Origin of the sequence: Novosphingobium aeonii (assembly GCF_052279045.1) — a bacterium.
Taxonomy (GTDB): domain Bacteria; phylum Pseudomonadota; class Alphaproteobacteria; order Sphingomonadales; family Sphingomonadaceae; genus Novosphingobium.
The window spans coordinates 122843-238185 of record NZ_CP176833.1; the positions used below are offsets into that span (position 1 = coordinate 122843).

Genomic DNA, 115343 nt, shown 5'->3' on the forward strand with positions numbered 1-115343 from the left:
GCACGCTGCCGGTGCGCAAGTCGCGGGATTCCGTGAGAACCATCGATTGCTCGTTCATCGCCATTGCCGTCCTTCGCCTTTGCCGAACCAGACTGGAACGTGCGAGGCGGGCGTTCGGGGGCAGCGCGATCTTCATCTCTTTCGGCGCTCGCCCGAATGGCCACGGGAACCACGACAGGCCCTCGCGGCTTCCTTCTTCCTGCGAGGAAGGAACAGGCCATGGCCGCACGCGCATACTGGCAGGGACAGATCAGGCTGGCGCTCGTCTCGATCCCGATCGAGGTCTATCCGGCCACGAAGTCCGGCGCCGCGATCTCCTTTCACCAGATCCACGAACCCACCGGAAAGCGCATCCGCTACGAAAAGGTGGCCGCCGGCGTGGGCCCGGTGGACCGTGATGAGATCATCAAGGGCTACGAGGTGTCCAAGGGCAACTACGTCCTCCTCGATGAGGAGGAGATCGAGGCGGTGAAGATCGAAAGCCGCAAGACCCTGGAGCTTGTCCAGTTCGTGGATGCCGACGAGATCGACGTGCTCTATTACGAGAAGCCCTACTTCGTGGTGCCGGCCGACGATCTCGCCGAGGAAGCCTATATCGTGCTCCGCGAGGCGCTGCGGAAAAGCCGCAAGGTCGGGCTAGGCCAGTTGGCGGTGCGGGGGCGCGAGCAACTCGTGTCGATCAAGCCCTGCGGACGGGGCCTCGTCATGGAAGTTCTGCGCTATGCAGACGAGGTGAACAAGGCGCAGGGCTATTTCCGCGAGATCGGCGACGACAGCCCCGATGCCGACCTGCTCGACCTGGCGACCACGCTGATCGACAAGAAGACCGCGCCTTTCCGCCCGGCCGAGTTTCATGACCGCTACATCGACGCGCTTCACCGCCTGATCGACAAGAAGGTCAAGTCCAAGAGCAACAAGCGGGTGCTGGAGGACGTCGAGGAACCCGCCGGGAACCGCAAGGGCAACGTGATCGACCTGATGGCGGCGCTCAGGAAATCGGTAGGCGAAGGGGGAGCAGCGAAGAAAGCCGCGCCCGCGAAAAAGGCGCCTGCCAAACGCGCGGCGCCTTCCGGCAAGACCGCGGCGACACGCGGCAGCAAGCGGGCCTGAGCCATGGCGCGAGGCGTGAGGAAACCCGATCCCCTTGCCGAATACAACCGCAAGCGCGACTTCGCGAGGACGGCGGAACCGTCAGGCAAACAGGGGGTGAGCGCCGGCGGCGATCTCTTCATCGTCCAGAAACATGCCGCGCGGCGGTTGCACTGGGATTTCCGGCTCGAAGTGGACGGCGTGCTCAAGTCCTGGGCGGTGACCAGGGGGCCGAGCGCCGATCCCGAGGACAAGCGCCTTGCGGTGCGCACCGAGGACCATCCGCTCTCCTACGCCGAATTCGAGGGAAGCATTCCGCACGGCGAATACGGCGGCGGCACGGTGATGCTGTGGGACGAGGGGACATGGGCGCCGGTCGCGGGCAAGAGCGCGAAGGATATCGAGCAGGGCCATCTGCATTTCGCCCTCCACGGGGAACGGATGAAGGGCGAATGGCTGCTGGTGCGCATGAAGGGCCGCCCCGGCGAGAAGCGCGAGAACTGGCTGCTGCGCAAGGTCGCAGACGGTGAGGCGCTTTCGGGCGACAGGTTAGTGGACGAGGGGCTTACCAGCGTTCTCACCGGCCGGACCATGGCCGAGATCGAGGCCGATCGGCAGGGCACTCAGTCGCTAAGGGGCAAGAAAGGCAAGGCTTTCGCGCAGGCCATGGGCGCTGCGGCCGAGCATAATGCAAAGGCTGCGAAACCGAGGGCGCGCAAGGCGCGAACCGGCACGCCGCCGAAATTCCGCGCCTTGCAGCTCGCGACTTTGGTGGACGCGGTGCCGGACGGCAACCTGTGGATGCACGAGATCAAGTTCGACGGTTATCGTGCGCTGGTTGCGGCGGCGGGAAGCACGGTCCGCGTCTTTACCCGCAACGGCCACGACTGGACCGACAAGTTCGCGCCGCTGGCCGGGATCATCGCCGGGCTGGACCTGCCGCCCTGCCTGGTCGACGGAGAGATCATCGCGCGGGGCGCGGATGGGAATCCGAGCTTCTCCAGCCTGCAGGCCGTGCTCAAGCGCGGCCATGGCAGCCAGAAGGACAGCGATGCTCTGGAGTTCCACGCATTCGACCTGCTGGAACTTGACGGTCGCGATCTGGCCCCGCTTCCCAATATCGAGCGGAAAGAGCGGCTGGAGGCGCTCCTTTCGGAAGCGCTGCCGCCCGTTTTCGTGGCCGACCATGTGATCGGCGCGGGCGAAAAGCTATACGATGCCATGTGCCGGGCCGGGCAGGAAGGCGTGATCGCCAAGCGCATCGATGCGGCTTACGCGGGGCGGCGCACGCGAAGCTGGGTCAAGATCAAGTGCACCCGGCGGCAGGAGTTCGTGGTGATCGGCTGGAGCCGCTCCACTGCGCGCGGACGGCCGTTTTCCTCGCTTCTGCTGGGCCAGTACGAAGACGGCAGGCTGGTCTATCGCGGCAAGGTCGGCACCGGTTTCGACGCCGATGGGCTGAACGACATCGCCGCCAGACTGGCCCCTCTGGCACGCAAGACCGCGCCCGCCGAAGTGGCAGGCGCGGAGGCGCGGGGGGCGAGCTGGGTCACGCCGAAACTGGTCGCCGAAGTGGCCTTCGCGGAATTCACGGCCGAAGGCCGGGTTCGCCATGCCAGCTTCCTGGGGCTGCGCGGGGACAAGGAAGCAAGGGAAGTTGCGCCGGAAATGCCAAAACCCGCCCCACGCGCCGTGATCGACGTGAAAGTGACCAGCCGCGACCGCGTGATATTTCCCGAAAGCGGCCAGACCAAGGGCGAGCTTGCCGATTACTACGCCGAGATCGCGCCGCTCATGCTGCCCTTTGCCGCCAACCGGCCTATCAGCCTCGTGCGGTGTCCTCAGGGCCGCGCGAAGAAATGTTTCTTCCAGAAGCATGACAGTGGCTCGTTCGGCGAACATGTGCATCATGTCCCGATCCGCGAGAAGGATGGCGGCAGCGAGGACTATCTGTACCTTGGCGACGCGGACGGTCTGGTTGCCTGCGTGCAGATGGGCACGATCGAATTCCACGGCTGGGGCGCCCGCGCCGATGCGGTGGAGAAGCCTGATCGCATGGTCTTCGACCTCGACCCCGACGAAGGGCTGCCATTCGCGGAATGCCGCCGCGCCGCGCAGGACTTGCGCCGCCACCTTGCGGATATCGGCCTCGTCAGCTTTGCCATGCTTTCGGGAGGCAAGGGGGTGCATGTCATCGTGCCGCTTACGCCCGGTCACGACTGGGAAGCGCACAAGGATTTCTCGCGCCGGTTCGCCGAAGCGCTGAGCCAGGCGGAACCCGATCGCTACGTCGCCACGATGAGCAAGGCCAGACGCAAGGGCAGGATATTCATCGACTGGCTGCGCAACCAGCGCGGTAGCACAGCGGTCCTGCCTTATTCCGCCCGTGCCCGTGTGGGAGCGCCGGTAGCGGTGCCGATCGCCTGGGACGAGTTGGATGAGATGAGCGATGCGCATCCCTTCGCGATCGGCGATGGCCACCGCCTGATCGAACGGGCCGCCCAACTGCGGGGGTGGGGTTTCGCCGAACAGAGCTTACCCGACTTGTGATCTGCAGCATGTTCATAATGTTCATTTGTGAACACTGCAAAAAAATCTGTATCGTTGCTGAACATCGGCATTCCCAATCTTGAGAATTACTTAAGGAGCGAGTAACCTTCGGGACCTAGGGGCGGGCGGGTTTTTATGACATCAGAAGACCGTCGACTTGATGGGTGGAAAGCGATAGCGGCTCACTTCGGCCGCGACCGCACAACCGTTGCCCGCTGGGCGCGCGAAAGGGGGCTGCCGATCCATCAGCTCCCCGGCGGCAAGCAGAAGACGGTATTCGCCTTCGAGCGGGAACTGGTCGAATGGGCGCAGCGGAATTCCACTGCCGAACTGTTCGACATACCACTGCCGCAATCGCCGCAGGGTTCATTCGATGCGGAGCCGGACGGAGCGGTTACGGGGAAATATCGTAGCCCCGCCCTCTATGCAGGCCTTGCCGCGCTGGCGCTTGCAGGACTGTTCGCATGGGGCTTGTGGCATGACCGTTCGCAGAGCGAGGCCCTGCCCGAAGACCCCGTCGTGGCACGCGATTTCGTGGCCGCGCGCGATGCATGGGGGCACCGGACACCCAAGGATCTCGCCGCTTCGATCCGGCTCTACACGTCCGTGATCGAGCGTGACCCGAACTACGCGCCGGCCCGCGCGGGACTGGCGGAAAGCTGGCTGATCTACCGGGAATATGGCGAGGTGAACGACGCGGAGGCCTTCGGCAAGGCGCGGAGCGCGGCTCAGAAAGCGCTCGATCTCGATCCCGATCTGGCCAGCGCTCACCGTGCGCAGGGCTTCATCGAATACTGGTGGGACAACGATCCCGAAGCCGCGCTCAAATCCTTCCGCGAGGCGCTGCGGCTCGATGGAGAAGACGGGCAGACATATTTCTGGCTGGCCAACATCCTTTCGGATCTTGGCGAAGACGCGATGGCCGAACGGTATTATACCAAGGCCATGCTGCTGATGCCCGGTTCCCAGCCGATCGCGGTGGAACATGCCTGGTCGCGGTGGCAGGCCGGGAATGACCGGGAAGCGCTGGCGCTCCTGCTCGACCTCAAGCGAACCTATCCGCAGGACGCGACCATCAGCAGTTGTCTCTCCTGGGTCTATCTCGGCATGGGCGATATTCGCGGCTTCACTCGTGAACTCGGCGATTTCGCCCGGTTGCGCTCGGATCCGGGCGCGGCCGCGCTGGCGGAAAAGATGACGGGGGCGCTGAACAACGATCCTGCCCGCGCGCCCGACATCCTGATTGCGGATGCTCGCGGCGAACTTGCCGAGGGTGGGCGGCGCATCCGCCAGACACCGGCATTCTACGCCTCGGCCACCGGGCGGCGGAACGAACTGGTCTCGCTCATGAAAGAGGCGGTGGTGTTGGGGGAGCGCTGGAACTCCCGGCCCGTCACCCGGCGAATCGAATCGGCGTGGAAGAACGACCCGGAAGTGACCGGCCTGCTCGGGCAGTTGGTGTTCCCGCCGCCGAGGGTAGCGCTACCCTGATCGGGTATGAGCGAATAGCCCCTCTCCCATCGCCGCGGCGCTGATAAGAAAATGATTTTTGGCGGATTTCTGCAATTTGCAGCAATTTGCATCACCGTAGAATCACCTGCGTGGGCGTAGAATAATTCTTGTGGGCGTCGGGGGCATTGATCTGCTGGAGCAGGTCGCAGGATCGGGGGATCTGGACCAGGCCGGCGCTATATTCGGAGCGACCCAACCTAGGCCCCGCGCGGGAATGGTTTCCGCGGGGCCTATTTTTTGCGCATTCGCCAAAGAGCAGTTCGCCTTGCGCCGGAGCCGAGGGTTACGACCTAATGCGCTTCACCAATTCTCAGAGCGGCGAGCGCGGCGATCAGCAGGGTGGCGGCGGCAAAGGCCATGGTCCATATCGGCTGACCGGGGAAGAAGGCTTTCATGATCGAGCCCATGACGGTGGCCACCAGCAATTGCGGCAGCACCACGAAGACGTTGAACAGGCCCATGAACACGCCCAGCTTCGCCTGCGGCAGGCTGCTGGCGAGAATGGCGTAGGGCATCGCCAGGATCGAGGCCCAGGCGATTCCGATTGCGATTTCGCACAGCACCAGCGCATCCGGGTCGCGAATGGCCATGAAGCCCGCGAAACCGAGGGCTCCGAACATGAGGCACAGCGCGTGCGTGCGGGCCTTGCCCAGCCGCCCTGACAGCCACGGAAGCAAGGCCAGCGCCGCCACGGCCGCCACGCCGTTGTAGACGGAGAACAGCACGCCGACCCAGTTTCCGGCCTCCTGATAGGCGGGGCTGGAGGGATCTGCCGATCCGAAATGATACTGCGCGACGACCGGCGTGGTATTGATCCACATGATGAAAAGCGCCGACCAGCTGAAGAACTGCACGAAGGCGAGCCGCTTCATGATGGGCGGCATCCCGGAGAAATCGCCGACGATCCCAGCCAGCATCGAGGCGCTGCGCCCCGATCGGGCCAAGGCGATCGCGGCGATCACCGCCATCCCGTATGCCGCGAGCAGGCCGGCGAGCAGATAGACTTCCTTTTCCAGACCCCAGAACCGCACGGCCAGCGCGATGAGCACGCCTGCCGCGATCCACGGCGCCCCGCCCAGCAGGTTGCGGTCTGCCAGGCTGTCGGCCGCCGGTGCGGAAGGCGATTGCTCCGGCTCCTCTAAGGCGGCCTGCTCCTGCGGTGAATATTCGCGCGTGGTCAGGACCGTCCACAGCACAGCCGCCAGCAGGGCGAGGCCGCCCGCCAGGAAGCTGTAGCGCACGGTATCGGGTATCCCGCCCGGCACCGCGCTGTTGCTGATGCCGAAGTGGTCGAGAACGTAGGGAAACAGCGACCCCACCACCGCGCCGGCGCCGATGAAGGCGGTCTGCACCGCGTAGCCTGCGGTGTGCTGGTCCTTGCGCAGCATGTCGCCGACGAAGGCGCGGAACGGCTCCATCGAGATGTTAAGGCTGGCGTCGAGCATCCACAGCAGCATGGCTGCCATCAGCAGGCCGCCGCTTTCCGGCATCGCCAGCAGTGCGACCGCGGCCAGCACGGCGCCGCCGAGGAAATAGGGGCGCCTGCGGCCGAAGCGGCCAAGCCAGGTGCGGTCCGACATATGCCCGACGATCGGCTGTACCAGCAGCCCGGTGAGGGGCGCGGCGATCCACAGGGCGGGCAGGTCGTCGATCGAGGAACCGAGCGACTGGAAGACCCGGCTCATATTGGCGTTCTGAAGCGCGAAGCCGATCTGGATGCCGAAGAAGCCGAAGCTGATGTTCCATAGCCCGGCCCATCCCTGCCGCGGTTTTTCGAGCATTTCCGCGCCTTTCCCGGCCCCCGTCATCGGCATTCCTTCCCTTTGCCGCGCGCATCCATGGTCGCATCGGTCATGGCCCGGAGACCTTGCATGGCGGCTCGGCGACGGCAACATGCATACGAATACCTTCGAATTCCGGGCGCGACAGAACGACACCTAAGGGGCACAGAACCCCGCCTAGAGCGGGCCCAGCGTGCTGCGCCGCGCGATCAGTCTGGCGCCCAGCGTCGCTTCCGGCACGGGCCGGTCCTCGATCAGGGCGACCAGCGTTTCGACCAGGCTTTCGCCCGCGCCTTTCAGGTCCTGCATGACCGTGGTGAGCGGCGGATTGGTCATGCTGGCGGCGGGCAGGTCGTCGAAGCCCATGACCGCCACATCGCCGGGGATCGTCCGCCCGGCGGCGGCGAGCGCGCGCATCGCGCCGATGGCGATGAGGTCGCTGGCGGCGAACACGGCGTCGAATTCCACGCCGTCCTCGATCAGTGCCCGCATCGCGCTTTCGCCGAGGTCCTCGTGGCTGATCGCATCGTGCTGGAGCGCGGGGTCGCAGGCGATCCCGGCCTCCGCCATCGCGGTGCAGAGGCCGCGGTAGCGTTCGGCGAATTCGGGGTAGTGCTCGTCCGCCTGGCCGAGGAAGGCGATCCGCTTGCGGCCGAGGGCGATCAGGTGCTCTCCCGCCAGCCTGCCCGCGCCGAAATTGTCCGAGCCTACCGTTGCGCCGATATTGTCCTCGCTCACCGAGCCCCAGCGCACGAACTGGGTGCCCTGCCCGACAAGCTGCTCAAGCCGGCTTTCGTAGAGGGTGTAGTCACCGTAGCCGAGCAGGATCAGCCCGTCGGCGCGGTGGCTGTCCTGATAGCGGACGTGCCAGTCGTCCTCCATCTTCTGGAACGAGATGAGCAGGTCCATCCCGCGATTGGCGCATTGCCGGGTGATCGCGCCCAGCATGGCGAGGAAGAAGGGGTTGATCTTGGAATCGTCGGGCGTCTGCTCCTCGAAGAACAACAGCGCGATCGTGTTCGACCGCTGGGAGCGCAGCGAGGAAGCGTTCTTGTCGACCGAGTAGTTCAGCTCCCGCGCGATGGCCTCGATCCGGGCCCGCGTGGCCGCGCTCACCGCCTTGCTGCCGCGCAGCGCGCGACTGACGGTGGGTTGGGACACCCCGGCCCGATAGGCGATGTCGAAACTGGTCGGCCTGTTGCTCGGTTTGCGTCCCATCGTCCCGCTTCCCTGTCTCGCCCGCTAAAGTCCTGTTTTTCCGCCGTCTCGCCCATGTCCGCCGCGTTGCATTCGCGCAACGCGACGTGGCCTCGCGGCACTTGCGTATACGTATGCCATATTATGCATTCGCCTGTCCCGCCCTAAGCGAGAGGGAACGGAAAGAGTCGCGGTGCAAAAAATCGCCGGGCCTTCCACGGCCGACCCCGAGACATCGAAGGGGCGGACGGTCACTTGAGGAGGAGGACAGGATGTCGCTTCATAAGCAGTTTTCGCGCCGGAATTCGTCTTCGCTGGCGCTTGCGGCCGCCCTGGCCGCCGTGCCGTCTTTCGCCTTCGCGCAGGACGCCGCCCCGGTGGACGATCCCAAGCAGGATCAGGCGATCATCGTCACCGGATTTCGCGCCAGCCTTGAATCGGCGGTCAACAAGAAGAAGCGCGCCGAGCAGATCGTGGAATCGGTTTCCGCCGAGGATATCGGCAAGCTGCCCGACGCTTCCATCGCCGAGTCCATCGCCCGCCTGCCGGGCCTGACCTCGCAGCGCGTCAACGGCCGCTCCAACGCGATCTCGATCCGCGGTTTCGCGCCCGATTTCTCGACCACGCTGCTGAACGGCCGCGAGCAGACCTCCACTGGCGACAACCGCGCCGTCGAGTACGACCAGTACCCTTCCGAAGTCATCAACGCGGTCAATGTCTACAAGACGCCGATGGCCAGCCTTGTCGGGCAGGGGCTGTCGGGCACGGTGGACATGCGCACGATCCGGCCGCTCGATACCGGCAAGCGCATCGTCACCGTGGGCGCGCGCGGTGTCTATGCGGATCTCGGCAAACTGAACAAGGGCTCGGACGACAAGGGCTTCCGCGTCAACGGCATGTACGTGGACCAGTTCGCGAACGACACGCTCGGCATTGCGCTCGGCGCCAGCTACAACGACGAACCCTATCAGGTGCAGGAGTTCAACTCCTGGGGCTATGCCGATGCGGCAGACGGCAACAAGGTTATCGGCGGTTCGAAGTCGTACAACACGTCCAGCAAGCTGAAGCGGCTCGGGCTCAACGGCACGCTGCAATGGCGGCCGAGCGCGAACTTCACCTCGACGATCGACGCCTTCTATTCGAACTTCAAGGACGACCAGATCAAGCGCGGCATCGAACTGCCGCTCTACTGGTCCTCGGCCACGCTGGACCCGGGCTACACCGTGGAAGACGGCCTGATCAATTCGGGCAGCTTCTCGAACGTGAAGGGCGTGCTGCGCAACGACGTGTTCCAGCGCCATGCCAAGCTCTATTCCTTCGGCTGGAACAACGAATGGAAGGGTGATGACGGCTGGACGGCGATGTTCGACGCCAGCTATTCGAAGACCGACCGCAACGAACTGACCATCGAGAGCTATTCGGGCACCGGCCGCGCCGGAGAGGGCGCCACCGATACGATCGGCTTCACCAGCGCCGCCAGGGGCACCACTTTCACCCACGATCTCGACTATGGAGACTGGAGCCAGATCCTGCTGACCAGCCCGCAGGGCTGGGGCGGCACCCAGATCGGCACTGACGGCACCGCGATCTACGGCGGGCAGGACGGCTACTACAACAACCGCAAGATCAAGGACGAGCTCTGGCAGTTCCGCACCGAGGTGAAGAAGGAGCTGGATTCCTCCTTCCTCAGTTCGATCCAGGCGGGCATGAACTATACCAGCCACTCCAAGACGCTGGTTCCCGAGGAATATTTCCTGGGCCTTGCCGCCAATACCGACGGCACCGTCAGTGTGGAAGTGCCCGAGCAGTACCGCCTCGGCACCACCAATCTGAAGTACCTCGGGCTGGGCAACGTCATCAGCTACAACCCGCTCGACCTGATCCGGGACGGCATCTACAATCTGGTGCCCAACCCCACCGGAGACGTGGTTTCCAAGGGCTATGCGATCCGCGAAAAGCTGATGACCGGCTATCTCCAGGCCAACATCAAGTCGCAGATCGGTGCCGCCGAACTGACCGGCAACGTGGGCGTCCAGGCGATCTGGACCGACCAGAACTCCAGCGGCGGCAGCGCCGCGCCCAACCTCGATCCGGTGACGGGCGAACAGATCCTCAACCCCAACGGCTCGCCGAGCTATTTCTACGCCACCCGCCGGTCCAGCACCGACTATCTCGACGTGCTGCCCAGCCTCAATCTCTCGCTGCGTTTCCCCAGCGACTTCGTGGTCCGCTTCGCCGCAGCGCGCGAGATCATCCGCCCGCGCCTCGACGACATGCGCGCCTCGCTGGAATACGGCTATACCTTCACTGACGGCGTGGCGGTGGTGACGGGTTCGTCGGGCAACCCGGACCTGCGCCCGTGGCGCGCCAATGCGCTTGACCTCACGTTCGAGAAATACTTCGCGGCCAAGGGCTATATCGCCGCGCAGTTCTTCTGGAAGGAGCTGAAGAGCTACATCTACAACCAGGACGTGGTGATCGACAGTTCGACGCTGGCCCTGCCCGATCCGGGCAATGGCTACACGATCTCGCCGATCGCGGTCATCAACGTGCCGGTCAACGGGCAGGGCGGCAAGCTCTACGGCGTGGAAGTGGCGGGAACGCTTCCCTTCGATGCCTTCACCTCGGCGCTGTCGGGCTTCGGCGTCACCGGCTCGGTCGCCTATACGCAGTCGAAGATCCATCCGATGCCGGGAGAAGCGGCTTCCGCGCTGCCGGGCTATTCGAAGTGGGTGGCCAACGGCACCGCCTTCTTCGAGAAGTGGGGCTTCAACCTGCGCGGCTCGGTTCGCTATCGTTCGACCTTCATCGGCGAAGTCTCGGGCTTCGCGGCCAACCGCCAGCGGCGCCGCGCGCAGCCGGAAACGATCGTCGATGCGCAGATCGGCTATGACTTCCAGCCGGGGAGCGCGCTGGAAGGGCTCTCGCTCTATATCCAGGGCCAGAACCTCACCAATGCGCCCTTCGTGACGACCAATCCGGGCGATAGCCGCCAGATCATCGACTATCAGCGCTACGGCGCGCGCTATCTGGCGGGCTTCACGTATAAGTTCTGAGGCCGGTTATCGGTGCCGTGCGGGGAACCTCCTCCTCTCCGGCGGCATCGCAATGGGCGGAACCGGGAAGTTCCTCTCCCTCCCTTCCCGGTTCCGCTTCCCCCGAACGGGTTTCGGGGCGACGTTGAAGCAAAACATCGGAGAGTTCCCGAGATGCACCGCCTGCTATCTTCCCTCATTGCGCTGGCCGGATCGCTTGCCGCGCCAGTCGCGCTGGCGGGTCCGCTGGAAGACCTGCGCGCGCGAACGCCCGAGCAGGAGGTGATCTACTTCGTCCTGCCCGACCGGTTCGAGAACGGCGATCGTTCGAACGATGCGGGCGGGCTCAAGGGCGGCAAGCTGGCCACCGGCTTCGATCCCACCGACAAGGCCTTCTATCACGGCGGCGACCTCAAGGGGCTGGCCGCGCGGCTGGGCTATATCCAGAACCTCGGCGCGACGGCAATCTGGGTGGGGCCGATCTTCAGGAACAAGCCGGTGCAGGGGCCGAAGGGGGGCGAGAGCGCAGGCTATCACGGCTACTGGATCACCGACTTCACCCATGTCGATCCGCATTTCGGAACGGACGCGGATTTCAAGGCACTGGTCGATGCCGCCCATGTGCGGGGGATGAAGGTCTACATGGACATCATCGTCAACCACACGGCAGACGTGATCCAGTACCGGGAGGGGGCTGCCGAGGGCTATCCGTACCGTTCGAAGGCGGACTATCCGGCCTCAGCCTATACCCCCTTCGTTCCCAGGGGCGAGGAGCGCGTGAAAGCGCCCGCATGGCTCAACGATCCGGCTTACTACCACAATCGCGGCAATACCGACTGGAAGGGCGAAAGCGCGCAGCTTGGCGATTTCGTCGGGCTGGATGACCTTGCGACCGAGAACCCGCGCGTGCTGGAAGGCATGATCGCGATCTACGGCGACTGGATCGACAAGTACGGCATCGACGGTTTCCGCATCGATACGGCCAAGCATGTGAACCCGGAATTCTGGCGCGCGTTCGTTCCCGCCATGAAGGCGCGCGCGGCGGCGAAGGGCATCCCGAACTTCCACATCTTCGGCGAAGTGATGACGGGCGACTACGACCCGGCGCTGCTGGCCAGCTGGACGCGCAATGCCGGGCTGCCCGGCGTGCTGGACTTCGCCTTCATGCATGCGGTGCTGAAGGCGGCGGGCGGTGGCAGCAGCGAGGAACTGGCGCGCCTGCCCGATGATGACGGTCTTTACGAGGGCGGCGCCAAGGCGGCGCTGCAATTGCCAACGTTCCTCGGCAACCACGACGCCGGGCGCGCGGCGATGTTCCTCAAGGCCGCGAACCCGGCGATGAGCGCGGATGAACTGCTGAAGCGGGGTGAACTGGCCCATGCCATGCTGCTCACCCTGCGCGGCGTGCCGACGATCTATTACGGCGACGAACAGGGCTTTACAGGGGCCGGCGGCGACCAGCTTTCGCGGCAGGACATGTTCGCCAGCAAAGTGGCGATCTACAACGGCGAGGCGCTGGTCGGTTCGGCGAAGACCACGGCTACCGAAAGCTTCGATCCCGCCCATCCGCTCTACCGCCTGATCGCGCAGCTTTCCGTCTTGCGCGTGAAGACGCCGGCGCTGACCGATGGCCGTTCGGTCACCCGCGCGGCATCGGAGAAGCCCGGCCTCGTCGCCGTCTCCCGCTTCGATCCCAAGACCGGGCGCGAGGTGCTGCTGGCTTTCAATACCTCGACCGCGCCGGTCTCTGCAGCTGTTGTCGTCGATCCGGCATCGCTCTCGTTTGCAACGCTGGCGGGCACGGCCTGCGCCGCCAAAGCCAGCGCGCCCGGTTCGGTGCGCGTAGACCTGCCGCCGCTCGGCTTTGCGGTCTGCGCGGCGAAACCCTGATCCTCCCCTGCGGAAAAGACCATGACCTTACCTGCCGAATGGTGGCGCGGTGCCGCCATCTACCAGATCTATCCCCGCAGCTTCGCGGACGCCAATGGCGACGGCATCGGCGACTTGCCCGGCATCGCCGCGCGGCTCGATCATGTCGCCAGCCTCGGCGTGGAGGCGGTGTGGATTTCGCCCTTCTACGCCTCGCCCATGGCCGATTTCGGCTATGACATTGCGGATTACTGCGCCGTCGATCCGATCTTCGGCACTCTGGAAGACTTCGACGCGGTGATCGCGCGGGCCCGCGATCTGGGGCTCAAGATCATCGTCGATCAGGTCTACGCCCATACTTCGGACCGGCACGCGTGGTTCGTGGAAAGCCGCCAGAGCCGCGATAACCGCCACGCGGACTGGTACGTCTGGGCCGATCCCAAGGAGGACGGCACCCCGCCCAACAACTGGCAGTCGATCTTCGGCGGCCCCGCATGGCGCTGGGACGCGCGGCGCGGGCAGTATTACATGCACAACTTCCTGGCCGAGCAGCCGCAGCTCAATTGCCACAACCCGCAAGTGCAGGACGCGCTGCTGGGCGTGGCGAAGTTCTGGCTGGACCGGGGCGTCTCGGGCTTCCGCATCGATGCGCTCAACCATTCGATGCATGACCCGCTGCTGCGCGACAATCCGCCCGCGCCGAATGATGGCAAAGTCCGCACGCGGCCCTACGACTTCCAGATCCAGCGATACAACCAGTCGCACCCGGATATTCTGGCCTTCATCGAGCGGTTGCAGGCCCTGATCGCCTCCTATCCCGATACCTACTCGCTGGCCGAGGTCGGCGGGCTCAATGCCGGGGTGGAGATGAAGGCCTTCACGCAAGGGTCCGCGCGGCTGAACAGCGCCTATGGCTTCGACTTCCTCTATGCCGAGAGCCTGATCCCCACGCGCGTCGCGGCGGCGCAGGAATTCTGGCCGGACGAGCCCGGAATGGGTTGGCCGAGCTGGGCTTTCGAGAACCACGACGCGCCGCGCGCCGTCTCGCGCTGGTGCGCTCCTGAGCACCGGGACGCCTTCGCGCGGATGAAGGCGATGCTGCTCCTTTCGCTGCGGGGCAATCCGATCGTGTTTCAGGGCGAGGAACTCGGGCTGGAGCAGGACGAGGTGCCGTTCGAACTGCTTCAGGACCCCGAGGCCATCGCCAACTGGCCGCTCACCCTCTCGCGCGATGGCGTGCGCACGCCGCTGCCGTGGAAGGCGCAGGACGAGCACGGCGGTTTCACCAGCGGCCGCCCGTGGCTGCCGCTTTCCGAAGCGAACCTTGCCCGCGCCGTGGACCGGCAGGAGGCCGATCCCGCCTCGCTGCTGCACCTGACGCGCTGCCTCATCCACGTGCGCCGCGACGATGCGGCGCTGCGCCGGGGCACTTGCGAGGTGCTGCTGGCGGACGAGACGCGGCTCGTGCTGCGCCGCGAGGCGGAGGGGCGCTCCGTGCTGGCAGTGTTCAACATTGGTGAGCGCGATGCGGCCTGGCCGCAGGAGGTGCCGACAACGGGCAAAGTCCTCGCTGCCGTCAATGACGCTACGCCCGGCTCGCTCCCGGCATGGAGCGCGATCTGGATTGAGCAATGACCAAAAAATTTCGTCCCCCTCGCCTTCGCGGGGATGACGAGGAACGTGGAGGGCCGGGTCGGGGACGATGCATCCCATCAATGGCCGCCGCACCAGTGCAAGTTTCAAAAGGAGATCGGGCATGAAGCCTTTCCGCCTGCTGGCAAAAGCCAGCATCCTCGCCGCTACTCTGGCACCGCTTGCCGTGCATGCGCAGGACGCGCACCCCAGCGTCACCGCCGCCTCGCCCGATGGCTCGATCGTGCTCACCGTCGGCACCGACAACGACAGCCGCCCCACATGGTCACTGTCGCGCAAGGGCAAGCTGCTGATCGCGCCGAGCAAGCTGGGCTTCGTGCTGACCGACGGCGTCAACATGGTGCGCGGCTTCGCGATTTCCGGCAGCGAAAAGGGCACGCATGACGATACGTGGCAGCAGCCCTGGGGTGAGCGCACCAATGTGCGCGATCATTATAACGAGGTGACCGTCCACTTCCGCCAGTCCGCCGCGCAGGGCAGCCGGTTGATGGACGTGCATTTTCGCCTGTTCGATAACGGCGTGGGCTTCCGCTACGAACTGCCCGAGCAGCCGGCGATGAAGACGATGAAGATCGCCGACGAAACCACCGAGTTCGACATCGTGCCCAAGGGTGAGGCATGGTGGATCCCCGGCGGCGAATGGAACCGCTACGAGCAGGTCTACCAGAAGACCGCGATCGACGCGGTTTCCACCGCGCATACGCCGATCACCATGAAGCTGGAGGACGGCACCCACCTGTCTTTCCACGAAGCGGCGCTGGTCGACTATGCGGGCTACTGGTTCAAGCGGGCGGATGGGCAGACTTTCCGCACCACGCTTTCGCCTTCGTCACGCGGAGCGCGGGTGGTGCGCGATCTGCCGTTCAACACGCCCTGGCGCACGATCCGCATCGCGGACAATGCGGCGGGCCTTGTGGAGAACGATCTGGAACTGAACCTCAACGAACCCAACAAGCTGGGCGATGTAAGCTGGGTGAAGCCGATGCGCTATATCGGCATCTGGTGGGGCATGATCCGCGGCGACTGGACATGGGCGACCGGGCCGAAGCACGGCGCCACCACCGCGCGCGCCAAGCAGTACATCGACTATGCCGCCCGCCACAATTTCGGCGGCGTGCTGATCGAAGGCTGGAACAAGGGCTGGGATGGCGACTGGTTCGGACACGGCGACTTCAGCTTCACCGAGGCGACACCGGACTTCGATATCAAGGCAGTGACTGACTATGCCCGCAAGAAGGGCGTGGTGCTGATCGGCCACCACGAGACCGGCGGAAATATCGCCATCTACGAAAAGCAGATGGACGCAGGCTTCGCGCTCTATGAGAAGCTGGGCGTCACTTCGGTGAAGACCGGCTACGTCGCCGATGGCGGCGGCATCATTGCCGACACCTGGCATTACGGCGAAAAGCCGGGCGAAACGCATATGGAATGGCATGACGGCCAGCGTCAGGTGAACCATCATCTGGATGTGGTGAAGCTGGCCGCGCAGCATCACATTTCCATCGATGCGCACGAACCGGTCAAGGACACCGGCCTGCGCCGCACTTATCCGAACTGGGTCAGCCGCGAAGGCGCGCGGGGCATGGAATACAACGCCTGGGGTGCCTTCGCCAACGGGCCGGACCATGAGCCGACGCTGGTCTATACCCGCATGCTCTCCGGCCCGATGGACTTCACGCCGGGCGTGCTGAGCCTTGAAGGCGCACACCACGATCCGCTGGCCTCCACGCTGGCCAAGCAGCTTGGGCTCTACCTTGCGATCTATTCGCCGATCCAGATGGCGGCGGACTTCGTGGAAAACCTCGACAAGCACCCGCGCGAGATGGAATTCATCAGCCACGTCCCCACCGACTGGGCCGAAAGCCACCTGATCGCCGGCGAAGTGGGCGATTACGCCGTGTTCGCGCGCAAGGACCGGAAGAGCCCGGAATGGTTCGTCGGCGGCGTGAACGACGCGACGGCGCGAAACGTCACGCTCTCGTTCGACTTCCTCGAACCCGGCAAGACCTACAAGGCGACGATCTGGAAGGACGGGGAGGGCGCCACCTACCTCACCGATGCCCGCCACAGGATCGCCTATGACACGCGCACCGTGAAGAAGGGCGACACTTACGATCTTTGGCTCGCACCGGGCGGCGGCGCGGCGATGCGGCTCGTTCCCGTGAAGTAGACCCGCAAGCCCTGTTGCAACAGGCCAGCGGCGCGGCCCCGGCGAGAAATCGCTCCGGGGCCGCACTGCGTTTGCGGGCATCTGCAGGGAGATGACGAAGGGCTGCTCGCCCGATCTTGACAATTGTGTGAAATTGTCGTTGGTAGCGCTACCAATTTGATAACCGTGGTTGGGGGAGTCATTTCTATATGCCGCTGATGCCGTCTGACTGGGCGCAGGGAACGTTCGTGGGCCGCGCGGACTTTGGGGAGGGGCCTAGCCCGATCCTGGTGCTGCGCGGCGAACTGATCGACATGTCGGGCGTGGTGCCCACGGTTTCGGCGCTGGTCGAGGCGGGCGATTTCTCGGGCGCGGGCGGGGTGCGGCTGGGCGCGTTCGATGCGGCGGCGGTGAACCTGCTCAGCCCGGTCGATCTCCAGTGCGTCAAGGCCTGCGGCGTGACTTTCGCCACTTCCGCGATCGAGCGGGTGATCGAGGAACGCGCGCGGGGTGACTGGAGCGCGGCGGCCGCCATTCGCGAGCGGCTGGAAGCGCGTATCGGCGGGCAGATCCGCGCGGTGGTGCCCGGTTCCGACAGCGCCGCCCAGCTCAAGGCCGCGCTGATCGAGGACGGGCTGTGGTCGCAGTATCTCGAAGTCGCCATCGGGCCGGACGCGGAAGTGTTCACCAAGTCGCCGGTGCTTTCCACCATGGGCGTGGGCGCCGAGATCGGCGTGCGCTCGGATTCGAGCTGGAACAACCCCGAGCCCGAGATCGCCCTGCTGGTCGGCAGCGACGGCAAGGCCGTGGGCGCGACGCTCGGCAACGACGTGAACCTGCGCGATTTCGAGGGGCGCTCGGCGCTGCTGCTGGGCAAGGCCAAGGACAACAACGCCTCCTGCGCGCTCGGCCCGCTGGTGCGCCTGTTCGACGAGAGCTTCACCATCGACCATGTGCGCGATGCCGAAGTGCGGCTCTCGATCACCGGCGAGGACGGCTTCGTGCTGAGCGGCAAGAGCAACATGGCCGAGATCAGCCGCGATCCGCTCGACCTCGTGCGCCAGACGCTGAGCGAGCACCAGTATCCCGACGGCTTCGTGCTGTTCCTGGGCACGCTGTTCGCGCCGGTGCAGGACCGCGACGAGGAAGGCCGCGGCTTCACGCACAAGGTGGGCGACGTGGTGACGATCGAGAGCGACCGGCTGGGCCAGCTCACCAACCGCGTCGTCACCTCGCGCGATGCGGCGCCGTGGAGCACCGGAATCGGGGCGTTTTACGCCAACCTGCTGTCGCGCGGACTGCTCAAGGCATGAAGATCACATCCATGACGAACCATTCGGCCATCTATCCCAGCCTCAAGGGCAAGCGGGTGCTCATCACCGGCGGCGGCACCGGCATCGGCGCGGGCCTTGTCGAGGCGTTTGCCGGGCAGGGCGCCCATGTCGGCTTCCTCGACATCAATGCCCCTGCCGGAGAGGCGCTGTCCGCGGCGCTGCCGGGCACGCATTTCCGCGCCTGCGATCTGCGCGATCTCGATGCGACGGCCGCGGTCCTGGCCGAGCTGGCCGAGGCGATCGGCGGTGTCGACGTGCTGCTCAACAATGCCGCGAGCGATGACCGGCACGGCATCGACGAAGTGACGCCGGCCTACTGGGACGAGCGCATGGCGACGAACCTGCGCCACCAGTTCTTCGCGGCGCAGGCGGTGGTGCCGGGCATGAAGGCGCAGGGCGGGGGCGTGATCCTGAACTTCGGTTCGATCAGCTGGCACCTCGGCCTGCCCGATCTCGTGCTCTACCAGACCGCCAAGGCGGCGGTGGAAGGCATGACCCGGGCCATGGCGCGGGACCTTGGCGCCGACAACATCCGCGTCAACACCATCGTGCCGGGCAATGTCGACACCCCGCGCCAGAAACAGTGGTACACCCCCGAGGGCGAGGCCGAGATCATGGCCGCACAGTGCCTCAAGGCCCGCATCCAGCCCGCCGACGTCGCCGCCCTCTGCCTCTTCCTCGCCTCAGACGACGGCGCCATGTGCACCGGGCACGACTACTTCGTCGATGCAGGTTGGAGGTAGCGGTATTCAGGAAGGATGCCGGGCTGTTCCGGCATCCTTCAGCACGTTCAGGCGCGCGGCGCTGCGTCGGAATCGCGGCGGATCAGCTTGAATTCCGCCACCACGTGCGGATGGTCGCCCGCAGCGGCGCCGCCATTGCGCGAACGGATCTCGCCGATCAGCAGACGCACCGCGCGGCGCGCCATTTCGGCGGTGGGCTGGCGGATCGTGGTCAGTTCGGGCCAGACCGAGACGGCCAGCGCGGTATCGTCGAAGCCGCAGACGGTCAGCGCGCCCGGCACGTCCAGCCCGCGCCGGTGCGCCACGGTGATCGCGGCGGCGGCCATGTCGTCGTTCGAGGCGAAGATCGCGGTCGGCGGCGCCTGCAGGTCGAGCAATTGCGCGGCAGCCTCCAGCCCCGAGCGATAGGTGAAGTAGCCCTGCGCCACCAGCGAGGGATCGAACGGCAGGCTGAGCGCGGAAAGCGCCTCGCGGTAGCCGTCGAGCCGCTCGGCGCTTGCGGTCTGGTTGGGATGGCCGGTGATGAAGCCGATCCGCCTATGCCCCAGCGCGGCGAGGTGGTGCGTCATCGTGAAGGCGGCTTCGCGGTCGTCGATGCTCACCGAGAGCGCCCATTCCGGCGCGCGGCCCGTGGCGACCGCCACTACCGGCACGTCGGCATGCCGGAGCGCCTCGAGAACCGCCGGGGAATCGCTGAGCGGCGGCGGCAGGATCACCCCGTCGATACGGGTGCGCAGCAGCTGCGCCACGGCCTTCGCCTCGGCGCCTTCCTCGTTGCAGGGCTTGACCAGAAGCTGGGCATTGGCCGTGCTGGTTTCCTCCAGCGCGCCGACGAGGAATTCGCTGAGATAGGCAAAGCTCGGGTTGGAATGGAGCAGGCCGATCCTGAGATCCTCTCCGCCCGCCAGCACGCGCGCGGCGGTGCTGGGGGCGTAGTTCAGTTCGGCGATGGCGGCCTCGACCTTGCGGCGGGTTTCCTCGCGGACGTTGGCGCCCTTGTTGATGACGCGGCTGACCGTCATCGGCGAAACCCCCGCGAGGCGGGCGACATCGTCGATCTTGGCGCTGGAGCGCTGCTTGCGCGGACCTCTGGTATTGGTGCTCATCTGGTTCCCTGGCGGAGCCCCGGCGCTCATGGAGAGCACCGGGGAATGTTCGCTAACACCACAAATCCGGGTGATAGCGCAACCATCGAACGGCGATCAGTGCGGATGGTCAGTGCGGGTGTCCGGGTGCGAGAGGGAAATCCTGCGCCTTGTACCAGGCCAGATCGTGCTCCGGCGCGGCCACGCCGGCGGGCAGGGGCAGGCCGTTGACCGACATCCAGTAAGCCAGGCTGGCATCGCGCCACCACTTGGCCTCGTTGTGCTGGATCTGCAGATAACTGGCGGTTTTCTGCCAGCGTTCGGGGTCCACCTTGTCCTTCACGCCCTGCCAGTCCGCCTGCATCTGCGCGACCGTGGCCACGCCGCGATCGTAATGGCCGACCATCGCCTGCCAGAGCGTGTGGCCGGATTTCATCTTCCAGTCCCACGGCAGGTGGTGGAACCACAGCAGTTCGCTTTCCGGCGTGGTGCGCGGATCGGCGAGAAGTTTCGCCACGGCGGGTTCGTACTGGGCCACGGCATTGCTGCCGGTTTTCGTGCGGTCGAAGCCGATGCCGTTGCGGTCGGCCTTGTGATAATAGACCGGGTTCCACTCGGGCCGGGCAAGATCGCTGATCCATGGCCCCGGACCATAGTGATGGCCCGTGCCCATGAGGTGGGCGAGGCCGAACGGCCCGGTATAGTCCACCACCGCCTCGCGCGAGGCCATCATCATCTTCACCGCCGTATCGACCACGCGCGGGTCGTTGCCGAAGGTCTGCTGCGCCCATTCGCGGGCGATGGCGTCGGCGGAAAGCGTCGGGTCCCAGGCGAGGCGGCCGAAGGCGTACCAGTTGGCCTGGTTGAACGTGGAGCCCGACCAGTCCCGGTCGCGCCCGACATTGGCAACCCCGGCAATGCCGCTGAGCTTGTGGCCGTAGAGCGAACCGTCCACCACCCTCGCCACGGTCGATCCCTTGCCCCTGGCGCGGGTGTCTGCCTCCAGCACTTCCTCGAACATCGTTCCAAGGTAGGCGAGGTGCGTGGCGAAGCCGAGGTATTCCTTGGTGATCTGGAGTTCGAGCATCATCGGCGTCTTCGGCATGGCGCCGAACAGCGGATGGAACGGTTCGCGCGGCTGGAAGTCGATGGCGCCGTTCTTGACCTGCACCAGCACGTTGTCGGCGAACTTGCCGTCCAGCGGCTTGAACTCGGTATAGGCCTGCTTGGCGCGGTCGTCCGGGTCGGTCTCGGCATAGACGAAGGCCCGCCACATCACGATGCCGCCGTGCGGCGCGACGGCGGCGGCGAGCATGTTGGCGCCTTCCGCATGGCTGCGGTGATAGTCGCGCGGGCCGGGCTGGCCTTCGCTGTTGGCCTTGACGAGGAAGCCGCCGAAATCGGGGATCGCGGCGTAGATCTCGTCGGACTTCGCCTTCCACCAGGCCGCTACCTCGGGATCGAGGGGATCGGCGCTCTTGAGATGGCCGATCTCGATCGGTGCGGAGAACCGCGCCGAAAGGTAGACCTTGATGCCCCAGGGGCGGAACACTTCGGCCAGCGCCCGGGCCTTGGCGATATAAGGCGCGGTCAGGCTCTCGGGCTTGGCGTTGACGTTGTTGAGCACGATGCCGTTGATGCCCAGCGCGGCATTGGCGCGGGCATAGTCGGTGTAGCGGGGGTCCTTGAAGTCCGGCAGGGTCCACCAGTCCCACAGCGATTGCCCGGCGTAGCCGCGCTCCACCGAACCATCGAGGTTGTCCCAGTGGTTGAGCACGCGCAGGCCGATCTTCGGGGCGGAGCGGAGATCGATTCCGGCAAGGTCGGCGCCGGTCTTCTGCGCGCGGATCAGCGCGAAGGCACCGTAGAGCACGGCGCGGTCGGTCTTGCCGGTGACGAGCAGCACCTTGCGGCCATCGAGCGTGGCGGCGCGCACCAGATAGCCTTCCTCGCCCAGCGATGCCGCGGGCAGGCGCAGCGCGGCAAGGGCTGGATCGTCGGCCTTGCCGAGCACCACGGGAAGCGGCGACGCGGCAAGGTCGCGGCGCAGTTCGCCGGCGGCGCGGTCCAGCGTTTCGGACTGGCCGATCACGCGGATTTCGGTGGTGGCGGGGGCGCTTGCAGGCGCGAGCCAGAGGTCGTAGCCATCGTTTGCAAGGGCAGGCGCGCTCGCGAAGCCAAGGGCCGTCACGCATACGCCGATCGTCAGAAGCCGCTTCTTCATCATCCTCCCCTGTGTCCCAGATCGTGGCCCGGTGGCCGAAATTTAATTAGCGCGGCGATGCCATTGACAAGCTTGTTCGTTGTCGCGCATGATAGCGCTACCACATAAAGTTCCGGGCAGGCAACACACTTTGCCGCCCGATTGGGAAATGGGCCGAAAGGGTCCGGGGATGCAGGGGAGGAAGATGATTTTTCCGGTTTGTCTGACGCTTGCGGGATCGCGCCTTTCGTCCGTAGCGGTGCGCGCATGATCGCCGCCCCCGTGAAACGCCGCGAACTGCTGCGCTGGGGCGCGGGCGCCTCGATGCTGGCCTTCCTTCCGGTTTCCGCGCGCGCCGCCGCGCCGCTCTACAAGGACCCCAAGGTTCCCGTAGACCTGCGCGTGAAGGACCTGATGGCCCGCATGACGCTGGACGAGAAGGTGGCCCAGCTCGTCACGCTTTCCACCCGCAAGCGCGAGATCATGGACGAATCGCGCGCTTTCGATCCGGTTCGCGCCAGCAAGGCCCATCCCGACGGCATCGGCCAGATCGCCCGCCCGTCCGACCGGGGCGGCGCGGCCACGGCCAACAACACCGGCACCGAAGTGACCGGGCGCTGGCGCAAGCCTGCCGATACCATCGCCTTCGTCAACGCCGCCCAGAAATGGGCGCGCGAGCAGACCCGGCTCGGCATTCCGGTGCTGTTCCATGAGGAATCGCTCCACGGCTACATGGCGCCCGAAGCGACCAGCTTCCCGCAGGCCATCGCCATGGCGGGCAGCTTCGACACCGATCTGGTGGAGCGCGTGCAGTCGGTGATCGGCCGCGAAGTGCGCGCCCACGGTTCCACCCTGGCGCTTTCGCCGGTGGTGGACATCGCCCGCGACCCGCGCTGGGGCCGGATCGAGGAAACCTTCGGCGAAGACCCCTATCTTTGCGGAGAAATGGGCGTTGCCGCCGTGCGCGGCCTGCAGGGGCCGGGCAAGGAACTGGGCGAGGGCAAGGTCTTCGCCACGCTCAAGCACATGACCGGGCACGGCCAGCCCGAGGCGGGCAACAATGTAGCCCCGGCCCCGCTCGGCAAGCGCGAGCTTTACGATTCGTTCTTCCCGCCGTTCCGCGAAGTGGTGCGCCGCACCGGCATCGCCGCCGTCATGCCGTCGTACAACGAGATCGACGGCATCCCCAGCCACGCCAATCGCTGGCTGCTGGAAGACGTGCTGCGCGGCGAATGGGGCTTCGACGGCGCCGTGGTCAGCGACTATGCGGCGATCGGCGAACTCGCCTCGTTCCACCACCTCGCCAGCGATATCGAGGGCGCGGCGCGCCTTGCCCTCCATGCGGGCGTCGATTGCGACCTGCCGGACGGCGAGGCCTATCGCACGCTGGCCGATCAGGTGCGCAAGGGTCTGGTGCCGCTTGCCGCCGTCGATGCCGCCTGCCGCCACATGCTGACGCTGAAGTTCCGCGGCGGCATGTTCGAGGCGGGGCCGGTCGATCCCAAGGCTTCCGCGAAACTCACCGCCAATCCCGAAGCCCGCGCGCTGGCGCTGGAAGCGGCGCGCAAGTCGATCTGCCTGCTCAGGAATACCGGTGTCCTGCCGCTGACGGCGGGCGCGCAGAAGCGCATCGCGGTGATCGGGCCGAACGCCAATGTCACCCGCCTTGGCGGCTATTCGTCAGAACCGCGTTCGAGCGTGAACCTTGTCGAAGGCATCAAGGCACGCGTCGCGGGCAAGGCCGAAGTCGTCTTCGCGCAGGGCGTGTTCATTACGCAGAGCGAGGATCGTTCGGCCAACGAAGTGCTGCTGGCGGACCCGGCAAAGAACCGCGCGCTGATCGCCGAGGCCGCGGAAGTGGCCAAGGGCTGCGACGTGGTGGTGCTGGCCATTGGCGATACCGAACAGACCAGCCGCGAAGGCTATGCCAGGAACCACCTCGGCGACCGCACCGAGCTTGACCTCGTGGGCGAGCAGAACGACCTGTTCCGCGCGCTCAAGGCCACCGGCAAGCCGGTGATCGTCGTCGCGCTCAACGGTCGCCCGCCTTCCTGGCCCACCGTGGCCGAGCAGGCCGATGCGATCCTCGAATGCTGGTATCTCGGGCAGGAAGGCGGCACCGCCATGGCTGAGGCATTGTTCGGAGACGTCAATCCCGGCGCCAAGCTGCCGGTCACCGTTGTCAGGGACGTGGGGCAGGTGCCCTTCTTCTACAACCACAAGCCGTCCGCCAAGCGCGGCTATCTCTTCACCGAGACCGCGCCGCTCTATCCCTTCGGTTTCGGGCTCAGCTACACCACGTTCAGCGTGGGCGCGCCCAGCCTTTCGGCACCGCGCATCGGCACGGCGGGCAATGTCACCGTCTCTGTCGACGTGACCAACACCGGCCAGCGCGCGGGCGACGAAGTGGTGCAGCTCTATGTCCACGACCAGGCCGCCAGCGTCACCCGCCCGGTCATGGAACTGCGCGGTTTCCGCCGTGTCACGCTGAAGCCCGGCGAAACGCGCCGGATCGAGTTTACCCTCGGCCCCGACGATTTCAGCCTCTGGAACGAGGCCATGCGCGAAGTCGTCGAACCGGGCCTGTTCGATATCATGGTCGGCGCCAGCAGCGCCGATCTCAAGACCACAACCCTCGAAATCGCCTGAGGATTCCCGCAATGCCCAAGATCGTCGATGCCAAAGTCATCATCACCTGTCCGGGACGCAACTTCGTCACGCTCAAGATCACCTGTGACGACGGCACCACCGGCGTCGGTGACGCCACGCTCAACGGCCGGGAGCTGTCGGTCGCCAGCTACCTGACCGACCATGTGATCCCCTGCCTGATCGGCCGCGACGCGCACCGCATCGAGGACGTCTGGCAGTACCTTTACAAGGGGGCCTACTGGCGGCGCGGCCCGGTGACGATGACCGCCATCGCCGCCGTCGACATGGCGCTGTGGGATATCAAGGGCAAGATCGCGGGCCTTCCGGTCTACCAGCTGCTCGGCGGCGCGAGCCGCGAAGGCGTGATGGTCTACGGCCACGCCAACGGTACGACGATCGAGGACACCATCGAGGTCGCGCTCGATTACAAGAAGCAGGGCTACAAGGCGATCCGCCTCCAGTGCGGCGTGCCGGGCATGGCCTCCACTTACGGCGTCTCCAAGGACAAGTACTTCTACGAGCCCGCCGACGCCGACCTGCCGACCGAAAACGTCTGGAACACCGCGAAGTACCTGCGCGTCGTGCCGGAACTGTTCAAGGCCGCGCGCGAGGCGCTGGGCTGGGACGTGCACCTGCTGCACGATATCCACCACCGCCTCACCCCGATCGAGGCGGGCCGTCTGGGCAAGGACCTGGAGCCCTATCGCCCGTTCTGGCTGGAAGACGCGACCCCTGCCGAAAACCAGGAAGCGTTCAAGCTGATCCGCCAGCACACCACTGCGCCGCTGGCCGTGGGCGAGATCTTCAACTCGATCTGGGACTGCAAGGACCTGATCCAGAACCAGCTGATCGACTATATCCGCGCCACCGTGGTTCACGCAGGCGGCATCACCCATCTGCGCCGCATCGCCGCGCTGGCCGATCTCTACCAGATCCGCACCGGCTGCCACGGCGCCACCGACCTGTCGCCGGTCTGCATGGCCGCTGCCCTGCACTTCGACCTTTCGGTGCCGAACTTCGGCGTGCAGGAATACATGCGCCACACGCCGGAAACCGACGCGGTCTTCCCCCATGCCTATACCTTCGAGAACGGCATGATGCACCCGGGCGAAGCGCCGGGGCTGGGCGTGGACATCGATGAGGAACTGGCCGCCGGCTACGAATACAGCCGCGCCTTCCTGCCGGTGAACCGCCTCGAAGACGGCACGATGTACAACTGGTGAGCGTGGTGAACGGCGTGACGCCATCCATGGAAACCGCGAACGGCCCGGGGAAACCCTCGGGCCGGATCCGCTGGATCGTCTGCGCGCTGCTCTTTGCGGCGGTGGTCCTGAGCTATGTGGACCGGCTGGTCCTGCCCACGCTCAAGCCGGAACTGCAGGCGCGCTACGGCTGGAGCGAGAGCGGCTATGCCGATCTCGCGATCTGGTTCCAGGCGGGCTACGGCATTGCCTATGTCGTGTTCGGCCGCCTGATCGACCGGCTCGGCGCCCGCGCGGGCTATGCGCTGGCGGTGACGCTCTGGACCGTGGGCCACATGGCGCATGCGCTGTTCACTTCCACCAGCGGCATGCTGATCGCCCGCATTCCGCTGGCCATCGGCGAGGCGGGGACATTCCCCGCCGCCATCGCCGCCACCAACGAATGGTTCCCCAAGCGCGAGCGCGCCTTCGCCATCGGCATCTTCAACGCCGGCTCCAACGTCGGCGCGATCCTGACGCCGCTGGTGGTGCCGGTGATCGCGCTGACGCTGGGCTGGCGCTGGGCCTTCATCCTCACCGGCCTGCTCACGGTGCTGTGGCTGGCGGCATGGCTGGGCTTCTACCGCCGCCCGCGCGACAAGAAGAACCTCAGCGCCGAGGAACTGGCCTGGATCGAGGCCGATCCGGTGGAAAAGCCCCGCCCGGTCAAGTGGCGCGCGCTGTTCGGCTATCGCCAGACCTGGGCCTATATGCTGGGCCGCTTCCTGATCGACCCGGTATGGTGGACCTTCCTGTTCTGGCTGCCGGACTTCTTCAACAAGCAGTTCGGCGTGAAGATGCTGGATTTCGGCCCGCCGCTGATCGCGGTCTATATCCTGGCCGACGTCGGCTCGGTGCTGGGCGGCTGGGCTTCCTCGCGCTTCATCGGCCGGGGCTGGAGCGTCAACCGCTCGCGCAAGACCGCCATGTTCTTCGCCGCGCTTTGCGCCGTGCCGATCGCCATGGCCCCGAACGCGCCGGGCCTGTGGACGGCGGTGGCGCTGGTGGGCCTTGCTTGCGCCGGCCATCAGGGCTTCTCGGCCAATCTCTACGCTCTGCCGGGTGACACGATGCCGCGCTGGATGACCGGATCGGTCGTCGGCCTCGGCGGCCTTTCGGGCGCCGTGGGCGGCATGCTCATGGCCAAGTTCGCCGGAGCCATCCTCGAAAGCGTGGGCAGCTACGAGCCGATCTTCGTGGTCGCCTCCTGCGCCTATCTCGTGGCGCTTGCCGTCATTCACCTGATCCTTCCCCGCTACCAGGTCGCCGATCCCGACGGCGAGAAAGCTACAGCATGACGCGTCCTCTCGTTCTCCATCCCGATCGCCTGTTCCCGGCCGACCCCGGCACCCGCGCCATCGCGCGCGCGCTTTACGAGGGCGTGAAGGCCCTGCCGATCGTCAGCCCGCACGGCCATACCGATCCGGCATGGTTCGCTTATGACGAGCCGTTCACGGACCCGGCCTCGCTGCTGATCGTGCCGGACCACTATGTGTTCCGCATGCTCTATTCGCAGGGCGTCGCGCTGGAATCGCTGGGCGTGCCCAGCGTAGACGGCAGCCCGGTGGAGCAGGACCCGCGCAAGATCTGGAGCATCTTCGCGAAGCACTACCACCTGTTCCGGGGCACGCCTTCGCGCATGTGGCTGGACTGGGTCTTTGCCGAAGTCTTCGGGCTGGACGTGCTGCTGGATGAGACGACGGCGGACCACTATTACGAAGTGATCGACGCCGCGCTGAAGACCGAGGCGTTCCGCCCCCGCGCGCTGTTCGAAAAGTTCAACATCGAACTGATCGCCACCACCGAAGGCCCGCTGGACCCGCTGGCCCATCACCGCGCGATCCGGGAAAGCGGCTGGAACGGCCGCGTCGTCACCGCCTATCGCCCCGATCCGGTGGTCGATCCCGAAACGCCGGGCTTCGCCGAAAAGGTCGCGAAGTTCGGCGAGATGGCGGGTGAGGACGTCTCGACTTACGCGGGCTATCTTGCCGCGCACCGCTTCCACCGCGCCCGCTTCCGCGAGGCGGGGGCCACCTCGACCGATCACGGCCACCCCAGCGCCCTGACCGCCGACCTTTCGCCCGAAGACTGCGAGGCGCTCTACCAGCGCGTGCTGGCAGGGGCGAGCAAGCAGGATGCCGAACTGTTCCGCGCCCAGATCCTCACCGAAATGGCGGGGATGAGCGTGGAGGACGGCATGGTCATGCAGCTTCACCCCGCCGTCCATCGCAGCCACAACAAGGCCGTGCTCGACCGTTTCGGGCGGGACAAGGGCGGCGACATTCCGATGCCGGGCGAATTCGTGGAGGCGCTCAAGCCCCTGCTCGACCGTTACGGCAACGATCCGCGCCTGACCCTGATCCTCTTCACGCTCGATGAGGACGTCTACTCGCGCGAACTGGCGCCGCTGGCCGGGCACTATCCCTCGCTGCGGCTCGGCCCGCCGTGGTGGTTCCACGATTCCCCCGAAGGCATGCGCCGTTTCCGCGAACGTGCGACCGAAACCGGCGGCTTCTACAACACCGTCGGCTTCAATGACGATACCCGCGCCTTCCTCTCGATCCCGGCCCGGCACGACGTGGCCCGGCGGATGGACTGTGCCTGGCTGGCGCAGCTGGTCGCCGAACATCGCCTGCCCGAGGACGAGGCCCACGAAGTGGCGCGCGCGCTCGCCTACGATCTCGTCAAGGCGGCGTACAAGCTGTGAGGCTGTGCGCTGAAACGCTCGGCCAGGTTCCGGCCTCCGTCGCGCGCCCTGCCTATGACCGCGCGGCGGTTTCGGCGGGGGTCGTCCACCTCGGCATCGGTGCCTTCCACCGCGCGCATCAGGCCGCCGTGTTCGAGGCGGCGCTCGCCTCGGGCGACCTGCGCTGGGGCGTGATCGGCGTTTCGCTGCGCTCGGCCTCAGTGCGGGAGCAGATGGCGCCGCAGGACGGGCTCTACACCCTGCTCGTGCGCGAGGGAGAGGTGCAGACCCCGCAGATCATGGGCGCGGTGCAGCGCGTGCTGGTCGCGCCGGAAGACCCGGAGGCGGTGGTGGCCGCGCTGGCTTCGCCCGATACGCATCTCGTCACCCTGACGGTGACCGAGAAGGGCTATTGCCTCAACCGCAAGACCGGCAAGCTCATGGCCGAAGACGCGGATATTGCCGCCGATCTCGCCGGGCTGGAGCGTCCGCGCACGGCGGCGGGCTTCCTTGTCGCGGCGCTGGCGCGGCGGCGCGCGCAGGGGCTGGCCCCGCTCTCGATCCTCTCTTGCGACAACCTGCCCCACAACGGCGCGTTGCTGAAAGGCGCCGTGCTTGCCATGGCAGAGGCGCACGATCCGGCGCTCGCCGCGTGGATTTCGGAAAGCTGCAGCTTCCCCGCCACCATGGTGGACCGCATCGTGCCCGCCACCACGGACGAGGACATTGCCGGTCTCGCCGTGCTGATCGGGGTGGAAGACCGCGCCATGGTCAAGGCCGAACCCTTCCTGCAATGGGTGATCGAGGACAGCTTCGCGGGCGAGCGGCCGGACTTTGCCGCGCTCGGCGTGCAGCTTGCCGATGCCGTCGCCCCGTGGGAGGAAGCCAAGCTGCGCCTGCTCAACGGCGCGCATTCGGCCATCGCCTATCTCGGCGGGCTTGCCGGTGACCGGTTCGTGCATGAATTCGTCGGCAGCGCGGCGGGCCTGCTCTTCGTGGAGCGGCTCTGGGACGAAGTCACGCCCACGCTCTATCCGCCGGCCGGGCTCGATGTGATCGCCTACCGCAAGGAACTGATGGCGCGCTTTGCCAACAGCGCGCTCCAGCACCGCACCCGGCAGATCGCCATGGACGGTTCGCAGAAGCTGCCGCAACGCCTGCTCGCGCCGCTGGGCGCGGTGCGGGAGCAGGGCGGTTCCTTCGCCGCCATCGCGCTGGCCATTGCGGCCTGGGTGCGCTGGCAGGCAGGCACGACCGACGCGGGCGAAAGCTTCGCCATCGACGATCCCGCCGCGCAGGCCCTTGCCGATGCCCTGCGCGATGCAGCCACCCCGCGCGCGCGCGCGGCGGCCGCGCTTGCCGTGCTCGGCCCCATCCCCGATGAGGCCGCGCTTGACGCCGTGGCCGCGCATCTGGGCCATCTCGAAACATCCGGCGCCCGCGCCGTGCTTACCGCATTCCTCGGAGAGAACGCATGACCTTGCGCACTGCCTTCATGGCGGTCTCGGCCCTCACCGCGAGCCTTTGCCTCACCGCGCCCGCTTTCGCCGATGCCCCGCGCCTGGAGGCGAAGGGCGATACGCAGCAGCTGATCGTCAATGGCAAGCCGCTGCTGATGATCGCGGGCGAACTCAGCAATTCCGCCTCTTCCAGCGCCGCCTACATGGAACCGCACTGGAAGCGGCTGAAGGACATGAACCTCAACACCGTGCTGACGCCGGTGTCGTGGGAACTGATCGAACCTGTGGAAGGCACGTTCGACTGGTCCTCGGTCGATTTCCAGATCAAGGCGGCGCGGGCGAACAACCTCAAGCTGGTGATCCTGTGGTTCGGCGCGTGGAAGAACTCCATGTCCACCTATGTCCCGGCCTGGGTCAAGCGCGACCAGCGGCGCTTCCCGCGCGCAGAGCTTCCCAACGGACAGGGGGTGGAGATCCTCTCGACCTTCGGCGCCGAGACGCTCAAGGCGGACGAACGCGCCTATGCCGCGCTCATGGCGCATCTCAAGGCGGTGGATGCGAAGGACAACACCGTCGTCATGGTGCAGGTGGAGAACGAGATCGGCATGCTGCCGGTCGCGCGGGACTACAGCGCCGCCGCCAATGCCGCCTACCGCGAGCCCGTTCCGGCCGAGCTGGTGAACTATCTCGTCGCGCACAAGGACACGCTCGTCCCGGGCATGCGCCAGATGTGGCTCGATCGCGGCGCGCGCACCAGCGGTTCGTGGGACGACCTGTTCGGCGGCGGCGACGGTGCGGCGGAAGTCTTCGCGGCCTGGCACTACGCCCGCTTCGCCGACCGCCTCGCGGAGGCGGGCAAGGCGGCCTATCCGATAACGATGTACGTCAATGTCGCGCTCAACCGTCCGGGCCGCATCCCCGGCGAATATCCCAGCGGCGGCCCGCTGCCGCACCTGCTCGACGTCTGGAAGGCCGGCGGCCCGCACCTCGATTTCCTGGCGCCCGACATCTATTTCCCGAACTTCGTGGACATCGTGAACCGCTACAAGCGGCCGGACAACGTGCTGTTCATTCCCGAGGCGCACAATTCAAGCAATCCGGTGGCCCCGGCGAACGCGTTCTATGCCATCGGCCAGCTCGACGCGATCGGCTTCGGCCCGTTTTCGATAGATTCGGTGGACGAGAATCCGGGGCCGCTCAAGGACGCCTACGGCGTGCTCCAGCAGCTTCAGCCCTATATCCTCGAAGCGCAGGGCACCGACCGCATGGCCGGTTTCAAGCCGCGCCAGCTCTATGACGAGACGCTGGTCTACGAGCCGGAAACCCGCGATATCGGCTCCTATCGCTTCACCATCGCCTATGCCGATATCCAGAAGCCGGTGGCGAACCCCGGCGCCGATGCCACGCAGCCCGGCACGACCGCGGCGATCGCCGCCGCCGGCGGGATGATCGTCCAGATCGGCCCGGAGGAGTACCTGATCGCCGGTCAGGGCATTACCGTGACGTTCAAGCCCAGGGCCGATGCCGCCGCGCTTGCCGGAATCGATTCGGCGTTCGAGGGCAGATTCGACGCCTCGGGCAAGTGGGTGCCGCTTCGTCTGCTGAACGGAGACCAGACGCATCAGGGCCGCCATATCCGCCTGGAAGCCGGAAAATGGCAGATTCAGCGCGTAAAGCTCTACACCTACAGATAAAAGATACCGCTAACATAACTGTTGACGCGCTCCGGCGCCGGGCATATGTAAGTATTAATGATAGCGCTACCAGCAGTGGCGCAACCCGCGATCCGCCACGAGGCGGACGCTTGTTACATGGGAGGGGATATCCAATGCGATCCAACCTGATTTCCGTTCGTGCCGTTCTTCTGAGTGCCGCCGCGCTCCAGGGCTTCGTCGTTCCGTCCGCCTATGCGCAGGACACGGCCGCCGCCCCGGCGACGACCACCGCAACCGATCCGGCCGCCCCCGCGCCCGCACCGCAGGACGAGCCGACGACCGAGGACATCATCGTCACCGGCATCCGCGCCTCGCTGGCCAGCGCCACCAATGCCAAGCGGGAAGCCGTGACCTTCGGCGATTCCATCTTCGCCGAGGACATCGGCAAGCTGCCCGCCACCAACCTTGCCGAAACGCTGAACCGCATGCCCGGCGTGCGCCTCAACCGCGATATAAACGGCGAAGGCACGCAGGTTGCCATTCGCGGTCTCGGCCCGAGCTTCACCCGCGTCCTGCTGAACGGTTCGCAGCTCCAGGTGGCGTCGGACGGCGGCACCAACGGCGGCAGCGCCAACCGTGAAGTCGACCTCGACTTCTTCCCCTCGGAACTCTTCACCCGCCTCGACCTTGCCAAGAGCCCGACGCCCTCGACCCTCGAAGGCGGCATCGCCGGCACCGTCAACCTGCGCAACGCCCGTCCCTTCGACAAGGAAGGCACCCACATCACCGCCGTGGCGCAGGGCCAGTACACCGACAGCAACGGCAAGATCAGCCCGCGCGGCGCGCTCGTCGCCAGCCACACCACGGATACCTTCGGCATCCTCGTCGGCGTGGCCGGCGTGAAGACCAAGACCCGGGTCGACGGTTTCGAGACCGTGGGCTGGGGCGACGGCAACCTGCCCTGCGGCACGGGCTGCACCGATGCCGGCAACAACAACTGGAACTGGGCCTCGGTCGTCCCGGCCAATGCCGGTCACGGCCTCGTCGCCGGCCAGCCGGTCGATGTCGTCGAGACTTCGGGCCTCACCGCCAGCCAGCTCAGCACCGCGCTGCTGCCGCGCCTTGGCCGCAACAGCCTGACCACCGGCAACCGCTCGCGCATCTCGGCGCTGGCCTCGCTCGAATGGCGCCCCAGCGACGAGCTGCACTTCGCGCTCGACGGCATCTGGGCCAGGTCCAAGCGTGACTACACCAAGGTCAACATGAACTGGCAGGTCCGCAACTCGGGCCCGGGCACCGGCGCGCAGGCGACCGGCGGCATGATCCCGATCGACCTTACGGTGGACGAAAACAACGTCGTCACCAGCGGCACTTTCGCGAACTCGTCGTTCTTCCTCGAAGCCAGCCTGTTCAAGCAGACCACCAAGTTCTGGAACATCAACCCGAGCGTGACCTGGCAGCCTTCCGACACCGTGAAGGTGGAGGCGAGCGCCAACTGGTCGAAGAGCTCGTTCTTCCGCGAACAGCCGACCTTCGCCTTCCAGACCGCGCCGAATTCGGGCGTGGACGTCTACTATGACAACACCGGCGCCTCGAACCGCCCGCTCATCACCACCAATGTCGATCTCAACGACCCGAACCTCGGCTGGCAGTGGTATCGCCAGAACATCCAGCTCGTGCGTCGCAGCACCGACACCAAGGGCGCGCACCTCGACACCACGATCGGCGACGATCAGTTCAGCGTGAAGTTCGGCGGCGCCTATGACCGCGCCGAGCGTTCGATCCGCGCTTACGACAACAGCAGCGCCTACCAGCTTTCGGTCTGCGGCACGGGCTGCACCGGCGCCACCGGCTCGGTTCCCACCTCGTCGATCGCGCAGTACCTGAAGCAGTTCCCGGTCAGCAACTTCGGCCACCTCGCCAGCGGCAGCGTAGGCTACAACGCCTTCGTCGTGCCGGACTTCGACGCCCTGAAGGCCGCCACCAACTATGCCAGCTACCGCGACAGCGCGCCCGAGGCACGCGGCGCGGTGACCGGCGGCGCGACCGGCGACATGGACGAGGAAGTGTTCGGCGCCTACTTCGAGCTGAACGGCGTGACCCAGCTGTTCGGCCGCGACCTGCACGCCAATGCGGGCATGCGCTATGCCCACACCCGCCAGGTCGTCGTCGGGCCGAGCCAGGTCGGCACCACCATCGTCGATATCACGGCGAAGTCGAACTACGACAACTTCCTGCCCTCGATCAACCTGACCTACGACCTGATGGACAACGTCAAGCTGCGCGCGTCCGCCTCGCGCACCATGACCCGTCCGGACGCGGGCCAGATCCTGCCGGGCATCACCTTCTCCGACCCTTCGGCGCTGGTGGCGACCGCGGGCAACCCGGACCTGACGCCCTACACCTCGGACAACTACGATCTCGGCGGTGAAATCTATACCGGCGGCATCGGTTATGTCGGTCTTTCGGCCTTCATGAAGAACATCAAGGGCTTCACCGAGACGCAGGTGACGAGCGCCACCTTCGGTTCGCTCAACATTCCGTTCGACAGCCTGCTGTCCACCCAGCAGGATGCGCTGCGCAACCGCGCCGCCGCCTCGGGCGTGGCGATCAACAACCTGCCGATCACCGTGAACCGTCCGGTCAACCTGTCGGACCTGCGGATCAAGGGCATCGAGGCGACCTGGGTGCAGCCGCTGGACTTCCTGTTCCAGGGCCTGGGCTTCTCGGCCAACGGCACCTACCTCGACCAGTCCTCCTCCTCGGGCCTCGTCGCCACCGGCGTTTCGAAGTATTCGTACAACCTCCAGGGCTTCTACGAGAACCACGGCCTGTCGGTCAGCCTGAACTACGTCTGGAACGACAAGTCGATCGCCGTGAACGGCCCGCAGAACAACATCCAGGGCGCGGCGCTGCGTTCGGATGCGCGCGGCCAGCTCGACCTTTCGGCCGGCTATCAGCTGCCCTTCCTGAACGATGCCATGCGCCTGACGCTCGACGTGCTGAACATCACCAACGAGCCGATCCGCACGACCTTCGAATACACGAACGCGGCCTATTCGGTCTACTATCCGGGCCGTCAGGTCCTGGTGGGTATCCGCGCCAACTTCTGATTGTTCTTGCAGGGAACTCCTCCTCCCTGAAAACTGCGAGCCGGCGTCCCCAATGGGCGCCGGCTCATTTCTTTTGAGGGTCACGCGATGTTGACGACGTACCGCCGCCTTGTCCTGACTGCCGCGCTGCTCGGAGCAGGGATCGCCTCGCCCGCCGTGGCGGCGCCGTGCCCATGGGTCGCCGCGTGGGGTTCCTCGCAGATGGAGCCGGGCGCCGACAATGCGCTGCCGGCAGAAGCCCTGCGCAACGTGACGCTGCGCCAGACCGTGCGCCCCTCTATCGGCGGCAGCGCGGTACGGGTGCGGTTCTCCAACGCCTTCGGCGACCGGCCGATGACGATCGAGGCGGCAACGCTGGCCCGCGCGGTGCAATCCGGCAAGGCAGCCGTCGATGCGCGCACGGTCACCGCGCTGCGCTTTTCCGGCAAGCCCCGCGTGGTGATCCCGCCGGGGGCGGACTGGCTATCCGATCCGGTGGACATGCCGGTCAGCGCGTTCGAGGATCTTGCCGTCTCGATCCACCTGGCAGAGGTGCCAGGACGGCAGACCTCGCATCCGGGTTCGCGCACGACATCCTATTGGCTGGCGGGCGATCACGTTGCCGAAACGGACCTGCCCTCGGCCCATCCCGTCGATCACTGGTTCATGCTGTCCGGCATCGAGGCGCGCGCCTGCAAGGCCGGGGCGGTGGTGGCGCTGGGCGATTCCATCACGGACGGGCGCGGTACCACGACCAACGGCAACGACCGCTGGACCGACGTGCTGGCGCGCCGTCTTGGCGGCGGGAAGGCGGTGATAAACCAGGGTATCGGCGGCAACCGCGTGCTGCTGGACGGGCTGGGGCCCAATGCCATGGCCCGGCTCGACCGCGACGTGCTGGCGCTGCCCGGGGTCACGCACCTGATCCTGCTGGAAGGCATCAACGACCTTGGCAACCTCACCCGGCTCAAGCCGGTGAGCGCCGAAGAACATGCCGCCATGGTCGAGCAGGTTACCGGCGCCTATGCCCAGATCGTCGCCCGCGCCCGCGCGCACGGCATCAAGGTCTACGGGGCGACGCTGCTTCCCGACATGGGGACCGAGTTCTACCATCCCGATGCCGCCAACGAAGCGGACCGGCAGGCGCTCAATGCGTGGATACGCGCGCCCGGAAACTTCGATGGCGTGATCGATTTCGACAAGGTCATGCGTGACCCTGCGCGGCCGGACCGGCTCAATCCCGCTTACGATGTGGGCGATGCGCTTCATCCGAACCCTGCGGGCTACAAGGCCATGGGCGATGCTATTGCGCTGGAACTGCTGCGTTAAGGGAGGCGGGGCAGACCTCGTCGCCCGGACGTTCGAGCGGCGCAGCCCTCAGCAAGGCGGGCGTCGGGCCGGGTATGGCCGGATCGGTGGCGGCATAGAAACCGTCGCGCTGCGCGTGCTCGAGCGTGACGAACCGGAAGCCCATGTCCCGGTAGAGCGACAACAGCCGCGGCAGCATCCGCGCATCGAAGGCGCCGACGTGAAGCAGCAGGACATAAGGCACGTCGCGCCCGAACCGGCTTTTTGAGGCAGCCCGCGCCGCTTGCGCATCGCGGCGGGCGGCGGCGAGATAGCGGGTTTCGATATCGGCGACCGCTGCTGCGTTCCCCTGCGCGATGCAGCGGGCGTAAGGCGCGTTCCACGCCCAGTCATCAAAGGAGAGGCTGACGCCGGCGATGCGATAGTGCCGCTGCGCCAGTGCCTGACGCACGGCGTCTCGCTCGGCGGGGGCCTGGCCTTCGGCGAGATATGGATAGCGCAGCCAGCGTTTCATGCCGAGCGGCGCCAGAACGGCTTCGTTGCGGTCGATCTCGGCCACGAACTGTGCCGCGCCGACCTTGTCGAGATTGCTGTGAGCGTAGCCGTGATTGCCGAAAGGCAGGCCCGCCGCGCGCCAGCGGGCCAGTACGGCATCAAGCTCGCCCGGCGCGCCCTTGCCCGCATTCACGAAGCCGAATGCAGGCGCGCGGGCCTGCTTCAGCGCCGCCACGATCGCATCGACGACCGAGACCGGCGTTTCGCCCGAAGGGTAGGGCGTATGCAGCGGCAGGTCGTCGAACGTCAGCGCGATCTGCGGCGCCGGGGGTGCCGCCTGTGCGACAAGGGGGACGGCGGCCAGCAACGCCGCCACCAGCAGGCGCGCAGGCTTCACGGCCGTCCCCACCGAACCCGGCCTTAGCGAACGAACGGATCGATCGTCCTGATCGTGCCGTCTTCGTTGTAGTGCAGTTCGGTCACCTTCACGTTGCGCAGGCGCGTCTGGCCGGAAAGCTGGCTGTCGGCGTAGAACAGCCACCACTTGCCGTCCTTCTCGACGATCGAGTGGTGCGTGGTCCAGCCTTCCACCGGCTCCAGGATGCGGCCCTTGTAAGTGAAGGGACCGTAAGGGGAATCGCCGATGCCATAGGCAAGGTAATGGGTGTCGCCGGTCGAGTAGCTGAAGTAGTACTTGCCCTTGTACTTGTGCATCCACGCGGCTTCGAAGAAGCGCCGGTCATGGTCGCCGCCGAGCAGGAGCTTGCCCTTCTCGTCCACGATCTTCACTTCGCGCGGGGCTTCGGCGAACTCCAGCATATCGCCGCTCATGCGCGCCACGCGCGGGAGCAGGGCGGGCTTGTCGTCCGCCTGGAGATCGGTCTTCGAGCCATCGGGATCGTACTTGCCGCCCTGGTTGCGCTGAAGCTGCCCGCCCCAGATGCCGCCGAAGTACATGTAGCTCTGGCCGTCCGTGTCCGTGAAGACCGCGGGGTCGATCGAATAGCTGCCCTTGATCGGCAGGGGCTGCGGCTTGAACGGGCCCATCGGGTCCGTGGAAGTGGCCACGCCGATGCGGAAGGCGCCCTGCTTGTCCTTGGCCGGGAAGTAGAGGTAGTAAGTGCCATTCTTGAAGGCGGCATCGGGCGCCCACATCTGCTTGTCGGCCCAGGGTACCTGCTTCACGTCCAGCGCGACGGGGCCGATGGTGACCTTGCCGCCCACGTTGTCCATCGACAGCACGTGATAGTCGCGCATTTCGAAATGGCTGCCAAGGTCGTCCTCGGGCGTGGGGCCGTCGATGTCATGGCTGGGATAGATGTAGAACTTGTCGTTCCACACGTGGGCGGAAGGGTCGGCGGTGTAGATTTCGCTGACGAGCGGCTGCGAAAGGTACTTCTTGCCCGAAGCGGCGTCCGCTTCGGTGGCGTCGGCGGAAGCCGTGGCTTCGGGGGCGCCGCCGGTGCCGTTGCAGGCTGCCATCAGGCCGCAGAAAGCGGTTGCCGCAAGGGCTGCGTAAATTCGCCTCGACACATCAATCTCCCGGTCGGTATGAACGTTATCCGGGAAAGATAGCGCTAACAATCGGTGGGCACAACCGCCATTCTGCGGGTCGGTGCAGACCGCAGGATCAGCGCCTTTCGTCGCTCCAGCCGAGGCCGAGCGCCTTCTGCACCGCGATATAGTCGATGGTCAGTTGCGCGCGTGCCTGCGCGGTGGAGGTTGCCGCGCTCAGTTCCTGCCGTTCGATGTCGAGCTGGTCGATCAGGCTGCTGGTTCCGGCGCGGAAGCGCTGGCGATTGAGATCGGCGGCGGTTGCCGCGCTGCGCTGGGCCATCGTGAGCTGGGCAAGCTGGCGCCGTGTCGCCCCGAAACGAGCAAGGCTGTCCTCGGCATCCTGCAAGGCTTCTAGCACGGCCTGGCGATACTGCGCCTGCGCGCCGTCGCGCTGGGCTTCCGCTTCCCGCACGGCGCTGCCGCTCTTGCCGAAGTCCAGCACGGGCCAGCTCAGCTGCGGCATCAGCAGGGCGGCGAAATTGCCGGGGTCGAACACGTCGCCCGGTTCGGTGCCGCCAAGGCCGAGGATGCCGGAGAACTTGAGGCCCGGCAGCGTCTGCGCCTTCTTGACGCCGATCTGGGCGGTGCCGGCCGCCAGCGCCCGTTCGGCGGAACGCACGTCGGGGCGGTGGGCGATCAGGGCGGCGGGATCGCCGATCGGAACCGAGGCGGGCGGCAACGGCACCGGGGCCCCGGCCGCCAGTGCGCCGTCCAGTTCGCCCGGCGCCCGGCCGGTCAGCACGGCAAGCGCGTCCTTGTAGATCGCGATCTGCGCGGTGAGCGGCACGTTCTGCGCATCGGTGGCGGAAAGCTGGTTCTGCAGCCGCTCGACCTGAAGCCTGGATGCGGTGCCGGCCGCGTAGCGCTGACGGGTGAGTTCCACGGCGCGGCGCTGGAGTTCGCTCGACCGGGCGTTGAGCCGGGCGCGTTCCTGCACATCGCGCAAGTTGACGTAGGACTGGGCGACTTGCGCGCTCAGCGAGACTTGCGCATCGGCAAGGTCGGCGTAGCGCTGGTCGAGCGTCGCGCGGGCTGCCTCGACGCCGCGGCGCTTGCCGCCGAACAGGTCGGGCTCCCACGAGACATTGGCGCCGACATTGTAGAAGTTGAGTGCGGATGAGCCCGAACTCTCGCCGTCCGCTCCGTCGGAAGACGAACTGCCGCCGATCCCGGAACCGGGCAGGGTGGCGTGGACGTACATCGCATTGGCGGCGACCGAGGGATAGAGCCCGGCGCGGCCCTGCTCCAGCTTGGCGCGGGCTTCCCGGATGCGGGCCTGTGCGGCCTCGATGCTGGGGCTGTTGCTCAGGGCATCGTCGACGAGGCCGGTCAGCGCCGGGTCGCCAAGGCTTTCCCACCAGCGGGCGAGGCCGGGGCCCGCGGCCAGCGAAGGATCGTCGGCGCGCACGAAACCGCCGCGCGCGGCGGCGGCGCTGGCGACTGCCGGGGGGCCGTCATAATCGGGGCCCATGGTGCAGGCACCGGCCAGGACCGAGAGCGAGACCGCGAGGAGCAGGGGTGCTGCGCGCATCAGTGCATGGCCCCCAGCGCGGCGTTGCGCGGCAGCGGGCGCAGGAACAGCACCAGCGGCAATACCGCGAGCGTCACGATGCTCATGGCGAAGAAGATGTCGTTGTAGGTCATGACGAGGGCTTGTCCCTGAATCTGCTGTCCCAGCATGCGGATGCCGGCTTGCGGGCTGCTGATCATCTGGCCGAGGCCGTTCACATAGTCCTGCACGGCGGGGGAATTGGCGTTGAGCGTTTCCTCGATCCGGCGGGAGTGCAGCCAGAGGCGGTTCTGCTGGAGGATCGAGATCCCGGCGAGCGCGAAGCTGCCGCCGAGGTTGCGCATGGAGTTGAACAGGCCGGAGGCATCGCCCGCGTCCTCAGGCGGGACCGACTGCACCACGGCCTGGCTGAGGAAGAGCATGCCCATGATCTGGCCGACCCCCCGCATGAGCTGGGATTCGGTAAAGTCTCCGCCGGTGGAGCCGAGCGTCAGGCTGGTCTCCATGAATGCGGAAAGGCCCATGATGCCCATGCCGAAAGCCACCGCGATGCGGATGTCCACGCGCTTCAGCAGGAAGGGCACGAAGGGCATCAGCAGGATGGAGGGAATGCCGGAGAGCAGCACGACCTTGCCGGATTGCAGCGCGTTATAGTCCGCGATGGAGGCGAGGAACTGCGGGATGGCGTAGGAAGTGCCGTAAAGCACCACGCCCAGCGCCATGCCCATGATCGCCACCGATCCGAACTGCCGGTCAAGCAGGAGTGCCAGCTTGATGACCGGGCGGCGCGCGGTGAACTGGCCGTAGAGCAGGAGGATGAAGCCGATCGCGCTGATGAAGGCCATCTTCTGGATTAGCGGCGAGGCGAACCATTCTTCCCGGGATCCTTCCTCCAGGAACACCGTCAGCCCGCCCATGCCCAGCGCCAGCCCGGCGATGCCGATCCAGTCCGCCTCTCGCAGCAGGTTCAGCCGGGAAGGCTGGTGCTTCAGGCCCACCAGCAGCAGGGTGATGAGGATGAAGGAAATCGGCACGTTGAGGAAGAAGGCGTAGTGCCAGCTCAGGTTCTCCGCGAGCCAGCCGCCGACCAGCGGGCCGATCAGCGGCCCCAGGATCGCGACGACGCCGAAGGCGGCCGTGCCGATGGACTGCTGGTGGCGCGGCAGGCGCTGGGCGATGATGGTCTGGGCGGTGGGGATCATCGCGCCGCCGGTGAAGCCCTGTCCCACCCGGCCGACGATCATCATCACCAGCGAGTTGGCGAACCCGCAGACGATGGAGAATCCGGTGAACAGCGTAACCGCGATCAGCAGGAACGTGCGCAGGCCGAGCACGCGTTCGAGCCAGGCCGAAAGCGGGATGATGATGATCTCTGCCACCAGATAGGCCGTCGCCACCCAGGCGCCTTCGGTGCCGGTGGCGCCGATCTCGCCCTGGATCGTGGGGAGGGCGGAATTGACGATCGAGATGTCGAGCGTCGCCATGAGCGCGCCCAGCGTGCCTGCCGCCACTGCCAGCCAGGCGCCCAGGTCGGCGTTGGCCGGTCTGGCGGGAGCGGTGCCGTTACCGGAGGGCAGGGCGGTGCTCGCCACTTCAGCGGCCCTTCGCTTCGAGCCGCTCCTGGTCCTTCTCGATGCGGCCGAGTTCGTCCTTTGCGCTGCGGGTATCGACCGTCACCGAAACGGACAGGCCGGGCAGCAGCACCTTGCGTGCCGAGGCGGGGGCTTCGATCTCCAGCCGCACGGGAACGCGCTGGACGATCTTGGTGAAGTTGCCGGTAGCGTTTTCCGGGGGGAGGATCGAGAACTGCGCGCCGGTGCCCGGCGATACGCTGGAGACGCGGCCGACGACCTCGACCCCGCTGAGGGCATCGACCGAAATCCGGGCGGGCTGGCCCGGACGCATCAGCGCAAGCTGCGTCTCCTTGAAGTTGGCGACGACGTAGAGCTTGTCGAGCGGGACCACCGACATCAGCCGGGTGCCTGCCTGCACGTACTGGCCCACCCGCACGGTGCGGTCGCCCACGCGGCCCGCGATCGGCGAGGAGAGGTGCGTGGAGGAGAGGTCCACCCCGGCCGCTTCGAACTGGGCGCGGGCGCCCTGGCCCTGCGCCTCGGCCTGACGGATCTGTGCCTCCATTCCGGCGACGCGGCGCTTCTGCATCTCCAGCCCGGCGGCCTGTTCGCGCACCTGCTGCGCGGACTGGGCGGCGGTGAGGCGGAGCTGGGCAAGCTGTTCGCGGGTTTCCGCGCCGCTGGCGGCAAGCGGTGCATAGCGGGCGACTTCGGCGGCATCGTGCGCAGCCTTGGTCTTCGCGGCGACAAGCTGGGCCTCGGCCTGCGCGATCGCGGCCTGCTGCTCGGCGATGGAGGCGCGGGCGTTCTCCGCTCCGGCTGCGGCCTCGGCGATCTGCGCGCGGGCCTGCGCCACCTTGGCGTCGTAGTCCCGCGGATCGATACGGACGAGCTGCTGGCCCTGCGTCACGTCCTGGTTATCGCCCACGAGCACCGCGGCGACATAGCCGCCGACCTTGGGCGCGATCGCCACAGCGTCGGCGCGGATCTGCGCGTCGTCGGTTTCCTCGAAGTACTGGCCGTACGTCTTGTGGCGCCAGTACCAGAGCCCCGCCGCCAGCAGTGCGGCGATCGCCACCCCGATCAGGATGGCCCGGGTGCGCGGATTGATCCCGCGTCGGGGGGCATCGCCCCCGGCATCGGCCGCGTTGCGGTTTTCGGTGTCCTGCGGGCCCTGTGGGGAGGTGTCTTCAGCCATCGCGGCGGGAAATAGCGCCGAGTTCGCGGTCGGTCGAGACTATTGATGCAGCCTCCTTTTTTCCCTGCCGCCGGTTTCAGCGGCGGAACATGGCCGGAAATGCGCGAAGATGACCGGCGCGATATCGTCATGGCGACTTGCCGGGGCACAGGGATCGGCGTAATCTGGAGAAAACATAAAAGACGGAGAAGGTTGTATGGAAAGGTACGACCCTGCGATACAGAGTTGTCCGTTCGGATTGCTCTGCGGCATGAGCCTTACGGCTCTTGCCCTGTTCGTGATGGCCCTGCTTCTGTTCGGTTGAAAGCTGCAATCGATTGAGGTTTTATGCAGGCGGGATCTTTATCCTGTTTCTGCATATGCTTGCTGTTGGCCTTTCCGGCATCGGTTTTTCCCGGCCACTTCCCGTCTCGCGGGCTTCTTCCATGGCAGCCCGGCCGCTGATCGTGCGTTTCCAGCGTGAAAGGAAGTATCACGATGGGCAGGTTGCAGGACGAAGTGCTGGATTTCTGGTTTCGCCAACTGACACCGCAGGACTGGTTCGTCGGCGGCGAGAGACTCGATTCGGTGGTGCGCGCGCGGTTTGGAGCCTTGCACCGGGATGCGTCCGGCGGCGCGCTTGACAGATGGGCCGACGATGCGCGCGGCTGCCTTGCGCTCATTCTCGTGCTCGACCAGTTCTCCCGCCATATCCATCGCGGTACCGCGCAGGCTTTTGCAAGCGACGACAAGGCCCTGTCCCTTGCATTGGACGGAATCGCGGCGGGCATGGACGAGCGTCTCTCGCCCGGGCAGCGCCAGTTCTTCTACATGCCGCTGATGCATTCCGAGGATCCGGCGATACAGGCCCGGAGCATCGAGCGCTTCACGGCGCTGCGCGACTTTGCCGACCGCAATCTTGCCTTTGCGCGCAGCCATGCCGCCGAGATCGCGCGGTTTGGCCGGTTTCCGGGGCGCAACGCGGCACTGGGGCGGGAGCCGGACGCCGATGAGGACGCTTTCCTGAGCGAGGCGGCCCTGTCGCCGCAGGAGGGTGCCGGCTGAACGGGCGGGTCAGGCTGCCGGGAAAGTCATGGTGACGCGCAGGCCCGGCGCGGCGTCGGCCAGTTCCAGGCCCGCGCCCAGTCTTTCCGCCGCCGCCTTGACGATCGCCAGCCCCAGCCCGCTGCCCGTCGGTCCCTGCTCGCCGTGGAGGCGGGCGAAGCGCGACATGGCCTGTTCGCGCAGTTCGGCGGGAATGCCGGGGCCGGTATCGCTGACGATCAGCCGGACTTTGCCGAGCCCCTGTTCGAGCCCGAGCGTGACCGTGCCGCCCCGCCGGTTGTAGCGGATGGCGTTGTCCACGAGGTTGGAGAGCATCTCGTAGACCAGGGCGCGGTGGCCCAGCGCCGTGAAAGGCGTGTCCTCGCCGCCGTCCAGACGAAGTTCCACTTCGGCCTCGATGGCCTGCCGGATGCGGCGGGAGATCACCCGCTGGCTCACTTCCACCAGATCCACCCGTTCCAGCGGCGGCAGGGTGCCCGCCTCGTCCGCGCGGGCAAGGGCGAGGAGCTGGGTGAGCAGGCGCTCCAGCCGGTCGCTCGCCTCGTCGATTTCCTGAAGCGCTTCGCGTGAGCCGCGCCGGGCCAGCGCAACCTGGACCTTGAGCACGGAAAGCGGCGTGCGCATCTGGTGCGATGCATCGGCGGTGAAGCGGCGCATGGCGCTGGTGGCATCGTCAAGCCGGGCGAGCAGGCGGTCGAAAGAACGCGCAAGCGGCCGAAGTTCGGCGGGCAGCGGCCCGGTCTGAAGGGGGGAAAGGTCCGGCGCGGCGCGGGTGTCGCGCGCCTCGATCACGGTGCGCAATTCGGCCAGCGGGCGCAGGCTCCAGCCGAGCGCCGGGCGAATCAGGGCCAGCGCGATCCCGACCAGCGCGCATTCGCCGAACAGCAGCGCGGTCATCAGCCGCTTGCGCAGGGCGTTGCGATTGTCCAGCGTCTCGGCCACCTGAACGACCACCGGCGCATCGATCCGGGGCAGCGCGCGCTTGATCTCGCCGATGCGGATGGGCTGGCCGCGATAGTCGGCATTGCGGAAACGGGCCTCGTCCACCGGCAGGGATGCAAGGTCGGGCGCGGGCAGGTCGGCATAGCCGGTGAGCAGGCGGTTCCCCACGGCAATGCGATAGTAGACATTGTCGCGCTCGGAATTCTCAAGCATCCCGAAGGCGGCGGGCGGCAGGTCCAGCGTGACTTCGCCGCGCTCCACCTGCACCGTTTCGGCAATGGCGCCGAGCGCGCCGCCCAGCACCCGGTCGTTGGTGCGGCGCACGACATCGGAAATCATCGCCGAACCGACAAGGCCGAGCACCAGCGCCACGATCATCAGCGGCCCCAGCATGGCGATGCCAAGGCGAAGGCGAAGCGATACCGCGCGCGGCTGGGCGGCAGGCGCTGTCACGAACGGTCGAGCATGTAGCCCACGCCGCGCACCGTGCGGATGGCCGGGCCGTCCGGCGCAAGCTTGCTGCGCAGCCGCGTGACGTTCACTTCGAGCGCATTGGAACCGACCGGATCGTCGAAGCCGAACACTTCGGCCTGCAAGGTCTCGCGGGAGACGATCTGCCCGGCGCGTGCTGCCAGTGCATCCAGCACCGCCCATTCGCGGCGGCGCAATTCGACCAGCCGCTCTCCCACTTCCACGCGCCCGGTAGAACGGTTGATCGTCATCGCCCCGATCCGCACTTCCGGCGCCGCATCGCCGCCGCGCCTGCGGCCAAGCGCGCGAACGCGGGCTTCGAGTTCCTCCACTTCGAAAGGCTTGCGCAAGTAATCGTCCGCGCCGAGATCCAGCCCGCGCACCCGGTCGTCCAGCCCGTCGCGGGCGGTGAGCATCAGCACCTGCACCTGCTCGCCCCGCGCGCGCAGCCGGGCGAGCACTTCGAATCCATCGATATCGGGCAGGCCCACGTCAAGGATGACCAGCGAGTAGGGCTCGGTCGCCGCCACCGAGAGCGCGTCCTCGCCGCTGGCGACATGGTCGATCGCATGGCCCGCCGCCCGCAGCAGCGAGACCACCCCGCGTGCGAGCTGGGCGTCATCCTCGACGATCAGGATGCGCATGGGAGCGGCCCGGCGGACAATTTTTCGTGAAAGGTGGATGACAGCTTCGGATCGTAGGGCATGTCCATCAGCTTATCCGACATGAGACCCGGAAAGCGAGAGGATACAGGAATGCGCAGCTTCATCACGGTTCTGGCACTTGCAGCGATGGTCGCGTTTCCCGCGATGACCGCGCCTGCCGAGGCCCGGCGCCCGGCCGAGCGCCCGGCCGGCTATCCGCGTTCCTACGACAGCGTCATCGCCGATGCCCAGGCCGAAGGCACCGTGCGAATCTACGCCAATGCCGACAAGGCGGAGATGGTCCCGGTCGTTGCCGCGTTCCGGCGGCTCTATCCGGGCATCCAGGTGCTTTATGCCGATCTCGGTTCGGCCGAACTCTATCGCCGCTACACCGCCGAAACGCGGGCGAAGCAATATTCGGCGGACATCGTCTGGTCCTCGGCGATGGACCAGCAGGTCAAGCTCATCAACGACGGGTACGCGCAGCAATATGCCAGCCCGGAGAAGCCGGCGCTGCCCGCTGCCGCGGTGTGGAAGAACATGGGATTCGGCGTCACCGCCGAGCCGATCGGCGTGGTCTACAACAAGAAGCTCGTGCCGGCCGCGCTCGTGCCGCAAAGCCACCAGCAGCTGGAGCAGCTTCTTCGCAAGCGCCGCACGGCCTTCATGGGCAAGATCGCCACTTTCGACCCGGCGCGTTCGAACGTCGGGTATCTCTACCTTTCGCAGGATTTCCAGATCACCCGCGATACCCGCAGCCTCGTGGAAGCGATGGCGGCGACGCGCCCGGTGCTCATGACGCATACCGAGGAAATGCTCCAGGGCGTTGCCTCGGGCAAACTGGCGATGGCCTACAACGTGATCGGCTCTTACGCGCTCGAACGGGCGCGGCGCGATCCGAACATCGGCGTGGTCTTCCCGCGCGACTATACCATCGTCACCTCGCGCATCGCCTTCATCTCGCGCGAGGCGCGCCATCCGGCCGCCGCGCGGCTGTTCCTCGATTTCCTTCTTTCCCGCGCCGGTCAGGCCCAGCTTGCCCGGCACAGCCTCTGGCCCGTGCGTACGGACGTTCCCGCTTCGCACCGCCTTCCTGCCGGTCAGGCCCGCCCCGTGCGCGTTGGCCCGCAGCTTCTCGTCAACCTCGATCGCCTGACCCGTGAGCGCTTCCTGCGCGACTGGAACGCGATCCTCGCCTCCGGACAAAAGACCAGATGAAAGTCATTGCAGCGGGCACAGCCCTCGCCGCCCTGATCGCGGCGACCCCGGCGCTGGCCCAGGAACCCAGCAGGGAAGACCTTGCCGAACTCGTGCGGGCGCAGGCCGCCGAAATCGCCTCCCTGCGCCAACGCGTGGAGAAGCTGGAAGCCGGTTCGCCGGTTCAGGGTTCGGGTGCCCCGGTAGCGGGTGCCCCGGTCGTGGCCGCAGCACCGCAATCGCCTGTCGCCGCTCCAGAAGCCGCGCCCCAAGTGGCGGTGACGCAGCCTTATGCGCCGCAGCTCCTTCCTCCCGGCCCGGCCGAACGCGATATCGAGCGCGTGCGCGCCGCCGCCGTCTCGGCCTCGGGCGTGAGCACCGAATGGGGCGCGGGCCTGCCGGTATTCCACTCGGCAGACGGCATGTTCAGCTTCAAGCCGCGCGGGCGCATCATCACCGATGTCAGCACGTCCACCGGCTCGAAATATGCGGGGCGCAACCTCACCACCACGGGCATGCGCGCGCTGCGCATGGGCCTTGAAGGTACCGTGGGCACGCACTTCTTCTATCAGTTCGAGACCGATTTCTCGGAAAACGAAGTGGACGTCGTCACCGCCTTCATGGGCTGGCGCAACCGCATCGCGCCGGGCATGGATTACGACGTGCGCGTCGGCCACTTGTTCAACGACCGCAGCTTCGAAGGCTCGACCGGCTCGGATTCGACGCCGTTCACCGAACGCTCGGTGGTTGCCACCGCGATCATCCCGCAGCGCGCCTTCTACGGCCTCGGCATCATGCCGCGCCTGTTCTGGAAGACCGGCCACGCCTCGCTGACCGTCACCGGAGACCGTATCGACGGCGACCAGAGCACGTCCGACAACCGCACCGTGCTCGCCCGCGCGCACTGGAACCCGGTGAAGTCCGACCGCCAGGTGCTGCACCTCGGGATCTGGGGCTTCGACGAGATGCTCCACCCCGGCAAGAACACCCTGACGCGCAACACCGTGATCGGCGGGCGTTTCAACGGCGGCCTGCGGCTTTCCACCGGCACGCTGACCGGCGGCACCGGCACCACCGGCTACGGCGTGGAGCTGGGCGGCTATTCCGGCCCGCTGTGGATCATGGGCGAGGCGGGCGAGCGCCATGCCCGGCTCGACAACGGCCGCCCCGATTTCGTGACCCGCGCGTGGAGCGTCTCGGGCGGCTGGTTCCTCACCGGAGACCTGCCTCCCTATAATCCGCGCCTTGGCAGCTTCGGCCAGCCCAAGGTGCTGCGCCCGGTCTTCGAAGGCGGCCCCGGCGCGATCGAGCTGACCGCGCGCTACGAGAACCTCGAATTCGACGATATCGTCACCCCTGCACAGGGCTGGGCGGCGACGCTGGGCGTGAACTGGTATCTCAACAGCTTCACCCGTTTCCAGGTCAACGCCATCCACTGGAACACGCAGAATACCGCCGGTGCCTATACCGGGAAAGACGATGGACAGACTTTGACCGCCCGCGTCGGCGTCACGTTCTGATCCGTCCCATCCATCCATGACAGACATTCGGGGACAATCATGAGTCTCGCCCTTATCGGCTTCCTGATGGTGGCCACTTTCATGACGCTCATCATGACCAAGCGGATGACCCCGCTGGTCGCGCTGGTCGTCGTGCCCACGCTGTTCGCCCTGCTCGCCGGTTTCCATGCCGGGCTTGGCGACATGATGATCGAGGGCCTGACAAAGCTGGCGCCCACCGGCGTCATGCTGCTCTTCGCGATCCTGTTCTTCAGCACGATGACCGACACCGGGCTGTTCGATCCGCTGGTGGGCCGCCTGATCCGGCTGGTCCACGGCGATCCGATGCTGATCCTGATCGGTTCGGTGGTGCTCTGCGCGCTCGTCAGCCTCGATGGCGACGGATCGACGACTTACATCATCACGATGGCCGCCATGCTGCCGCTCTACAAGCGCTACGACATGAACCGGCTCTATCTCGTCTGCCTGCTGATGGTGACGAGCGGGGTGATGAACCTCACCCCCTGGGGCGGGCCGACCGCCCGCGCCGCCAGCGCGCTCAAGCTCGATCCTTCGACGCTGTTCGTGCCGCTGATTCCGGGCATGATCGCGGGCCTTGCTTTCCTGGTGGTGCTGGCGATCCACTTCGGCCGCAAGGAACGCCGCCGCATCGGCCGCGTCGAAGCCGCGACACCCAAGGAGCTGGCCGACTTCGCCGTCTCGCAGTGGCCCGAAGCGCGCCGTCCCAAGATGATCTGGTTCAACGCCGCGCTGGTCGCCGCGCTGCTGGTGCTGCTGGTCTGGGGCGTGCTGCCCTTGCCGATCCTGATGATGCTGGCCTTCGCGATCTCGATGATCGCCAACTACCCGCATGTTAAGGAGCAGAAGGAGCGCATCGCCGCCCATGCGGGCAATGTGCTGGCCGTGGTCTCGCTGATCTTCGCGGCGGGCATCTTCACCGGCATTCTGTCGGGCACCGGCATGGTCGAGGCGATGAGCCGCGAGGTGGTGAACTTCATCCCGCCGTTCCTCGGCCCCTACATGGCGCCGATCACCGCGCTCATCAGCCTGCCGGGCACGTTCTTCATCTCCAACGATGCCTTCTACTTCGGGATGCTGCCGATCCTTGCCGAGGCAGGCGCACATTACGGCGTGGAGCCGATGGCCATCGCCCGTGCCTCGTTGATGGGCCAGCCGGTTCACCTGCTCAGCCCCTTGGTACCCTCGACCTACCTGCTGGTGAGCCTTGCGGGCGTGGACCTTGCCGATCACCAGCGCTTCACGCTGGTCCCGGCGGCGCTGTGCTGCCTGGTGATGACCTTGGTGGGGATGATGGTGCTGGCCTTCCCGTTCGTGGGATAATTCGGTGTTGCGCCCATCCCCGCTCCGGATTGCCGCGCCCCTGCGGGGCTCGCAATGACGAAGGCAGCGATGATCCTGCGCTTCCTTGCCGCGCTTGCCCTTGGCGCGGCGGGGGGCGCTGTGTTCTGGTCGATCGGCGCGCCGCTGCCCTGGGTGCTGGGCGCGATGACCGCCTGCGCGGCGGGGAGCATCGCCGGTCTGCCCATCGCCGCCTCCTCCGCCACCCGCCGCCCGATGTCGGCGGTGATCGGCGTCGTGCTCGGCAGCGCCTTCCATCCCGGCCTCATGAAACAGGCGTCCGAATGGATCGTGCCCATCGCGCTGCTGCCGCTGTTCCTTGCCAGCGCGGCGTTTCTCTGCGTGATCTACTTTCGCCGTGTCGCCCGCTTCGACCCGCCGACCGCCTACTTCGCCGGAATGCCCGGCGGCATTGCCGAAATGGTGCTGATGGGCTCCGAGCGCGGCGCGGACGAGCGGATGATCGGCCTGATCCACGGCGCGCGCATCTTCCTCGTCGTGTTCATCCTGCCTTTCCTGATCCGTGCGTTCGAGGCGGACGTCCACGCCCCGCCGCTTGCCGCGCCGCTGGTTACCGAGGCGACCGGCTGGCCGTTGCTGCTCTGGGGGCTCGGCTGCGTGATCGCCGGCAGCGTGATCGGCCGCGCCTTGCGGCTGCCCGCGTGGCACCTGATGGGGCCGCTGTTCGTCAGCGCGCTGGTTCACCTGACCGGCCTTTCCGATTTCCATATTCCGGCATGGGCCATCGCCGCCGCCCAGGTGGGGCTTGGCGCCACGATCGGCTGCCGCTTTGTCGGGCTCGACTTGCGAACGCTCGCGCGGACGCTGCTGCTGGCGGCGGGATCGACGGCTATCCTGCTGGTGATAACCTTCGTCTGGGCCTTTGCGATCGGCTGGGCTACGGGGCTCAATCCGGCGCTCGTCGCGCTGGCCTATTCGCCCGGCGGGGTGGCGGAAATGAGCATGGTCGCGTTGAGCCTCTCGCTGGAGGCGGGCTTCGTGATCGTGCACCACCTTGTGCGGGTGGTGCTGGTCATTGTCGGCGCGCCGCTGTCCTTCCGCATCATGGGAGCCACCAATGACCGCGCCTGACGTTGGCGAACAGACACCGGGCGAACAGACCATCGCCATCCTCTATCAGGCGCTCGAACCGCCGGTGATCGGCGGCGCGCGCAAGGAGGCCAAGCCCGGCGGCTATTCCGACAGCGGCGCGGATATCGGCGTGGCCCTGCTGGCGGCCGGCTGCACGCTGGCGACGCCGGTGGCCGATCCCGATCCCGCGCGGGTCTTCGATTGGGTCTGGCCCGATACCGAGGCGGGCATCGCCGCTGCTTTGGATGCGGGCGCGACATTGCTCTGGGCCAATACCGTGGTCTTCGCAGGACATCCCGTCGAGGATGCAAGCCGCAAGGCCTGGATCGTCGGCCCCGATCCCAAGGCGATGCAGGCGATAGACGACAAGGCGGCCACCAATGCGCGGCTGCTGGCGGCAGGACTGCCGGTCGCCCGTTCGTGGCTGATCGATGGCGACGGCGATCTGGACGCCCAGCTTGCCCCTTTCGCTGACCGGGTGCCGATCGTGGTGAAGCCTCTGCGGGGGCGCGGCAGCCAGGGCGTGGGCGTGGCCCGCACCCGCGCGCAATTGGCCGCGCAGGTCCGCGATCTGGCGCAAAGCCGCCGGTTCGGCGCGTCGATCATGCTGGAGCAGTTCCTGCCGGGGCAGGAGATCACCATCACCGTGATGCCTGCCGCCTGCCGTTCGGGCGAGACCGCGCCTTTCGCCCTGCCGCCGGTGCGGCGCTTCGACCAGTTCGACGATGTCGCCCCCTATAACGGCGATGTTCCGGTCAGCCGCAACAGTGCGGCGTTGACCCTGGGGGAATGCGCGGATCCTGCCATCGCCGCGGCTATCGCCGCCTGCGAACAGGCCGCCGCGCTTCTCGAAATCCGCGCGACCATGCGGATCGACTGCCGCGCCGACGGCGGGGGCACCTATTTCCTTTTCGACGTCAACGCCAAGCCCAACCTTACCGGCTCCGGCCGGCCGGGCCGCGAGGACGAAGACAGCCTCTCCACAATGGCTGCCGCCGCTTGCGGCTGGAGCTATCCGGACTTCCTCCTCGCCGCCGCGCGCGGCGCCTGGAGGAATACCCAAGACCAACAGGGATAACACCACATGACCGACTTGTGGCAGCACATCGTTGCCGATTTCTCCAACCTCGGCTCGCCCGCCGCGCTGGCCGCCTTCGGGCAGGTCGTGCTGATCGACGTGATGCTGGCGGCAGACAACGCGATCGTCGTCGGCGCGCTGGCGGCCGGACTTCCCGCCGCGATGCGCCGCAAGGTCATCCTGATCGGCGTGCTGGCCGCGCTGGTCCTGCGCATCGGCTTCGCGCTCGTGGTGACGCAGCTCATGCAGCTTGTCGGCCTCGTCTTCGCTGGCGGGTTGCTGCTGGTGTGGGTGGCATGGAAGATGTGGCGCGAACTGCGCGAGGATGTCGGCGGCGAGGATGATCCCGTCGCCAAGGCCGCGCCGCGCAGCTTTGCCGCCGCCGCCTGGGCGGTGGCCGTAGCCGACATCAGCATGAGCCTCGACAACGTGCTGGCCGTGGCCGGCGCCGCGCGCGACCATCCCGGCATTCTGGCGATCGGCCTGATCCTCTCGGTCGCGCTGATGGGTCTTGCCGCGAACCTGCTGGCCCGCGTGATCGAACGCTATCGCTGGATCGCTTACGTCGGCCTGCTCGTGATCCTCTATGTCGCGGGCAAGATGATCTGGGAGGGCCTCGTAGACCCCTCGCGCGGCCTGCTCGTGCTGTTCTGACACGGCACGCCGGGCGCCTGCCATCGGCGCCCGGCGTTTCGCTTCGATCCGGGGCATTTTCAACTCCGGGTTGAAAGATATTACCCAAATCAAGGGATTATCCCGATGGGGGAGCGGCGGCATAGCCACGGCCAAGATCGGCCGGGGCCATTCCCGCCGCGCCCATCCATTGGAGCTCCCATGAAGACCGTCTCGTTCACCGCCCTTCTGCTGGCCGCTGCCGCGCCCGCGCTCGCCGTGGCGCCCTCTCTCGTCACGGCGCAGGCATCGGCTGCGCCCGAAGCCGTCCAGGCCGGAACCTACAAGGTCGAAAGCAACCACACCCTTGCCCAGTTCGCGGTGAACCACTTCGGTTTCAACGATTTCTTCGGCACGATCCCCGGCGCCACCGGTTCGCTCTCGCTCGATCCCAAGGCGCTCGCGGCCACCACGCTCGACGTGTCTCTGCCGGTCGCCCGCATCGCGACCACCAATGACACGCTCGACGAGGAACTGCGCAGCGCCGACTGGTTCGACGCGGCGACGTATCCGACGATCCGGTTCGTGTCCCGCAAGGTCGAGCAGACCGGCCCGCGCACCGCGCGCATTTCCGGCACTGTCACCCTGCATGGCGTCACGAAGCCCATGGTCCTCGACGCGACGTTCGGCGGCGCCGGCGTGAACCCGATGAACAAGGCCTACACGATCGGCTTCAGCGCGACCGGCACGCTCAAGCGCTCGGAATTCGGCGTCTCGAAGTATGTGCCCGCTGTCAGCGACGACGTGCAGGTCCGCATCACCGCCGCTTTCGAAAAGACCAGTTGAGTTCGCGCTCCCGCGCGCAAGCTGACGGGCGGAGCTGACCGAACAGCTTCGCCGATCGGGGAGGCGGCCGGACAGCAAGGTTGCGTGAAGCGGCCTTGCCTGCCAAAGGCCTCGGCCGTCCCCCGATCAAGGAATCAGCACCATGTCCGATGGCATGACCGCCGCGCGTACTGTCGGCATCGACTTCGGCACGACCAATTCGGTCATGGCCCTTTCCGATGGAGAAGGCGGTGCCGGACTGGTCGATTTCGCCGCGCCCGACGGCACCGGCTCGGTGTTCCGCTCGGCGCTGTGCTTCTGGCAGGACGACGATGTGCGGGGCGGCCTGGCGCATGAGGCGGGGCCATGGGCCATCGCCGAATTCCTGGATTTTCCGCAAGGCAGCAGGTTCCTGCAATCGTTCAAGTCGGTTGCCGCCAATCCCGGCTTCGACAGCGCCAACCTGTTCGAGAAGCGCCTGCGGCTCGAGGAACTGGGCCGCGTGTTCCTGGAACATCTCATCGCGCATGGCGGCGAGGCGGCAAGGAACCTGCCCGGCCGGGTCATCGTCGGCCGTCCGGTGCGCTATGTCGGCGCACGGCCCGACGCGGCGCTGGCGCGGACACGCTATGACGCGATGTTCTCGATGCTCGGCAGCGAGATCCACTATGTCTACGAACCGCTGGGCGCGGCCTACAGCTTTGCCTCGCGCCTGTCCGATCCGGCCACGCTGCTGGTGGCGGACTTCGGCGGCGGCACCAGCGACTTCTCGATCGTGCGGGTGGAGGCGCCGGGAACGGCCAAGCGCTGCACGCCGCTCGGGTCGGCGGGTGTCGGCATCGCCGGGGACAGGTTCGACTACCGCATCATGGACCGTCTCGTGCTGCCGATGCTGGGCAAGGGCGGCACCTATCGCTCGTTCGACAAGGTGCTGCAGATTCCGGATGGACACTTCGTTGATTTCGGCGACTGGTCCCGCCTTGCGCTGATGCGCAACCGGCGCACGCTGGAGGAACTGGCGCGGCTCAAGCGCAGCGCCACCGATGGCGCGGCCATCGGGCGCATGATCGCGGTGGTGGAGAACGAACTGGGCTATCCGCTCTACGATGCGGTGGGCAAGCTGAAGCGCAGCCTGTCGGGCGACGATCGCGCGCACTTCCATTTCGAAAGCCCGGAACTCTCGATCGAGGCCGACGTGACCCGTGCGGAGTTCGAGGAGTGGATCGCCCCAGACCTCCAGCGCATCGCCGAGACCGTCGATCTTGCGCTCCAGCGGGCGGGCATGGCGGCCGACCAGATCGACCACGTGTTCCTGACGGGCGGCTCCTCGCTGATCCCGGCGGTGCGCCGCATGTTCGAGGCCCGCTTCGGCGAAAGCCGCATCGACAGCGGCGAGGAACTCACCTCGATCGCGCACGGGCTCGCGCTGATCGGGAGTGAACCCGATCTGCGCGAGTGGACCGTTCAGGACGATACTGCCGACTGATCAGAAGGCCGTTCTCACGCCGAACACGAAGTTCCGCCCGCGCAGCGGCGAGGCGTCCTTCACGAAGGAGGCGTGGTTGAGCGCGAACGAATTCGTCAGGTTGGTGCCGCGCGCGAAGAGTTCGGCCCAGCGGTCGGTGCCGAGGTCGAGCTTGTAGGACAGCGTCAGGTTGAGCATGTCGTAGCCCGGTGTCGCGGTTTCGAAGTCGGCGATGCGGTCCTGCTTGAAGGTGCGGTAATATTCCGCCTCCGCCGTGAACGGGCCGGTTGCCGCATCGACGCGCGTGCCGAGGCGGCCGGGCGGGATACGGGGAAGGTTCCCCAGATCGTCCTTCAGCTTGGCGCGGACGTAATCGCCGAAGAGCGAGACGCCCAGTTCCGGCATGATCTGGTGGCGCAACTCGCCGTCCACGCCGGTGAAGGTCGCATCCGCCGCCACGTAGTGGATCAGGCGAAACTCCTCGTACTGGTCCAGCGTCTGGCCATAGATGTAGTTGTCCACGCGCTGGTGATAGGCCCCGAGTGTGAAGGTGGTGGCGCCGCTGGTCTTGCGGAACGTCAGGTTGATCGACTTGCCGGTTTCCAGACGGTTTTCGGTCGATGCCATGCCGTTGAAGGTACGGCCCGTCACCATGCCGATCTCGTAAGTGTTCGAGGCGAAGTGCGGGCCGAAGGCGTAGAGCTCCTGCACGTTGGGCGCGCGCTGCGACCGGGCGAGCGAGAGCGCCAGCGAGTAGCCATCCGCCACCTTCCACAGCGCCGAGGCCGAGACCGAGAAGGGATCGTGCGCGCTGGAGGGCATGAACGCGGCCAGCGAGGTTTGCGGGCGGATGCGCTGCCATTCCTGGCGCACGGCGGCCTCGATGCGGACCGGGCCGAAGTCGCGGCTTTCGTGCAGGAACAGGGCGGTATTGCTGATGTCGAACGGCGTGTAACGGGTCACGTCGTCCTCGACCACGGCGTGGATGCCGCTGAAAGTGCTGTCGGAGTGCTGGACGCCGAAGACTCCGCGGAAGCCCGCCACGGCCTTGTGCGTCAGTTCGAAGCGGACGTCGAAGGCCTTGTTGCGATAAGCGGTGGCGATCTCGTCGTGCTCGATCTCGTCATGGCGGTAGTTGGTGTGCGCCATGCGGAAGCGGACGCGTTCGAAGCCGGGCAGGGGGTCGCGATATTCGCCGCGAATGTCGAACCGCTCGCTGCGCATCTTCACGAAGATGCTTTCCTCCTCGTGCTCATGGTCGTGGTTATCCTCGCCATGATCGTGGTCGTCGTGATCGTCGTGAGACCCGCAGTGAAGGCTGGCGCCGTGCGTGTGGCAGTCCTCGTATTCGTGGCTGTGGCCGGGGAGCCCGTACTTGCCGGTCACGCGGGTATAGGCGACGCCGAGATAGCCGTCCGGGCCGACCCACGATCCACCGGCGGTGAAGGTGGAGCTTTCGTTCCACGATCCGGCAACGCGGCGCTCGCCGAAGGCGCCGGGCACGCGGTAGTCGTCCGCCTCGCGGTGCGCGCCCTCAAGCCGCAGCGCCAGAGCGCCCGAACCCACGGTGACGCCGCCCACAAGCGAGCGCTCGTCATCCCCGGTGCCGAGCCGGGCCTCGCCCGCGCCGGAAATGCCGCTGGCCGGGATGGCGGTGGGGATCTTGGTGTCGAGCAGGTTCACCGCGCCGCCGATCGCGCCGCCGCCGTAAAGCAGGGCGGCCGGGCCGCGCAGGACTTCGATGCCGCGCAGCAGCAGCGGCTCGCCGGTGATGGCATGGTCGGCCGAAATGCCCGAGGCATCCTGCACATTGGCGCTGTCCGACAGGACCTGCACGCGCGGCGAGGTCTGGCCACGGATCACCGGCCGGCTGGCACCGCCGCCGAAGTTGTCGAAATGGATGCCGGGCTGGCCGGCGAGGGTCTCTCCCAGGGTGCCCTGCCGGCGATGAGCGAGTTCGTCACCGACCAGCGTGATGACCGGCGTGGCGGTTTCGTCCGCGGTCTCTTCCAGCGGCGCGGAGGTGACGAGAATTTCGCGCGATTCCGGCGCGGGAGCCTCGGCGAAAGCGGCGGCCGGGATCAGCGCGATGAGGGATACGGCGGATCGGTGCAGGATACGGACGGACAAGGAAACAACCCCCTGGGATCGGAAAGGAGGCTTTCTCTAATGTGATGTGATAACATTACTCAACAGGGGGATTGTCCTGTTATCAATATGTTACAATCGGGAAATATCCGCTGCCTGCTCAGCCGGCCTTGCCGGGGGCGTCGTCATCCTTCGCGGTGGCCAGTTCGGTGCCGTCTGCCGCGCTGGACCCGTAGATGAAGCCGTAAGTCGGATTTTCGCGCGAACCCAGCGAATGGCTCGGCCCGTACCAGACGCGCACGTTGCTCCAGTCGCCCGCTTCGGACACGTCTTCGGCAAGGGCGCTGCGTTCGATCAGGCCGGGGCCGGACCAGTTGGCGTGGTCGAGCATGACGTGGCGGGCATCCACCACTTCGCGGATCGTCGCGACATGGCCGTAAGGCATCGCCGAGGTGGACTTGAAGACGAGGACCGATCCCGCTTTGGGCAGATGACCGCGCTTGTAGGTGCCTTCGGCCTGGCCCCACCATGTCGCCGCGTTGCCGTGAATGCCGATCCCCGACTGCGCGCGGGCATAGGGCACGCATTGCAGATGCTGCGCGAACGCCGGCGCGGCGAACATCTGGGCAGCGAGGGAAAGGATGGCGGCGGCGACCACGGGAACCATTTTCATGGAGAGACGTTATATCGTCTCAGAACTTTCGAGGTAGCCCCGTCCCGGCGAGATGATCGCACGGGACACACCGTTCGTCGCGCCTGCGGGAACCGGACGGTGAAGGCGGCCTAGCGCGCTTCCATCGAGTCGATAACCAGCACCAGACGGGATTCTCCCGATTCTGCGATGGGCGGTGAGCGATGCAGGATGGATGGTTCCGGTTGAAGCAGACGGCCTTTGAACATTGCCACCGTCCCGGCCGATAGTTCGCGGATCATCTCGGGCTGCCAGTCCGAACCGGGGGCCTGCGTCCACTGCGTGCCGCGCCCGAGATAAGTCGTGATCGTGCGGACCGTTACGAAATCGGCGTGGAACCGCCGGCAGGCGTCGGTCTCGATCACTTCCAGCCGCAACCGGATCCGCTCCGCAGCCAGTACCTCGGCATGGCAGCGTGCGAGCATGGCGATGTCGCGGCGCAGCGCCGGACAGTGCGGATAGCCGGCGTCATCCAGGGCCTGCGCAATGCCCGCGGCAAGATCGGGGATGGTGCATTCGAAGGTCAGGTCGTCAAGCTCGGCAAGTTTCAGGGCTGCCAGTTCCTGTTCCAGCGCCGCATCGAGATGCCGTTCCCACAGCGCGACGTCGGTACCCGGCCGGGCTATCCGCGCGAGTGCCTCGTGCGGACGGATTTCAGGAGGACAGAGATCATTTTCCACGGGAGAGGCCTTTTCATTCGCGAAGGAGGCACCATCTAGCACAAGCAATGTGATGTTGTAACATACCTTAATTGAGCAGGAGCCGGGTTGATGAGCGAGCAGTGTGGAGTCCGGCAGGTCCGGAGACAGAGGCTGCTTGCCGATTTCGTGGAATCCACCGCGATCTCGGCCTCGGCGCTCTGCATGGTCCACTGCCTTGCGCTGCCGCTGCTGCTCTTCCTCCTGCCCGGCCTGCTTGGCTCATTCTTCCAGTCGGAGGCGTTTCATGTGGTCGTGCTCGGCCTGGTCGCACCTGCGGCGCTGGCGGCGTTCCTGATGGGCTATCGGCGGCACGGCGCGATCGGGCCGGGCATTGTCGGCGGGGCTGGCATCGTCTGCCTCGTTCTTGCGGTATGGCCCGCCGGCCTGCCGCTGGGCGAGACGGGCCTGACCGTGGCCGGCAGCGCGATGCTGGTGCTCGGCCACGGCTGGAACTGGCAGAAGCGGCTGCCTTGCAACGAGTGCGAGTCAGCCGGCCCGTCGCGCTAGAAGCGCTTCTTCTCCGTGACGTCGATCTGGACGACGCGGCCGTCATGGATGGTCAGCGAGACATTGCCGTAGCGCAGGTTCTTCAGGGCATCGCGCACGCTGGCGATGCTCTCTTCAAGCTGCTTGTCCGAGGGGGAGCCGGGTGCGGGGCTGGTCATGCGAGGTTTCCTTCAGCCGAATAGGTTCGCGAACGGCGCGCCTCGATCAGGACGGTGCTCCCGATTTCCGGCGGAGTGGTGTTCGCCGCGACATCGATTTCGATCATGGTGTCGCCGCCGCCGAGGCGGCCTTCCACGCGCCATGCACTGCCCTTGCGGAAGACGTTGTCGACATGAACCGCCTCGCCGCCGGTGGGCACGATCGCGAGGTCGTGCGGGCGGACATGCCGGCCGTCCGGGAAACGGTTGGTCTCGCCCACGAAGTGCGAGACGAAGGCGGTCGCGGGCTCCATGTAGACTTGTTCGGGCGTGCCGATCTGGTCGATCCGGCCATGGTCCATCACCACCACGCGATCGGCAAGTTCGAGCGCTTCTTCCTGGTCGTGCGTCACGAAGATCGAGGTCAGGCCCATCTGCTTGTGCAGGTCGCGCAGCCAGCGGCGCAGGTCCTTGCGGACCTTGGCGTCGAGCGCGCCGAACGGCTCGTCCAGCAGCAGCAGGCTGGGTTCGATGGCCAGTGCGCGGGCGAGCGCCACGCGCTGGCGCTGTCCGCCCGAAAGCTGGCCGGGATAGCGCCCGCCGAGGTCCTCGAGCTGGACCACGCGCAGCAGTTCCTGCGCCCGTGCCTTGATTTCGGCCTTGGATGGGCGCCGCTTGGCCTTGCGCACGCTGAGGCCGAAAGCGATGTTGTCGGCCACGGTCATGTGGCGGAACAGGGCGTATTGCTGGAAGACGAAGCCGACGTTGCGCTTGCCCACCGGGATTTCGGACACGTCCTCACCGTTGAAGTAGACGTGGCCCTCGTCCTGGAATTCGAGGCCGGCGATGATGCGCAGCAGCGTCGTCTTGCCCGAGCCGGAGGGGCCGAGCAGGGCGATGAATTCGCCGGGCTGGATTTCGAGGTCGATGCCGTGGAGTGCGGGATAATTGCCGAAGCGCTTGGTGATGTTCTGGACGCGGATCAATGCCTTGCTCCCGAGTGAAGGTCGAAGCGCCATTCGAGCACGGTCTTGAGGACCAGCGTGACGAGCGCGAGCGCAGCCAGCAGCGAGGCCACGGCGAAGGCTCCGACGAAGTCGTATTCGTTGTAGAGTATCTCGACATGCAGCGGCATGGTGTTGGTCTCGCCCCGGATGTGCCCCGAGACGACCGAGACGGCGCCGAATTCGCCCATGGCGCGCGCGTTGCACAGCAGTACGCCGTAGAGCAGGCCCCAGCGGATGTTCGGCAGGGTGACGTGCCAGAAGGTCTGCCAGCCATTGGCGCCCAGTGAAAGCGCGGCTTCCTCGTCATCCTTGCCCTGCTCCATCATCAGCGGGATCAGTTCGCGGGCGACGAAGGGGAAAGTGATGAAGACGGTGGCCAGGATGATGCCGGGCACCGCGAAGATGATCTTCAGGCCGTGGGCGGAAAGCCATGGTCCCAGCAGGCCCTGCGCTCCGAACAAAAGCACGAAGATCAGGCCAGAAACCACCGGGGAGACCGAAAACGGCAGGTCGATCAGGGTGAGCAGCAGGTTCTTGCCGGGGAAGCTGAACTTGGTGATGGCCCAGCTTGCGGCGAGGCCGAAGACCATGTTGAGCGGCACGCTGATCGCGGCGATGATCAGCGTGAGCTTGATCGCGGACAGCGCGTCGGGGTTGGACACGGCGTCCAGGAAGGGAGCGATCCCTTGCTTCAGGGCTTCGCTGAAAACCGCGACCAGCGGCAGCATCAGGAAGAACGCCAGAAAGGCGAGCGCGATGAGGATCAGCAGTACCTGCGCGGTCCTGCTTTCGGTTCCGGGGGTGATCCGGCGCGTTTTCCGGGTCATGCGCCAAGCCTCCTGCGGCGGATGGACTGGAGGGCGTTGAGCGTGAACAGCACCGCGAAGGACACCAGCATCATGACCATCGCGATGGCGGTGGCGCCGTCGTAATTGTATTGTTCGAGCTGGGTGACGATCAGCAGCGGCGCGATCTCCGTGCGGCCGGGCATGTTGCCCGAGATGAAGATCACCGAGCCGTATTCGCCCACGCCGCGTGCGAAGGACAGCGCGAAGCCGGTGAACAGCGCGGGCAGGATCGCCGGGAAGATGACCCGTGCGAACGTCTGCGCACGGTTGGCGCCCAGCGTTGCGGCGGCTTCCTCCACGTCCTTGCCGAGATCGGCAAGGACCGGTTCGACCGAGCGCACCACGAAGGGCAGGCCGATGAAGACCAGCGCCACGGTGATGCCGATCGGCGTGAAGGCAACCTTGATTCCCAGCGGATCGAGATATTGCCCGACCCAGCCGCTCGGCGCGTAAAGCGCGGTGAGGGCGATGCCGGCAACGGCGGTGGGAAGCGCGAAGGGCAGGTCAACGAGCGCGGAAATCACGCGCTTTCCGGGAAATTCGTAGCGCACGAGAACCCAGGCGACGAGCAGGCCGAACACCGCATTGACCAGCGCGGCGGCGATGGCGGTGCCGAAGCTAAGGCGATAGGCGGTGAGGGCGCGTTCGGAAAAGCCCACGTCCACGAAAGCCTGCCAGCCCATGCCGGCAGACTTGAGGAACAGGGTGGAAAGCGGGATCAGCACGATCAGGGACAGCCAGGCCAGGCTGAACCCGAAGGTCAGCCCGAAGCCCGGCAGAACGGAGGGCGCACGCCATCGGGGCTTGCGCGTCGTCATGGATGGCATCTGCAGTGGCCTGCTCGATTCTGGCGCCGGAAAGCGCGGTTTACTTCTTGGAGTAGATGCGGTCGAACACGCCGCCGTCAGCGAAGAAGGTCTTCTGCGCCTTGCCCCAGCCGCCGAAATCCTCGTCGATGGTGGTGAGGTTCAGCTTGGGGAACTGGTTGGCGAACTGTTCGGCGATCTTGGGATCGCTGGGCCGGTAGAAATTGCGCGCGATCGCGACTTGCGCCTCCGGTGTGTAGAGATATTCGAGATAGGCCTTGGAAACTTCCTCGGTGCCATGCTTCTTCGCGTTCGCCGCGATCACGGCGACCGGCGGTTCCGCGAGGATCGAGATGGAAGGCACCACGATCTCGAACTTTCCGGCGCCCAGCTTCTTCTCGGCCAGCAGGGCTTCGTTCTCCCAGGCGAGCAGCACGTCGCCGATGCCGCGTTCGACGAAAGTGGTCGTCGCGCCGCGCGCGCCGCTGTCGAGCACGGGAACTTGCGCGAAGAGGCGCTTCACGTAAGTTTCGGCGGCAGCGTCCGATCCGCCGGCCTTGCGGCCATAGGCCCAGGCAGCGAGGAAGTTCCAGCGGGCGCCGCCGCTGGTCTTCGGGTTGGGGGTGATGACCTGCACGCCGGGCTTCACCAGGTCGTTCCAGTCATGGATGCCTTTGGGATTGCCCTTGCGCACGAGGAAGACGATGGTCGAGGTGTAAGGCGAACTGTTGTCCGGGAGTGCCTTTTGCCAGTCGGCCGGGAGCAGCTTGGCCTTCTCGGCGATCACGTCGATATCGTAGGCCAGCGCCAGCGTGGCGACATCGGCTTCGAGGCCGTCGATGATCGCGCGGCTCTGCTTGCCCGATCCGCCATGGCTCATGCGGAAGGTCACGTCCTGTCCGGTCTTCTTCTTCCAGTAAGCCGCGAAGGCCGGGTTCACGGCCTGGTAGAGTTCGCGGGTCGGATCGTAGGAAACATTGGTGATCTCGACCGAATTGCCCGATTTCCCGCCCGAGCAGCCGGCAAGGGAGGCGGCCAGCACCGTCACCGCGGCGACGGTAACAAACAGGCGGCGATTGAGGGTTCCGGCATTCATCTATGGTGTCTCCCGTCAGGTGGTCTACGCCTAAACTCAATCGAATTGGTTGACATTAAATATGTAGTTGCAGGGTGGCAAGCATACCTTTTGGCCAAGCCTGCCTGCTCCACCGGACATACCGGCCAAGCGGCCCATTCGCGCCGGACCCCGCGCTTGATGCGGCGTGCCAGGAATTTCAATGACATATGATTCATCGCCGGCACAGGGTCCACTCCCTCAAAGGGAGCAGCAACCTATTGTCACGCAAACGGGCGGCCGACTCAAGCGGCTCTGCGATCCGGGGCACTGCGCCGGGCCGGCGGCGCACGGAACCGGACGGGAAAGCGGTGCCGTGCGCGCGTGAGGGGGCAGCCTAGGCGGCTGTTACCGGCGCGTTGGAAAGGGCGGCAAGGATCGGGGCGCTGTCGGTACGGTCCAGCCAGTCGGGGCTGGCTTCGAAGAACAGGACTCTGGCGTCCTGTCCCAGAACCAGCACGGCGGGCTGGTCGATCTCGTAGCTCAGCGTTCCCAGAGTGGCGCCGATCCAGTTCTCGCCCGGGGCGACTTCGGGCTGCTCCTCGGGGAAGAAGGTTACGCCAAGCCTGCGGCCGAGTGCGTAGCCGGGGTCGCTGGCGACGGTGAAGCCCAGGCCGTGGCGTTCGATCACCGCCCGGTCCACGGGAATCTGAGCGCTGACCGCGACAAGCGGGATCCCCCGCGCGCGAAGTTCGGGCCAGAGCGTCTCGTTGTAATAGGGCAGGGCGATGTTGCAGGCCGGGCACCCGCCGAAGCGGAAGAACACCAGCACGGCGGGACCATTGGCCAGCAGCGAATCGCGGGTCAGTTCGTGCCCGTCCTGATCTATCAGGGTGAAAGGTGTGATTTCGTCGCCCGTCCTGGGCAGTTTCGCGGGATCGTGGCGCTCCGAAAGCAGGCTGCGCTGCAAGGCGTTGCGGGCCAGTTGCTCGGCGCTCCACGTCCGGTCCCGTTCCGCCTGAAGCTCGGCGAATCGCTCCTTGAGGCTCTTGCTCATCCTGTTTCCTCCTGATGGGTGTCCATCGGGAAGCTACGGCGCGCGGCGGGGCGAGAATAACGAGAAGCGCCCCGCCGTTATTGAAAGTTTCCAATAAGCGCCCGTGCCTTCAGAGTGCCGCCACGACCTCGCGCGCCAGTTTGGCGAGCTGGCTGGTCGGCCCGTCAAGCCCGGGCGCGGTCTGGAGGATGCACGAGACGTTGGGCAGTTCGGGCAGGTCCGAATCCTCCAGCGGAGCCTCGCGCAGGAACAGGTGCGTTCGGCAGGTCACGCCCAGTCCGGCATCGACGGCAGCGCGCAGCGCGGTGAGATTGGGTGTCTCGACCGAGATCCGGTAAGGCCGCCCGGCATCTTCCAGCGCCCGGATCGCCGCTTCGCGAAAGCGGCACGGCGGTTCGAGCACGGCGAGCTGCACGGTTTCCTGCAACGCCAGTTCGGGCTTTCCGTACCAGGCCATCGGCGCGCTGGCGATCGCGCTGGGATCGTTGTTGGCCGCGAAGCCGAGCACGATGTCCAGTTGCCGGCGTTCGAGCTGGCCGAGCAGTTCGGCAGTGCCCGCGACGCGCGAATAAAGCTGTGCTTCGGGGTGAAGCTCCGCGAAACGGGCCAGCAGGCCGGACAGCAGCATCTCGGCGAAGTCCTGCACCATGCCGATGCGTGCCGGCCCGGTAAAGTGCCCGGCAGTGACGGCGGCTACGGCCTCGTCATGGAGATTGAGCACCTTGCGCGCGTAATCCAGCATCAGGTCGCCGGACTGGGTGAGCGTCAGCCTACGGCCCTCGCGGTGAAACAGCGGCTGCTGGAGCAGTTCCTCCAGGCGCTTGATCTGGAGGCTCAGGGCGGACTGGCTCACGAAGACCCGCTCGGAGGCATGAAGCATGGAGCCGGTATCAACGATCGCCACGAAACTGCGCAGGAGGTTGGTGGGAAGATTGACGGGCATGTTCGAATCACTCTCGAATGGGTGGGCTGCTGCGGCGGGGGTAACCTGCTTCATATTCTCAACCAAATTAGTAGAGTTTGTGACGCTGATTGCAAACCTTGTCTGCGCCATCAGTGTGGCCGGCGGGGCGTTCGCCCCGAATCCGGCACGGCCCGGCGATGCAAACTCCAGCTTTTCCCGGCGTTATGAGCGGTGCTGATAGGCCGGCGCACAAAACTCAATTGAATTGGTTGAGAATGCCGTGTCTCTTCCCGGCCTGCTCCATGGAAGAGAAAGACAATGGCCATTTCCGGCAGGATTCCATTTTCGCTGAAACGCTCGCTGTCAGGCGCACGCTGGCTTTCGCCGGTGCTGTTCCTGCTGGCCTGGGAGGCGGGATCGCGTTCCGGCTTCATTCCCGAGCGCACGCTGGCGGCGCCCTCGAAAGTGCTCTCCACCTTGCTTGGCATGGCAGTTTCGGGTGAACTAGCGGCCAATCTCTGGGTCTCGTTCCTGCGCATCGCCATCGGCCTTGCCATCGGCGTGACCATCGGTGTGGTGCTGGCGCTGGTCGCCGGGCTTTCGCGCCAGGGCGAGGTGGCGGTCGATCCGCTCATGCAGATAAAGCGCACGATCCCGACGTTGGCGCTGACTCCGCTGTTCATCGTGTGGTTCGGCATCGGCGAAACGCCGAAGATCGCGCTGATCGCCTTCGCCTCGATCTTTCCTGTCTACCTCAACCTCTACAGCGGCATTCGCGGGGTAGACCTGCGCCTGCTGGAAGGCGCGCGCAGCTTCGGGCTCAGCCGCCCCGAACTGGTCTGGCATGTCATCCTGCCCGGAGCCTTGCCTTCCCTGCTGGTGGGGCTGCGCTATTCGCTGTCGGTCGCGATCCTCGTGCTGGTCGTGGCGGAGCAGATCAACGCCTCGGCCGGGCTCGGCTATCTCATCAACAATGCCCGCGACTTCATGAGGACCGACATCATCGTCGTGTGCCTGATGATCTATGCGGTGCTGGGCCTCGCCGCCGATGCGCTGGTGCGGGCGGTGGAGAGCAGGGCACTCGTCTGGCGCCCGAGCATCGTTTCGCAATGACCCCCGCCTACCGATCCCCCACGCAACTTGCACCGGAGAACCGTGCCATGGATGCTCGACCGAACGGCTATTCCCGCGTCGCGCCGCCGCAATTCCCCGCCCCGCCGGTTGGTCCTGCGCCGGTTGTCCGCCTGCGCGATTTCACGCGCCGCTTCGGCGACAACACGATCATCTCCGGCCTCGGCCTCGACATCGCGCCGGGCGAGTTCGTGACGCTGCTGGGCCGGTCGGGTTCCGGAAAGACCACGCTGCTGCGCACGCTTGCCGGGCTCGACCCGACGCCGGGCCAGGACGTGATCGTCCCGGATTCCCGCGCCGTCGTGTTCCAGGATGCCCGTCTGCTGCCGTGGAAGAAGGTCTGGCGCAATGTCGCGCTGGGGCTTCGGCAGGGCGACGTGCGGCAGCAAGCAGAGGACGCGCTGCGCGAAGTCGGTCTCGGGCACCGGCTGGACGCATGGCCGCTGACGCTATCCGGCGGCGAGGCGCAGCGGGTGGCGCTGGCCCGCGCGCTGGTGCGCGAACCGAGCTTGCTATTGCTGGACGAACCCTTCGCCGCGCTCGACGCCCTGACGCGCCTGCGGATGCACGAACTCGTGCTCTCGCTCTGGACCCGGCACCGGCCGGCGGTGATGATGGTCACCCATGACGTGGACGAGGCGATCGCGCTGGCCGATCGCATCGTCCTGCTGGATCGGGGGCGCATCGCCGCGCAGGAGCGCATCGAGGCGCCGCGCGGCGAACGCGGGCAGGTCGCGCGGGGGCTGCGCAGCCGCCTGCTGAGCGCGCTGGGCGGACAGGTATCGGAAGGTCCTTCACCCGCCGAAATCATCGCGCTCCACGCCGGAGGCCTCGCATGAACGCGCCGGTTTCCCTCGTCGTTCCGGGGCAGGATATCAGGCCGCTACGCCGTTTCGTGACCGGGCTTGCCGCGATCATCGACAGCGGGGCCGGGCAGGCGGCGATCCTGGAACATGGCGGCGCCCTGTTGGGCCGTCTCGTCTCGCAAGGCGGTTGGCTGCCCGAGGAATTCGCGCGGCCGCATCCCGAGCGTTACCAGCAATACCTGCTCCATTGCGACAGTGCGGAGCGCTTCAGCGTGGTCTCCTTCGTATGGGGGCCGGGACAGGCGACGCCGATCCACGACCACCGCGTCTGGGGGCTCGTGGGCGTGCTGCGCGGCGCGGAGAACGTGCAGAACTTCCGCCGCCGGCCGGACGGCACGTTCGTCCAGCAGGGTGAGACCGGCCAGCTTCGCGAAGGCGAGGTGGAGGCGATCGATCCGCAGGTGGGCGATATCCACCGCGTCGCCAATGCCTTCGCGGACCGCATCTCGATCTCGATCCATGTTTACGGCGCCAACATTGGCGCAGTCGAACGCGCGACCTACCGCGACAGCGGCGAGGAGCGCCCCTTCATCTCGGGCTATGCGAACGAGGTCCTGCCCAACCTCTGGAATGGAGTGATCCGGGCATGAGCGTGTACCCCGCCGAAGTTCGAAGTGCCCTGCTGGCCCGCCGTGAAATCGCGCTGATAGACGTGCGGCAGGAAGCGCTTTTCGCGCTCGGCCATCCGCTGTTCGCGGCGCAGATCCCGCTTCAGCGCATTGCACTGGAAGCGCCCTGGCGCATCCCGCGCAAGGATACGCAGATCGTGGTCTACGATGACGGCGAGGGGCTGGCCGAACCGGCGCTGCACCAGTTCCGCGCGCTTGGCTATACGCATGTCGATGTGCTGGAAGGCGGCCTCGCGGGGTGGCGGGCCGCAGGGTACGAGCTGTTCGAGGACGTGAACAGCTACTCCAAGGCTTTCGGCGAACTGGTCGAGCATCGCCGCCACACCCCCTCGCTGCCGGCGCCCGATGTGCTGGCGCTGATCGAGGAAAAGGCGGATATCGCCATTCTCGACGCCCGCCGCTTCGACGAATACGCCACGATGAGCATCCCCGGCGGGCGTAGCGTTCCGGGAGCCGAACTCGTGCTGCGCGCGCCCGTCGCCGCGCCCGATCCCGATACGACGATCATCGTCAACTGCGCCGGCCGCACCCGCAGCATCATCGGCACCCAGTCGCTTATCAACGCGGGGCTGCCGAACAGGATTTTCGCGCTGCGCAACGGCACGATCGGCTGGACGCTCGCCGGGCAGAAGCTGGAGACAGGGCGTCAGGAAAGCGTCGACAAGGGCGCCGACGGCGAAATCGACGTGGCCCGCGAGCGTGCCCGCGATGTCGCCTATCGCGCCGGAGTGCGCCGGATCGACAGCGCTGACCTCAGGGCCTTGCTCGCCGAGAACGACCGCACGCTCTACCGCTTCGACGTGCGCCAGCCCGCCGATTTCGCGGCCGGGCACCCTGCGGGCTTCCGCAATGCGCCGGGCGGCCAGCTCGTGCAGGAAACCGATCACTTCGCACCGGTGCGCGGTGCCCGCATCGTATTGGCCGACGACCTCGGCTCCCGCGCGGACATGACCGCCTCCTGGCTCGCCCAGCTCGGGTGGGACGTGTCGGTCCTGGCGGATGCCTTCGACGGGCCGCTGGAGACGGGCGAGGACGGCGCTCCCGCGCCGCGCGGACCGCATGGCCGGTACAAGCGTCCTTACGAGGGCACCGACAATCGCGAGGCCGCCATGCAGGCCTACCTCGACTGGGAATATGGCCTCGTCGCCCAGTTGGAGCGCGACGGCACGCACGGCTTCTTCGTCATCTGATCCAGCGCCCTTCAGGGAGAATTGCATCATGACCGTCAAGTTCATCGGCTATATCGGCTTCAACGACACCTCCGAAATCCACGCCGGATCGCGTTCTCGCGTGCTTGACCGCGACTATGTGGATGCCGCTGCCCGCGCGCAGGAAGCGGGCGGGTTCGACCGGGTGCTGATCCCGTTCGGCTCCAGTTCGCCGGAAAGCCAGATCGTTGCCGCCCATGCCGCCGCGATCACCACGCGCCTCGGTTTCCTCGTTGCGCACCGCCCCGGTTTCACGCAGCCGACGCTGGCGGCGCGCCAGCTTGCGACGCTGGACCAGCTTTCGGGCGGCCGCGTCGCCGTGCACATCATCACCGGCGGCGCCGATGACGAGATGGCGCGCGACGGTGACGTTCACACCCTCAAGGCCGAACGCTACTTGCGCAGCGACGAATATCTCGGCGTGCTCAAGCGCGAATGGGCGGAAACCGCGCCCTTCGATCATTCCGGTCGTTTCTACGAAGTGCGCGGCGGCTTCAGCGCCGTGAAGCCGGACAACCTGCCGGTGTTCTTCGGCGGCTCCTCGCCCGAGGCGATCGAGGTGGCGGGCCGCCATGCCGATGTCTACGCGCTCTGGGGCGAGACGCTGGAGCAAGTGGGCGAGGCCGTTCGCACCGTCCGCCACGCGGCCGCCCGGCATGGCCGCAGTCCCGGATTCTCGCTCTCGCTGCGGCCGGTCATTGCCGATACCGAGGAAGCGGCGTGGAAGAAGGCTGACGAGATCACCGAAAAGGTCCGCGCCAACCGCGAGGCGGCAGGTCTTCCCACCAGCGGCCATCGTCCGCCCAATGCCGGATCGCTGCGCCTGCTGGAAACGGCGCAGACCCAGCGCCGCGATACCCGCCTGTGGACCGGCGTGGCCGCGCTTACCGGGGCAGCGGGCAACAGCACCGGCCTTGTCGGCACGCCCGAACAGGTCGCCGATGCGCTGCTCGAATATTACGACATCGGCATCGATCACTTCCTGATCCGCGGGTTCGAACCGCTGGCCGACGCCATCGATTATGGCCGCGACCTGATCCCGCTGGTCCGCGCCAAAGTCGCCGCCCGCGAAGGCACGGACAAAGTGGCGCTGGCAAGCTGAAGCGGCGGCCCGCGCATTGGAAAAACTCACGTTCCTATCAGCCATCCGCGTTGGTTCACGGCCCCCGCACCCCATAGCCTGAACCCACGCAGAAGGAGGAATGACATGAGCAAACGCCAACTAAAACTCGGTTTCATCCTGCACGGCGTCGGCCCCGGCTGGGACGACTGGCGCCACCCGGACGCCCAGGTCGATGCCAGCACCAGCCTTTCGTTCTACACCCGGCAGGCGCAGGTCGCCGAGCGCGGCAAGTTCGATTACCTGTTCGTGGCCGACAGCGTTTCGATCAATGCGCGCTCCTCGCCGCACTATCTCAACCGCTTCGAGCCGCTGACGATCCTCTCCGCCGTCGCCGCCGTGACCGAGCATATCGGCCTCGTCGGCACGGCGACGGTCAGCTATACCGAAGCCTACAACCTTGCCCGCCAGTTCGCCTCGCTCGATCATATCAGCGGCGGCCGGGCCGGGTGGAACGTCGTTACCTCGTGGCTGGAAGGCAGCGCCGCCAACTTCGGCCGGGACAAGCACCTCGACCATGACGTGCGCTATCGGCTGGCCGAGGAATACCTCGATGTCGTGAAGGGGCTCTGGGATAGCTGGGAGGACGGCGCCCTTGTCCGCGACAAGGCCAGCGGGCAGTTCCTCGATCCCGGCAAGCTGCACGAACTGGGCCACAAGGGCGAATTCCTGTCGGTCAAGGGCCCGCTCAACATCTCGCGTTCGCCGCAGGGGCAGCCGGTGATCTTCCAGGCGGGGTCCTCTGAAGACGGCCGCAACTTCGCCGCGCGCCATGCCGAGGCGATCTTCACTCATCAGGAAGACCTTGCCGAGGGGCAGGCCTTCTATGCCGACGTCAAGGCGCGGGCGCGCGGTTTCGGGCGCGATCCCGACCAGCTTCTGGTGCTTCCCGGCGGGCGCCCGATCGTGGGTTCGACCGAGGAGGAAGCCGAGCGTCTTCACCGCGAACTGGCCGATCTCGTCAGTCTGGAGAACGCATTGCGGGCGCTTGGCCGTTCGTTCAACGATCACAATTTCAGCCTCTACGATCCCGATGGCCCGTTCCCGCAGCACGTCGCCGAAGAGGGGCGCCGCAGCAACCAGAGCGCGTCCGAGAAGGTACTGAAAGAGGCAGAGCGCGGGTTGACCCTTGGCGAGATCGCCCTGCGCGTGGCTACGCCGCGCAGCCACTTCACAGGTACGCCCGAACAGGTCGCCGACTGCTTCCAGCTCTGGCTGGAGCAGCGCGGATCGGATGGTTTCAACCTGTTCGAATCCCTGCCCGGGCAGCTTGAGGTCTTTGTCGACCATGTCGTGCCGATCCTTCAGGCGCGCGGGATCTACAAGCAGGACTACCCCGGCAACACCCTTCGCGAAACGCTGGGGCTGGACGTTCCCGTCAATCGCAACACCGCCGCGCGGCTGCGCCGTACGGCGGCCTGACAGACAGCACGGAAAGGAGAAAACCCATGGCCAGTACCGCTTCCACTTTCGACGTTTCGAACGCCGGCCTCGTGATCCGCCCGGTCCAGCCGACCATCGGGGCCGAAGTCGAGGGCGTGGACCTTTCGAAGCCCCTCACCAACGAGCAGCGCGGCGCGATCCGCGCCGCGCTGCTCAAGTGGAAGGTGCTGTTCTTTCGCGACCAGTCGATCGACGACGCCCAGCAGGCGGCCTTCGCCGCGAACTTCGGGCCGCTTTATACCCATCCCACCACGCGCCACGATGCGGCCAACAAGGAAGTCCACGCCATCGCCGCGCGGGAGGACCGGGAATATGAAAGGAAGCTTGGCTACAAGCTGCGTCCGGGCGAGGCCTATCACACCGACACGAGCTGGCGGCTCGTTCCCACCTGGGGTGCGGTGCTGCGCGATGTGAACCTGCCCGAAGTGGGCGGGGACACGATCTGGGTCGATGCCCATCTCGCCTATGAAACGCTGCCGGCGGAGATCAAGGCGCGCCTCGAAGGAAGGCATGTCACGCACAACTTCGTGCCTGCGCTGGAGCTTTCGGGGCACGATTACCCCATCGTCGCACACAGGATCGTGCGGACCCACCGCGAGACCGGGCAGAAGATCCTCTGGGTCAACTTCTCGCAGCAGCCGCAGATCCTCGGGCTGGAATTGTCCGAAAGCCGCGAACTGCTGGACGAGGTGCTGCTCCAGTACAAGCGGCCCGACCTCCAGGCGCGTTTTTCGTGGCGGCCGGGGACGGTGGCGTTCTGGGACAACCGCGCCACGGTACACTTCGCGGTGCGCAACTACGGCGATTTCCCGCGCGAACTGCACCGCATCCTCATCGCTGACGAACCGCTCTGGACGGACCTCTGATCGATGCTGGACAGACGCAACCTGCTTGCAGGACTTGCCACGACCTTCGCCCTGGCCGCTTGCGGCCGGGGCGCGGGCGCAAATGCCGGGGTGCTGCGCGTCGGTAGCCAGAAGGGCGGCACCAAGTCGCTGATGCTGGCTTCCGGCGCGCTCGACGGCGCGTCCTACAAGGTCGAGTGGTCGGAATTTCCGGCGGCGCAGAACCTGCTCGAAGCGCTGGGCAGCAGCGCCGTCGATCTCGGGCTGGTGGGCGATGCGCCGTTCCAGTTCGCCTATCAGGCGGGCAGCCCGATCAAGGCCGTTGGCGCCCAGCGCACGCAGGCCCGGCTGGACGGCGCGCTTTCCATCCTCGTGCCCGCGGGATCGCCGGTGCGCGACGGCAAGGGCCTGCAGGGCAAGCGTATTGCCACGACGCGCGGCAGCGTGGGCCACTATCTCGTGCTCCGTTCGATGATCGCTTCCGGGCTCCGGCCCGAGGACGTGAAGATCGTGTTCCTTTCGCCCAGCGATTCCCGCGCGGCGCTGCAGAGCGGCGCGGTGGACGCCTGGTCCACCTGGATGCCCTATATCGCCGCGGCGCAGGCCGAGGGGGACAGGATCGTCGTGGATGGCCGGGATTTCGTGCAGGGCTATGGCTTCGAAGTGGCGCCGGAAAGCGCCATCGCCGCAAAGCGCGAACAATTGTCCGATTTCCTCCGGCGCGAGGCCAGGGCGCTCGAGTGGGCCAGGGGCCATGTCGACGACTATGGCGCCGTGCTGGCAAAGGAAACCGGACTGCCGCCCGAAATTGCCCGCGCCACGGCAGAGAAGAATATCCGCCTGCGGGTGCCGATTGATAATAAGGTCATATCCGATCAGCAGGTCGTCCTCGATACGTTTCGCAGGTTTGGCGAAGTACGGTCGTCGCGTCCGCTCGACGGCGCATTCCTGTTGAATGCCTGAATCAAGAAAAACTTGGGTTCAGATAAGGCAATTCAATTTCAACTAATTTAGTTGAGATGGCACGAAGCTCTCGTGTTTCTGACTTCGGGGGCTGATGTGAACAAGTTCTTTGTATCGAGTTTTCTTGCCGGTGTTTCTTTCCTCGCCATTTCTCCCGCGCGGGCCGAAGAGGCGGCGGATGCCGCCGCCGAAGTCGCCGCTGCGGAGGCGGACGGTTCCGCCATCGTCGTCACCGGTGCGCGCGGGCGCATCCAGCGCTCGGTGGCGGACAGCCCGGTGCCGATCGACGTCATCGGTCCGCAGGAACTGAAGAACACCGGCCGCACCGGCCTCAAGGAAATCCTCGGCAATATCATTCCCTCGCTGAGCATGCCCGCGCTGGGCGGCGGCGGCACCTCGGCCAGCGTCCGGCCGATCTCGATCCGCGGCCTTTCGGGTGACTACGTGCTGGTCCTCGTCAACGGCAAGCGCCGCCACACGACCTCGCTCATCAACAACCTCTCGCGCATTTCCGGCGGTTCCACCCCGGTGGATATCGACCTGATCCCGACCAGCGGCGTCGGCCGGATCGAGGTCCTGCGCGATGGGGCGGCGGCGCAGTACGGATCGGACGCGATCTCGGGCGTCATCAACATCATCCTCGACAATACGGCGCGCGGCGGCGAACTGTCGGTGACGGGCGGCCAGCTCTACGAAAAGGGCGGCGCGCTGGCGCAAGTTTCAGGGTCTTACGGCGTGGGCCTCGGCGACGGCGGCTTCGCACGGTTCGCGGTGGAGGCGAAGTATCACGACCGCGCCGATTCCTCGGCGGAGCCGGTGCCCTATCTCTATCCCCTGGTGGACGGCCAGCCCGACCCGCGCGAGGCAGATGCAAACCACCTGATCGCCGGCGGTTACGGCCGCTCCAACCGCGACAAGATCGTCAACACCAGCTACAACGCCGAACTGCCGCTGGGCGACGATACCACGCTCTATTCGTTCTCCACGCTCAGCTACCGGAACATCAAGGACGCGCGCGGTGCGTACTTCGCTTCCGCGACAGGCTACGGCGGGCTGGCCAACAGCTCCGGCGCCTCGGTGCTGCCGCAACTCTATCCGGCGGGCTTCCAGGCCTATCGCCGCATCTGGGAATGGGATTTCCAGGCCGCGCTCGGCCTTCGCAGCGAATTCGCGGGCTGGTCGCTCGATGTTTCCAGCAGCTTCGGGCGCGACAACGTCAAGCTCGGCGCGGAAAACACGCTCAACCCCTCGCTCGGCCCGGACAGCAAGAGCAGCTTCTTCATGGGGCGCCAGAAGCAGGACCTCTGGGTCAACAACCTCGATATCAGCCGCGATCTGGATCTTGGGCTGGCAAGGCCGGTCAGCCTGTCGCTGGGGGTGGAGCATCGCTGGGAGCGCTTCCGCAACATTGCCGGCGAACCGGATTCCTACCGTGACGGCGGCTATGTGATCCCGCTGGACGATACCCCGTTCGGCCAGCTCTATGGTGGCCGTTCGCCTTCGCCGGGCCTGGTGTCCTTCACCGGCACCTCGCCCGCCGACGCATCGAGCATCAGCCGCAACAACGTGGCCGCCTATGTCGATGTTTCCGCCGATCTCACGCCGGGCTGGTTCCTCGGCCTCGCGGGGCGGTTCGAGCATTATTCCGACAGCGCGGGCAACACCTTCAGCGCCAAGGCCTCGACCCGCGTGGAACTGGCGAAGGGGCTGGCCCTGCGCGGCGGCGTCAATACCGGCTTCCGCGCGCCCTCGCTGGCGCAGACCGCTTTCTCGACCACGCAGAACACCGTCACCGTGATCGGCGACGAGCGCGTCTCCACGGTCTCCAAGTTCCTGCCGGTCAACAGCGCGGCGGCCATCGCGCTGGGCGCGAAGCCGCTGAAGCCGGAGAAGTCGCTCAACTTCACGGCGGGCGTCACTTATGAAACCGGGCCGTTCCGGCTGACCGTGGATGCCTACCAGATCCGCATCGACGACCGTATCGTGAAGACCGAATTCCTGGGGACCGCATCGAACGGCGGGGCGGCGATCAAGGATATCCTCGTCGCAAACGGGATCGACGACGTGGACAGCGCCCAGTTCTTCACCAACGCCATCGACACCCGCACGCGCGGCGTGGACGTGGTGGGCGAATATACGCTGGATACCGCGTCACTGGGCACCTTCCGCCTCAATGCGGCCTATAGCTACAACCGCACGAAGATCCTTCACGTCATCGACAATCCCGATGAACTCAGCACCCTCAACGTCACCCTGTTCGGCCGTCAGGCCCAGCGCGACCTCGTGGCGGCGCTGCCGCGCAGCAAGGTGGTGCTGTCCAGCAACTGGTCGCTCGACAAGCTGCGCGCGCTGGTGCGGGTGACGCGCTATGGCCAATATACCGAATCCAGCAATGTCGCCGCGTCCGACCGCACGTTCGGCGCGAAATGGGTGACCGATGCCGAGATCGGCTACCAGCTTACGGACAACTTCGACATCGCCGTGGGCGCCAACAACCTCTTCGACCTCTACCCCGACAGGAACGGCGCGGTCGCGGCCGATGGTTCGGGGCTCTACGGCAATTTCGCGCCGTTCGGCCTCAGCGGCGGCTTCTACTATGCGCGGCTGGGGGTGAAGTTCTGAGGATCGGCGCCGGGGTCAGGCGGCGGGCATCGACCGGATGAGGCCGTGCATGGTGCCCCGGTCGCCCCCGCGCAGCATTCTCGCCGCCGTCACCACGCCTTCGGCCGACCATGTGCGCCGGGTGATTTCAAGGCAGGGGACATGCGGCGCGATCGCCATCAGCCGCTGTTCCTCGGGCGTGGGCAGGACCGCGCGGACTTCCTCGCTGCCTTCGCGGTAAGGACGCATCAGCATCAGGCGCGAGAACAGCGTCTGGCTTCCCAGGTCCACGGCCATGCAGTCCGGCAGGGCTTCGGGGGCGATCAGGCGATCTTCCAGTTCCAGCGGGACGTCATCCTCGAAATGGAGGATCACGGCGTGGAACAGCATGTCCCCCTCGCCGCGTTCGAACGCGCGGGCCTGCTCGGCGCCGGCCGGCGCAAGCTCCCGCTTCAGCACTTGCGCGCGGTGGCGGGCGCCGCGCGCCGCGATTTCCTCAATGATGTCGAGATGGGCGTACTCCGCGACATAGGGGCGCGGCGGGGCAACGAAAGTGCCGGAACCCGCGTGCCGCACGAGAAAGCCGCGCGCGGTGAGATCGCGCAGGGCGTGATGCACGGTCATCCGGCTGGCGCCGAACATTTCCATGAACCCGCTTTCCGAAGGGATGCGATCCCCGGCGCTCCATTCGCCCGAAGTGATGCGGGCGATGATGTGGCGGTCGATGCTCTCGCGCAGGCCGGGGGCGGCGGGTCTGGTCGTCATGCCCCGCGCCTTAGCACAGGCGCGGCTGCCTAGACAGCAGGCCATTATCTGTATATACAGGTTGGGCCATGGAGATGCTGATGCCTGCCGACACCCTTCGATCCCGCGATATTCTCGCCGATTGCGAGACGCCTTGCCTGATCCTCGACGAAACGAGGATGCAGCAGAACATCGACCGCCTTCGGCGCCATCTGGCTCCGCTTGGCGTGACGCTGCGTCCGCACATGAAGACCGCCAAGTCCATCGACGTTGCCCGGCGGCAGCTTGACGGTGGCTGCGGCCCCGCCACGGTTTCCACCCTGAAGGAAGCGTCGGAACTGTTCGCGGCGGGGGTTGGCGATATCCTCTACGCGGTGGGGATCGCGCCGCAGCGGCTGGAGAGGGTGCAGGCCCTGCGCGCGGCGGGCTGCGACCTGACGGTGGTCCTCGATTCCGTGGAACAGGCGCGCGCGGTGGTCGCCGCTGGCGCCGACGCGCCGATCCCCGTCCTGCTCGAGATCGACTGCGACGGGCACCGCTCCGGCCTGGTCCCGGATGACGAACGCATCGCGGCGATCGGGCGCATCCTGGTGGACGGGGGCGCGGTGCTGCGCGGCGTGATGACCCATGCAGGCGAAAGCTACGGTGCCAGCGGCGGACCGGCGCTGGAGGCTTTCGCGGAACGGGAACGTGCCGCCGCGGTCGAAGCGGCGGAGAATCTCAGGCATGCGGGCCTTCCGTGTCCCGTGGTCAGCGTCGGCTCGACACCGACGGCGCATTTCGCGCGCGACCTTGCAGGCGTTACCGAAGTACGGGCCGGGGTCTATGTCTTCTTCGATCTGGTGATGGCAGGGATCGGCGTCTGCTCGGTGCAGGACATCGCGCTTTCGGTGCTCACCACCGTAATCGGACATCAGCGGGACAAGGGCTGGATCATCGTGGACGCCGGATGGATGGCGCTGTCACGCGATCGCGGCACGCAGGGGCAGGCCGTGGATCAGGGCTACGGGCTGGTCTGCGATGCCGAAGGCACGCCGCTGGCGGACCTGATCGTCATTCAGGCCAACCAGGAACACGGGATCATCGCCCCGAGGCCGGGCAGCGGCGGTGTCCTGCCGGAATGTCCCGTGGGCACGCGGCTGCGCATATTGCCCAATCACGCCTGCTCCACGGCGGCCCAGTTCGACGCCTATACCGTCATCCCGCGCGGCGCTGCCGGTCTTCGGACCTGGCCGCGTTTTCGCGGCTGGTAACGAGGTCTGCATGAAGTTCATCTCCGAAGAACAATCCGCCGCGCTGGTCACGCCCGAAATGGCGCGGGCGGCGGCGCGGGAGGCTCTGGTCCTTGCGGCGAGCCCGCAAGGCATCGTTTTCCCCGCCGTGCTGGCGCATGGCACCGTGCCTGCCGACAGGTTTTCGATAAAGGCGGGGGTTGCGGGGGATCTGGCAGGGCTCAAGGTCGGTTCGTTCTGGCCGGGCAACGCCGCGCGCGGGCTGCCGCGCCATAATTCGGCGATCCTGCTGATCGACCAGACCCTTGGCCGTGTCGAATGGGTGATCGAGGCGGGGCAGGTCAATGCCTGGCGGACCGCCGCCGTGAACGCCGTTGCCGCCGAAGCGCTGGCACGAGAGGATGCCGGGGTGCTCGCCCTGTTCGGGGCCGGGCATCAGGCACTGCATGAATGCCTTGCGCTTGCGGGCGTGCGGCCGATCCGCAAGATCCTCGTGATCGCGCGCGACGATGCCAAAGGGGCCGCATTTGCCGCCCGGCTTGGCGAACACGGGCTTAGGGCCGAGCTTTCCGGCGCGCGCGACGCCTGCGAAGCGGCCGATATCGTGGTCACCGCCACGCCGGCGCGTGCGCCGCTGTTCGATGCCGAATGGATCGGGCCGGGCACCCATGTCGTCAGCATGGGGTCCGATGCGGCGGGCAAGCAGGAACTGCCGCCGTCCCTGTTCGCGCAGGCGCGCCTGTTCTGCGACCTGCCCGCGCAGGCCGTGACCATCGGCGAGTTCCAGCATTACCGCGGCGACCGGGCGCGCATCGCGGCAATCGGGGATGTCCTTTCGGGCCGCGCTCCGGGGCGCCGGTCGGCGGAAGAGATAACCGTCTTCGACAGTTCCGGCATCTCGCTGCAGGACCTTGTCATCGCGCGGCACCTCGTGGCTGCTTTCGAAAACCGGAACCCGGGGGACCAGCATGCCTGAACGCGCCATCTCCATCGCAGACGTCATCGACGCGGCAGACCGGATTCGCGGCGCGGCGGTGCGCACGCCGCTGCTGGAATTCGCGCCGCTGAACGAACGCCTCGGCCACCGCGCGCTGGTGAAGTTCGAAGGTGCGCAGCACACCGGTTCCTTCAAGTTTCGCGGAGCCTACAACCGGCTGTCCCGTATCGCTGCCGAGCGCAGGGCCGCAGGGGTCGTCGCGTGGTCTTCCGGCAACCATGCCCAGGGCGTGGCGGCGGCGGCGCGCCTGCTTGGCATCCCGGCAACGATCGTCATGCCCGCCGATGCCCCGGCCATCAAGGTCGCCAACACGCGGGTGCTGGGCGCGCAGATCGTTCCCTACGACCGCTACACCCAGTCGCGGGAAGAGATCGCCACGGCTCTGGCGAACGCGCGCGGCGCGGTTCTCGTGCCGTCGTTCGACGATCCCTTCGTGATCGCCGGGCAGGGAACCGCCGGGCTGGAGATCCTTGAACAGGCCGGGGAAGCGGGGGCCGAGATCGGCCGGGTGCTCGTCTGTTGCGGCGGGGGCGGGCTGGTCGCCGGGATCGCCACGGCAATCAAGGCCTCGGCTCCGCAGGTCGAAATCTACAGCGTGGAGCCCGAGGGGTTCGACGATACGGCCCGATCGCTGGCCAGTGGCCACCGCGAATCCGTTCCTTCGGGCGCCCGCTCGATCTGCGATGCATTGCTGGCGCCGAGCCCGGGCGAAATGACGTTCCCGATCAACCGCGCGCTGCTTTCCGGCGGCCTTGCGGTGAGCGACGGGGAAGTGCGCGAGGCGATGCGCTTCGCGTTCGAGAAGATGAAGCTCGTCGTCGAACCGGGCGGCGCCGTGGCACTGGCGGCGGCCCTTTCAGGCCGCGCGCCGCCCGCGCCGGGCGCCACGGTCATCGTCCTGTCCGGCTCTAACGTCGATCCCGGGCTCTTCCGCTCGATTCTGGAAGACGCTTGAATCCGCGACGCCTAGTTCATCCGGAAGGCGATGTTCTGCGCGGCGCCCGCGCAGGCCGTGTCGCCGCCGGGGCGGTAGCTGCTTTCGTAGACGAAGTCCTTGGCCATGGCCGATGCCGCATCGGAAAAGACGAACGGAGGGTAGGAGATCAGCGCCCGCTGCTGGCGGGTGCGACCGGCGGAATCGACATCGAACTCCACGCGGGTCCAGCCTTCGAAGCCCATGCGCGCGGCTTCCATCGGATAGTCGGTGGAGCTTACGCCGGTCCTGCGAATGGCGGGCGCGGCGCCGATGAAGGCGCATTGCTCGGTGCTGAGGCCGGTCTGCTGGAAGATCTGCTGGGCCTGCGAGAAGTCCCTGTTCTGCGCGGCCCATGACGCGCTTTGCAGCAGCGCGTTGATCTTGAGCGGATGGTCACGAGGCAGGGCGGGATCGGCGATCACCGCTTCGCGCAGGGTGGGCGCGTCCACGGGGGCGCTCAGGCGGTAGCCGGGCGAAGCGATCTGCAGCCGAACGGTGTCGATCGCCAGGGCATCGCCGGTTGCCGTCACCACCGGAAGCAGTTCCCTTAGCGCGGCGCGCGTAGCCGCCGGTTTATCGGAATTGCGCTGCGCGGCGATGGCGAAGCGCAGCCAGTTCGAAATCTCCACCGGCATGTTCCGGCTGAGGGCAAGGCCGAGGCCTTCCTGCAGGTAGGTGTTGGCCGAAGCCGTGTCCGTCACCGGATTGAGGCCCAGCATGCCCAGCAGCGCGACGGTCAACTGGTCCGTCCCTTCCTTGCGGGACTGATCGAGCAGCGCGCTGGCCCGGGCGGCGACCGCACCGTCGGTTCCGCCCTGGATCCTGCCGGCCAGCAGCGGCGCAGCCCACTGCATGAAGCGCGAGGTCAGCGGTTCGTTGATCTGGGGGCGGGCTCCGGCGACCGTGCAGCGCATCTCGACCCGCATGGCGTAGCGCAGGAACGGCTTGATTTCCTGCACCTTCGCGGGCGCCCAGGACCAGCGGGACGCTGCGCGCGCGAACGCCAGCGCAATTTCGCGGCCCCCGGTGGAATAGATCGGCTGAACCCCGAAGGCCGAACCGTCGTCGGCGATGCTGAATTCGACCACGGCGTAGTCTGCCGGGGTCAGGCCGCTGGTGGAGCCGCAAAGGGGGACATCCATGTTCTCGGCACGGGAGAACGGCGCCTGATCCATGCGCCCGGCGCCGGTATAGACAAGATAGTTCCGGGCATCGTCCCGCTTGTTCAGCAGCATGGCGGCGATCGCGAGGTCCGAGCGGGTGGCGACATCGCTGAGCGAAACCTTGAGCGACAGCCCGCCCTGAAGCTTCAGCGCGTCCTTGAGCAAGGCGTAGCCTTCCGCCTTTTCCCCGCGATTGAGCAGTATCCGGGCCTTGAGCGTCAGCAGTTGCGCGTGGAAATCCTTGCTGATCGAAGGCGTTGCGTCAGCGATCCGGCTCGCCTCGTCGATATAGGCGAGCGGTTCGGGGCCGGGATCGAAAATGGAGACCTGTGACAGCGCCAGCAACGGCCTGAAGCGCCCCTGCGGCCCGCCCGCCGCCAGCGCCAGACGGAATTCGTCCCCCGCGCGGGCGTAGTCGAACCGGTCGCGGGCGGCGGTGCCCAGCCCCATGTGGGCGTTCACGACATCGCCGACAAAGGCTTCCCCTGCGGCGACCATTGCCGGCAGTCCCGAACGGATCGCGGCTTCTCCCTCGTCGGTCCGGTGCAGTTTCACCAGGCAGTTGCCCTTGCGCACGCCGATCGCGCCGCGCACGACCGGGGACTTCATGGCGGCGGGATTGTGTTCCAGCGCTTCGAATGCGGTAATCGCGTCGCTGCATTTGCCATCCTGTGCCGCGTCGCTGGCGGCATCGAACTGCTGCTGGAGCGTGGCGGGCGCCGAAGCGGGAGCCGCTGCGGCGGGAGCCGCGGCCTGCGCTGTTGCCAAAAGCAGGGATTGGCCAATAATACCGAACATAGGGAGCCTCGGAGAAGTGTTCAGGTGCGTAGTGGGCTATCCAATATGGCTTCGCAAGTTAAGCGATTGATATCAATTGTCGTATTTCCATCAGTATTGTCCCTTATAGGCGCGTCCGAGCCGGCCCTTGCGGCAGGGCCGGTACCCGCCGCCTCGCTTGTTGCGGCGCCGGGCGAACCGCCTCGCGATAGCGTGCTGATGTTCGTCGCTTCGTGGTGCGCCCCCTGCCTTGCCGAGCTTGCCCGGTTCGAGGCGCTGGAGGCTGCGGCGCGCCCCCGGCGCCTGCTGATCGTCGCGCTGGACGAGGGCGCGCGCAGCACGGAAATGACGCGTCGCTTCGATGGTCGCCAGAAACTGGCGATCTCGCCGCGAGAGGGTTGGGAACTCCTGCGCCGCGCGTCCGCCGGGCGGGCGGCCGGGCTGCCCTATGCCGTGATGACGGACGAGACGGGCAGGCCCTGCGCCCTGCGCGACCGCGGCCTGAGCGAGGCGGAACTGCGCACGATGGCGGCGGCCTGCAAGGGATAGGTCGGCATCAGGTTCGGCGGGGGGAGGCGGCCATGCCCGTCAATTCTGCTGGAGTGCCTCGAAATAGGCATCGAGCTTGAGGCGGGTATCCTTGCTGAGGTGAATATAGATTCGCCGCCCGTCGGCCGGGTCCTTCGAACGCGTGAGCAGGCCCTTTTCGGTCATCCGGTCGATCCAGCGCGTGGCCGTGGTCGCAGGAGCCGATGCGGCGATGCAGAGGCTCGAGATCGAGACCGGTTCGCCTTCGTAATGGGCGGCGTAAAGATCCAGCATGATGTCCCAGCACGGGTCCGAGAAGAATTCGGCGCCGAAGCAGTTCTCGCGCGCGCGGCGTTGCCTTATGCGGTCCCGGGCAAGCGCGGCGCGGGCCTCTTCCGGCGGAGAAAGGGGCGGGGTTGAGGCTGGCGGCAGGGCGGTTTCCGACGAATGCCGCAGTTGGCGCCGTGCACGCCATTGCTCTATCGCGATGTTTTCCAGCATCGCGATGAGATTTTCCACTCGCCCCACCAGCGTGTCGAGCTGCGCTTCTTCCGGTGCGACTGGTAAGTGGCCGCGCGCATGTTCGCTCATGCGTGTCCCCTTTGCCTGATTTCCCGCAGGACCAGCGCCGGAGCGCGCGCGATGGTTCCCGCCCTCGTCGCAATCGCGGCTCGCCCTGCCGAATTTGCCCGCCCTGCCTAACCCGTTCAAAAGGCGACATCTATGCGGATCGTGTCGCTGTAGTCCCCGGCGGCAGGCGTGATCTGGCCGGGCAGAACTGCGGCCCTGTAGGTATAGCTCTGGGTCGTGACGGAATCGTAGATGCCCTGGTTGGTGTCGGCAGTGGTACTGCTGCGCCGGGCGCTGTCCACCGATCCCCAGCGCTCGGTGGAGGAGGCCGACTTGTATATCTCGTAGCGCAGGTAATTGCTGGAATTGTCGATCTTGCGCATCCGGCGGACGGTGCCGTCGGCATTGTTGCCGTCGTTGAGGCCCACCGTATAGCTCGCTCCCGCGCTGCACCGGATCAGGATGGTCCGGGTGATGGGGTTGAAGCTGCCGACCAGCGGCGCCGAGCCGAAGCTGGCGGCCGGAGCGGTAATGATGCAATCGTTCAGGACGGTGAGTTCCACGTTGACGCGAACCGTGCTGCCCGCTCCCCAGTTGAGCGCGACGCCAAGCCCCGGACGGACGAAGCCCGGACTGGACGAGTAGCTGAGGCATACGGCGGCCCCGAGCGAGCATACCGAGTAGAACCAGCGCAAGTCGAGGAAGCCGGTGTAGCGTCCCGCCCGGAGGCCGGATGTCGCGGTCGTGCGGAAATAGAGGGGGATGGAGTTGTTCGTGCCCGCAAAAAGGCTGACGATGCTGAGCGAGGACAGGTTCTGGAAGCTGCCGATAGCAAGGGCGGCTCCGTTCGCGCTCAGCGCGGCGGTGAAGGGGATGGTCTGTCCGCTCGGACCGGTGAGCCGGAAGGTCGAGGCATCCACCTGAAGGCCGACATAATGCGTGGTCAGCGCCGCGAGGAGAATGTCGCACTGGAGCCCGGCCGATCCGCTCCCCGCCTGCGCGGTATTGGCGACGGTGTAGGAACTCAGGCTGCCGAGGTTGGTGCTCGTTGCCGAAAGCGTGCAGGCTCCGGCGGTGCCCGGCATCATCGACCAGGCGGCCAGCGTGGCGGCGATGCCGCAAGGCAGGCGCTTCAGGAACGGCATGTCAGCGTTCCCGCATCAATGATCTCTTCGGCTTCGGCAGGCACGGAAAACGCCGCATGGCAGCGTGTGCCGTCAGGCAGGATCGCTTCCAGGCCGGTCTCTGGGGAGGCGTCGTCGATGAACAGCATTCCGTCCCAGCCGACATAGGTCCTGTCCTTGCGGTTGACCGTAATCGGGGTTCCGGCGGGCAGCGGCTCGCCCCGCGTGTCCGCGATCGTCGCGCGGACGGCGATCGCCCTCTCGATCGGAAAACGGATGACGTGGCCGCTGCCGGCGGCGATGGCCACGCGGCGGCTCACGGTATCGGCCTTCACGTTGGGCGACAGCGAAAGGGTGTCGATGTCGTAATGCGCGGGGTAATAGGCACTGGCCGAGGGGACCAGCAGCTTGCCGCCGGAACCGGTCCTGCCGATGAGCTGGTTTTCGTAGCGCACCGGGATGCCCGCCTCGCCGTCGGTACTGACGACCGCGAAGGCATCGGACACCCGGTTCGCCGCGAAGAGCGAGCCGTCCATGAAGACCAGCGAGCCGCTGGCGCCGAACCATCCGGTCACCTCGTCCCGTCCATAGGCGCCCGCACGAAGCTGGACGGGCTGGGCCCGCCAGAGCACGTCGCCCCTGAGGTAGGGTCTTCCGCCGCCCTCGCTGAAGGCGCTTGCGCTCCAGCCCAGGCCGCCATCGGACGGCACGGCGCGCGAATAGTCCGCCCGCAATCCGCTGCGCCCGGCATTGTCCCGCGAGACGCCGGTGCCGAGGTTGCCGCCCCCCAGCGGGATGGTGAGCGTGAGCGCGCCCGACCATCCGCGTTCCGCGAAATCGCGGGAGATCGAGGCATTGATCCGGCTTTCTCCCACCAGCGGCAGCGCCCAGCTCAGGTTCGCCAGCCGGGCATCGGCGGTGCCGGATCGCCGGATGTCGAAGTAGCCGATGCCCAGGGTGCTGGCGCTGCCGATGGCGATGCTGGCGGTGGCGGCGGTCGATCGCTCCCGGTTGCCCGCGCAGCTTTCGGCAGGAGGTTCGGAAAGACATTCCGGACGGTTCTGCCGGCCGTTCCTGTCCAGCACTCCGAGATCGGCGTAGTGGCGGTCCTGTCGGCTGTGGCGCATGCCGAGGGAGAAGGTCCTGGCCTGATACTCGTAGCCGAGAGTCAGTTGCCCGCCCTGGCGCCCCTTGTGAAAGCTGCGGGCATAGGCGGTGCTGACGATGCCGAGATTGCCCAGCCGGAAAACGGCGCCGGCCCCCAGCAGGCGCATCGTTCCCGTGGCTTCCGCGCGTGCCTCAAGCGTGAGGCCGGAGGTCATCCCCCGGCGCAGGGAGGCGCTTGCGGCAAGCCGGCCATAATCGAAGTTCGCGGTGCCGTAGTTGCGGCGAAAGGCCCCTGCCGCCACGGAATAGTCGGCAAGGCCGGGGCGCAGCAGGATGCTGCTGACATAGAACGGCAGCGCCGTTGCCACGCTGCGCCCATGCATGTCGGTGACGATGAGATTGGCCTCGCCGTAGCCGCTGATAGGCGGCAGCGTGTCGAGCGCGAAAGGGCCGGGGCGAACCTGGCTCCCCGCGATCCGCTGGCCGTTGACGACCAGTTCCACCGTGGAAGGCAGCGCCGCGCTCCCGGCAAATTCGGGCAGCGGATAGGTGACGATATCCGGCCGCACCGAGAAATCGCGCGAGACCTGCGCGCCGCCCAGCCGGATCGCGGGCGCCCAGGGCAGGGTCCGGGTGATGATGTCGCCGGCTTCCATGGTCGTCATGCTGCGCTCGTCCGACCAGCGCCAGATCGTATCGAAGCGGACGTAGGCCCGCCCTGCATTCGAGCGCAGCGCGCCGGTGCTGGAAAACAGGCCGAAGGGGCCGAACAGCCGGGCTTCGTGCCAGAGCGAGGCCTGGAACGCCGCCCTTTCGCCGCCGCTGACGTAGAGGTCGTAATTGAGCAGTGCGCCGGTATCCTGCTGCGCCGGGGCGAATGCCTCCGCGCTTCCGCCCAGATGCTGGGCGGGGAGGCGTTCCGGGGAAACGGTAAGGTGCAACTGCTGGCGCGGGGCGTCGTAATCGGCGCTGACGCCTTCCAGACTGTCGATAAACAGGCTGTCCTCGGCCGTGTTCAGCAGCAGGCCCGCTTGCCGCAGATCCTGCGCGCGAAGCTGGAACCGTCCGCTCTGCCGGGTCACCGGGGCGATCACGCCGCTCGCCAGTCCATTGACGACGAGTTCCAGTTCGAGCCGCTGCTCGGCGTCCGGGTAGGTGTGCCGGGGCGGTGGTGGCAGCTCGGTAAAGACATCATACCGGGCATCGGCCGCATCGGCCGCTTGCGCAGGCGCTGCTTGCAGGATGGCCGCCGCCAGCGCGGCCAGCCACGGGAGGCGCGCCGGAGAATGGATGGCGGCGATCATGCGCCGTCATTCCGGCAGCCGCTCGATACGGGCCTGCGCCCGTCCGTTGACGGCGGCAACGAGATCGCCCGATCCGTCCACCCCTGATGGCAATGGCCAGCGCATCGTCGCGCCGGGCAGGACATAGCCGAACAGGCCTTCACCCAGCACCGACGCTGACCGCCCGCCCGTGAAGGCGACGTCGCTCAGCCTGGCATGGCCGGAGCCGCTGTTGCGGATTTCAAGGAAACGGCCGTCCCGGTCCGTGCCCGTGCGCCAGGCGATGGCGGCTGCGGGCGGCGTCGGCCTTTTCGCGCCGCCTTCCTGCTTCGCCTCGGAAAACAGTGGAAGCGAGTAGCGCATGCGAAAGGTCACGGATGCGCCGGCGGTGCCCGGGCCTTCCTTCACCGGGACTTCATCGACGATGATGCGATAGGGCTGCTCTCCCGACGGCGGCGGGGCGACAAGCCGCGTGATCCGCACCAGTTGCCGGGCCCCCGGCTCGATGGTCACGATCGGCGGCGAGCCTATGACCTCGCGCGTCTCGGCATAGAGGTTCTGGTTTTCGCGCTGCGTCCAGGCATAGATGCGGACCTGCAGCGTAATCGGCGACTTGCCCGGATTTTCGAGCCAGAGCGCGGTGGCCCGGGCCTGCCCCTCTATGACCGGGTTGACCGGCCAGATCAGGATCGAGCTGGGTGACTGCGCGGCGGCGGGCAGGCCATGCACCGCAAGGAACGCGGCTTGCGCAAGCAGGAGGAGCCTCGCCAGTCTGCCGGGGGGAATCATGCTCTTCATCGGCTTATCCTCGGCTGGGAGCTGTCACCAGCTCAGGGTGACGATCAGGCTATCGGTGTAAGTGCCAGGCGGCAGGGTTCCCGAAAGCGTCAGCGATCCGTAGATCGGCAGGCGCACGTCCTCGCTGTTGGTGCCGGTTACGGGAACGGCGGGGGCTCCGCCGATGGCGATGGGCTGGGTGCAGCCTGCGTCCCTGCACAAGGCATAGGAAATCCGCGCCGATGCATCGGTCCCCCTCTGGAGGTTGCGCATGCCGGATGCCGCGTGGTTGCCGCCGTTTACCGTCATCGTCAGATTGACGCCGGGCGTGCAGCGCAGGCGGATCGCCTGGGTCGCCGTAGAGGTTGCCGTGCGGGTCGCCCTGGAGAACGTCGAATCCACGCCGAAGTCCAGCCTGCCGACGAGCCCCGCGTTTCCGCTGCTCCCCAGCCCGTCCACAAGACAGCCTGCCGTGATGTTCGCGGTGACGGCGAACTGCGCGGTCGTATCTGCTCTTGCGGCGGCGGGAAGCATGGCTGCCGCGACGCACGGGGCGACAAGGATCGCGAGCGCCGGCGCCGGGAGCGCCTTCGCGTCAATTCCAGTTCTCATGAGCCTGGTCCGGGCGGCGTGCCGCTAGAGTTCGAGGACCACGGTGACGACGTCCGAATATGTGCCCGTGGTCAGGCCCGCCTCGCCGAAAGCGCGGCCATAGACGTTGACGGTCTGCTGCGTGCCGTCGGCGGGCAGGGTGATGTCGCCGTCTACGGGAATGATGACCGAACGGTTGGTGTCGGAATAGAGGTTGTAGGTGACGAACTGGCCCGCTGCGGTCTGATTGGCCATGGCATGGACGCCCACCCCGGCGCCCGATCCATCGTTTTGCCCGGCATTGAACGACAAGGTGGGCGCGATCCCGTTGCTGCACTGGACCGTGAAAGCCGCGCCGCCGTTGAGGACCTGGGCATCGGCCTGCGTGAACAGCGTGTTCTGCGTGCCGAAGTCGAGCGTGCCGAAAGCGACGTTGGCGGTGCCGTCGTCATAGTTCTGTCCGTTGACGATACATCCTGCCTCCAGGGTGATCGTCGCGTCGATCGTGCCGGTAATGTCGGCTCGGGCAGGGTTCGTAGCAAGGACTATCGCCGATAGTCCGGCCGCGGAAAGAGCAATCTTTCTGAGCACGTTCGCACCTCTCTTGCTATGCGCTGCAGAATACTTTCGCAAAGTATCGCTTGAATCCGGGTAACCGAACCTTGCGGAGCATTCTTTCAGTGGCGACCTTCAGGGCTGCGTTTTTGCTTGTTAGTTAACTTGTTGAAATGAATACTTGAAAAAATGTTGTATCAAGCATTATCATCCGATTCAGTTTCAACTTTCCCCAAATTGGAGTGATTTGCCGGCCGGCACCCGTTCCGATCGGATCGTGCCGACGGGTTTCGCCTGTCAATCAGCGGGATATGCCCCGCTTGGAGCCCCTTTTTGCGGCCCGTTTCAAAGGGCTGGGAAGAACCGATGCGGCTCCAAGTCCGCGCAGGCATGGCATCGGGAGCGGCTCTGTCCGGGGCAAATTTGTCTTTTTGTATCGCGGGGCCGTTGGGCGCCGGGTCATATCGTGATATGTTCGCGCCATGTTTCTGGCCGCAATCTCGCTTTCGGCAGCGATCCCTTCCGTCACCTCCTCTTTTATCACCGCGCGTTCGGACCGGCCGATCGCGGACGTGGCGGCATGTGTGGAGACGGAGTTCGACGATCTGGGCGTGAGCGAAAATCTCGCGATCGAGACCGGGCGCAAAGTGGATTTCCGACTGGCCGCGAACGACGCGAGCCGTCCCGCCGTGGTGATGTCGTTCGAGGCGCGTCACGATGGCACGCTGATCCTCTACGGCTTTGGCGACTGGCGGGATGCGGTGGAGCCGATGTGGAAGAACCTGGCGCGGGAGTGTTTTCCCGAGATCCAGGGCGCGGTGGTCAAGGCCGTTCCCTGACCCGGCCGCCAGGCTTGCGGGCGCTTCCGCGCGGCATGTAACGCCGCATCAGCGCGCGCGCCGGTAAAGCCCCTTTCCTTCGAAGATATCGGGCGCAAGGTCTTGTCCGACGATGCGCAGCTGCATGGATTCGAAAGGGGTCTGTTCCAACTGGCCGCCATCGATCGAGAAGCTCAGTACCGTGTCGCTGGCCGGTTCGATGCGGAAGCTGGCATCCCGCCCCGGCGCATAGGGTGCCGACAGGCCGACCGCCACGACCGGGCTGTCCGGCCTGCCGGGCCGGATCGCCAGCCCGCCGGACCCCGTCTCGATCTGCTCTTCCTGCCCATCGGCATGGCGCAGGGTGACGCGCACATGGTTCGCGGTCTGCTCCCGGACCGGATCGAGCACGCGAACCGCGATTCCGCCTGTCCACTGTTCACGCGGGATGTCGGCGGCATCGGGTGTTTCCGGTGCGATGCATGGGGCCGGAAGCTCCGGCTCGGCAAGGTCCGGGTCCGGCAGATAGGCTTCCCCGGCGGCGGATTGCGCCGCCGCGCGCGCATCAAACCATGCGGCGAAGGCCTTGCCGACTGCTTCGTTCGCTTCGGGCGAGGGGGCGTCCAGTGCCCGGCGGGCCAGCATTGCGGCGCGGTTGCGCGTGAGCAGGGCGGTCTGGAGGGTCTCGGCGGCCTTCCGGCGGAGGCTTTCCCTCGAGACCGGGACGGTCGCGGCCTCGTCGATGGTGGGAACCGGCGTCACCGCGATATCGGCCCATCCGGCCAGGAACGGGCAGCGCGCCGCGACGGCGTCCGCGGCTTCTTCGGCCTGTTGGCGAAGCAGGGCCTGTTCGGCCTGCAAATCCCAGGGCTCGGCGCCGAGCGGAGCATAGAGCGGCTTCGCATCGTCCGGGCCATCCGGTTTCAGGATCACCGATGCCCCCTCGCGTGACCAGCGGCCTTTGGCGAACTGGTCAAGCGCGCCGTAGCTGATGTACCATTCGAAGGTTCCGTCTTCGCGCAGGAGAAGTTCCGAACCCGTCTCCATGACGCCGGAAAGGTAGTAATGGCCTGCCACGGAGGCTTCGCTGGCGGCAGCGTGGGCAGGTCCGGGCGGGGCTGCAAGCGATGGGGAGCCTGGCAGTGCCGATGCGGCCAACAGGACGATGGCAGGCAAACGGGGCACGGCGACCGGGAATGTCACGAAAATCCTCCTCCGAACCGCCCTCCGCTCTCCTGAGCGATCTGCCTTGAGCGGCAAGCGATCAAACTACCGCCTGCGGCCATGAAGTCAAAACCGGCCCGTGCCCGAATGGCACGAAGCTTCAGGGCAAAGTCTTGAATTTTCCCGGAATCAGGAGAACGCCGCCCAGGGTTTAGGAGAACTCATAGGACGGCTTCCATAACTCTATTGAATTGGTTGAGAATGGGCGTGATTACCCCCGGTGTCTCCTTGAGGCACTCGCATAGGGGGTTTTGTTGCCGTTCGTTCGTTCTTTCCGCCGTCGCCGTTCCGGACGCCTGCATGCCTTGTGCGGTGCGGCCTCGGCCCTTGCGATAACCTTCGCCTCGCCCGCGTTCGCCGCTGACGCCGATGCATCCGCTTCCGCCGCCGGGGAAGTGAGCGAAATCACCGTCACCGCGCGCTATCGCAACGAAAGCGCACAGAAGGTGCCGATCGGCATCAGCGCCATTTCCGGCGAGCAGCTTTCGGCGCAGGGCGCCACCACGCTGAAGCAGGTGCTGCAGCAGCTACCCAGCCTCAATATCCAGGGCTTCAGCGGCCGTAACCAGACGATCACCGTGCGCGGTATCGGCACGAATGCGGGCGGCACCAACGACGGACTGGAGCAGGGCGTCGGCATCTACGTGGATGGTGTCTACCGCCCGCGCACCGGCTCGGTCATCACCGACCTCATGGACGTGGAGAGCATCCAGCTCCTGCGCGGGCCGCAGGGCACACTGTTCGGCAAGAACACGGTGGCCGGCGCGCTCGACGTCAAGACGCGCGAACCCGCGTTCGATCAGGAAGCGCGCGGCGAACTGACTTACGGCAATCACGAGCAGTTTCGCGGCTATGTCTCGCTGAACTCGACGATCGGCGACGATATCGCCTTCCGCGTCAGCTACCTGCGATCCAGCCGCGAGGGCCTGATCTACAATACGACCTATCGCCAGCACTGGGACGACCAGGACAACCACGCGGCCAAGTTCGACCTGCTCTACAGGCCGGCCGATAACTTCAAGCTGCGCTTCATTGCCGATTACAGCGTGCAGAAGGGCGACATGGGCTTCCAGATCGTCTCGGGCGTGCTGCCGACGACGCTGGCCAACGGCACCGAGGTGCGCGGCTTCTACCGCAGGGCGGCGGACGTGGGCTATACGCCGATCGCCGTCGATCCCTTCGCCCGCAAAACCGATATCGACTCCTCGCAATATGATGAGATGCCAAGCTGGGGGCTCCAGACGCGTGCGGACTGGGACGTCGGGCCGGTCTCGCTGACCTCGATCACGGCCTATCGCAACTGGAAATGGATTCCGAATTATGACGGCGACCAGATCGGCGCCAATGTCATTACCTACAGCGTGGTCGATACCGACCAGCAGCAGTTCAGCCAGGAATTCCGCGTCGCCTCCAATGGCGAGAAGACCATCGACTACACCGCAGGCCTCTATTTCTTCTGGCAGGAGGCGGACGACAAGGTGGTCCAGACTTACGGCCGCGACGCATCGGCCTGGCTGCTTACCGGCAATACGCCTTCGGCCTCGGTTTCGGCGATCCCCTCGGCGGCGCTGGAAGGGCTGACGGCCTTTGCCCATGTCGTCCCCGCCACTTACAGCTATGCGGCCTACGGACAGGCGACCTGGAATATCTCGCCGGTGTTTCGCCTGACCGGTGGCCTGCGCTACACTTACGAGCACAAGACCGGGCTCTACGATGCCGACTTGCGCGGCGATTTCGCGCCGATCGACAGTTTCGACCCGGCGCTTCAGGCGACGATCGCCGCCACGCGCGCCAGCCTCGCGCCGACTTCGTCCTACAAGGCTTCGAACAATACCGACAACCTGTCCGGCACCCTGATCGCCGCTTACGACCTCGACAGCGACCTGCACGGCTATGCCTCCTACTCGCGCGGCTTCAAGTCGCCGGGCATCAACCTCGTGCGGCAGTCGCTGGGCGTCGACATCTTCGTGAAACCGGAGAAAGTGGACAATTACGAGCTGGGCCTGAAAAGCCGACTGCTGGGCGGCAAGGCGGAACTGAACCTTTCCCTTTTCTGGGCGGATATCGCCAACTACCAGGCGAACTACGTCAACAACGCAGTGACCCCGGCGGTCGGCTACATCACCAATGTCGGCACCGTGCGTTCGCGCGGCGTGGAACTGGATGCCCGCCTCAGCCCGTTCGAGGGCCTCTCGCTGGGTCTCGCCGGAACCTACAACGATGCGGAATACCGCTCGTACAAGAATGCCCCGGCGCAGTACCTCAACAGCTACCTCGGCGTGATCGACCTTTCCGGCCGCCGTGCATCGGGCGCCCCGCGTCTCGCGGCCACCGGCAACGGCGAATATACCTTCGATGCCGGGAACGCGAAGGTCTACCTGGGCGGCGATGTCAGCTACCGTTCGGGCTATTACGCTGCGGTCAATCTGGACCCCTATTCATGGGTGCCGCGCTCGACCCTCGTGGGCCTTCACGCCGGGGTGCGCAGCCCGGACGAGCGCTGGGACGTCTCGGTCTGGGTCCGCAACCTCTTCGACGAGGACTACTACAACACCAAGACCGTCTACGGCCAGTTCGGCGTCGTTCTCGCCGCGCTGGGCGATCCGCGCCTCTTCGGCGTGACCCTCAAGGGCCGCATCTGATGCGCGCGTCCGCTATCATCGCAAAGGAGCAGAGATCATGACCAGGCGCACCCTCAAGCTCGGCCTCGTTCCCACCGGCGTTGGCGGGCCGGGCCAGCACAACCGCTGGCTCGACCCGGAAATTCCGGCGGATGCCAGCGTCAACATCGGCTGGTACATCGACGCCGTGCGCAAGGCGGAAGGCGCGAAGTTCGACTTCGTCTTCATCGTCGACAGCCAGTTCATCACCCCGGATTCGCCGCCACATTACCTGAACCGGCTCGAACCGCTGACCCTGCTTTCCGCGCTCGCGGTGGCGACCAGCCACATAGGCCTCGTCGCCACGGCGACCACATCGTTCAACGCGCCGTTCAACCTTGCGCGCCGTTTCGCCTCGCTCGATCTCATCAGCGGCGGGCGCGCAGGCTGGAATGTCGTGACCAGCGGCGATGCCGGGGCGGCGGGCAATTTCGGGCTCGACGAGCATTACGACTACGAGACCCGCTACGGCCGGGCGCACGAATATCTCGATGTCGTGCACGGCCTCTGGCGCTCCTACGAGGACGATGCGCTGGTGCGCGACCGCGAGAGCGGCGTGTTCCTCGACAAGGACAAGCTCCATGCGCTGAACCACAAGGGCCGGCATTTCTTGGTGGCGGGACCGCTCAACATCCAGCGCTCGCCGCAGGGTGAGCCGGTGATCTTCCAGGCGGGCGATTCCGACCAGGGCCGCGACCTCGGCGCGCAGACCGCCGATGCGATCTTCACCCATGCAGCCACGATCGAGGACGGCAAGGCCTTCTACGCCGACATCGCCCGCCGCGCCGAAGCGGCCGGGCGCAATCCGGATGAGGTCATCATCTTGCCCGGCGTCAGCGTGTTCGTTGGCGATACCGACGAGGACGCACGCGGCATCGAACAGGCGCACAAGCTGGCCGACCACAGCTTCGACCAGGCCCTGAACGAGTTCGGCCGCTCGTTCGGCTGGCACGATTTCCGCCAGTACGACCTCGACGCGCCGTTCCCGGTGCAGGCGCTCGAACATGCCCGCCGCAGCTTCTTCACGCAGGCAAAGAAGCTTACCGACCTTGCCGTGGAGCGCGGGCTGACCTTGCGCGAGACCGTGGAGCTGGTGCGGGCAGGGCATCGCAGCCCCTTCGTCGGCAGCGCCCGCACCGTGGCGGACACGATAATCCGCTGGTTCGAGGAACGCGCGCTCGACGGGCTCAACGTGATGCTCGGCCATCCCGACCAGTTCGATCGTTTCGTAAGCGAAGTCGTGCCGCTGCTTCAGGAGGCGGGAGTGTTTCGCAGCGACTACGAAGGCACCACCTTGCGCGATCACCTCGGCCTGCCGAAGCCCGCCAATGTGCGTGCATCTGCGCAGGCCCCGCGCGAACCGGCGCTCACCGCATGAGGCAGGAGGCGGGGAGATACTTGCGGCGGCTGTTCACCGTGCTGGCGGCGGGGCTGCTCGTTGCCGGGTGCGGCGGTTCGGGCAAGCAGGAGGCCGGGCACAGCAAGCTGCGCTGGGCCTTCATGCTGCCCACCTCGTGGGACCCGGTGACCAGCCGCACCGGCGCGGATATCAATACGATCAGCCTGGCCTATGCCTCGCTCACCCGTCTCGACAAGCAGGGCGAGGCCCAGCCGGGCCTCGCGCAGAAGTGGCGCTTTTCCGATGATGGCAAGGCGCTGACCTTCGATCTGCGCAAGGGGCTGACGTTCTCGGACGATACCGTGCTGGATGCGGCGGCGGTCAAGGCCTTCTACGACCGGGCGCTGTCCCAGAAGGATTCCTTCATCAAGCGCGATCTTGGCGGTGTGGAAAGCGTTTCCGCCGATGGACCGCTGGCGGTGACCTTCCACTTGCGCGAGCCCGACTACCAGCTTCCCACTATTCTCGCCGGCCGCGTCGGCGCGATCGCCAGTCCGACCGCTGCAGCGAAGGACAAGGCGAAACTGGCGCTCTGGCCGGTCGGCGCGGGGCCGTTCCGCATCACCGAATTCGTGCCGGAATCGCACGCCTACTTCGAGAAGAACCCCGGCTACTGGGACGCCGCGAACATCCATATCGACCGCTTTGAACTGACCAATGCACCGGACCCGGCCACGGTGATCGCCGCGCTGCTTTCCGGTTCCATCGACGTGGCCGGACGCATTCCCCCGCGCCGCGTGGAAGAGGCGAAGGGCAGGGGGCTGACCGTCGCCATTGCGCCCTCGCTCAATGTCCGCGACGTTTCGATCAACCGCAACCGGCCGCCGTTCGATAATCCCAGGGTGGTGGAAGCGCTGCGCTATGCCTTCGACCGCGACGAGTTCATCAGGACCGTTACAGCCGGGCTCGCGACGGTCTCGCACCAGCCGTTCCCCGCCGGGAACGCCGCCTTCGATGCCAGTGTCGAAAAGCTCTGGGGCTACGATCCGGGCAAGGCTCGCGCGCTGCTGCGCGAGGCGGGATATCCGCCGGGCAAGCTCGCTATCGAGATCGCCGTCAACCCGGTGATGAACGACGGCCTGCCCGAACTCGTGCAGGCGCAGCTTGCCCGCGTGGGTGTGAAATCGACGCTGCGCATCGTTCCGCCCGGCTCCTCCACCTGGCAGAGCGAGGTCTATATCGCCAAGCGCCCGGCCCTCGCGCTGGATGGCACCATCGGCCGGGAATCCCCGGTGCAGAACCTGCTGGCGACTTATGGCCCCGAAGGCATCATGAACCTCAGCGGGCCTTATGCGGCGCCCGCGTTCCTCCAGGCGCTGGATGCGGTGCGGCGCACGCCGACAAGCGATCCAGCCTATGCCGCGCGCCTCCACGCTGCGGTCCGCGCCGGGGTGGAGCAGTCGCCCAGCAACTACTTCTACAGCGAACCGTGGATCGTCGGCGCGCGGGCGGGGGTGAAGAACCTCAACATCCTGCCCTCGCAGATCCGCTGGGAAGGCGTGACCGTGCAATGACCGCGCGCACAGTCCCAGCCGTTCCCGGCCACGCATGGGCCGTGCGCCTGCGCCATGGCCGCGCCTTGCTCGGCTTCACGGGCTCGACCCTGCTGATCGCGGTGCCGGTGTTCTTTCTGGCGACGCTCATCACTTTCCTGCTCGGCGTGGCGAGCGGGCTGGACCCCGCCGCCGGGCTGGCCGGAGACAGTCCCACGCCCGAAATGATCGCGCAGATCCGCGCGCAGTTCGGCCTGGATAGGCCGGTCCCCGTCCAGTACCTCGACTGGATGGGCGGGGTGCTTCACGGCGATCTCGGCACTTCGTGGTTCAACGGGGTGCCCGTTACCGAACTGATCCTCCAGCGCCTGCCGGTCAGCCTCTCGATTGCGGGCGGGGCGCTGCTGATCGGCGTGGGTTTGGGCACGCTGCTGGGGATCGCCTCGGCGGCGCGGCAAGGCGGCTGGCTCGACCGTATGGTGACGGTCTTCGCCTCGACCGCCGCCTCGCTGCCGCCGTTCGTCGTCGCCATTGCGATGATCCTGCTGTTCAGCCTCTGGCTCGAACTGCTGCCCTCGGCCGGTTACGTCCCGCCTTCGGAGGATGTGGCAGGCTGGCTGCGCTCGATCGCGATCCCGGCCATGGCGCTGAGCGTCGATGTCGTGGCCGAGCTCGCGCGCCAGCTTCGCACCGGCCTCGTCGCTGCACTCTCGGACAATTACGTGACCGGGGCCGTCGTTCGCGGGCTTTCGCCCCGGCGCATCCTGTTCGTCCATGTCCTGCGCAACGGCGCCGGCCCGGCTCTCTCCATACTGGCGCTGCGCGTGCCCATGCTGATCGGCGGCGCGGTGGTGAGCGAGGCGATCTTCAATATGCCCGGCATGGGCCGCCTCGCCGCCGATTCCGCGCTGCGCGGCGATGTGCCGGTGGTGCAGGGAACGCTCGTCGTTTCCATCGTGCTGGTTCTCGCCAGCAACCTTCTGATCAACGTGCTGCTGGGCGTCCTCCAGCCCGCCTCGCGCCGCAGGAGCTGACAGGATGACACTTGTGCGAAATGCCGCAGTGCCCTTGGCTTTCCTTGCGCTGATCGTCGTTCTCGCGGCGCTTGGTCCCGTCATCGCCCCGCACGATCCGCTCGCGCAGGACGGCGGCGCGATCCTGCAAGGCCCCGGCCCGGCTTACTGGCTCGGCACCGATGCGCTGGGGCGCGACGTGTTCAGCCGGCTGCTGGCGGGCTCCACGGTTTCGATACTGGCCGCCGTGCTTTCGGTGGGTGTGGCTCTTCTGCTCGGCGTGGTGCCGGGGGTGCTGTCCGTCTTCCTGGGAAGGCGGGCGGAATGGATCAGCCTGAGGCTGGTGGATGCGCTCATCATGTTGCCGTTCCTGGTCTTCGCGATCGCGATGACGGCCATGCTCGGCAACGGCCTCGTCCAGGCCATGTTCGCGGTGGGCGTGCTGATCGCGCCCGCTTTCTACCGGGTGAGCCGCGCCGCCGCGCTATCGGTCGCCAACAGCGACTATATCGAGGCGGCACGGCTGGGCGGCGCTTCGACGGCATGGATCATCCGCCGCCACGTCATCGCGAAAGTCCTGCCGGTGGTGGCGGTCACGACCGCTTCGATGACGGGCGCCTGCCTTTCCATCGTCGCCTCGCTGACCTTTCTCGGCATCGGCGTGGTCCCGCCCGACCCGACCTGGGGCGGCGAGCTCGCCAGCGACCTGACCACGCTTTACGACCGGCCCTTCGGCCCCTTCGCGCCGGGCGTGTTGATCGTGGCGACAGTGTGGTCGCTCAACGCGCTCGCGGACGCGATGCGTCGCAGCGATCCCCGCATTCCGGAGATACGGCCATGATCCAGCAGAACAACGTCGTTACTTTCGGACCGCGCTCCCCCATCGCGCCAGCCGCGCCGCTGTTGTCGGTACGCGGCCTGACGATCGCCGGGGCCGATGGCCGGATGCTCGTGCGGGGCGTGGATTTCGAGATTCCGCGCGGCGGCACGCTTGGCATCGTCGGGGAATCCGGCAGCGGCAAGTCGCTCACCTGCCGGGCCGTCCTTGGCGTGCTGCCTGCCGGAACCGCCGTCACCTCCGGCACTATTCGCTACCGGGACACCGACCTCTCGCGGTTGAGCGGCCGCGACTGGAAACCCCTTCGCGGGACCGAGCTGAGCGCGGTGTTCCAGGATGCGGGCTCCTACCTCAACCCGTCGATCCCGGTGGGCCGCCAGATCGTGGAGGCTATGCGTGCGGTTCTTCCGCTTTCACGCCGGGAAGCGAAAGAGCGGGCGCTGGCCCTGCTCGCCCGTGTGGGGTTCGCGGAGCCGGAGACGGTATTCCGCCAGTATCCCTTCGAACTGTCGGGCGGCATGGTGCAGCGCGTGCTGATCGCCATCGCGGTCTGCGCCGGGCCGCGCCTGCTGATCGCCGACGAGGCGACCACCGCCCTCGACGTTACGGTGCAGGCCGAAGTCCTGCGCCTGATCGAAGACTTGCGCCGTGAACAGGACCTCACCCTCGTCATGGTTTCCCACGATCTCGCCGTGGTGGCGCAGACCTGCGATCAGGTGATCGTCATGCGCGAGGGCGAGATCGTCGAGGCGGGCGCCACGCGGGAGGTGCTGGACCGGCCGCGCCATGCCTATACCCGCAGCCTGATCGAAACGCATCATGCCACCTCGCTGGAAGCCGGGCAGAACGCGCCACGGCCGCAAGCGGCCGCGCCGCTCCTGCGGATCAGCGGGCTTCGGGCAGGCTATGGGCAAGGCACGGTGCTGGACGGGATCGATCTCGAACTGGCGCGCGGCGAAATCCTCGGGCTGATCGGGGAAACCGGCTCCGGCAAGACCACGCTCCTGCGGTCGATCCTTGGCCTCGTTCGCCCTGCCGAAGGTTCGATTGTGCTCGGCGGCGAACCGCTGGAGCGGCTGGCGGGGCGTGAACTGATGGCGTTTCGCCGCAGCAGCCGGCTGCAATATGCGTTCCAGGACCCGCTGCGCAGCCTCGATCCCGATATCACCATCGCTGGTTCGGTGGGCGAGGGGCTGGACATTCGCGGCGGCATCGACCGCATCGAGCGGGCGCGATTGGTGAATGCGGCGCTGGAGGCTGCCGGACTCGATCCCGCACTGGGCTGCCGCCTGCCGCGCCACCTTTCAGGCGGTCAGCGCCAGCGCGCGGTGATCGCGAGGGCGCTCGTGCTCGATCCGCAAGTGATCCTGCTCGATGAACCGGTCAGCGCGCTCGATGCCGTGAACCGCGTCCACGTCCTGCAACTGCTCGAACGGCTCGCACGGGAGCGCGGCATTGCGCAGATATTCATCTCGCACGACCTCGGCTCGGTGGCCGGCATCGCGCACCGGGTGGCAGTGCTCCACCGCGGCAGGATCGTGGAGACCGGACCGACCGGGCAGGTGCTCTCGCACCCGTCGCATCCCTATACCCGCGCCCTGATCGCCGCTGCGCCCAAGCTTGCGGAACCCGGCACCGGCGGCGCGCTGCGCCTATCTCCCAACAGCTTGTGAAAGGCATGACGATGGCACGCGATAAGCTCAAGTTCGGAGCCGTCCTGATCGGGGTCGGTGATGCATCCGGCAAGGAACTGTGGCGCGATCCGGCGGTCCCGCTCGATGCCAGCGTCGACATAGACTGGTACATCCGGCAGGCGCGGGAGGCGGAAGACGCCCGGTTCGACTTCGTGTTCATCGTCGACAGCCAGTACATCACACCGGATTTCCCCAACCATCATCTCAACCGGCTGGAGCCGCTGACCCTGCTGTCGGCGGTCGCCACGGCGACGCAGCGGATCGGTCTGGTGGCGACCATCAGCACCACCTACAGCGAGCCCTTCGATATCGCCCGGCGGCTCGCCTCGCTCGACCTCATCAGCAAGGGGCGGGCCGGGTGGAACATCGTGACCAGTCAGGACCCCGGCACGGCAGGCAATTTCAGCCGCACCGGGCATGGCGACTACGAAACCCGCTATCGCCGCGCGTCCGAAGCGGTGGAGGTGGTGCAGGGATTATGGCAATCCTACGAAGAAGGCGCCTTCGCGCAGGACAGGACGGCCGCGCGGTTCCTCGATCCGGCGCGGCAGCACCAGCTAGACCATCGCGGAGAGTTCTTCAGCGTTTCCGGCCCGCTCAACATCCAGCGCTCGCGCCAGGGGCAGCCGCCGCTGGTTCAGGCGGGAACATCGCCGCAGGGCCGCGAACTGAGTGCGCAAGTCGCCGATATCGTGTTCAGCTTCGCGCGCAATCAGGCGGAGGCGCTGGAGCTTGCCACGGACGTGCGGGCTCGTGCCCGGCGATATGGCAGGGCCCCGGAAAGCCTGCTGTTCATCCCCGCACTCAGCGTGACGATCGCCGATACAGACGAAGCGGCCCGGCGGAAATTCGAGGCGCGCCAGACGGCAGGAGACCTGCGCGCGCAGCTGGCGTCGCTTTCAAGGCAGTTCGCCGGTCATGACTTTTCCGGCTATGATCTGGACGCACCGTTCCCGGAAATCGCTTCGGGCGGCGAGGCGGCCGGAATTCGGCGCTTCCACGAAGACCTCGAAGCCGCGCGCCGGGAGGGGCGCACCCTGCGGCAGGTGCTGGCGGACGCGGGATCGGCATGGCTGCGGCTGGCGGGATCGCCGGTCACGATCGCCGACGAGATCGAGCGCTGGCATGCCAGCGGCGCGGCGGACGGTTTCAATGTCTTCGTCCAGCATCCCGACGACTGGGCGCGCTTCCGCGCCGAAGTGGTGCCGATCCTCGCCGCGCGCGGGCTTTTCAGGGACGACTATTCGGCGGATACGCTGCGCGGCAATCTCGGACTGGAAATCGCCCCAAGCCGCCATTCCGCCGAGCGCCGCACCCTTGAGAAAGGCGCGGCGGTGGATTTTGCGACCCAGGTCATAAACTCATAAACGGCACCATCGAGGTTTGAGGCAAAATGGCTCAGCGCCAGGAGGGAAGGCGACGGAATATGTCGATATTTCAAGACTTCCCGACGCAGCGATGGGCCATTTTGGTCAAACGTAGTTCACCGCAAGGTAAATCCCGAAGGGACGCCCAAATGGCTTCCATCTCGAACCTAAGCTACCTTGGACGGGCAACCAGCCCGCCCGGCGGCACCTTCGGCCCGAGCTGTTCGCCATTTGGGCGCCTCGATGGTGCCGTTTATGAGTTTATGACCTAGTTCAGATCTCGTATTCGAGCTGCATGGCGAACGGTGCCGTGGAAACGGGCTGGGTCTGGCGAGGCTGGCGGCGGGTCATCTCGCCGTGAAGCTTCCTGATCATGTTGCTGCCGGTCCGGGTATGGAAGCCCGGAATGAACCCGTGAATGATCGTGCCGAGCCCGGCGAGGATCATGAGCAGGCCGAAGCGGCCGGCCACATAGAAATGCTCGCCGTAAGTCTCGTTTACCGCTTCGGGATGGTCGACGAATAGTTTTCTGAGCATTTCAGGCTCCTGTCGAACTGGAGGGAACCCGCGCCCTCAGGCGGTCGGCGGGTAGGGATGATGGCCGAAGACCCAATGGGTGCGCGCATCGGACGGCGCTTCGACGAGAAGCACTTGTGCCCGGTGCCCGTTCATCCCGGCCTGGTGCGCGGCATCGACAGCCCGGTTGAGGGCATCGCGCTGGTTGGCGAAAGCTTCGAGGATCAGCCCGTGCAGGCTGACGGCCCATTCCATGCCCTTGCGGACGACGTGAAAATCGCTGTGCATGATGGTCGTTCTCCCTTCTACTGATGTGTTCAGGCGATGTGTTCAAGACAGGCGATAGCTCGCTTCGTGTATTGTCAACTTGAATGGTAGAGAAGGGCGAGTCAATGGCCTTGAGCGGACGGATCGCCGGGGCGCGCACGGTTCGTCGGCTTCCCGCCACCGGTCGGCGAAGGCGCTGGACGATTGCTCTAACGCCGCCCGGACCGCTTGGGGCGCAAGGCGTCGCGCATGGCGAAACTGGAGCTGATACGGGTTACACCCGGCATCCGGGACAGGATTTCGCCGTGGATCGTCTCATAGGCGGCCACGCTGTCCGTACGGACGCGAAGCCAGTAGTCGACATCGCCCGTCATCAGGAAGCATTCGCGAATTTCCGGACACTGGCGCACTGCGTGCTCGAACTTCGAAAGGTATTCCTCGGTCTGGCGGTCCAGCGTGACCTGCACGAGGACATCGACCCCGCGCTCGTCTTCCTCTCCGCTCCCGGTGATGACCGTGTAGCCCCGGATCACGCCGCGTTCTTCCAGGATCCGGATGCGGCGATGGCAGGCTGAGGCCGAGAGGCCGACCTCCGTGGCGATTTCCGAGTTGGGGCGGCGGGCATTGAGCCGCAGCAGGCGGATGATGGTGCGGTCGATGGAATCGAGTGGTTCTGACATCGTTCTGAATCTGCCGAATGATCGTGCGAAATTATCGCAATCTTCGCAAGGTTGACGCAAGATTGGGAGCCTATTTCGTATAACCGTCGATAATCTGCGAGGAAAGGAGGGCTGCATGACGACATTGGCTACGGCAGGTGCCGTGCTCCGGATCGATCTCGGTGCATTGGTGGAGAACTACGCCATAGTCGGGCGGCAGGTCGCGCCTGCGCGGGTGGCGGCGGTGGTCAAGGCAGATGCCTATGGCATCGGCGCGGCACGGGCGGTGGGTGCATTGGCCGATGCCGGGTGCAGGACGTTCTTCGTCGCCGTGCTCGACGAGGCGGCAGCGCTCATGCCCTTGCTGCCGCCGGAAGCGGAATTGTTCGTCCTCAACGGTCTTCAGCCCGGCGCCGAGGCGGAATGCGCCGCGATCGGGGCGATCCCCGTGCTCAATTCGCTCGATCAGATCGACCGCTGGTCCAGCCTCGCCCGGGCGCGAGGCCAGTGGCTGCGCGGGGCCTTGCAGGTCGATACCGGCATGTCGCGGATGGGAATGTCGCCGCAGGAGGTCGCCCTTCTCCTTGGCGAGCCGGACCGTCTGCGCGGTGTGAAGCCGGCCATGCTGATGAGCCACTTCGCCTGCGCCGACGAACCGGACCATCCCTTCAACGGCGAGCAGGCCGCGTGTTTCTCGCGCATCGCGAGCGGTTTTCCCGGCCTTCCTCGCGCGCTCGACAATAGCGGCGGGGCTTTCCTTGCGCAGGACCACCTCGACATCGTGCGTGCCGGGATCGCCCTTTACGGCGGCGCGCCGCATGGCGGCGTGAACCCGATGCGCGCGGTAGTGTCGCTGGAGGCGCGGATCGCCCAGCTTCGCACGGTTCCGGTGGGAACGGGGATCGGCTACGGCCTTACGCATCGCGCCCTGCGGGAAACGCGGATCGCGACGATACCGGTCGGCTATGCCGACGGATTGCCGCGCACGCTGGGCAACCGCGGAAGCGCTTTCGTTGCGGGCATTCGGGTGCCGATGGTGGGCCGGGTGTCGATGGACAGCATCACTCTGGACGTCACCGACGTGCCGGAGCGCCACCTTCGCCCCGGCGCGCCGGTCGAGATCCTCGGCCCGAACCAGACGATCGACGATCTGGCCCGCGATGCCGGCACGATTTCCTACGAGATTCTAACCCAGCTCAGCCGCCGCTATGCAAGAGACTATGTCCCGGCGGCCGGTCTGGCACTGCGGAGCGTCGCACGATGAAAGTTGCGGTACTGGGAAGCGGCGTGATCGGCGTCACCTCTGCATGGTATCTGGCGCGGGCTGGGCACGAGGTCGTCGTCATCGACCGGCAGCCCGGCCCCGCTCTGGAAACCAGCTTCGCGAATGCCGGGGAGATTTCGCCGGGCTATGCCTCGCCCTGGGCCGCCCCCGGCATTCCGGCAAAGGCCCTGCGATGGCTGTTCATGGAACATGCGCCGCTCGTCCTGCGGCCACGCCCGGACATGGCGATGCTCCGCTGGCTGGCGGCGATGCTGGGCAATTGCAACGCGCGGTCCTACGCCGTGAACAAGAGCCGCATGGTCCGCCTCGCGGAATTCAGCCGCGACCAGCTGATCGAACTGCGCCGGGAAACCGGCATCCGCTACGACGAACGCAGCCAGGGGACGTTGCAGCTGTTTCGCGAGCAGAAGCAGCTGGATGGAATCGCCAAGGATATCGCGGTCCTGGAGGCGGACGGGGTTCCCTTCGAAGTGCTCGACCGGGCAGGATGCCTGGCGGCGGAACCGGGGCTGGCGGCAAGCGAGGCCCGGCTGGTGGGCGGCTTGCGGTTGCCGAACGACGAGACCGGGGACTGCTTCAAGTTCACCAATGCGCTGGCAGGAATGGCGCGCGACGCGGGCGTACGCTTTGTCCACGATACCGCGATCACCGGCCTGTCCCGATCCGGCGGACGGATAGACCATGTCGTGACGGCGGCGGGAAAGCTGGTTGCCGATGCCTATCTCGTGGCGCTGGGCAGCTATTCGCCGCAACTCCTGGCGCCTCTGGGCATTCGGCTGCCCGTCTATCCGGTGAAGGGCTATTCGATCACCGTGCCGGTGTCCGATCCCGCGCTCGCGCCGGTATCGACCCTGCTCGATGAAAGCTACAAGGTGGCGATCACCCGGCTGGGCGATCGCATCCGCGTGGGCGGAATGGCGGAAATCTCGGGCTTCTCCAGGGATCTGCCGCAAGCGCGGCGCACCACGCTGGAGTATTCGCTGGGGTCGCTGTTCCCCGGCGCGGGCGATGTGTCCAAGGCTTCGTTCTGGAGCGGCCTGCGCCCGATGACGCCCGACAGTACGCCGGTGATCGGGCCTACCGGCATATCCAACCTCTTCCTCAATACCGGACACGGCACGCTCGGCTGGACGATGGCCTGCGGTTCCGCCCATGTGATCGCCGACATCATCGGCGGCAGGGCGCCCGCCATCGAGGCTGCCGACCTCGCCATCTCCCGCTATTGAGCCCGAGTTTCCATCCAGAATCGCCAGGAGTTGATTGCATGACCATTACCCGCATCGAACAGGGCCCGCGCATGAGCGAGGCTGTCATTCACGGCGATACGATCTATCTCGCGGGGCAGGTCGGCGAGCCCGGCGATGACGTGACCGCCCAGACCCGCACCGCGCTTGCCGAGATCGAAGCTCTGCTGAAGCAGGCCGGCAGCAGCAAGAACCACTTGCTCTCGGCAACCATCTGGCTGGCCGACATCGCCGATTTCGAGAAAATGAACGCGGTCTGGGACGACTGGATCGCCGATGCACCGGCTCCTGCCCGCGCCACCGGCGAATCCCGTCTGGCCTCGCCCGACTACAAGGTCGAGATCATCGTCATCGCCGCACGCGCCTGAGGGAACTGGCTGTCAGCCGCCGTGGGGGTCGAGTTGCCCGGCGAGGGCAACCACCCCCACGATCGCGAGCCCGCAGGCCGTTTCCAGCATCAGCGAAAGGCGCAGCCGCCGGGCAGCGCCCGCCGTGCGGCGTTCAAGCGCGGGCACCAGCCGCCAGCGGTTATCGGCGGCGAGTGCGAGCATGGCGAGGAACAGCGCGAATTTCAGCGCGATCAATCGCGGCCACCAGCCTGAAGGCAGCCCGCCCGCACCGCCGATAAGCCATGCATTGGCCAGTCCGGTCAGGAACAGCACGGCGACGATCACGGTCCCGGTCCGCGCGAAAGCGGACAGTGCGGCGATGACGGCGGCATTCTGCCTTCCGTCTCGGTTCATCAGCCCGGTGAGGAAAGCGAACAGCGCGCCCAGCCACAGCGCGGCGGCGCCCAGATGCAGCACGTCACTGGCCCGGAGCAGCACGCCCCAGGGCGCTTCGCCCGCGCCGGCATGACCTGCCCATGCGGCGCTGGCCAGAGCGGCAAGGGCGAGCGGTGCAAGCAGCAGCGGCGCGGGGCGCAGCGCCAGCAGTACGAGGAAGGCGGTCAGGGCGGCGGCGCGCAAGGTGAGCAGCGGCCCGAGCGGCGTTGCCTGAAGCACGGCGGTAAAAGTGGCGGTATCGAGATCGCCGATCGCGAGGCCCGCCATGGCCGCGACATTGGCAAGCGCCCACCACAGCGAGGTGATGAGCGCGCCCGCTGCGAGCAGCATCAGCGCGGCTCGTTCGCCTCCGCCGAAGCGGGCGCGGCGCTGGATCAGGGCGTGAAAAGGCAGCCCTGCCGCCGCGAGCAGCAGCACATAGCTGGCAAGGCGCGCGGCAACGAGGCTGCCCGTTTCCATGGGATCAGCGGACCGTGAAGCCGTAGCTGCCTTCGATGCGGTGCTGGTCGGCGGCGACCGCGTGCCAGGTCAGTTCGTAGGTTCCGGTGGGAAGCGGGCGGGGCAGGGCTATGGTCATCGTCTTGCCCTTGGCCCTGGCGGCAATCCCTTTGATCGGCATCGGTTTGTGATCGGCCATGCCCGGCATCCCGGTCATCACCAGGTCGATGCCGGAGAGCGGCGCGACGAGGTCTTCGGAGAAGGTCAGGGTGATCGAGGTGGGCTTCGCCACCGCCGAATTGGCGGCGGGCGTGGCGCTCAGCAGCTTGGGATGCGCCAGCGCAAGGGAAGGAAAGGCGGCCAGCATGACGGCGGCAGCGGCGGCAAGTGCAGTGAGACGCATGGGATAGCTCCGGTTCCATGCCCGGAGGACGATGCCTTCCGGGCTTGCAGGACATCATACGCGCCGCCCGGCCTCATCCCTCGCCGCGGCCCACGGCAATTTCGCGGGCGCGCGGCGCGGCGGTTCAATCCCCGAACAGGTTCTGGATCGGGAAGTGATGCTTGATGAACGGCGATTTGATGACGATGTAGCTGAAGTACTTTTCGATGCCGTAATCGTTTTCGAGCATTTCCTCGATGAGCGACTGGTAATGCGTGACGCCGCGCGCGACGAATTTCAGGAGGTAGTCGTACCCGCCGCTGACCAGGTGGCATTCGACGATTTCGTCGATCTTGGCGATCCGGGTTTCAAAGCGGGAAAAGTCCCCGCGCCGGTGCTCGCCCAGCGTCACTTCGGTGAAGACGGTGAGGAATTCACCCAGCTTGTTGAGATTGATGTGCGCGCCGTAACCGGTGATGTAACCGGCCGTTTCCAACCGCTTGACCCGGGTGAGGCAAGGGCTGGGAGACAGGCCGACAGCATCGGAAAGCTCGACATTGGTGATACGCCCCGCTTCCTGAAGCTTGGCGAGGATCTTGAGGTCGATCCGGTCAAGTTTGGGGCCTATCGCCATGTCGTCTTTTTCCTTGTCAGCAACCCGTCGCGGCACGGATGTCGGGCATCTCCAGCAGCGCGTCGAGAGCACCTTCCACGCGATCGAATATCATGTCCATCTCGCTCGACGTGCAGCTCAGGGCGGGCGCGAAACCTATCACCGCATTTCCGAAGCAGCGCACGATCACGCCCTTTTCCCAGGTAAGCGCGGAGAGCCGCCCGCCGATGTCGAGCGCAGTGTCGAACCCGGCCTTGGAGCCCTTGTCGCTGACCAGTTCGATGGCGCCCAGCAGGCCGCGTCCGCGCGTATCGCCCACCAGCGGATGTTCGCGCATGCGTTCGAGATGCTGCGCGAAACGAATGCCCGTGCGTTCGCCGTTCTCGAGCAGTCCGCCCTCCTGGTACAGCCGCAGCACTTCCAGCGCGATCGCGGCGCTTACCGGATGGCCGGAGTAAGTGAAGCCGTGCCCGATCGGCAGGCTTTCGGGCGCGGCGTCGGCGATGGTTTCATAGATGTGATCCGCCATGAGCACGGCGCCCATCGGCGCGTAGCCCGAGGTGAGGCCCTTGGCGAGGGTCATGAAATCGGGCGAGACGTCTTCCGCCTCGCAGGCGAACATCGGGCCGGTGCGCCCGAAGCCCGTGATGACCTCGTCCACCAGCATCAGGATGCCCAGTTCGTCGCAAGCCTGCCGCAGGGCCTTGAGCCAGCCCCTGGGCGGCACGATGACGCCGCCCGAACCCTGGATCGGCTCGCAGCAGAATGCCGCCACGTTGTCCGCCCCGAGTTCGGCGACCTTTGCCTTGAGCGCGGCCACGCTGGAGGCGATCACCGCCGCGTCGTCATGTCCCTCCGGGTGGCGGTAGGGATAGGGCGATGCAATGTGGTGCTGCCAGGGGCGGGGCAGATCGAACCCGCGATGGAAGTTGGCCAGCGCGGTCAGCCCCGCACCGTTCGAACTGGAGCCGTGGTAGCCCCATTCGAGGGCGATGAAATGCTTCTTCTGCGGTTTGCCGATGGCATTGAAGTAGTGGACGATATAGCGGATCGCGCTGTCCACCGCGTCCGAACCGCCCAGCGTGAAGTAGACGTGGCCAAGTCCCTCCGGGGCGAGCCGGGTCAGTTCGTGGGCCAGGCGGATCGCGGGCTCGTTGCCGAAGTGGAAGTAGCCGGTGGCGTAAGGCAGCCGCCGCATCTGTTCGGCGGCGACCTCGACGATGCTCTCCTGCCCGTAGCCCACATTGACGCACCACAGACCGGCGAACGCGTCTAGCACCCGCCGCCCGTCGACATCGGTAAGCCACATGCCCTCGCCCGATTGCAGGATGCGGGCGCCGTGGCGTTCATGGCCCCGGAACGATGTGACCGGATGGATCAGGTGCCGGCGGTCCAGTTCCAGCAATCCCTGGTTGTGGCTGCGGGCGATTGGGGAAGTCTGAAGATCTGTCATGGGGGACAGATTATGCCGTCGGTTCGGCCGGTTGCGCCGAAACGGGAGCGATCCGGCAGCAGGATCGCCAATTTGGGCAGGGGGCGCGGCATATTATGCCGCACCCGTTCCTAGAGGGATTCGGCGATCGCCTTGCCGCAGGAAAGCGTATCGGCGCTGCCGCCCAGATCGCCTGTCCTTCCGCGGGGCGAGACGAGTACGGCCTCGATCGCGGTCATGACCGTTGCTGCCGCTTCGGCTTCGCCGAGATGTTCGAGCATCATCGCGGCGGACCAGATCTGGCCGACCGGATTGGCGATCCCCTTGCCGGCGATATCGGGCGCTGAGCCGTGGACCGGCTCGAAGAGAGAGGGGTGCGTGCCCTCGGGATTGATATTGCCCGAAGGGGCAACGCCGATGGTTCCGGTGCAGGCGGGGCCGAGATCGCTCAGGATATCCCCGAAGAGATTGGAGGCGACGACCACGTCGAAGCGCTGCGGATTGAGCACGAACTGCGCGGTCAGGATGTCGATGTGATACTTGTCATGCGTGACATCCGCGAATTCGCGGGCGATCGCTTCCACCCGGCCGTCCCAGAACGGCATGGTGATGGCGATCCCGTTGGATTTGGTGGCGCTGGTCAGGTGCCGGCGTTCACGGCGGCTGGCGAGGTCGAAGGCATAGCGCAGCACGCGGTCAACGCCGAAGCGGGTCATCACGGTTTCCTGGATCACCACCTCGCGGTCGGTGCCCGCGAACATGTGCCCGCCGACCGAACTGTACTCCCCCTCGGTATTTTCGCGCACGACCCAGAAATCGATGTCGCCCGGCTTGCGGCCGGCGAGCGGGCAGGGAACGCCGGGCATGAGCCGGACAGGACGCAAATTGACGTACTGGTCGTATTCGCGGCGGAACTGGAGCAGCGATCCCCAGAGCGAGACATGGTCGGGAACGGTGTCGGGCCAGCCTACCGCGCCGAAGAACAGCGCGTCGACCCGGCCGATGCGCGCCTTCCAGTCCGCGGGCATCATCTCTCCGTGGCGAAGATAGTAATCGCAGGACGCGAAGTCGTGCCACTGGAGATCGAGTTCGAAACCGAAGCGGCTTGCCGCGGCTTCGAGCACGCGCACGCCTTCCGGCATGACCTCCTTGCCGATGCCGTCACCGGGGATGACGGCAATCGAGTATTTCCGGGCGGCGTTCACGGGCTGGACCTTTCTCAAACGTGTCGGAACAACGAAAAAAGGCGGCGATGGCCGCCGGGAGGGTCAGAAATCGAGGCCGCCGATGTGGAAGGCCTTGGTCTCCAGATATTCCTCGATCCCGGCCTGTCCGCCTTCGCGGCCGAGCCCGGACTGCTTGATGCCGCCGAACGGCGCCATTTCCATGGCAATGCTGCCGGTGTTGAGCCCGATCATGCCGGCTTCAAGCCGTTCCGCGACGCGAAACGCGCGGGCAAGATCGCGTGTGAAGAAATAGCTGGCCAGTCCGTAAGGCGTGTCGTTGGCAAGGTTCATCGCCTCGTCCTCGGAAGCGAAACGGAACAGCGGGGCGATCGGGCCGAACGTTTCCTCGCAGGCCAGCTTCATGCCGGGTTCCGCCCCGGTCACGACCACCGGCCGCACGAAATTGCCGCCCTCCCGGCCCGATCCCCGCGCCGAGATCCGCCCGCCTCGCGCCAGCGCATCGGCGAGGTGACTTTCGACCTTCTCGGCCGCTGCGGCATTGATGAGCGGACCGGTGGTGGAGGCGCCATCGAAGCCCGGTCCGCAGTGCAGCGCCGATACGGCGGCTTCCAGGCGGCGCGCGAACGCGTCGTGGACGGCATCGTGGACGAGGATGCGGTTCGCGCAGACGCAGGTCTGGCCGGAATTGCGGAACTTGCTGACCATGGTTGCCCGCACGGCGAGGTCGAGGTCGGCATCCTCGAACACCACCAGCGGGGCGTTGCCGCCCAGTTCGAAGCTCAGCCGCTTCAGCGTGCCCGCGCACTGCCGCATCAGCATGGCACCGACGCGGGTGGAGCCGGTGAAGGACAGCTTGCGGACCGCCGGGCTGGAACAGATCGCGTCGCCAATGGCGTCGGGGCGGCCGGTGACGACATTGATGACGCCTGCCGGAATGCCCGCCCGCAGTGCAAGGTCGGCAAGGGCGAGCGCGGTGAAGGGGGTGAGATCGGAAGGCTTGATGACCACCGGGCATCCGGCAGCCAGGGCAGGCGCGCATTTGCGCGTTATCATCGCCGCCGGAAAGTTCCACGGCGTGATCGCGGCGCTGACGCCGACAGGCTCCGCGAAGACGAGGACGCGGCGGTCGGCCTCCGGGCTGGCGACATTGCGTCCTCCCACCCGGCGTCCCTCTTCGGCGAACCACTTGATGAAGCTGGCGGCATAGGCGATTTCGCCGCGCGCCTCGGCCAGCGGCTTGCCCTGCTCGGCTGTCATGATGCGCGCAAGGTCTTCGGTGCGCGCAAGGACAAGCGCGTGCCAGCTTTCGAGCAGGCGGGCGCGTTCATGCGCGGTCCTTGCGCGCCAGCCCGGCCAGGCGGCGCCGGCGGCGGCAATGGCGGCTTCGGTTTCGCTTGTGCCGCAGTCCGGCACCGAGCCGATCGTGCGGCCGGTGGCGGGATCCTCGACGCTGACCGCCGCCGATCCGCAAGGCAACCACTCGCCGCCGATCAGCGCGGCTTCGCGAAACAGCGTGGGGTCGTCAAGCCGGGGGAGCCCGGTGGCATCCAGCGTGGCCATCAACCGAGCGCCTGCGAAACGAGCCCGAAAAGGCGGCATCGTTCGTCGAAGACCGGCGCGGTGCCGCGCACCATGGTGTGGACTTCGCCCACCTTGGGCAGGCCGATCTCTTCGAGCCATTCGGAGAAGCCGCTGTCGGCGGGCACGTCCAGCCGGCAGAACGAGCCCGCGTAAGCGCCGATCCAGTGGCTGGCGAGGGCCTTCGCGCCGGCAAGGTCGGGGGCGACGATCGGGCCGACCGACCAGCCGCGTCCGAACCGGCGCATGTTGGCGAAGCCCACCGGAACGTGGTCCTGCGCCAGCACCACGGCGCTGCCGCTGCGGCCAAGGCTTTCGAACAGCTTCCCGCGGCCCATGCCGGTGGCGCGGTCGTAAAGATGCGCAAGGTCGGAATCGGCGCCGCCCAGCGGCCGCACGCGTTCGCCGGGGCGCAGCTGCGCCAGCGGCACCATGCGTGCCGTGCCCTGATGTTGATGAATGCGGCCCAGGGGTTCGAATCCGAACTTGCGATAGAGCGGCGCACCTGCCTCGGTGGCGTTGAGCAGGACCGTGCAGCCGGCAAGGCGGCCCAGCATGGCCTCCATCATCCGGCGACCCAGTCCCCGGCCCTGAAATTCGTTGGCGACGATCACCATCCCCAGGGTGGCGAACGTCGGGGCATAGCGCCAGGCCATCGTGGTGCCGACGATCCGGCCTTCGCTTTCGGCTACCAGCCCTTCGCCAAGAGCGAGGTAGATTTCCCAGTCCTCGTGCCGATGCGGCCATTCCTGTTCGTAGGAAAGTTCGACGGTGCCGTTGACGTCGTCGGGGGTCATTTCGCGGATCAGAATCGTTTCTTCTACAGTCGCCATTGCTCGTTCCCTCTGGTTTTCGGGGGCCGTGGCCGGCCTTCTGATCTTGCCTCGCGCCGCGATTAGGCGCGGGCCCGTGGCATCGGGTGCCGCTGTTGCGCGCTCAACGGCAGATTATTCCGCCGCCAGCACTTCGGCGGGGTGGTGGCACAGCCATGCCTGTTCGCCCTGCCTGCGCAGCGGAGGCGGCTCGCAGTTGCAGCGGCCCCGGATGGTCACGCCGCAGCGCGGTTCGAACCGGCAGATCGCGAGATCGGACGGGAAACCCGCTCCTCTTGCTCGCATGGCGCCGGCGTCCAGCCAGCCCGGCTCCATGCGCGGGACAGAGCTGAGCAGGAGGTCGGTATAGGGGTGGTGCGGCCCGCGCGCGAAAGCGCTTCCGGAGGCCGTTTCCACGGCGCGGCCGCCATAGAGCACCAGGATGCGGTCGCAGAACGCACGCACGGTAGAGATGTCGTGGCTGATGAACATGACCGCGATGCCGAGTTCCCGGCGCAGCCCGTCGATCAGTTCGAGGATCGCCTGACCGACGATGGTATCGAGCGCCGATGTCACTTCGTCGCAGATCAGCAGGTCGGGCTCCGCCGCCAGTGCCCGCGCGAGGTTGACGCGCTGCTTCTGCCCGCCCGACAGCGCCCTGACATTGCGGGTGGCGGTCTCGGCCGGGAGCTGGATCAGGTCGAGAAGTTCGGCGACCCGCCTGTCCGCGGCCCGGCCGTGAATGCCGTGGTGAAGCGCCAGCGGCCTGGCAAGGATCGCGCCGACCGTCTTGGCGGGATTGAGCGCGGTCTCGGCGTGCTGGAACACAAGCTGCACCCGGCGGAAGTGTTCGCGGCTGCGTTCGCCAAGACCCGCGGGCAATGGCGTGTCGTCGATCCGCACGGTGCCGCTTGCCCGGGGTACGAGACCGGCGACCACTTTCGCCAGTGTCGATTTTCCCGAGCCGGATTCGCCGATCACGCCCACGGTTTCGCCGCGTCGGCATTCGAGCGAGATGTCCTCCAGGATCGGCACTTCCGGCCGCCCGTTCCGAACCCGGCCATATCCGGCGGCGAGGCCCTCGACCCGCAGCAGCGGCCTGCCTTGCGCGGGGGAGGGCCGGGAAGGTTGGCCGCCTGCCGATGCGTTTGCGGGCGGACAGTGGCCGTGGTCGGCGGCGGCGAGCAAGGCGCGGGTATAGGGATCGCCCGGGGTCCCGAACACGGCGGCAAGACTGCCGGCCTCCTTCGTGCGGCCATGTTGCAGGACGAGCACGTCGTCGGCCATCTGGGCAACGACGGGCAGGTCGTGGCAGACATAGATCGCGGTCGCGCCGCTCTGGGCGATGGCGGCCTTGAAGGCCTTGAGCACCTCGACTTGCGTGGTGACATCGAGCGCGGTGGTCGGTTCGTCGAAGATCAGGAGTTCGGGGCCGGTGATGAGCGCCATCGCCGCCATCAGGCGCTGCAGCTGTCCGCCCGAAAGCTGGTGCGGATAGCGCTGCCCGATGGTTTCGGGATCGGGCAGCGAAAGGCTGGCGAAAATCCGCTGCGCCCGCAGGATCGCTTCTGCGCGAGGAGCAAGGCGGTGGACCAGCAGCGGCTCGATCACCTGGGCCATGATCGTGCGCGAGGGATTGAACGCGGCGGCGGCGCTTTGCGCGACATAGGCCACGCGGCGCCCCCGCACGGCGCGCAGGGCCCTGTCGTCCATCAGGTCGATCCGGTCGCCCGCAAGGCTGACGATTCCTCCCGCGATCCGCGCGCCCGGCCGCGCGAAGCCCGCCAGTGCCAGCGCGATGGTGGACTTGCCCGAACCGGATTCCCCAATCAGCGCAAGTGTGCGGCCGGGCGCCACCGAGAAGCTCACATCATTGACGATGGCGTGCTCGTTGCCCGGCGGCCCGGCGACGATCCGCAGTCCCTCGACCACGACATGGCCGCGTGCGCCCTGGGTCCGGGCAGGGGGCGCGGGGTGGGCCGGGATCATGCCGGTTTCCCCTTGCCGCCGCGACTGGACTTGAGCGCGTCGATCAGCAGATTTGCGCCTACCGTCAGGGTAGCGATGGCGATGGCGGGCGCGATGATCGCGGGCGCGCCTTCGGTGATGCCCGAGATGTTCTCGCGCACGAGCGAGCCGAGATCGGCATGGGGCGGCTGCACGCCGAGCCCGAGGAAGCTCAGACCCGACAGCAGCAGGACAATGAAGACGAACCGCAGGCCGAGGTCCGCAAGCAGGGGGTGGATCATGTTCGGCAGGATCTCCCGCAGGGCGATGTGAACCGGCGATTCTCCCTGCGCGCGGGCGAAAGTGACATAGTCCATCGCCGCGAGGTCGAGTGCGATGGCACGGGCGATGCGGAAGTTGCCGGGGACGTAGGTGATCGCGGCGATGAGCAGCAGGAGCCCCAGCGAGGAACCGAACGCAGCCACCATGACAAGGGCAAAGACCTTGGACGGGATCGAGATCAGCGTGTCCATCGTGCGAGAGATCGCTTCGTCCACCCAGCCGCGCCGGACGGCAGCGAACAGGGCCAGCGCAGTGCCGGTCGCGCTGGCGACAAGCGCCGCGCCAAGCCCGAGGAACACGGTATAGCGCGCGCCCCACAGCAGGCGGCTGAGCACGTCCCTGCCGAGGTAATCGCTGCCCAGCCAGAACCTTGCGGACATCGGCCCGAACACATCGTAATCGACAAAGCCGCCCACCGAATAGGGCGCGATCAGTGGTCCGGCCAGGGCGACGACAAGCCAGAAGCACACCAGGAACAGGCCGATCCTGCCCGACAGGGGCAGCGCACGGGCAAGGGACGGCAAGCGGGAGGGGAACGGGGTCTTCATCAGGCGCGCTGCCTCGGATTGCTGAGAATGGCGACGAGATCGGCAACGAGGACCAGCAGCAGATAGGCGCCGCAGAAGATCATCGCGCAGCTTTGCAGCAGCGGCATGTCGCGGCTGGTCACGGCATTGACCATCAGGCTGGCGAGACCGGGGAAATTGAAGATGGTCTCGACGATGATCGCGCCGCCCAGCAGGTAGGACAGCGAAAGGGCCGCGGCGTTGGCGATCGGCCCGATGGCGTTGGGCATGACGTGCCACAGCACGATGCGGCGGAACGGCACGCCCTTGAGCTGCGCCATCTCGACATAGCCCGCATCGAGCTGGTCGATCATTGCGGCGCGCGTCATCCGGGCCATTTGCGCGACGACGACGAAAGTGAGCGTCATCACCGGGAGCGCGCAGGAGCGGATGGTGTCCATCGTGTCGGCGTCGTCGGAAACCAGCGCGATCGAGGGAAGCCACAGCAGTTTGACGGAGAACACCAGCACGCCCAGCGTCGCCACGAGAAACTCCGGCACCGCCACCATCGACAGGGTGGCGATGCTCAGCGCCCTGTCCAGCCTCCCGCCGCGATCGACGGCGGCGGCGATTCCGATGGCAAGGGCAAGGGGCACGGCAATGATCGCGGTGAAGCCCGCCAGCATGAGCGAGTTCGGCAGGCGCTCGGCTATGATGTCGCGCACGGGCATGTTCGCGACGAGCGATTGGCCGGGATCGGCCTTCAGCATTCCGCCAAGCCATTCCGCATAGCGGGTGGGCGCGGGCCGATCGAGGCCCATCTCGTGGCGGAGCGCAGCGACCTGCTCGGGCGTGGCGCTCTGGCCGAGGGTTTCCTGCGCGGCGTCGCCCGGCAGCAGCCCGCTGATGGTGAACACCACGATCGACACGAGCAGAAGCG

At 66.5% G+C, this 115343-nt stretch carries 95 protein-coding genes (2 of these 95 running past the window's edge); 51 read left to right on the plus strand and 44 right to left on the minus strand.

The features are described 5' to 3' along the window. Positions 1 to 43: the beginning of an NAD(P)/FAD-dependent oxidoreductase gene (locus ACLIMP_RS16415; protein WP_443478559.1), read on the minus strand. Its footprint begins 1178 nt before the window's first position; 43 of the gene's 1221 nt are visible here — the first part of the coding sequence; the start codon lies at positions 41 to 43; its stop codon lies off the left edge, out of view. Between the two features lie 176 nt (positions 44 to 219). Here ACLIMP_RS16415 and ku point away from each other — a divergent pair, with 176 nt between their 5' ends. The 3 genes from ku to ACLIMP_RS16430 all read left to right on the plus strand — a co-directional run bounded on the left by ku (position 220) and on the right by ACLIMP_RS16430 (position 5130). Beyond that, positions 220 to 1110: a non-homologous end joining protein Ku gene (ku, locus tag ACLIMP_RS16420; protein WP_324699141.1), complete on the plus strand. Its 891-nt coding sequence runs from the start codon at positions 220 to 222 to the stop codon at positions 1108 to 1110. A 3-nt stretch (positions 1111 to 1113) separates the two neighbouring features. Further along, positions 1114 to 3639 carry a DNA ligase D gene (gene ligD, locus ACLIMP_RS16425; protein WP_443478560.1) on the plus strand — a complete coding sequence of 842 codons (2526 nt, stop codon included), beginning with the start codon at positions 1114 to 1116 and terminating at the stop codon, positions 3637 to 3639. 135 nt (positions 3640 to 3774) lie between these two features. Beyond that, positions 3775 to 5130 carry a tetratricopeptide repeat protein gene (locus tag ACLIMP_RS16430; RefSeq protein ID WP_324699139.1) on the plus strand — a complete coding sequence of 452 codons (1356 nt, stop codon included), beginning with the start codon at positions 3775 to 3777 and terminating at the stop codon, positions 5128 to 5130. Positions 5131 to 5441: 311 nt separating this feature from the next. On the opposite strand, the gene ACLIMP_RS16435 is transcribed toward ACLIMP_RS16430, so the two are convergent. Together ACLIMP_RS16435 and ACLIMP_RS16440 are read right to left on the minus strand one after the other, a co-directional pair. Continuing rightward, entirely contained in the window at positions 5442 to 6932 is a 1491-nt protein-coding gene (locus tag ACLIMP_RS16435; protein ID WP_324699138.1) for an MFS transporter, read from the minus strand. Positions 6933 to 7109: 177 nt separating this feature from the next. Beyond that, positions 7110 to 8150, minus strand: a complete 1041-nt coding sequence (locus ACLIMP_RS16440; RefSeq protein ID WP_324699137.1) for a LacI family DNA-binding transcriptional regulator — start codon at positions 8148 to 8150, stop codon at positions 7110 to 7112. A gap of 251 nt (positions 8151 to 8401) precedes the next feature. Here ACLIMP_RS16440 and ACLIMP_RS16445 point away from each other — a divergent pair, with 251 nt between their 5' ends. From ACLIMP_RS16445 to xylB, 6 genes are all read left to right on the plus strand, one after another. Continuing rightward, the gene (locus tag ACLIMP_RS16445; protein ID WP_185999182.1) at positions 8402 to 11185 is read left to right on the plus strand and encodes a TonB-dependent receptor; all 2784 of its coding nucleotides are present in this window, start codon (positions 8402 to 8404) and stop codon (positions 11183 to 11185) included. A gap of 153 nt (positions 11186 to 11338) precedes the next feature. Beyond that, complete coding sequence (locus tag ACLIMP_RS16450; RefSeq protein ID WP_324699136.1) at positions 11339 to 13054, plus strand: alpha-amylase family glycosyl hydrolase; 1716 nt, start codon at positions 11339 to 11341, stop codon at positions 13052 to 13054. Between the two features lie 21 nt (positions 13055 to 13075). Continuing rightward, positions 13076 to 14668 (plus strand): alpha-amylase family glycosyl hydrolase, encoded by a 1593-nt coding sequence (locus ACLIMP_RS16455; protein WP_443478561.1) that lies wholly within the window; start codon positions 13076 to 13078, stop codon positions 14666 to 14668. 121 nt (positions 14669 to 14789) lie between these two features. Further along, the gene (locus ACLIMP_RS16460; RefSeq protein WP_324699134.1) at positions 14790 to 16856 is read left to right on the plus strand and encodes a glycoside hydrolase family 97 protein; all 2067 of its coding nucleotides are present in this window, start codon (positions 14790 to 14792) and stop codon (positions 16854 to 16856) included. A 188-nt stretch (positions 16857 to 17044) separates the two neighbouring features. Then, positions 17045 to 18148, plus strand: a complete 1104-nt coding sequence (locus ACLIMP_RS16465) for a fumarylacetoacetate hydrolase family protein (protein ID WP_443478562.1) — start codon at positions 17045 to 17047, stop codon at positions 18146 to 18148. A gap of 11 nt (positions 18149 to 18159) precedes the next feature. Then, positions 18160 to 18912, plus strand: coding sequence for a D-xylose 1-dehydrogenase (gene xylB / locus ACLIMP_RS16470; protein WP_132469579.1), 753 nt, complete (start codon positions 18160 to 18162; stop codon positions 18910 to 18912). 47 nt (positions 18913 to 18959) lie between these two features. On the opposite strand, the gene ACLIMP_RS16475 is transcribed toward xylB, so the two are convergent. Next, positions 18960 to 20018 (minus strand): LacI family DNA-binding transcriptional regulator, encoded by a 1059-nt coding sequence (locus ACLIMP_RS16475; protein WP_054436779.1) that lies wholly within the window; start codon positions 20016 to 20018, stop codon positions 18960 to 18962. A 109-nt stretch (positions 20019 to 20127) separates the two neighbouring features. Then, entirely contained in the window at positions 20128 to 22224 is a 2097-nt protein-coding gene (locus tag ACLIMP_RS16480; protein WP_420719894.1) for an alpha-glucuronidase family glycosyl hydrolase, read from the minus strand. 243 nt (positions 22225 to 22467) lie between these two features. Between ACLIMP_RS16480 and ACLIMP_RS16485 the strand changes: the two genes are divergently transcribed. The 8 genes from ACLIMP_RS16485 (at position 22468) to ACLIMP_RS16520 (ending at position 36312) form a co-directional block, all read left to right on the plus strand. Further along, positions 22468 to 24849: a glycoside hydrolase family 3 N-terminal domain-containing protein gene (locus ACLIMP_RS16485; RefSeq protein WP_443478563.1), complete on the plus strand. Its 2382-nt coding sequence runs from the start codon at positions 22468 to 22470 to the stop codon at positions 24847 to 24849. Positions 24850 to 24860: 11 nt separating this feature from the next. Next, on the plus strand, positions 24861 to 26072 hold the full coding sequence (manD, locus tag ACLIMP_RS16490) for a D-mannonate dehydratase ManD (RefSeq protein WP_324699132.1): 1212 nt from the start codon (positions 24861 to 24863) through the stop codon (positions 26070 to 26072). A 26-nt stretch (positions 26073 to 26098) separates the two neighbouring features. Next, positions 26099 to 27388 (plus strand): MFS transporter, encoded by a 1290-nt coding sequence (locus ACLIMP_RS16495; protein ID WP_324699962.1) that lies wholly within the window; start codon positions 26099 to 26101, stop codon positions 27386 to 27388. Continuing rightward, on the plus strand, positions 27385 to 28797 hold the full coding sequence (uxaC, locus tag ACLIMP_RS16500) for a glucuronate isomerase (protein WP_324699131.1): 1413 nt from the start codon (positions 27385 to 27387) through the stop codon (positions 28795 to 28797). The genes ACLIMP_RS16495 and uxaC overlap by 4 nt, the downstream gene beginning before the upstream one ends. Beyond that, positions 28794 to 30254 (plus strand): mannitol dehydrogenase family protein, encoded by a 1461-nt coding sequence (locus tag ACLIMP_RS16505; protein WP_443478564.1) that lies wholly within the window; start codon positions 28794 to 28796, stop codon positions 30252 to 30254. The genes uxaC and ACLIMP_RS16505 overlap by 4 nt, the downstream gene beginning before the upstream one ends. Beyond that, complete coding sequence (locus ACLIMP_RS16510) at positions 30251 to 31930, plus strand: GH35 family beta-galactosidase (RefSeq protein ID WP_443478565.1); 1680 nt, start codon at positions 30251 to 30253, stop codon at positions 31928 to 31930. The genes ACLIMP_RS16505 and ACLIMP_RS16510 overlap by 4 nt, the downstream gene beginning before the upstream one ends. A gap of 134 nt (positions 31931 to 32064) precedes the next feature. Further along, complete coding sequence (locus ACLIMP_RS16515; protein ID WP_443478566.1) at positions 32065 to 35004, plus strand: TonB-dependent receptor; 2940 nt, start codon at positions 32065 to 32067, stop codon at positions 35002 to 35004. A gap of 87 nt (positions 35005 to 35091) precedes the next feature. Further along, positions 35092 to 36312 (plus strand): SGNH/GDSL hydrolase family protein, encoded by a 1221-nt coding sequence (locus tag ACLIMP_RS16520; protein ID WP_054436751.1) that lies wholly within the window; start codon positions 35092 to 35094, stop codon positions 36310 to 36312. On the opposite strand, the gene ACLIMP_RS16525 is transcribed toward ACLIMP_RS16520, so the two are convergent. The 5 genes from ACLIMP_RS16525 to ACLIMP_RS16545 all read right to left on the minus strand — a co-directional run bounded on the left by ACLIMP_RS16525 (position 36287) and on the right by ACLIMP_RS16545 (position 42625). Then, positions 36287 to 37183 carry a polysaccharide deacetylase family protein gene (locus ACLIMP_RS16525; RefSeq protein ID WP_082370287.1) on the minus strand — a complete coding sequence of 299 codons (897 nt, stop codon included), beginning with the start codon at positions 37181 to 37183 and terminating at the stop codon, positions 36287 to 36289. The two genes, ACLIMP_RS16520 and ACLIMP_RS16525, sit on opposite strands and share 26 nt — an antisense overlap. A 23-nt stretch (positions 37184 to 37206) precedes the next feature. Further along, on the minus strand, positions 37207 to 38268 hold the full coding sequence (locus ACLIMP_RS16530) for a glycoside hydrolase family 43 protein (RefSeq protein WP_054436749.1): 1062 nt from the start codon (positions 38266 to 38268) through the stop codon (positions 37207 to 37209). A gap of 148 nt (positions 38269 to 38416) precedes the next feature. Continuing rightward, the gene (locus ACLIMP_RS16535; RefSeq protein ID WP_443478567.1) at positions 38417 to 39874 is read right to left on the minus strand and encodes an efflux transporter outer membrane subunit; all 1458 of its coding nucleotides are present in this window, start codon (positions 39872 to 39874) and stop codon (positions 38417 to 38419) included. Continuing rightward, positions 39874 to 41445 (minus strand): MDR family MFS transporter, encoded by a 1572-nt coding sequence (locus ACLIMP_RS16540; RefSeq protein ID WP_443478568.1) that lies wholly within the window; start codon positions 41443 to 41445, stop codon positions 39874 to 39876. The genes ACLIMP_RS16535 and ACLIMP_RS16540 overlap by 1 nt, the downstream gene beginning before the upstream one ends. A gap of 1 nt (position 41446) precedes the next feature. Next, a complete protein-coding gene (locus tag ACLIMP_RS16545; protein WP_082370286.1) occupies positions 41447 to 42625 on the minus strand; it encodes an HlyD family secretion protein in 1179 nt (392 codons plus the stop codon). 477 nt (positions 42626 to 43102) lie between these two features. Between ACLIMP_RS16545 and ACLIMP_RS16550 the strand changes: the two genes are divergently transcribed. Further along, positions 43103 to 43669: a DUF924 family protein gene (locus ACLIMP_RS16550; RefSeq protein ID WP_443478569.1), complete on the plus strand. Its 567-nt coding sequence runs from the start codon at positions 43103 to 43105 to the stop codon at positions 43667 to 43669. A 9-nt stretch (positions 43670 to 43678) separates the two neighbouring features. Here ACLIMP_RS16550 and ACLIMP_RS16555 read toward each other — a convergent pair whose 3' ends face one another. Then, positions 43679 to 45004: a sensor histidine kinase gene (locus ACLIMP_RS16555; protein WP_186000053.1), complete on the minus strand. Its 1326-nt coding sequence runs from the start codon at positions 45002 to 45004 to the stop codon at positions 43679 to 43681. A 56-nt stretch (positions 45005 to 45060) separates the two neighbouring features. Next, positions 45061 to 45726, minus strand: a complete 666-nt coding sequence (locus ACLIMP_RS16560; RefSeq protein ID WP_324699121.1) for a response regulator — start codon at positions 45724 to 45726, stop codon at positions 45061 to 45063. 111 nt (positions 45727 to 45837) lie between these two features. Here ACLIMP_RS16560 and ACLIMP_RS16565 point away from each other — a divergent pair, with 111 nt between their 5' ends. The 8 genes from ACLIMP_RS16565 (at position 45838) to ACLIMP_RS16600 (ending at position 54895) form a co-directional block, all read left to right on the plus strand. After that, on the plus strand, positions 45838 to 46944 hold the full coding sequence (locus ACLIMP_RS16565) for an ABC transporter substrate-binding protein (protein ID WP_132469871.1): 1107 nt from the start codon (positions 45838 to 45840) through the stop codon (positions 46942 to 46944). After that, positions 46941 to 48443 (plus strand): OprO/OprP family phosphate-selective porin, encoded by a 1503-nt coding sequence (locus tag ACLIMP_RS16570; RefSeq protein ID WP_132469872.1) that lies wholly within the window; start codon positions 46941 to 46943, stop codon positions 48441 to 48443. The genes ACLIMP_RS16565 and ACLIMP_RS16570 overlap by 4 nt, the downstream gene beginning before the upstream one ends. Positions 48444 to 48482: 39 nt before the next feature. After that, a complete protein-coding gene (locus ACLIMP_RS16575) occupies positions 48483 to 49784 on the plus strand; it encodes a CitMHS family transporter (protein WP_054436736.1) in 1302 nt (433 codons plus the stop codon). 54 nt (positions 49785 to 49838) lie between these two features. Continuing rightward, positions 49839 to 50894, plus strand: a complete 1056-nt coding sequence (locus ACLIMP_RS16580) for an AbrB family transcriptional regulator (protein ID WP_197282987.1) — start codon at positions 49839 to 49841, stop codon at positions 50892 to 50894. Further along, entirely contained in the window at positions 50881 to 51972 is a 1092-nt protein-coding gene (locus ACLIMP_RS16585; RefSeq protein WP_443478570.1) for a D-alanine--D-alanine ligase family protein, read from the plus strand. The genes ACLIMP_RS16580 and ACLIMP_RS16585 overlap by 14 nt, the downstream gene beginning before the upstream one ends. A gap of 6 nt (positions 51973 to 51978) precedes the next feature. Further along, positions 51979 to 52626 carry a YjbE family putative metal transport protein gene (locus ACLIMP_RS16590; protein ID WP_054436732.1) on the plus strand — a complete coding sequence of 216 codons (648 nt, stop codon included), beginning with the start codon at positions 51979 to 51981 and terminating at the stop codon, positions 52624 to 52626. Between the two features lie 180 nt (positions 52627 to 52806). Continuing rightward, entirely contained in the window at positions 52807 to 53430 is a 624-nt protein-coding gene (locus ACLIMP_RS16595; RefSeq protein WP_054436731.1) for a YceI family protein, read from the plus strand. Between the two features lie 142 nt (positions 53431 to 53572). Beyond that, positions 53573 to 54895: an Hsp70 family protein gene (locus ACLIMP_RS16600; protein ID WP_443478571.1), complete on the plus strand. Its 1323-nt coding sequence runs from the start codon at positions 53573 to 53575 to the stop codon at positions 54893 to 54895. Here the strand turns inward: ACLIMP_RS16600 and ACLIMP_RS16605 are convergent, their stop codons facing one another. From ACLIMP_RS16605 to ACLIMP_RS16615, 3 genes are all read right to left on the minus strand, one after another. Beyond that, complete coding sequence (locus ACLIMP_RS16605) at positions 54896 to 57004, minus strand: TonB-dependent receptor domain-containing protein (RefSeq protein ID WP_443478572.1); 2109 nt, start codon at positions 57002 to 57004, stop codon at positions 54896 to 54898. A 118-nt stretch (positions 57005 to 57122) separates the two neighbouring features. Further along, on the minus strand, positions 57123 to 57635 hold the full coding sequence (locus ACLIMP_RS16610) for a CHAP domain-containing protein (protein WP_054436727.1): 513 nt from the start codon (positions 57633 to 57635) through the stop codon (positions 57123 to 57125). Positions 57636 to 57745: 110 nt separating this feature from the next. Further along, positions 57746 to 58333, minus strand: a complete 588-nt coding sequence (locus ACLIMP_RS16615) for a DUF1826 domain-containing protein (RefSeq protein WP_443478573.1) — start codon at positions 58331 to 58333, stop codon at positions 57746 to 57748. 90 nt (positions 58334 to 58423) lie between these two features. Between ACLIMP_RS16615 and ACLIMP_RS16620 the strand changes: the two genes are divergently transcribed. Then, the gene (locus tag ACLIMP_RS16620) at positions 58424 to 58861 is read left to right on the plus strand and encodes a MerC domain-containing protein (RefSeq protein WP_185999159.1); all 438 of its coding nucleotides are present in this window, start codon (positions 58424 to 58426) and stop codon (positions 58859 to 58861) included. Here the strand turns inward: ACLIMP_RS16620 and ACLIMP_RS16625 are convergent. From ACLIMP_RS16625 to ACLIMP_RS16655, 7 genes are all read right to left on the minus strand, one after another. Then, positions 58858 to 59019 (minus strand): YezD family protein, encoded by a 162-nt coding sequence (locus ACLIMP_RS16625; protein WP_082370284.1) that lies wholly within the window; start codon positions 59017 to 59019, stop codon positions 58858 to 58860. The two genes, ACLIMP_RS16620 and ACLIMP_RS16625, sit on opposite strands and share 4 nt — an antisense overlap. Then, on the minus strand, positions 59016 to 59984 hold the full coding sequence (locus ACLIMP_RS16630) for a sulfate/molybdate ABC transporter ATP-binding protein (protein ID WP_054436723.1): 969 nt from the start codon (positions 59982 to 59984) through the stop codon (positions 59016 to 59018). Before ACLIMP_RS16630 ends, ACLIMP_RS16625 begins: the two co-directional genes overlap by 4 nt. Next, positions 59981 to 60832, minus strand: coding sequence for a sulfate ABC transporter permease subunit CysW (cysW, locus tag ACLIMP_RS16635; protein ID WP_185999158.1), 852 nt, complete (start codon positions 60830 to 60832; stop codon positions 59981 to 59983). Before cysW ends, ACLIMP_RS16630 begins: the two co-directional genes overlap by 4 nt. Then, the gene (gene cysT, locus ACLIMP_RS16640) at positions 60829 to 61671 is read right to left on the minus strand and encodes a sulfate ABC transporter permease subunit CysT (protein WP_054436719.1); all 843 of its coding nucleotides are present in this window, start codon (positions 61669 to 61671) and stop codon (positions 60829 to 60831) included. Before cysT ends, cysW begins: the two co-directional genes overlap by 4 nt. A gap of 49 nt (positions 61672 to 61720) precedes the next feature. Further along, on the minus strand, positions 61721 to 62755 hold the full coding sequence (locus ACLIMP_RS16645) for a sulfate ABC transporter substrate-binding protein (protein ID WP_324699113.1): 1035 nt from the start codon (positions 62753 to 62755) through the stop codon (positions 61721 to 61723). Between the two features lie 355 nt (positions 62756 to 63110). Beyond that, complete coding sequence (locus ACLIMP_RS16650) at positions 63111 to 63770, minus strand: peroxiredoxin-like family protein (protein WP_443478574.1); 660 nt, start codon at positions 63768 to 63770, stop codon at positions 63111 to 63113. Between the two features lie 109 nt (positions 63771 to 63879). After that, positions 63880 to 64713, minus strand: coding sequence for a LysR substrate-binding domain-containing protein (locus ACLIMP_RS16655; protein WP_054436770.1), 834 nt, complete (start codon positions 64711 to 64713; stop codon positions 63880 to 63882). Between the two features lie 279 nt (positions 64714 to 64992). Between ACLIMP_RS16655 and ACLIMP_RS16660 the strand changes: the two genes are divergently transcribed. The 9 genes from ACLIMP_RS16660 (at position 64993) to ACLIMP_RS16700 (ending at position 75501) form a co-directional block, all read left to right on the plus strand. Further along, positions 64993 to 65787, plus strand: a complete 795-nt coding sequence (locus ACLIMP_RS16660; RefSeq protein ID WP_443478575.1) for an ABC transporter permease — start codon at positions 64993 to 64995, stop codon at positions 65785 to 65787. 47 nt (positions 65788 to 65834) lie between these two features. Continuing rightward, entirely contained in the window at positions 65835 to 66644 is an 810-nt protein-coding gene (locus tag ACLIMP_RS16665) for an ABC transporter ATP-binding protein (protein WP_443478576.1), read from the plus strand. Then, entirely contained in the window at positions 66641 to 67261 is a 621-nt protein-coding gene (locus tag ACLIMP_RS16670; protein WP_443478577.1) for a cysteine dioxygenase family protein, read from the plus strand. Before ACLIMP_RS16665 ends, ACLIMP_RS16670 begins: the two co-directional genes overlap by 4 nt. Next, positions 67258 to 68490, plus strand: a complete 1233-nt coding sequence (locus ACLIMP_RS16675; RefSeq protein ID WP_054436714.1) for a rhodanese-like domain-containing protein — start codon at positions 67258 to 67260, stop codon at positions 68488 to 68490. Before ACLIMP_RS16670 ends, ACLIMP_RS16675 begins: the two co-directional genes overlap by 4 nt. Before the next feature lie 28 nt (positions 68491 to 68518). Then, the gene (locus ACLIMP_RS16680) at positions 68519 to 69610 is read left to right on the plus strand and encodes an LLM class flavin-dependent oxidoreductase (protein WP_324699108.1); all 1092 of its coding nucleotides are present in this window, start codon (positions 68519 to 68521) and stop codon (positions 69608 to 69610) included. Positions 69611 to 69715: 105 nt separating this feature from the next. Further along, positions 69716 to 71050, plus strand: a complete 1335-nt coding sequence (locus ACLIMP_RS16685; RefSeq protein WP_443478578.1) for an LLM class flavin-dependent oxidoreductase — start codon at positions 69716 to 69718, stop codon at positions 71048 to 71050. 26 nt (positions 71051 to 71076) lie between these two features. Beyond that, complete coding sequence (locus ACLIMP_RS16690) at positions 71077 to 71937, plus strand: TauD/TfdA dioxygenase family protein (protein ID WP_185999150.1); 861 nt, start codon at positions 71077 to 71079, stop codon at positions 71935 to 71937. A gap of 3 nt (positions 71938 to 71940) precedes the next feature. Next, positions 71941 to 72879, plus strand: coding sequence for an ABC transporter substrate-binding protein (locus ACLIMP_RS16695; RefSeq protein ID WP_443478579.1), 939 nt, complete (start codon positions 71941 to 71943; stop codon positions 72877 to 72879). 96 nt (positions 72880 to 72975) lie between these two features. Continuing rightward, the gene (locus tag ACLIMP_RS16700; protein ID WP_443478580.1) at positions 72976 to 75501 is read left to right on the plus strand and encodes a TonB-dependent receptor plug domain-containing protein; all 2526 of its coding nucleotides are present in this window, start codon (positions 72976 to 72978) and stop codon (positions 75499 to 75501) included. A gap of 15 nt (positions 75502 to 75516) precedes the next feature. On the opposite strand, the gene ACLIMP_RS16705 is transcribed toward ACLIMP_RS16700, so the two are convergent. Continuing rightward, positions 75517 to 76245 carry a UTRA domain-containing protein gene (locus ACLIMP_RS16705; RefSeq protein ID WP_443478581.1) on the minus strand — a complete coding sequence of 243 codons (729 nt, stop codon included), beginning with the start codon at positions 76243 to 76245 and terminating at the stop codon, positions 75517 to 75519. A gap of 80 nt (positions 76246 to 76325) precedes the next feature. Between ACLIMP_RS16705 and ACLIMP_RS16710 the strand changes: the two genes are divergently transcribed. From ACLIMP_RS16710 to ACLIMP_RS16720, 3 genes are read left to right on the plus strand one after another with little or no spacing between them, the layout of a single operon-like run. After that, entirely contained in the window at positions 76326 to 77477 is a 1152-nt protein-coding gene (locus ACLIMP_RS16710; protein ID WP_443478582.1) for an alanine racemase, read from the plus strand. Between the two features lie 10 nt (positions 77478 to 77487). Further along, complete coding sequence (locus ACLIMP_RS16715) at positions 77488 to 78432, plus strand: ornithine cyclodeaminase family protein (RefSeq protein ID WP_443478583.1); 945 nt, start codon at positions 77488 to 77490, stop codon at positions 78430 to 78432. Beyond that, positions 78425 to 79408 carry a threonine ammonia-lyase gene (locus tag ACLIMP_RS16720; RefSeq protein WP_443478584.1) on the plus strand — a complete coding sequence of 328 codons (984 nt, stop codon included), beginning with the start codon at positions 78425 to 78427 and terminating at the stop codon, positions 79406 to 79408. The genes ACLIMP_RS16715 and ACLIMP_RS16720 overlap by 8 nt, the downstream gene beginning before the upstream one ends. An 11-nt stretch (positions 79409 to 79419) precedes the next feature. On the opposite strand, the gene ACLIMP_RS16725 is transcribed toward ACLIMP_RS16720, so the two are convergent. Further along, positions 79420 to 81390, minus strand: a complete 1971-nt coding sequence (locus ACLIMP_RS16725) for an energy transducer TonB (protein WP_443478585.1) — start codon at positions 81388 to 81390, stop codon at positions 79420 to 79422. A gap of 198 nt (positions 81391 to 81588) precedes the next feature. Between ACLIMP_RS16725 and ACLIMP_RS16730 the strand changes: the two genes are divergently transcribed. Further along, complete coding sequence (locus ACLIMP_RS16730) at positions 81589 to 81918, plus strand: thioredoxin domain-containing protein (protein ID WP_443478586.1); 330 nt, start codon at positions 81589 to 81591, stop codon at positions 81916 to 81918. 39 nt (positions 81919 to 81957) lie between these two features. Here the strand turns inward: ACLIMP_RS16730 and ACLIMP_RS16735 are convergent, their stop codons facing one another. From ACLIMP_RS16735 to ACLIMP_RS16760, 6 genes are all read right to left on the minus strand, one after another. Continuing rightward, positions 81958 to 82488, minus strand: coding sequence for a MarR family transcriptional regulator (locus ACLIMP_RS16735; RefSeq protein WP_054436696.1), 531 nt, complete (start codon positions 82486 to 82488; stop codon positions 81958 to 81960). Positions 82489 to 82604: 116 nt separating this feature from the next. Then, positions 82605 to 83612, minus strand: a complete 1008-nt coding sequence (locus ACLIMP_RS16740; protein ID WP_132469882.1) for a Csu type fimbrial protein — start codon at positions 83610 to 83612, stop codon at positions 82605 to 82607. Beyond that, positions 83600 to 86002, minus strand: a complete 2403-nt coding sequence (locus ACLIMP_RS16745; protein ID WP_443478587.1) for a fimbria/pilus outer membrane usher protein — start codon at positions 86000 to 86002, stop codon at positions 83600 to 83602. The genes ACLIMP_RS16740 and ACLIMP_RS16745 overlap by 13 nt, the downstream gene beginning before the upstream one ends. A 6-nt stretch (positions 86003 to 86008) precedes the next feature. Continuing rightward, positions 86009 to 86779: a fimbrial biogenesis chaperone gene (locus tag ACLIMP_RS16750; protein ID WP_443478588.1), complete on the minus strand. Its 771-nt coding sequence runs from the start codon at positions 86777 to 86779 to the stop codon at positions 86009 to 86011. Positions 86780 to 86803: 24 nt separating this feature from the next. Then, the gene (locus ACLIMP_RS16755; RefSeq protein WP_221937255.1) at positions 86804 to 87370 is read right to left on the minus strand and encodes a Csu type fimbrial protein; all 567 of its coding nucleotides are present in this window, start codon (positions 87368 to 87370) and stop codon (positions 86804 to 86806) included. A gap of 24 nt (positions 87371 to 87394) precedes the next feature. Continuing rightward, complete coding sequence (locus ACLIMP_RS16760) at positions 87395 to 87940, minus strand: Csu type fimbrial protein (RefSeq protein WP_054436682.1); 546 nt, start codon at positions 87938 to 87940, stop codon at positions 87395 to 87397. A gap of 446 nt (positions 87941 to 88386) precedes the next feature. Between ACLIMP_RS16760 and ACLIMP_RS16765 the strand changes: the two genes are divergently transcribed. Continuing rightward, positions 88387 to 88743 (plus strand): hypothetical protein, encoded by a 357-nt coding sequence (locus tag ACLIMP_RS16765; RefSeq protein ID WP_054436679.1) that lies wholly within the window; start codon positions 88387 to 88389, stop codon positions 88741 to 88743. A gap of 48 nt (positions 88744 to 88791) precedes the next feature. Here the strand turns inward: ACLIMP_RS16765 and ACLIMP_RS16770 are convergent, their stop codons facing one another. Next, positions 88792 to 89925: a hypothetical protein gene (locus ACLIMP_RS16770; protein ID WP_443478589.1), complete on the minus strand. Its 1134-nt coding sequence runs from the start codon at positions 89923 to 89925 to the stop codon at positions 88792 to 88794. A gap of 416 nt (positions 89926 to 90341) precedes the next feature. On the opposite strand from ACLIMP_RS16770, the gene ACLIMP_RS16775 reads away from it, so the two are divergent. The 7 genes from ACLIMP_RS16775 to ACLIMP_RS16805 are packed head-to-tail and all read left to right on the plus strand — an operon-like array spanning position 90342 to position 100410. Continuing rightward, positions 90342 to 92588 (plus strand): TonB-dependent receptor, encoded by a 2247-nt coding sequence (locus ACLIMP_RS16775; RefSeq protein WP_443478590.1) that lies wholly within the window; start codon positions 90342 to 90344, stop codon positions 92586 to 92588. A gap of 37 nt (positions 92589 to 92625) precedes the next feature. Continuing rightward, the gene (locus ACLIMP_RS16780; RefSeq protein WP_443478591.1) at positions 92626 to 93984 is read left to right on the plus strand and encodes an LLM class flavin-dependent oxidoreductase; all 1359 of its coding nucleotides are present in this window, start codon (positions 92626 to 92628) and stop codon (positions 93982 to 93984) included. A gap of 20 nt (positions 93985 to 94004) precedes the next feature. After that, on the plus strand, positions 94005 to 95519 hold the full coding sequence (locus tag ACLIMP_RS16785) for an ABC transporter substrate-binding protein (RefSeq protein ID WP_443478592.1): 1515 nt from the start codon (positions 94005 to 94007) through the stop codon (positions 95517 to 95519). Beyond that, the gene (locus ACLIMP_RS16790; RefSeq protein WP_443478593.1) at positions 95516 to 96532 is read left to right on the plus strand and encodes an ABC transporter permease; all 1017 of its coding nucleotides are present in this window, start codon (positions 95516 to 95518) and stop codon (positions 96530 to 96532) included. The genes ACLIMP_RS16785 and ACLIMP_RS16790 overlap by 4 nt, the downstream gene beginning before the upstream one ends. Positions 96533 to 96536: 4 nt before the next feature. Next, the gene (locus ACLIMP_RS16795; protein ID WP_443478594.1) at positions 96537 to 97352 is read left to right on the plus strand and encodes an ABC transporter permease; all 816 of its coding nucleotides are present in this window, start codon (positions 96537 to 96539) and stop codon (positions 97350 to 97352) included. Further along, positions 97349 to 99022: a nickel ABC transporter ATP-binding protein NikE gene (gene nikE / locus ACLIMP_RS16800; protein WP_054436667.1), complete on the plus strand. Its 1674-nt coding sequence runs from the start codon at positions 97349 to 97351 to the stop codon at positions 99020 to 99022. The genes ACLIMP_RS16795 and nikE overlap by 4 nt, the downstream gene beginning before the upstream one ends. Positions 99023 to 99033: 11 nt before the next feature. Continuing rightward, the gene (locus ACLIMP_RS16805; protein WP_443478595.1) at positions 99034 to 100410 is read left to right on the plus strand and encodes an NtaA/DmoA family FMN-dependent monooxygenase; all 1377 of its coding nucleotides are present in this window, start codon (positions 99034 to 99036) and stop codon (positions 100408 to 100410) included. Between the two features lie 273 nt (positions 100411 to 100683). Here ACLIMP_RS16805 and ACLIMP_RS16810 read toward each other — a convergent pair whose 3' ends face one another. The 3 genes from ACLIMP_RS16810 to ACLIMP_RS16820 form a co-directional block, all read right to left on the minus strand. Further along, positions 100684 to 100947: a DUF6356 family protein gene (locus tag ACLIMP_RS16810; RefSeq protein WP_054438669.1), complete on the minus strand. Its 264-nt coding sequence runs from the start codon at positions 100945 to 100947 to the stop codon at positions 100684 to 100686. Between the two features lie 36 nt (positions 100948 to 100983). Then, positions 100984 to 101214 (minus strand): hypothetical protein, encoded by a 231-nt coding sequence (locus ACLIMP_RS16815; RefSeq protein ID WP_054438668.1) that lies wholly within the window; start codon positions 101212 to 101214, stop codon positions 100984 to 100986. A 188-nt stretch (positions 101215 to 101402) separates the two neighbouring features. Beyond that, positions 101403 to 101873, minus strand: a complete 471-nt coding sequence (locus tag ACLIMP_RS16820) for an Lrp/AsnC family transcriptional regulator (protein WP_054438666.1) — start codon at positions 101871 to 101873, stop codon at positions 101403 to 101405. Positions 101874 to 101988: 115 nt separating this feature from the next. On the opposite strand from ACLIMP_RS16820, the gene alr reads away from it, so the two are divergent. The 3 genes from alr to ACLIMP_RS16835 are packed head-to-tail and all read left to right on the plus strand — an operon-like array spanning position 101989 to position 104749. Next, a complete protein-coding gene (gene alr, locus ACLIMP_RS16825; protein WP_443478596.1) occupies positions 101989 to 103116 on the plus strand; it encodes an alanine racemase in 1128 nt (375 codons plus the stop codon). After that, positions 103113 to 104363, plus strand: a complete 1251-nt coding sequence (locus ACLIMP_RS16830) for a D-amino acid dehydrogenase (protein WP_443478597.1) — start codon at positions 103113 to 103115, stop codon at positions 104361 to 104363. The genes alr and ACLIMP_RS16830 overlap by 4 nt, the downstream gene beginning before the upstream one ends. 38 nt (positions 104364 to 104401) lie before the next feature. Beyond that, complete coding sequence (locus ACLIMP_RS16835) at positions 104402 to 104749, plus strand: RidA family protein (protein ID WP_054438660.1); 348 nt, start codon at positions 104402 to 104404, stop codon at positions 104747 to 104749. 12 nt (positions 104750 to 104761) lie between these two features. Here the strand turns inward: ACLIMP_RS16835 and ACLIMP_RS16840 are convergent, their stop codons facing one another. The 10 genes from ACLIMP_RS16840 to ACLIMP_RS16885 all read right to left on the minus strand — a co-directional run. Continuing rightward, positions 104762 to 105625: a CopD family protein gene (locus tag ACLIMP_RS16840; protein WP_443478598.1), complete on the minus strand. Its 864-nt coding sequence runs from the start codon at positions 105623 to 105625 to the stop codon at positions 104762 to 104764. Between the two features lie 4 nt (positions 105626 to 105629). Beyond that, complete coding sequence (gene copC, locus ACLIMP_RS16845) at positions 105630 to 106007, minus strand: copper homeostasis periplasmic binding protein CopC (protein ID WP_185999129.1); 378 nt, start codon at positions 106005 to 106007, stop codon at positions 105630 to 105632. A gap of 124 nt (positions 106008 to 106131) precedes the next feature. Then, complete coding sequence (locus ACLIMP_RS16850) at positions 106132 to 106620, minus strand: Lrp/AsnC family transcriptional regulator (protein ID WP_054438688.1); 489 nt, start codon at positions 106618 to 106620, stop codon at positions 106132 to 106134. Positions 106621 to 106636: 16 nt separating this feature from the next. Continuing rightward, positions 106637 to 108052: an aminotransferase class III-fold pyridoxal phosphate-dependent enzyme gene (locus ACLIMP_RS16855; protein ID WP_443478599.1), complete on the minus strand. Its 1416-nt coding sequence runs from the start codon at positions 108050 to 108052 to the stop codon at positions 106637 to 106639. 110 nt (positions 108053 to 108162) lie between these two features. Then, positions 108163 to 109236 carry a tartrate dehydrogenase gene (locus tag ACLIMP_RS16860; RefSeq protein ID WP_443478600.1) on the minus strand — a complete coding sequence of 358 codons (1074 nt, stop codon included), beginning with the start codon at positions 109234 to 109236 and terminating at the stop codon, positions 108163 to 108165. Positions 109237 to 109299: 63 nt separating this feature from the next. Beyond that, positions 109300 to 110778, minus strand: a complete 1479-nt coding sequence (locus tag ACLIMP_RS16865; protein ID WP_324699914.1) for an NAD-dependent succinate-semialdehyde dehydrogenase — start codon at positions 110776 to 110778, stop codon at positions 109300 to 109302. Beyond that, positions 110778 to 111629, minus strand: a complete 852-nt coding sequence (locus tag ACLIMP_RS16870) for a GNAT family N-acetyltransferase (protein ID WP_324699913.1) — start codon at positions 111627 to 111629, stop codon at positions 110778 to 110780. Before ACLIMP_RS16870 ends, ACLIMP_RS16865 begins: the two co-directional genes overlap by 1 nt. A gap of 114 nt (positions 111630 to 111743) precedes the next feature. Further along, positions 111744 to 113597 (minus strand): ABC transporter ATP-binding protein, encoded by a 1854-nt coding sequence (locus ACLIMP_RS16875; protein WP_324699911.1) that lies wholly within the window; start codon positions 113595 to 113597, stop codon positions 111744 to 111746. Then, positions 113594 to 114445 (minus strand): ABC transporter permease, encoded by an 852-nt coding sequence (locus ACLIMP_RS16880; protein WP_324699910.1) that lies wholly within the window; start codon positions 114443 to 114445, stop codon positions 113594 to 113596. Before ACLIMP_RS16880 ends, ACLIMP_RS16875 begins: the two co-directional genes overlap by 4 nt. Continuing rightward, positions 114445 to 115343, minus strand: partial view of an ABC transporter permease gene (locus tag ACLIMP_RS16885; protein ID WP_324699909.1) — the 3' portion only. 94 nt of this gene lie beyond the right edge of the window; only the last 899 of its 993 coding nucleotides appear in the window; its start codon lies off the right edge, out of view; the stop codon is at positions 114445 to 114447. Before ACLIMP_RS16885 ends, ACLIMP_RS16880 begins: the two co-directional genes overlap by 1 nt.

What these genes read in the sequence shown, in the direction of transcription:
- copC (WP_185999129.1), bottom strand. Translation starts at nt 106,007, where the DNA reads ATGCGTCTCACTGCACTTGCCGCCGCTGCCGCCGTCATGCTGGCCGCC.
- ACLIMP_RS16865 (WP_324699914.1), bottom strand. Translation starts at nt 110,778, where the DNA reads ATGGCCACGCTGGATGCCACCGGGCTCCCCCGGCTTGACGACCCCACG.
- ACLIMP_RS16720 (WP_443478584.1), top strand. Translation starts at nt 78,425, where the DNA reads ATGCCTGAACGCGCCATCTCCATCGCAGACGTCATCGACGCGGCAGAC.
- alr (WP_443478596.1), top strand. Translation starts at nt 101,989, where the DNA reads ATGACGACATTGGCTACGGCAGGTGCCGTGCTCCGGATCGATCTCGGT.
- ACLIMP_RS16565 (WP_132469871.1), top strand. Translation starts at nt 45,838, where the DNA reads ATGCGCAGCTTCATCACGGTTCTGGCACTTGCAGCGATGGTCGCGTTT.
- ACLIMP_RS16665 (WP_443478576.1), top strand. Translation starts at nt 65,835, where the DNA reads ATGGATGCTCGACCGAACGGCTATTCCCGCGTCGCGCCGCCGCAATTC.
- ACLIMP_RS16705 (WP_443478581.1), bottom strand. Translation starts at nt 76,245, where the DNA reads ATGACGACCAGACCCGCCGCCCCCGGCCTGCGCGAGAGCATCGACCGC.
- xylB (WP_132469579.1), top strand. Translation starts at nt 18,160, where the DNA reads ATGACGAACCATTCGGCCATCTATCCCAGCCTCAAGGGCAAGCGGGTG.
- ACLIMP_RS16805 (WP_443478595.1), top strand. Translation starts at nt 99,034, where the DNA reads ATGGCACGCGATAAGCTCAAGTTCGGAGCCGTCCTGATCGGGGTCGGT.
- ACLIMP_RS16515 (WP_443478566.1), top strand. Translation starts at nt 32,065, where the DNA reads ATGCGATCCAACCTGATTTCCGTTCGTGCCGTTCTTCTGAGTGCCGCC.
- ku (WP_324699141.1), top strand. Translation starts at nt 220, where the DNA reads ATGGCCGCACGCGCATACTGGCAGGGACAGATCAGGCTGGCGCTCGTC.
- ACLIMP_RS16620 (WP_185999159.1), top strand. Translation starts at nt 58,424, where the DNA reads ATGAGCGAGCAGTGTGGAGTCCGGCAGGTCCGGAGACAGAGGCTGCTT.
- ACLIMP_RS16655 (WP_054436770.1), bottom strand. Translation starts at nt 64,713, where the DNA reads ATGCCCGTCAATCTTCCCACCAACCTCCTGCGCAGTTTCGTGGCGATC.
- ACLIMP_RS16880 (WP_324699910.1), bottom strand. Translation starts at nt 114,445, where the DNA reads ATGAAGACCCCGTTCCCCTCCCGCTTGCCGTCCCTTGCCCGTGCGCTG.
- ACLIMP_RS16435 (WP_324699138.1), bottom strand. Translation starts at nt 6,932, where the DNA reads ATGCTCGAAAAACCGCGGCAGGGATGGGCCGGGCTATGGAACATCAGC.
- ACLIMP_RS16670 (WP_443478577.1), top strand. Translation starts at nt 66,641, where the DNA reads ATGAACGCGCCGGTTTCCCTCGTCGTTCCGGGGCAGGATATCAGGCCG.
- ACLIMP_RS16685 (WP_443478578.1), top strand. Translation starts at nt 69,716, where the DNA reads ATGAGCAAACGCCAACTAAAACTCGGTTTCATCCTGCACGGCGTCGGC.
- ACLIMP_RS16445 (WP_185999182.1), top strand. Translation starts at nt 8,402, where the DNA reads ATGTCGCTTCATAAGCAGTTTTCGCGCCGGAATTCGTCTTCGCTGGCG.
- ACLIMP_RS16735 (WP_054436696.1), bottom strand. Translation starts at nt 82,488, where the DNA reads ATGAGCGAACATGCGCGCGGCCACTTACCAGTCGCACCGGAAGAAGCG.
- ACLIMP_RS16730 (WP_443478586.1), top strand. Translation starts at nt 81,589, where the DNA reads ATGTTCGTCGCTTCGTGGTGCGCCCCCTGCCTTGCCGAGCTTGCCCGG.
- ACLIMP_RS16690 (WP_185999150.1), top strand. Translation starts at nt 71,077, where the DNA reads ATGGCCAGTACCGCTTCCACTTTCGACGTTTCGAACGCCGGCCTCGTG.
- ACLIMP_RS16510 (WP_443478565.1), top strand. Translation starts at nt 30,251, where the DNA reads ATGACCTTGCGCACTGCCTTCATGGCGGTCTCGGCCCTCACCGCGAGC.
- ACLIMP_RS16675 (WP_054436714.1), top strand. Translation starts at nt 67,258, where the DNA reads ATGAGCGTGTACCCCGCCGAAGTTCGAAGTGCCCTGCTGGCCCGCCGT.
- ACLIMP_RS16680 (WP_324699108.1), top strand. Translation starts at nt 68,519, where the DNA reads ATGACCGTCAAGTTCATCGGCTATATCGGCTTCAACGACACCTCCGAA.
- ACLIMP_RS16535 (WP_443478567.1), bottom strand. Translation starts at nt 39,874, where the DNA reads ATGCGCGCAGCACCCCTGCTCCTCGCGGTCTCGCTCTCGGTCCTGGCC.
- ACLIMP_RS16595 (WP_054436731.1), top strand. Translation starts at nt 52,807, where the DNA reads ATGAAGACCGTCTCGTTCACCGCCCTTCTGCTGGCCGCTGCCGCGCCC.
- ACLIMP_RS16450 (WP_324699136.1), top strand. Translation starts at nt 11,339, where the DNA reads ATGCACCGCCTGCTATCTTCCCTCATTGCGCTGGCCGGATCGCTTGCC.
- ACLIMP_RS16485 (WP_443478563.1), top strand. Translation starts at nt 22,468, where the DNA reads ATGATCGCCGCCCCCGTGAAACGCCGCGAACTGCTGCGCTGGGGCGCG.
- cysW (WP_185999158.1), bottom strand. Translation starts at nt 60,832, where the DNA reads ATGACCCGGAAAACGCGCCGGATCACCCCCGGAACCGAAAGCAGGACC.
- ACLIMP_RS16460 (WP_324699134.1), top strand. Translation starts at nt 14,790, where the DNA reads ATGAAGCCTTTCCGCCTGCTGGCAAAAGCCAGCATCCTCGCCGCTACT.
- ACLIMP_RS16830 (WP_443478597.1), top strand. Translation starts at nt 103,113, where the DNA reads ATGAAAGTTGCGGTACTGGGAAGCGGCGTGATCGGCGTCACCTCTGCA.
- ACLIMP_RS16600 (WP_443478571.1), top strand. Translation starts at nt 53,573, where the DNA reads ATGTCCGATGGCATGACCGCCGCGCGTACTGTCGGCATCGACTTCGGC.
- ACLIMP_RS16850 (WP_054438688.1), bottom strand. Translation starts at nt 106,620, where the DNA reads ATGGCGATAGGCCCCAAACTTGACCGGATCGACCTCAAGATCCTCGCC.
- ACLIMP_RS16550 (WP_443478569.1), top strand. Translation starts at nt 43,103, where the DNA reads ATGGGCAGGTTGCAGGACGAAGTGCTGGATTTCTGGTTTCGCCAACTG.
- ligD (WP_443478560.1), top strand. Translation starts at nt 1,114, where the DNA reads ATGGCGCGAGGCGTGAGGAAACCCGATCCCCTTGCCGAATACAACCGC.
- ACLIMP_RS16440 (WP_324699137.1), bottom strand. Translation starts at nt 8,150, where the DNA reads ATGGGACGCAAACCGAGCAACAGGCCGACCAGTTTCGACATCGCCTAT.
- ACLIMP_RS16545 (WP_082370286.1), bottom strand. Translation starts at nt 42,625, where the DNA reads ATGGCTGAAGACACCTCCCCACAGGGCCCGCAGGACACCGAAAACCGC.
- ACLIMP_RS16790 (WP_443478593.1), top strand. Translation starts at nt 95,516, where the DNA reads ATGACCGCGCGCACAGTCCCAGCCGTTCCCGGCCACGCATGGGCCGTG.
- ACLIMP_RS16740 (WP_132469882.1), bottom strand. Translation starts at nt 83,612, where the DNA reads ATGCCGTTCCTGAAGCGCCTGCCTTGCGGCATCGCCGCCACGCTGGCC.
- ACLIMP_RS16835 (WP_054438660.1), top strand. Translation starts at nt 104,402, where the DNA reads ATGACCATTACCCGCATCGAACAGGGCCCGCGCATGAGCGAGGCTGTC.
- manD (WP_324699132.1), top strand. Translation starts at nt 24,861, where the DNA reads ATGCCCAAGATCGTCGATGCCAAAGTCATCATCACCTGTCCGGGACGC.
- ACLIMP_RS16625 (WP_082370284.1), bottom strand. Translation starts at nt 59,019, where the DNA reads ATGACCAGCCCCGCACCCGGCTCCCCCTCGGACAAGCAGCTTGAAGAG.
- ACLIMP_RS16480 (WP_420719894.1), bottom strand. Translation starts at nt 22,224, where the DNA reads ATGATGAAGAAGCGGCTTCTGACGATCGGCGTATGCGTGACGGCCCTT.
- ACLIMP_RS16530 (WP_054436749.1), bottom strand. Translation starts at nt 38,268, where the DNA reads ATGGCAGCCTGCAACGGCACCGGCGGCGCCCCCGAAGCCACGGCTTCC.
- ACLIMP_RS16495 (WP_324699962.1), top strand. Translation starts at nt 26,099, where the DNA reads ATGGAAACCGCGAACGGCCCGGGGAAACCCTCGGGCCGGATCCGCTGG.
- uxaC (WP_324699131.1), top strand. Translation starts at nt 27,385, where the DNA reads ATGACGCGTCCTCTCGTTCTCCATCCCGATCGCCTGTTCCCGGCCGAC.
- ACLIMP_RS16870 (WP_324699913.1), bottom strand. Translation starts at nt 111,629, where the DNA reads ATGGCGACTGTAGAAGAAACGATTCTGATCCGCGAAATGACCCCCGAC.
- ACLIMP_RS16840 (WP_443478598.1), bottom strand. Translation starts at nt 105,625, where the DNA reads ATGGAAACGGGCAGCCTCGTTGCCGCGCGCCTTGCCAGCTATGTGCTG.
- ACLIMP_RS16645 (WP_324699113.1), bottom strand. Translation starts at nt 62,755, where the DNA reads ATGAATGCCGGAACCCTCAATCGCCGCCTGTTTGTTACCGTCGCCGCG.
- ACLIMP_RS16430 (WP_324699139.1), top strand. Translation starts at nt 3,775, where the DNA reads ATGACATCAGAAGACCGTCGACTTGATGGGTGGAAAGCGATAGCGGCT.
- ACLIMP_RS16555 (WP_186000053.1), bottom strand. Translation starts at nt 45,004, where the DNA reads ATGCTGGGGCCGCTGATGATCGTGGCGCTGGTGCTCGGCCTTGTCGGT.
- ACLIMP_RS16855 (WP_443478599.1), bottom strand. Translation starts at nt 108,052, where the DNA reads ATGACAGATCTTCAGACTTCCCCAATCGCCCGCAGCCACAACCAGGGA.
- ACLIMP_RS16715 (WP_443478583.1), top strand. Translation starts at nt 77,488, where the DNA reads ATGAAGTTCATCTCCGAAGAACAATCCGCCGCGCTGGTCACGCCCGAA.
- ACLIMP_RS16695 (WP_443478579.1), top strand. Translation starts at nt 71,941, where the DNA reads ATGCTGGACAGACGCAACCTGCTTGCAGGACTTGCCACGACCTTCGCC.
- ACLIMP_RS16520 (WP_054436751.1), top strand. Translation starts at nt 35,092, where the DNA reads ATGTTGACGACGTACCGCCGCCTTGTCCTGACTGCCGCGCTGCTCGGA.
- ACLIMP_RS16755 (WP_221937255.1), bottom strand. Translation starts at nt 87,370, where the DNA reads ATGAGAACTGGAATTGACGCGAAGGCGCTCCCGGCGCCGGCGCTCGCG.
- ACLIMP_RS16815 (WP_054438668.1), bottom strand. Translation starts at nt 101,214, where the DNA reads ATGCACAGCGATTTTCACGTCGTCCGCAAGGGCATGGAATGGGCCGTC.
- nikE (WP_054436667.1), top strand. Translation starts at nt 97,349, where the DNA reads ATGATCCAGCAGAACAACGTCGTTACTTTCGGACCGCGCTCCCCCATC.
- ACLIMP_RS16580 (WP_197282987.1), top strand. Translation starts at nt 49,839, where the DNA reads ATGACGAAGGCAGCGATGATCCTGCGCTTCCTTGCCGCGCTTGCCCTT.
- ACLIMP_RS16745 (WP_443478587.1), bottom strand. Translation starts at nt 86,002, where the DNA reads ATGATCGCCGCCATCCATTCTCCGGCGCGCCTCCCGTGGCTGGCCGCG.
- cysT (WP_054436719.1), bottom strand. Translation starts at nt 61,671, where the DNA reads ATGACGACGCGCAAGCCCCGATGGCGTGCGCCCTCCGTTCTGCCGGGC.
- ACLIMP_RS16575 (WP_054436736.1), top strand. Translation starts at nt 48,483, where the DNA reads ATGAGTCTCGCCCTTATCGGCTTCCTGATGGTGGCCACTTTCATGACG.
- ACLIMP_RS16660 (WP_443478575.1), top strand. Translation starts at nt 64,993, where the DNA reads ATGGCCATTTCCGGCAGGATTCCATTTTCGCTGAAACGCTCGCTGTCA.
- ACLIMP_RS16590 (WP_054436732.1), top strand. Translation starts at nt 51,979, where the DNA reads ATGACCGACTTGTGGCAGCACATCGTTGCCGATTTCTCCAACCTCGGC.
- ACLIMP_RS16765 (WP_054436679.1), top strand. Translation starts at nt 88,387, where the DNA reads ATGTTTCTGGCCGCAATCTCGCTTTCGGCAGCGATCCCTTCCGTCACC.
- ACLIMP_RS16560 (WP_324699121.1), bottom strand. Translation starts at nt 45,726, where the DNA reads ATGCGCATCCTGATCGTCGAGGATGACGCCCAGCTCGCACGCGGGGTG.
- ACLIMP_RS16455 (WP_443478561.1), top strand. Translation starts at nt 13,076, where the DNA reads ATGACCTTACCTGCCGAATGGTGGCGCGGTGCCGCCATCTACCAGATC.
- ACLIMP_RS16875 (WP_324699911.1), bottom strand. Translation starts at nt 113,597, where the DNA reads ATGATCCCGGCCCACCCCGCGCCCCCTGCCCGGACCCAGGGCGCACGC.
- ACLIMP_RS16465 (WP_443478562.1), top strand. Translation starts at nt 17,045, where the DNA reads ATGCCGCTGATGCCGTCTGACTGGGCGCAGGGAACGTTCGTGGGCCGC.
- ACLIMP_RS16795 (WP_443478594.1), top strand. Translation starts at nt 96,537, where the DNA reads ATGACACTTGTGCGAAATGCCGCAGTGCCCTTGGCTTTCCTTGCGCTG.
- ACLIMP_RS16650 (WP_443478574.1), bottom strand. Translation starts at nt 63,770, where the DNA reads ATGAGCAAGAGCCTCAAGGAGCGATTCGCCGAGCTTCAGGCGGAACGG.
- ACLIMP_RS16610 (WP_054436727.1), bottom strand. Translation starts at nt 57,635, where the DNA reads ATGAAAATGGTTCCCGTGGTCGCCGCCGCCATCCTTTCCCTCGCTGCC.
- ACLIMP_RS16475 (WP_054436779.1), bottom strand. Translation starts at nt 20,018, where the DNA reads ATGAGCACCAATACCAGAGGTCCGCGCAAGCAGCGCTCCAGCGCCAAG.
- ACLIMP_RS16810 (WP_054438669.1), bottom strand. Translation starts at nt 100,947, where the DNA reads ATGCTCAGAAAACTATTCGTCGACCATCCCGAAGCGGTAAACGAGACT.
- ACLIMP_RS16570 (WP_132469872.1), top strand. Translation starts at nt 46,941, where the DNA reads ATGAAAGTCATTGCAGCGGGCACAGCCCTCGCCGCCCTGATCGCGGCG.
- ACLIMP_RS16780 (WP_443478591.1), top strand. Translation starts at nt 92,626, where the DNA reads ATGACCAGGCGCACCCTCAAGCTCGGCCTCGTTCCCACCGGCGTTGGC.
- ACLIMP_RS16585 (WP_443478570.1), top strand. Translation starts at nt 50,881, where the DNA reads ATGACCGCGCCTGACGTTGGCGAACAGACACCGGGCGAACAGACCATC.
- ACLIMP_RS16710 (WP_443478582.1), top strand. Translation starts at nt 76,326, where the DNA reads ATGCCTGCCGACACCCTTCGATCCCGCGATATTCTCGCCGATTGCGAG.
- ACLIMP_RS16820 (WP_054438666.1), bottom strand. Translation starts at nt 101,873, where the DNA reads ATGTCAGAACCACTCGATTCCATCGACCGCACCATCATCCGCCTGCTG.
- ACLIMP_RS16750 (WP_443478588.1), bottom strand. Translation starts at nt 86,779, where the DNA reads ATGAAGAGCATGATTCCCCCCGGCAGACTGGCGAGGCTCCTCCTGCTT.
- ACLIMP_RS16725 (WP_443478585.1), bottom strand. Translation starts at nt 81,390, where the DNA reads ATGTTCGGTATTATTGGCCAATCCCTGCTTTTGGCAACAGCGCAGGCC.